This window comes from Pseudomonas iridis (assembly GCF_017980685.1).
GTDB classification, from domain to species: domain Bacteria; phylum Pseudomonadota; class Gammaproteobacteria; order Pseudomonadales; family Pseudomonadaceae; genus Aquipseudomonas; species Aquipseudomonas iridis.
On the sequence record NZ_JACXXO010000001.1, the window covers coordinates 914,596 to 1,024,318 of the forward strand.

A 109,723-nucleotide genomic window follows, 5' to 3' on the forward strand; every position below is an offset into this window, starting at 1 on the left:
GAACCGTTCGATTCGGTGATTTCCGAGACAACACGGATGGTGTACGGGAACACGTCAGCGGCAGGCAGCATGGCGGCAATCGAACGACGGGCCAGACGGCCGTGACCGATTTCGCGACGACCAGCACCACCCATGCGACCACACTCGCCCACCGAGAACGGAGGGAAGTTGTAGTGCAGCATGAACGGGTCTTTTTTCTCGCCTTCCAGGGTGTCCAGCAGTTGTGCGTCACGGGCAGTACCCAGAGTCGCGACTACCAGAGCCTGGGTTTCACCACGGGTGAACAAAGCCGAACCGTGAGTCTTCGGCAGAACGCCGACTTCGATGTTCAGCGGACGTACGGTTTTGGTGTCGCGACCGTCGATACGTGGCTTGCCGTTTACGATGTTTTCGCGAACGGTGCGGTATTCGATTTCGCCGAAAGCAGCTTTGACGTCGCTGGACGAAGGCTGGCCTTCTTCACCGGACAGCTTGGCCACAACCTGATCCTTCAACTCGCCCAGGCGAGCATAACGGTCGGCCTTGACTGTGATGGTGTAGGCGTCGGAGATCGCAGTGCCGAACTCGGAGCGGATAGCGCCCAGCAGTTCAGTCGCTTCGGCTTGTGGAGCCCAGGCCCAGGTAGGCTTGGCAGCTTCAGCAGCCAGTTCTTTAACAGCGTTGATCACAACCTGAAACTCGTCGTGAGCAAACAGTACAGCGCCCAGCATCTGGTCTTCGGTCAGCTCTTTGGCTTCCGATTCAACCATCAACACGGCTTCCGAGGTACCGGCAACGACCATGTCCAGGCTCGATGCTTTCTGCTGCTCGTAAGTCGGGTTCAGCAGGTAGCCGGTGCTTTCGTGGAAAGCAACGCGAGCGGCGCCGATCGGACCGTCGAACGGGATGCCCGAGATGGCCAGGGCAGCCGAAGTACCGATCATCGCAGCGACGTCCGGATCGGTCTTTTTGCTGGTGGAAACGACGGTGCAGACAACCTGCACTTCGTTCATGAAACCTTCTGGGAACAGCGGACGGATCGGACGGTCGATCAGTCGGGAAGTCAGGGTTTCTTTCTCGGAAGGACGGCCTTCGCGCTTGAAGAAACCGCCAGGGATCTTACCGGCAGCGTAAGTCTTTTCCTGGTAGTGAACGGAAAGAGGGAAGAAGCCTTTGCTTGGGTCTGCGTGCTTGGCGCCAACAACGGTCACCAGTACGGTCACGTCGTCATCAACAGTAACCAGCACTGCGCCGGAGGCTTGACGGGCAATACGGCCTGTCTCGAGGGTAACGGTCGACTGACCGAACTGGAATTTTTTGATTACCGGGTTCACGGTGTCCTACCTTCTTTGTGGCTCTTGGGGAACTGGTTTCTTGCGAAATTCTTGGGCAATGCCGGGAATCGGCCCGACGCCTGTCCAGGGTAAAACGTGTATCCAGATAAAACTTGAGGCTGGGAGCCTGCCGGAAGCCCGCGGAAAACCGCGGACGTCTGACAAACAACCAACCTCAGAGCGCAATCGCTTATTAGCGACGCAGACCCAGGCGACCGATAAGAGTCTGATAACGACCCAGATCCTTGCCTTTCAGGTAGTCCAGCAGCTTGCGACGCTGGTTTACCATGCGGATCAGACCACGACGGGAGTGGTGATCTTTACCGTTGGCCTTGAAGTGACCCTGCAGCTTGTTGATGTTGTGGGTCAGCAGTGCAACTTGCACTTCTGGCGAACCAGTGTCACCAACAGCTTGCTGGTAGTCAGCAACGATTTGAGCTTTTTCTTGAACGTCGAGAGCCATGAGGCAATCCTTTTATCAGGAAACTGTTTCAGAGAAACAGCTTCAACAGGCCAGGGACAAATCCCTGTATCTATAAATGAGTCGTGACCGTGCCTGTTAACAGCCACACTCGCCAGCCTGCTGTTACACAGGCTGGTTTCGGTCATTCTGACCGAATCAAACGACGTGGCGCGATGCGCCCGTCTTCGCTCACTTCACCGATGCCGATGAAGCGACCATTGTGATCCTGTACCCGCACCATGCCGAACTTCGGAGCATCCGGGGCACGTACCGGCTGGCCGTTGAGCCAGTAGAACGCGCTCGCTTCCGAGAAGTGCAGCAGCGGCCAATCCAGCAAGCCGCTGTCCGATGGCATCAGGAAGCGGTCGACCGCTTCGTTGCCGCCTTCGGCATGTACCGCTTCAAGCTCTTCGAGGGTAACGGTCTGCGCCAGAGTGAAAGGCCCGGCCTGGGTACGACGCAATTCTGCGACGTACGCACCACAACCGAGTTGCTCACCAATATCCTCCACCAGGGTGCGGATATAGGTGCCCTTGCTGCAATCCACCGCAAGCCGCGCAGTATCGCCTTCGAAGGCCAGTAATTCCAAGCGCGCAATAGTAACAGAACGCGGTTCACGCTCCACTACTTCGCCTGCACGTGCCAGCTTGTACAGCGGCTGGCCATCACGCTTGAGCGCTGAGTACATCGGCGGTATCTGACTGATTTGGCCGCGAAAATTCGGCAACGCAGCCTCGACATCGGCGCGACCAACGGTCACCGGGCGCTCCTGCAAAACCTCACCTTCGGCATCCGCCGTGGTGGTGGTCTTGCCCAACTGCGCCAGGGTTTCATAACCCTTGTCGGAATCGAGCAGGTACTGCGAGAACTTGGTGGCCTCACCGAAGCACAGCGGCAGTACACCGGTGGCCAGTGGGTCGAGACTACCAGTATGCCCGGCTTTCTCGGCGTTGAGCAGCCAGCGAACCTTCTGCAGCGCGGCGTTTGAGGTGAACCCCAGCGGCTTGTCGAGCAGGATGATGCCGCTGACGTTACGACGGATACGTTTGACCTGAGCCACCGAGTTACTCCTTGGTGTCTTCAGGTGCTGGAACGACAACGTGCTGATTGTCTTCAGCAACAGCGCGCTCGATCAGCGCCGACAGGTGCGCACCACGGACAACGGATTCGTCGTAGTGGAAGTGCAATTGCGGCACGCTGCGCAGCTTCATTTCGCGGGCCAGTTGCATACGCAGGAAACCTGCGGCGGCATTCAGTACCTTGATGCTTTGCGCGATGTCTTCTGCGTTGTCCTGCCCCATCACGGTGATGAAAATCTTGGCGTGACCGACGTCACGGCTGACTTCCACTGCGGTAATAGTCACCAGGCCGACGCGCGGATCTTTGACTTCACGACGGATCAGCTGGGCCAGCTCACGCTGCATCTGATCGCCGATACGTTGGGTACGGCTGTATTCTTTTGCCATGATTTGTTACCTGTTACTGCCCCACGGTGAAACCCGCAAGGTCTGAAAGCGGCAAACGCCCGGCCTGACAAAAGCCAGACCGGGCGTTGCGTTTAGAGTCCTGACGCCGTGCCGCGCATTTTCATGCGACGGCCCGACGCGGCCCTTGAAGTGCGCGAGTTAGAGGCTGCGAGCAACCTGAACCTTCTCGAAGACTTCGATCTTGTCGCCGACTTTGACGTCGTTGTAGCTCTTCACGCCGATACCGCATTCCATGCCGGCACGTACTTCGGAAGCGTCATCCTTGAAGCGGCGCAGGGATTCCAGCTCGCCTTCGAAGATAACGATGTCTTCACGCAGTACACGGATCGGACGGTTACGGTGCACAACACCTTCGATCACCATGCAGCCTGCGATCGCGCCAAACTTCGGCGAACGGAACACGTCACGCACTTCGGCGACACCCAGAATGTTCTCGCGAACATCGCTGCCGAGCATACCGGTCAGGGCTTTCTTGACGTCTTCGATGATGTCGTAGATCACGTTGTAGTAACGCATATCCAGACCTTCCTGCTCGACGATCTTCCGTGCGCCAGCATCGGCACGCACGTTGAAGCCGAACAGTACAGCGCTCGAAGCCAGTGCCAGGTTGGCATCGGACTCGGTGATACCACCGACACCGCCGCCGACTACGCGCACTTGCACTTCGTCGTTGCCCAGGCCATTCAGAGCGCCTTGCAGAGCTTCCAACGAACCACGGACGTCAGATTTGAGGACGATATTGAGCGTCTTCTTCTCTGCCTGACCCATGTTTTCGAAGATGTTTTCCAGCTTGCCGGCGTGAGCGCGAGCCAGTTTGACTTCGCGGAACTTGCCTTGACGGAACAGAGCCACTTCACGGGCTTTCTTCTCGTCGGCAACCACACTCATCTCGTCGCCAGCGTCCGGGGTACCGTCCAGGCCGAGAATCTCGACAGGGATGGAAGGACCGGCTTCCTTGATTGGCTTGCCGTTCTCGTCGAGCATGGCACGCACGCGGCCATAGTTCGAACCGACCAGAACCATGTCGCCTTGGCGCAGGGTACCGTCTTGCACCAGAACGGTTGCAACCGGGCCACGACCTTTGTCGAGACGCGATTCAACCACAACACCACGGCCTGGAGCCGACGGAGTCGCTTTCAGCTCGAGCACTTCAGCTTGCAGCAGAACGGCTTCAAGCAGGTCGTCCACGCCAGTACCGAGTTTCGCCGAAACCGATACGAACGGCGTTTCACCGCCCCACTCTTCCGACGTCACGCCGTGAACCGACAGTTCACTACGGATGCGATCGAGATCAGCGCCCGGCTTGTCGATCTTGTTCACTGCAACAACCAGTGGAACGCCAGCGGCTACCGCGTGCTGAACAGCTTCAATGGTCTGCGGCATCACGCCGTCGTCCGCTGCAACTACCAGGATCACGATGTCGGTCGCCTTGGCACCACGGGCACGCATTGCGGTAAACGCGGCGTGACCAGGGGTGTCGAGGAAGGTAACCATGCCGCGTTCGGTTTCAACGTGGTACGCACCGATGTGCTGGGTGATACCGCCGGCTTCGCCAGCAGCTACCTTGGCACGACGGATGTAGTCGAGCAGCGACGTCTTACCGTGGTCAACGTGGCCCATTACGGTCACAACTGGCGCACGGGAGAACGACTCACCTTCAAACTTCAGGGACTCGGCCAGGGAATCTTCCAGGGCGGTGTCGCTGACCAGGGTCACTTTGTGGCCCAGTTCTTCGGCTACCAGTTGAGCAGTTTCCTGATCAAGCACCTGGTTGATGGTCGCTGGAGTGCCCAGTTTGAACATGAACTTGATGATTTCAGCGGCCTTGACCGACATCTGATTGGCGAGATCGCCAACAGTGATGGTCTCGCCGATCTGCACATCACGCACGACAGGGCCGGTTGGGCTCTGGAAACCGTGAGCGTTGCGCTTCTTCAGCTTGGCCTTGCCGCGACCACCACGACGGAAGCCATCGCTTTCTTCGTCGGTAGTACGTGGCGCAACACGTGGCGCTGGCGCTTTCTCTTTGACCGATGCGCGATGCGGAGCGTTTTTGCGCTCGCCATCACCACCGCCACTGCGACGATTGTTGTCGTCGGCACGTGGTTTGTCCGGACGGCGCTGTTCGTTCTGCTTGTTACGAACGTCAGCAGACGGCGCTGGAGCGGCGGCAACCACCGGCGCGCTTTCACGTACCGGCTCAGCAACTGCAGCAGGAGCTGCAACGGCGGCGCTAGTCGCGGTTTGCGCAGAGCCAGGATTGCGGCGTGCTTCTTCTTCGGCGCGCTGCTTGGCTTCTTGCTCAGTCTTCTGGCGGGCAGCATTTTCTACTGCGCGACGCTCATCCAGTTCACGCTTGCGCTCGGCTTCGATTTCTTCCGGGCTGCGCTGTACGAAAACTTTCTTTTTGCGAACTTCAACGCTGATGCTCTTGCTACCAGCCACACGCAGGGTGCTGGTGGTTTTACGCTGCAGCGTGATCTTGCGTGGTTCTTCCACTTTCGCCTTGTGGCTGCTTTTCAAGTGAGTCAGCAAAGATTGCTTCTCACTGTCAGTCACATTTTCTTCGGCGGCGGTGTGCGGCAGACCTGCCTCACGCATCTGCTGCAACAGGCGCTCTACCGGTGTTTTGACCTCATCGGCCAGTTGTTTCACCGTGACTTGCGTCATGCACTTCTCTCCTCAGGCCGCGCCTAATTACTCGAACCAATGGGCTCGGGCGGCCATGATCAACTTGCCGGCACGATCATCGTCAATGCCGTCGATGTCGAGCAGGTCGTCAATAGACTGCTCGGCCAGGTCTTCGCGGGTAATTACGCCGCGCACCGCCAGTTCCATCGCCAAATCCTTGTCCATACCCTCAAGCGAGAGCAGGTCTTCGGCCGGATGGGCGTCTGCCAGCTTTTCCTCAGTAGCGATGGCTTTGGTCAACAAACGATCCTTGGCACGAGCGCGAAGCTCGTTGACGGTATCTTCGTCAAAGCCGTCGATGTTGAGCATTTCTTCCAACGGTACGTAGGCAATCTCTTCCAGGCTGGTGAAGCCTTCATCTACCAGCACCTGCGCCAGGTCTTCGTCGACTTCCAGCTCGTCAATGAAGTTGCGCAGGATGTCGCCGGTTTCTGCTTGCTGCTTAGCCTGGATGTCCGATTCGGTCATCACGTTCAGGGTCCAGCCAGTCAACTGGCTTGCCAGACGCACGTTCTGACCACCACGACCGATGGCCTGAGCCAGATTGTCTGCGCCAACGGCGATGTCCATTGCATGGGCATCTTCGTCAACGATAATTGCCGCAACCTCGGCCGGGGACATGGCGTTGATCACGAACTGAGCCGGGTTGTCGTCCCACAGGACGATATCAACACGCTCACCGCCCAACTCACCCGACACTGCCTGGACGCGCGAACCGCGCATACCGATGCAAGCGCCTTGCGGGTCGATGCGTTTGTCCTTGGAGCGGACGGCGATCTTGGCACGCGAACCCGGGTCACGGGACGCAGCCATTACTTCGATCAGACCTTCAGCAATTTCCGGCACTTCGATGCGGAACAGCTCGATCAGCATTTCCGGCGCGGTACGCGACAGGATCAGCTGCGGGCCGCGATTCTCGGTGCGGATTTCCTTGAGCAGCGCACGCAGACGCACGCCTACACGGAAGGTTTCGCGAGAAATGATGTCTTCACGAGCCAGCAACGCCTCGGCGTTGTTGCCCAGATCGACGATCACGTTGTCGCGGGTCACTTTCTTCACGGTGCCGGAGATGATTTCTCCAAGGCGCTCGCGATAGGCGTCGACCACTTGAGCGCGCTCAGCTTCACGCACTTTCTGCACAATGACTTGCTTGGCAGTCTGTGCAGCAATGCGGCCGAACTCGATGGAGTCGATTTTTTCTTCAACGACGTCGCCAACGTTGGCACCAGGATGCGTTTCGGCAACCTTGCTCGGCCAGGTTTCGATAGCCGGATCGTCAAGATCATTCTCTTCGACGACCGTCCAGCGACGGAAAGTTTCGTATGCCCCGGTGTGGCGGTTAATTTCCACACGCAGGTCAACTTCGTCTTCAAAACGCTTTTTGGTAGCAGTGGCCAGAGCCAGCTCCAGCGCTTCAAAAATTACGCTTGCCGGTACGCCCTTTTCATTGGATACCGACTCAACAACCAGCAGTACTTCTTTGCTCATCGTACGCCTCGCCTTTCGCAAGCCATTGGATCCGCGGGATCCGCGTCTCAGTCAAAACTGGGAATAATGTTGGCCTTGTCGATCATATCGATCGGCAACAGAAATTCATGGTCATCTACCTGCACCACGACATCCTGTTCTTCTACACCGCGCAGAAGGCCCTGAAAGTTGCGTCGACCTTCAAAAGGCGAACGCAGCTTGATCTTCACTTGTGCACCGACAAACTGGGCGAACTGCTCGATAGTGAACAGTGGGCGCTCCATGCCAGGCGAGGAAACTTCGAGGGTGTATTCAACGGTGATTGGATCTTCAACATCCAGGACACCGCTGATCTGACGGCTGACAATGGCGCAATCGTCCACCAGCACACCGCCCTCTTTATCGATATAAACGCGCAACATCGAGTGACGACCTTGAGCCGAAAACTCAATACCCCAGCATTCATAGCCTAGGGCCACGACCACCGGGGCCAGCAAGGCCTGCAACTCTTCTAGCTTGCTCGACACCTGAACCCCCTAGTGCATGTATGTGCATGCTATGCAGAATAAAAAAATGGGCGAAACGCCCATCCTTGAAACGCCGTCGAACAGCGGCGTTGAAAGTGTCCAGCTAACAAAAAGCCCCTTAAAAGGGGCTCTTTAAACTGGTTGCGGGGGCCGGATTTGAACCGACGACCTTCGGGTTATGAGCCCGACGAGCTACCAGACTGCTCCACCCCGCGACAAAGCTGGGGCGGAAGTATACGACCGATCCCTTATAGGGTCAATCTACCTTCCACCTGCAAGAAAGCCCGCAACAGCGGGCTATCCTGACTAATTGGTACCGAGAAGGGGACTCGAACCCCTACACCCTATGGGCACAACCACCTCAAGGTTGCGTGTCTACCAATTCCACCACCTCGGCAAAACTACAGTGAAACCCTTCTTACTTTTGCTCTTGAGCTGGAGGTACGTCAGTCGCTGGAGAAGCCGACTTTTGCTCTTGAAGCACCGGGACATCATCAGAAGCCGGTTGTTGCTGCTTAGGTACTTCCAACACTGCTGGATCTGGCAAACCTGCTTGAGTCAGCTGATGAGCTTTCTCTTTAGCAAAGTAACCTAACCCCAAGCTGGTTATGAAGAAACCGGCGGCAAGTATAGCAGTAAACTTACTAAGAAAGGTAGAGGAACCTTGGCTTCCGAAGACAGTATTTGAAGCACCTGCTCCGAAAGACGCGCCAGCGTCCGCACCCTTACCCTGCTGCAGCAAAACCAGAGCAACTACGCCCAATGCACCCAGCAGATGAAAAACGACTACGACTGTTTCCAGCATTTTTTCAGTTTCCCGCGGCGCGACAGATCGCACCGAACTCATCTGCATTCAGGGAAGCTCCACCAATGAGCCCCCCATCGATATCCGGCATGCCGAACAGTTCGACCGCATTGGCCGCCTTCACGCTGCCGCCGTATAGAAGCCGCACACCTCGTGCGACTTCAGAATTCTCTGCCGCCAACTGCTCACGAATGGCTTTATGCACATCCTGAGCCTGCTGCGGCGTTGCGGTCAGCCCGGTACCAATGGCCCAGACCGGCTCGTAAGCTATTACCGCCTTGGCAAAAGCACCTACACCCAGCTCCTCAATGATGCTGCCCAGCTGACGCCCGACAACTTCAAGAGTTTTACCGGCTTCGCGCTGCTCAAGGGTTTCCCCTATACACAACACCGGAATCAAGCCACATGCCTGTGCCGCTGCGAACTTGCGATTCAGCATTCCGTCTCGCTCGCCCATCATCTGACGGCGTTCGGAGTGCCCGACAAGCACCAGGGAACAACCTGCATCCACCAACTGACTCGGCGCAATCTCACCGGTCAATGCACCTTGCATGGATTCCACCGCAGAATTCTGCGCGCCGACCGAAATCGACTTGCCTTTCAAGCCATCAATCACTTGATTGATATGCAAGCAAGGCGGGAATACTGCGACATCAACACCGCTTGGCAAGGCCAGATGACGAAGGCCGTTGATCAGCTCAGCGACGCTGGCGCGGGTACCGTGCATCTTCCAGTTACCAGCTACCATAGGGCGACGCATGCTGTACCTCGTCGGTCAAAGTGGGCGCAGATGTTACCCAACACAATCATGGCTTGCAAGCCGTATCAGGCAGAAACTTCAGTTACCAGTTTCGCCAGTTCTTCGGCATAGCCGCGAACAAGGGTTTCGTCCTCGCCTTCGACCATCACGCGCACCAGAGGCTCTGTGCCGGACTTGCGCAAAAGCACACGTCCACGCCCCGCCATTGCCTGGGTTACGCGCGCGCTGGCTTCCTTGACTGCCGGATGCTCCAGCGGGCTTTCGCCACCGCCGAAACGCACATTGATCAGCACCTGAGGACACTTGCGCAACGCTTGGCGAGCGAGCGCCAGGCCTTCGTTACGCATTTTGAGCGCCATCAGCACCTGCAGAGCCGCAATGATCGCGTCGCCCGTCGTGGTGTGATTGAAGCAAACGACATGCCCAGAGTTCTCACCACCGACCAGCCAATTACGCTCCAGCAATTCTGCGATCACATAGCGATCGCCGACATTGGCACGAATGAATGGAATCGAAAGATCGGCGAGCGCCAATTCCAGACCAAGGTTACTCATCAGGGTGCCGACCACACCGCCCTGCAGCTTTCCACGCTCATGCAAATCACGCGCAATGATGAACAGCAACTCGTCGCCATCGACGATGGCGCCGGTGTGATCGACCATCAATACGCGATCGCCATCACCATCAAAGGCGATACCCAGGTCAGCGTGCTCTGACAATACTGCCGCCTGCAGCTGACCCATATGGGTCGAACCGCAGTTGTCATTGATATTCAGGCCATTGGGTTGGGCCGATAGAACGACAACGTCTGCACCAAGCTCACGGAAAACGCTTGGAGCAACCTTATAGGTGGCGCCGTGGGCGCAGTCGATGACAACTTTCAGCCCGGAAAAAGTGGTGCCGGTAGGCACACTGCTCTTGCAGAACTCAATGTAACGGCCTGACGCATCGTTGATCCGCGACACCTTACCGATCTTGCTCGACTCGACCACGGTCATCGGGGTGTCGAGCAGCTCTTCGATCATCAACTCCACCTCGTCCGGAAGCTTGGTACCTTTTCCGGAGAAGAATTTGATGCCGTTGTCATCATGCGGGTTGTGCGAAGCACTGATCACTATGCCAGCCTCAGCCTGGAACGTGCGCGCCAGGTAAGCAATGGCGGGCGTCGGCATTGGACCGAGCAGCATGACATCGGCACCTGCCGATGTCAGACCAGCCTCGAGCGCCGACTCGAACATGTAGCCGGAAATTCGCGTGTCTTTGCCGACCAGCACCTTGCAGGCACCCATCTTGCGGAACGCCATGCCGGCAGCCCAGCCAAGCTTGAGCATGAAGTCAGGAGTAATCGGATATTCACCGACTCGACCACGAATGCCGTCAGTACCAAAATATTTCTTGCTCATAAGTGCTCCATCATTTTTATTCGGCTGATTCGACGGCCGCGATCATCCGCACGACATCTATCGTTTGCGCCACATCATGGACACGCAATATACGCGCCCCCTTGACCGACGCCAGTGCCGCCAGAGCCAGACCACCATACAAACGTTCGCCCACAGGGCGATTCAATGCATGCCCGATCATGCTCTTGCGCGAAACACCCACCAGCAAGGGGCGACCCAGCGCATGCAGGGCTTCCATATGCTTGAACAAGCTAAGGTTGTGCTGCAGGGTTTTGGCGAAGCCAAAACCGGGATCAAGGATGATTCGATCAGCCGGAATACCTGCCAATGCACATCGCGCCATGCGCTCGGCGAGAAACTCGCCTACTTCCCGAGTCACATCATCGTATTGAGGATTGTCCTGCATATCACCCGGCTCTCCGAGCATATGCATGAGGCACACAGGCAAACCGGTTGCCGCTGCCGCATCAAGTGCCCCATCACGCCGTAGCGATCGCACATCGTTGATCAACCCTGCTCCCAGCCGCGCGGTTTCGCGCATCACGGCAGGTGTCGACGTATCGACCGAGATGATCACGTCGAGTTCGCGATTGATCAACTCGACAATAGGCGCAACGCGCTCGAGCTCTTCCAGCGGCGACACCGCGCGCGCGCCAGGGCGAGTGGATTCGCCGCCAACATCAACTAACGTCGCGCCAGCCGCAACCATGGCTTCGGCGTGGCGCAAGGCCTCGTCGAGCTGGTTGTATCGACCGCCATCGGAAAAGGAATCGGGAGTGACATTGAGAATGCCCATGACATGCGTCTGGGCCAAATCAAGAACCCGGTTGCCGCAAGGCAACCGGGTCAGGGACTGAACAGAAGTCATTTCAAACCTTAAACGTCAGCAGCCGGGCCGCCAATCGGTGTTTCCGGACGCTCATCCTGGACAACTGGAGGCGGCGGTGTACCGGTACCACCCGACCAATCGCGAGGCTCGCGAGGCGTGCGGCCAGCCATGATGTCGTCGATCTGTTCAGCGTCGATTGTCTCGTACTTCATCAAAGCATCAGCCATCGCATCGAGCTTGTCACGGTTGTCCGTGAGGATCTGCTTGGCCGTGCCGTAGCACTGATCAATGATGCTGCGCACTTCGGAGTCGATCAGCTTGGCAGTATCACCGGAGAAGCTGGCAGCCTGGCCACCACCGCCGCGACCGAGGAACACTTCTCCCTCTTCTTCGGCATACATCAGCGGACCAAGTTTTTCCGACAGGCCCCACTTGGTCACCATGTTTCGCGCAATCTGACTTGCACGCATGATGTCGTTGGAAGCACCAGTGGTGACACCGTCGAAGCCCAGGGTCATTTCTTCAGCAATACGGCCGCCGTACAGCGAGCAGATCTGACTGATCAACGCACGCTTTGACAGGCTATAGCGATCTTCTTCCGGCAGGAACATCGTCACACCCAGTGCACGACCGCGCGGAATGATCGACACTTTGTAGACCGGATCATGCTCAGGCACGACGCGACCAACAATAGCGTGGCCCGCTTCGTGATAAGCAGTGTTCTGTTTTTCTTTCTCGGACATGACCATCGATTTGCGCTCGGCGCCCATCATGATCTTGTCTTTGGCCAGCTCGAATTCCTTCATCTCGACGATGCGCTTGCCGCTGCGAGCAGCGAACAGCGATGCCTCGTTGACCAGGTTGGCCAGGTCGGCACCGGAGAAGCCCGGGGTACCACGCGCGATAACACCCGGAGCGACGTCGTCGCCCATTGGCACTTTGCGCATGTGAACCTTGAGAATCTGTTCGCGACCACGGATGTCCGGCAGACCAACAACAACCTGGCGGTCGAAACGGCCCGGACGCAGAAGCGCAGGGTCGAGTACGTCAGGACGGTTGGTTGCAGCGATCACGATGATGCCGTCATTCATTTCAAAGCCGTCCATCTCAACCAGCAACTGGTTGAGAGTCTGCTCACGTTCATCGTGTCCACCGCCCATGCCGGCGCCACGATGGCGACCGACGGCGTCGATTTCGTCGATAAAGATGATGCATGGAGCGTGCTTCTTGGCCTGCTCGAACATGTCACGGACGCGGCTCGCACCGACACCAACGAACATCTCGACAAAGTCGGAACCGGAAATGGTGAAGAACGGCACCTTGGCCTCGCCGGCGATTGCCTTGGCCAGCAAGGTTTTACCGGTACCCGGAGGGCCGACCATCAAGACACCGCGAGGAATTCGACCGCCCAGACGCTGGAACTTGCCCGGATCACGGAGGAACTCAACCAATTCGCCAACTTCTTCCTTGGCTTCATCGCAACCGGCAACGTCAGCCAAAGTGGTTTTAACCTGATCTTCGGACAGCAGGCGCGCCTTGCTCTTGCCAAAGCTCATCGGCCCGCCCTTGCCACCGGCACCGCCCTGCATCTGGCGCATGAAGAACATGAACACCGCGATGATCACCAGGATCGGGAAGCTGGCCACCAGAAGCTGGGTCCAGATGCTTTGCTGCTCAGGCTGCTTGCCTTCAACCACAACGTGGTTGTCGACCAGATCGCCGATCAGGCCATTGTCCTGAATAGCCGGACGAATGGTCTTGAAGCTGTCGCCATCGCTGCGTTTGCCGGTAATCACATAACCATCAACGGCTACGCGCTCGACCTTTCCATCCTTGACCTGCTGGATGAAGTCGGAATAGTTGAGGGTCTGCGGCTCGTTAGGGCTGGAGAAGTTGTTCATCACCGTCACCAGGACAGCCGCGATGATCAACCACAGGATCAGATTCTTTGCCATATCGTTCAATTAACTACCCTCTGAAGCAAGCTCCGCTACTGGCGCGCGCTTCGCATGATATTCACCGGCCTAACTTACTACATTACCTACAACTCTGGCAGGCGCCGTCTGTAACCCTTTGTGAAACACTTTCTACACAATATTCGTTAATGCGCCCGGAGCGAAATGCGAAAAACCTATCGCCCTGGTCGAATTACGTCGTTTTACTCGCTACGGCCGCGGTAGCCCCAAGCCAGCATGTATTGCTCTCGGGAACTGCCCCGGGACGAATCCGGCTTGATCATCTGGATCTTGTCGAACTTCTTGCGAGCATCCTTCAGGTAAACATCGAACCCTTCGCCCTGAAAAATCTTGATAACGAAATTACCACCTGGCTTGAGTATCCGCTCCGCCAAATCAAGAGCCAGCTCGCAAAGAAACATGGCTTTGGGCATATCCACTTCAGGCGTACCACTCATATTGGGGGCCATATCGGAAATCACAAGGTCCACCTGCGAATTACCCACGGCTTCAAGGATGCGTGCGAGCACTGCGTCTTCCGTGAAGTCCCCATGAATGAAAGTCACGTCAGGAATACTGTCCATCTCCAGGATGTCCGAGGCGATCAGACGCCCCTGACCACCGATCAGCCGGCTAGTGACCTGAGACCAGCCACCAGGCGCCGCACCCAGGTCGACAACGCTCATGCCAGGACGGATCAGCTTGTATTTCTCCTGGACCTCCAGAAGTTTGTAACTCGCACGCGAACGGTAGCCATCCTTCTGCGCCTGCTTCACATAGGGATCATTGACATGTCTTTTCAGCCAACCAAGGCTTGTCTTGGAACGCGCCATTGGGCACCTCGATGATAAGGGTCGTGATTAGTTGGGCGGATCCACGAACCCTCGGGTAAAATGGCCGCCATTTTACAGAATCCAGACGAAAGGGTCAGATTATGCCGCTCACTCCAGAGCAGAAGAAACAGTACAAATCCATTGGCCACCATCTGAAACCAGTTTTGACTGTGGCTGACAACGGTTTGACTGAAGGTGTGTTAGCCGAACTTGAACGCGCTTTGGCGGATCACGAGCTGATCAAAATCAAGCTCAACATCCTCGATCGCGAGTCGCGCCTGGCGTCCATTGCAGAGCTGTGCAAGGTCGGCAAGGCGGATCTGGTTCAGGTCATCGGCAAGATGGCACTGCTTTACCGCAAGAACTTCAGCGTCAACAAGCAGCTGTCGAACGTTCATCGCTTCAAGTGATGACAAGGGTCAAGGGTGTGCTTCGCGCACCCTGCCACTCCATCCCGGTACCGGTTGCATCACCAGCACCAGCCCGGAAAACCCCAGCACCAGATAACTGAACACCTGCCAGCGCTGCGCATCCGGCCAGCCGACACGCACTGCGAAATACATCGCACACGCGTACAACGCCATCAACAGCACCTGCCCGCGAAAATCCCGCCATAGACTGGCAAGGCCCTCGGCCTGTAAAAGCACCAAAGCCTGAAATATCACGCATGCAGCGGAAAAACCCACCACCAGCCCTTCAAATGCACTGGCAACTTCGTCGATCAACAGCGGCGCCAGGCCAATCTTGACCAACGCCGGCTGCAAACCGAAATGAATCAGCCAGAGACCGCCAACCCACAACATCTGGGTCAGCTGCCAAAGCATGGCGCCCGCATGCAGCGGGCGCCCGGTTTCAGATGTGACGGACTTCGACAATCTCGTACTCGATAACGCCGCCTGGCGTTTTCACGGCGACCGTATCGCCCTCTTCCTTGCCGATCAAGGCGCGGGCCAGAGGCGAACCGACCGAAATCTTGCCGAGTTTGAAGTCAGCCTCATCCTCACCCACGATGTGGTAAGTGACGCTTTCATCCGTCTCGACATTGGCGATTTCGACGGTGGTACCGAAGATCACTTTGCCGGTATGAGGAATGGTCGTGACATCAATGATGACCTGATTCTGAATCCGGCCTTCGATGTCACGAATCCGCGCCTCGACCATGCCCTGCTGTTCGCGGGCGGCATGGTATTCCGCGTTTTCTTTCAGGTCACCCAACTCGCGGGCCGTCCCGATGTCCTGGCTGAGCTTCGGACGGACAACCTTGGTCAGGTGAGTGTGTTCTTCTTCCAGGGCTTTCGCGCCCTGAACTGTCATTGGGTACTTGGTTATGCTCATGCCTTCAATCCTGCGTGTAGATCCTGCAAGCGACGCACGGTCTTTTCCGGACCGAATTTCAGCGCTTCACAGATAGCTTCGCCAGCAGCAATGGTGGTGGTGCAGTAAATCTTGTGCTGCAAGGCATTACGACGAATGGAGTAGGAATCGGCGATCGACTGGCGACCTTCGGTGGTGTTGATGATCAGCGTGACTTCGTCATTCTTGATCATGTCGACCACGTGCGGACGACCCTCGGTCACCTTGTTCACACGACGCACTTTCAGGCCTGCGGCTTCGATCAGCTTGGCAGTACCGGCAGTGGCAACCACTTCGAAGCCCAAGTTGATCAGATCACGGGCCACGCCTGCAACCAGTGGTTTGTCATCGTCACGCACACTGATGAATGCAGTGCCGCCAGTTGGCAGCACTTCGCTCGCGCCCATCTGGGCTTTGGCGAATGCTTCACCGAAGGTGTCGCCGACACCCATCACTTCACCAGTCGACTTCATTTCAGGGCCGAGGATCGGATCAACGCCAGGGAATTTGGCGAACGGGAAGACCGCCTCTTTCACGCTGTAGAAGTTCGGAATGATTTCTTTGGTGAAGCCGATTTCTTTCAGGGTTTTACCTGCCATCACGCGAGCCGCGATCATGGCTAGGGAAACACCGATGCACTTGGATACGAACGGCACGGTTCGGGAAGCGCGCGGGTTGACTTCGATGACGTAGATGTCTTCGCCTTGCAGTGCCAACTGCACGTTCATCAGGCCGACAACGCCCAGTTCCAGGGCCATTTTCTTGACCTGTTCGCGCATCTCGTCCTGGATGTGCGCCGGCAGCGAGTACGGTGGCAGCGAGCAAGCGGAGTCACCGGAGTGAACGCCAGCCTGTTCGATGTGCTGCATGATCGCGCCGATGACCACGTCTTTGCCGTCGCAGACCGCATCCACGTCCATCTCGATGGCGCAGTTGAGGAAGTGGTCGAGCAGCACCGGGCTGTCGTTGGACACTTTCACTGCATCACGCAGATAGCGCTTGAGTTCTTCTTCTTCGTAGACGATTTCCATCGCACGGCCGCCCAACACGTAGGACGGGCGAACCACCAGCGGATAACCGATCTTGGCCGCAGCGCGAATGGCTTCGTCTTCGCTGCGCACGGTAGCGTTTGGCGGCTGACGCAGGTTCAGGCGCTCAACCATTTGCTGGAAGCGCTCACGGTCTTCGGCGCGGTCGATGGCGTCAGGGCTGGTGCCGATGATCGGCACGCCAGCAGCTTCCAGGGCGCGAGCCAGTTTCAGCGGGGTCTGGCCGCCGTACTGGACGATGACGCCTTTCGGCTTCTCGACGCGGCAGATTTCCAGCACGTCTTCCAGGGTTACCGATTCGAAGTACAGACGGTCGGAAGTGTCGTAGTCAGTTGAAACGGTTTCCGGGTTGCAGTTGACCATGATGGTCTCGTACCCGTCTTCGCGCAAAGCGAGGGCGGCGTGTACGCAGCAGTAGTCGAACTCGATGCCCTGACCGATACGGTTTGGACCACCGCCGAGGATGATGATCTTGTCGCGACCCGACGGCGCTGCTTCGCATTCTTCCTCGTAAGTCGAATACAGATAGGCGGTATCAGTGGCGAACTCGGCAGCACAGGTATCAACGCGCTTGTAGACCGGGAACACTTCCAGCTTGTGACGATGAGTCCGCAGGTTCTTCTCGGTAACACCCAGCAGCTTGGCCAGACGCTGATCGGAGAAGCCTTTGCGCTTGAGCTTGAACATCAGATCGCGGTCGATAGCGGACAGACCCAGGGTCTTGACCTTCTCTTCATCCTTGATCAGATCTTCGATCTGTACCAGGAACCACGGATCGATCATGTTCATGCCGAAAATTTCTTCGACGGTCATGCCGGCGCGGAAAGCGTCGGCCACGTACCAGATACGCTCGGCACCCGGCACGGTCAGTTCGCGCTTAAGGATGCTCATGCTTTCCGGGTTGCTCAGGTCGAGCTTCTCGTCCAGGCCGCAAACGCCCACTTCCAGACCACGCAGGGCTTTCTGCAGCGATTCCTGGAAAGTCCGGCCAATCGCCATGACCTCACCAACCGACTTCATCTGAGTGGTCAGACGCGCGTCAGCCTTAGCGAATTTTTCGAAAGCAAAGCGAGGCAGCTTGGTGACGACATAGTCGATCGACGGCTCGAAGGACGCCGGGGTCTTGCCGCCGGTGATGTCGTTCGACAGTTCGTCGAGGGTGTAGCCCACAGCCAGTTTGGCCGCGACTTTGGCGATCGGGAAACCGGTGGCCTTCGAAGCCAGGGCCGAAGAACGCGATACGCGCGGGTTCATTTCGATCACGACCATACGGCCAGTGTCCGGGCAGATACCGAACTGCACGTTGGAACCGCCAGTCTCGACGCCGATCTCGCGCAGTACCGCCAGGGAGGCGTTACGCAGGATCTGGTATTCCTTGTCGGTCAGGGTCTGAGCCGGGGCAACAGTGATCGAGTCACCGGTGTGCACGCCCATCGGGTCGAAGTTTTCGATCGAGCAGACGATGATGCAGTTGTCCTTTTTGTCACGGACAACTTCCATTTCATATTCTTTCCAGCCGATCAGCGATTCGTCGATCAGCAGCTCTTTGGTCGGCGACAGGTCCAGACCACGGGCGCAGATTTCTTCGAACTCTTCACGGTTGTAAGCGATACCGCCACCGGTGCCGCCCATCGTGAACGACGGACGGATGATGCACGGGAAGCCCAAGGTTTCGAGAACCGCGTTGGCCTCTTCCATGCTGTGGGCGATACCGGAGCGCGGGCACGCCAGGCCGATGGACTTCATCGCCTTGTCGAAACGCGAACGGTCTTCAGCCTTGTCGATGGTGTCGGCGTTGGCGCCGATCATTTCCACACCGAACTTCTCCAGAACGCCTTCGCGCTCCAGGTCGAGGGCGCAGTTCAGAGCGGTCTGGCCGCCCATGGTCGGCAGCAGTGCGTCTGGACGCTCTTTCTCGATGATCTTGGCAACGGTCTGCCACTTGATCGGTTCGATGTAGGTCGCGTCGGCCATCGACGGGTCGGTCATGATGGTGGCCGGGTTGGAGTTCACCAGGATGACGCGGTAACCCTCTTCACGCAGGGCTTTGCAAGCCTGGGCACCTGAGTAGTCGAATTCGCAGGCCTGGCCGATAACGATCGGGCCAGCGCCGAGAATCAGGATGCTTTTAATGTCTGTACGTTTTGGCATGGGTTTGTCACTCAAATCCGCAGGTCAGTCGGCAAGCCGTCTTGATCGATTTCTGAAGCCTCGAAGGGGCCGCCGGTATCGGGGCCACCCTCGAGGGGCTTCTCTCTACAGTCTCAAGGCGAACGCTTAGCGTCGCTTGGCCATCTCGTTGATGAAGCGGTCGAACAGTGGCGCCACATCGTTCGGGCCCGGGCTCGCTTCAGGGTGACCCTGGAAGCTGAACGCGCTCTTGTCGGTGCGCTCGATACCTTGCAGGGTGCCGTCGAACAGCGATTTGTGGATCGCGCGAACGTTGGCTGGCAGGGTTTCTTCGTCTACCGCAAAACCGTGGTTCTGGCTGGTGATCATCACGACGCCAGTGTCCAGATCCTGTACCGGGTGGTTGGCACCGTGGTGGCCGTGGCCCATTTTCAGGGTCTTGGCGCCGGAGGCCAAAGCCAGCAGCTGGTGACCGAGGCAGATGCCGAATACCGGAATTTCGGTTTCCAGCACTTCCTTGATCGCCTTGATGGCGTAGTCGCATGGCTCCGGGTCACCAGGGCCGTTGGACAGGAACACGCCATCGGGTTTCAGCGCCAGTACGTCGGCAGCAGGCGTTTGCGCCGGCACGACGGTGACGCGGCAGCCGCGCTCGACCAGCATGCGCAGGATGTTGACCTTGACGCCGTAGTCGTAGGCAACCACGTGGTATGGCAGCTCGGAGGCTTCGATGGTCGCGTGGCTGTCGGTTTTCAGATCCCAGACCGTCGAGCGCCATTCGTATTGCTTCTTGGTGCTGACGACTTTCGCCAGATCCATGCCCTTCAGACCCGGGAAGCCTTGCGCTGCGGCAATGGCGGCTTCTTCAGAGATGTTGTCGCCGGCCATGATGCAGCCGTTCTGGGCGCCTTTTTCCCGCAGGATGCGGGTCAGGCGACGGGTATCGATACCGGCGATTGCCACAACATTGTTGGCTTTCAGGTAATCGTCCAGGGACATCGTGCTACGCCAGTTGCTCGCCACGAGCGGTAGGTCGCGGATGACCAGACCGGCAGACCAGACGCGATCAGACTCGGCATCTTCTGGCGTGGTGCCAGTGTTGCCAATGTGCGGGTAGGTCAGGGTAACGATCTGTTGGGCGTAGGAAGGATCGGTAAGGATTTCCTGATAGCCGGTCATTGCGGTGTTGAACACCACCTCACCAACGGTTTGACCGTCGGCACCAATGGCTTCGCCGCGAAAAATGCTGCCATCAGCAAGGGCAAGTATGGCTGGCTTAGTCAAGAAGACCTCCCGTAAATAACGCATGAAAGGGCGATCGCAGGTTGTAAAAAAGCGGAATGACGTATGGACACGTCACCCCGCTTGTTCACTGAATAATTCTGCGCGCTTTTAGTGGACACACTAAAGCTGTAGCTTACAGAAAAAGGCTTTTTTGGTCTACCGCCAATGAGCCCGAAAGGGCAGAGAATGCGACAGGGCGTCGCTTGGCGGATAAAACCGGGCTCAAACATGTGGTTTGAACCCGGCTTCTGTAGCATTTAATGCAGGTCGAGCACGTCTTGCATGTCGTAAAGACCCGGCGCGCGACCATCCAGCCACAACGCAGCGCGCACCGCACCCTTGGCGAACGTCATGCGACTGGAAGCCTTGTGCGTGATCTCGAGCCGCTCACCTTCACAGGCGAACAGCACCGTGTGATCACCGACTACATCCCCACCGCGCACCGTGGCAAAACCAATGGTTTCACGCTCGCGCACACCGGTGTGGCCTTCACGCCCATAGACCGCAACCTTCTGCAGATCACGATCCAGCGCGCTGGCAATCACTTCACCCATGCGCAAAGCCGTACCTGACGGCGCATCGATCTTGTGCCGGTGATGCGCTTCGATGATTTCGATATCCGCATCATCACCGAGCACACGCGCAGCCATATCAAGCAGCTTCAGCGACAGATTGACCCCGACACTGAAGTTGGCAGCGAACACGATGGGAATATCCTTGCCCGCCTCGGCCAACAGATGTTTCTGCGCGGCATCCAGCCCGGTCGTGCCGATGACCATTGCCTTGCCTGCCTTACGACAGAAGGCCAGGTTTTTCAGCATGACTTCAGGCAGCGTGAAATCGATCAGCACATCGAACTCATCCGCTACTGCTTCGACATGACCAGACAACGGCACGCCGATTCGCCCCAGCGATGCCAACTCACCGGCATCGACGCCGATCAGCGTGCTGCCCGGGCGAACGATCGCAGCAGTCAGCCCGGTCAGCGGCGCGCGCTGCTGCACGGCCTCGACCAGAATCTTACCCATGCGCCCGGCGGCGCCCATCACTGCAATACGTCGCATGCCGACTCCTTACAAATCGCCGAAGAAGCGCTTTACACCGTCGAACCAACCGGTGGTTTTCGGCGAATGACTGTTGTCATCGGCCAACGAGCTGCGGAACTCTTCCAGCAATTCACGCTGACGACGGTTCAGATTGACCGGGGTTTCGACGGCCACACGACACATCAGGTCGCCCGCACCACCGCCACGCACTGGCGCTACGCCCTTACCGCGGACGCGGAACTGTTTACCGGTCTGCGTGCCTTCGGGGATTTTCAGTTTGACGCGACCGTCGAGGGTCGGAATCTCCAGCTCGCCGCCCAACGCTGCATCGACAAAGCTGATCGGCACTTCGCAGAACAGATGCTTGCCGTCACGCTGGAAGATGTCGTGTTCGCGGACATTGATGACCACGTACAGATCGCCAGTCGGGCCACCCTGAGTCCCCGCCTCGCCTTCACCAGACAGACGGATGCGGTCGCCAGTATCAACGCCGGCCGGTACTTTGACCGACAGGGTTTTGTACTCTTCGACACGACCGTCGCCATGGCAGGAATCGCACGGATCGGAAATGATCTTGCCTTGACCATGGCAGCGCGGGCAGGTCTGCTGAACCGAAAAGAAACCCTGCTGCATGCGCACCTGACCGATGCCGCCGCACGTCGGGCACGTCGAAGGCGACGAGCCTTTCTTGGCGCCCGAACCATCGCACGGCTTGCAATTGACCAGTGTCGGCACGCGGATATTCACCGAGGTGCCACGCACTGCTTCTTCCAGATTCAGCTCCAGGGTGTAGCGCAAATCGCTACCACGCTGCGCGCCTCCACGGGAACCGCCGCGACCGCCGCCGAAGAAATCACTGAAGACATCGCCAAAGATGTCAGAGAAATTCTGACCACCGAAACCAGCACCGCCGCCACCCATGCTCGGATCTATACCGGCATGCCCATACTGGTCGTACGCAGCGCGCTTGCTCGAATCGGACAGCACTTCGTAGGCCTCGTTGGCCTCTTTGAACAGATCTTCCGACGCTTTGTCATCGGGATTACGGTCCGGGTGATGCTTCATCGCCAGACGACGGTAGGCCTTCTTCAGGTCCGCATCGCTTGCGCCACGCTCAACACCCAACACTTCGTAATAATCACGCTTTGCCATAAGTTCTTCGCACTCTTGAGGACGTTCGGCAAACCCCTCCTGAGGTGGCCAAACTCGTTGAGCCCCAATACAGGCCCGGACCCAACTCACGTCAATTCAACGATCCTGGTCTTTGATTCATGCGGTACTTTCGGCGCGAAAAGCAGGAGCATTCCCGGCCATACCACCAACACGCGAACCTTGTCGCATGCTGTAAAAATTCGCGTATTCCAGATACGCCAACGCGGGAGCAAGCTCCCGCGCGGCGACATCCTACCAGTCACCGCCTGAAGGCAGTCAACCGGCCGACCAACAACTTACTTGTGGTCTTTAACTTCTTCGAACTCAGCATCGACAACATCGTCGGCTTTTTCAGCCTTCTCGTCCTGCGGTGCTGCGCCTTCAGCAGGCTGAGCCTGTTCGGCGTACATCTTCTGAGCAACCGGAGCAGAGACTTTCGACAGCTCTTCGACTTTCGCTTCGATGGCAGCCTTGTCGTCGCCTTTCACAGCGGCTTCCAGAGCAACCACGGCAGCTTCGATCGCGGTCTTCTCTTCGGCGGTAACTTTGTCACCCGCGTCAGCGATCATTTTGCGAGTCGAGTGAACCAGTGCATCACCCTGGTTACGGGCGCCAGCCAGCTCTTCGAACTTGCGGTCTTCCTCGGCATTCGCCTCGGCGTCACGCACCATGCGCTCGATTTCTTCGTCGGACAGGCCGGAGTTGGCCTTGATCACGATCGACTGAGTCTTGCCGGTCGCCTTGTCTTTCGCGCCAACGTGCAGGATGCCGTTTGCGTCGATGTCGAAGGTCACTTCGATCTGCGGCACGCCACGTGGTGCAGGTGGAATGTCGGCCAGGTCGAACTTGCCCAAGGACTTGTTCTGCGTGGCTTGCTTACGCTCGCCTTGCAGGACGTGGATGGTCACGGCGCCCTGGTTGTCGTCGGCAGTCGAGAACACTTGCGATTTCTTGGTAGGAATCGTGGTGTTTTTCTCGATCAGCGCGGTCATCACGCCACCCATGGTTTCGATACCCAGGGTCAGCGGGCTGACGTCGAGCAGCAGAACGTCTTTCACGTCACCAGCCAGAACGGCGCCCTGGATGGCAGCACCCATGGCAACAGCTTCGTCCGGGTTAACGTCTTTACGCGCTTCTTTACCGAAGAAATCGGTAACCAGCTTCTGTACCAGCGGCATACGGGTCTGACCACCGACCAGAATCACGTCGTTGATCGCGCCAACGTCCAGACCTGCGTCTTTCATGGCGATGCGGCAAGGCTCGATGGTGCGCTGAACCAGGTCTTCAACCAGTGCTTCGAGCTTGGAACGCGAAATTTTCACGTTCAAGTGCTTAGGACCGGTGGCATCTGCAGTGATGTACGGCAGGTTGACGTCGGTCGACTGAGCGGACGACAACTCGATCTTGGCTTTCTCAGCGGCTTCTTTCAGGCGCTGCATGGCCAGCGGGTCACCTTTGAGGTTCATGCCGCTTTCTTTCTTGAATTCGTCAACGAGGTAGTCGATCAGACGAATGTCGAAGTCCTCACCGCCCAGGAACGTGTCACCGTTGGTGGCCAACACTTCGAACTGGTGCTCGCCGTCAACTTCAGCGATCTCGATTACGGAAACGTCGAAAGTACCGCCACCCAGGTCGTAAACGATCACGGTGTGATCGCCCTTGGCCTTGTCCATACCGTAAGCCAGAGCAGCTGCGGTTGGTTCGTTGATGATACGTTTAACGTCCAGACCCGCGATGCGGCCCGCGTCTTTGGTCGCCTGACGCTGGCTGTCGTTGAAGTAGGCCGGAACAGTGATAACTGCTTCGGTGACTTCTTCGCCGAGATAATCTTCGGCGGTCTTTTTCATCTTTTTCAGGATTTCAGCCGAGATTTGTGGCGGTGCCATTTTCTGGCCGTTCACCTCAACCCAAGCGTCGCCGTTGTCAGCCTTGGCGATCTTGTAAGGAACCATCTGGATGTCTTTCTGCACAACTTCTTCGTCGAAACGACGACCGATCAGACGCTTTACTGCGTACAGAGTGTTGTGCGGGTTGGTGACTGCCTGACGCTTGGCAGACTGACCAACCAGAATTTCGCCATCGTTGGCGTAAGCGATGATCGACGGCGTGGTACGCGCGCCTTCAGCGTTTTCAATAACTTTTGCTTTGCCGTTTTCCAGCACGGAGACGCAGGAGTTGGTAGTCCCCAGGTCGATACCGATAATTTTGCCCATGTTAACTCTCCCGAAACTTTGGATTTGGATGCCGCAGCAGTGGTGGCTGACTGCGGTAGCACTTAAACGCTTGACTTCTAAATGGGGGCCTTGCGGCTAATTTCAAGCCTGCTCATCAATAGAAGGCGAAACTGGCGCTGGTGCCTTGCTGACCACGACCATGGCCGGGCGCAGCAGACGACCGTTGAGCTGATAGCCCTTCTGGAACACCTTCAGAACACTGTTCGGCTCGACGTCTGCGCTTTCCTGCATGGCCATTGCCTGATGCTGAACGGCGTTGAACGGTTCGCCATGCGGATCGATCGCTTCAAGCTGATAACGCTTGAGGGTGTCGTGAAACATTTTCAGCGTCAGCTCGATACCTTCGCGCATCGGACGGATGCTTTCGTCGTCCGGGTTCGACAACTCGAGGCCGCGCTCCAGGCTGTCGACGATCGGCAGCAGGTCGCTGGCGAATTTTTCCAGCGCAAACTTGTGCGCCTTCTCCACGTCCTGCTCGGCACGACGACGGACGTTCTGCAGATCGGCAGCAACACGCAGAGACTGATCCTGCGCGGCGGCCAATTGCTCTTCGAGCACTTGTACACGGGTCGCCAGGTCGTCACCCGAACCCTCGGGCGCCTGATTGGCTTCTGGGTTTTGCTTATCTACTGTCTGTTCGTCAGCCATAGAATTCTCCTTTCAATATCGTCCGCGAGTTCGACTCGCGCTTCTGCCCCGATATATGGGGCCGCAAAATCAGTCTTCAAGGGGCTCAAGCATTAACCCTACAAAAAAGTGCTGCTTTTTTTCATTCCTCGATGAGCTAAGCATTTGCATTGCTCAAGCGAATCGACCTAAGTGAGGGCATTGTCAGCCCTGAACAAAACACTGTATAAATAACCAGACCTAAAGCCTGGGAGCGGCCTTTATGCTGGTGCACCTGTCCGTACATAACTACGCCATCGTTGAACATCTCGATCTTGAACTTGATCGCGGGATGAGCGTGATCACAGGGGAAACCGGCGCCGGCAAGTCGATCATGCTCGACGCCCTGGGCCTGACCCTTGGCGATCGTGCCGACAGCGGCGTAGTCCGCCCGGGCGCCGACAAGGCCGATATCCTGGCAACCTTCGACCTGGCCGATATCCCCGAAGCCAGCGCCTGGCTGGCCGAGCGCGATCTGGACATCGACGGGCCGTGCATCCTGCGCCGGGTGATCACTTCGGAAGGACGCTCTCGTGGCTATATCAACGGCACACCCTGCCCGCTTGGCGATTTAAAGTCCCTTGGCGAATTGCTGATCGATATCCACAGCCAGCACGAACATCAGTCTCTTCTGAAAACCGATACCCATCGTCGCCTGCTCGACGAATACGCTGGCGCGACCGACCTCGCCCGCCAGGTACAACTGGCGGCGCAACGCTGGCGTCAGACTCGCCAGGAGCTGGAGCGTCTCTCCAACTCCGGCGACGAACAGCGCGCTCGTCATCAACTGCTCAGCTACCAACTCGAAGAACTCGAAAACCTCGGGCTTGGCGATAACGAACTCGAACAGCTGGAGCAGGAACACAAGAACCTGACCAATGCTGAAACCCTGCTCGGCATTTGCCGACAAGTGGTCGAACAATGCAGCGAAAGTGATTCCGGGAATGTGTTGAATGCGTTGACCGCCAGCCTTAATCGCCTCTCGAGCGTGAACAACTCCGTTGGCGCCCTCGGCGAAGCCAGCAGTTTGTTGACCAGCGCGCAGATTCAGGTTGAAGAGGCCGTCGGTGAACTTAATCGCTTCCTCGATAACTTCGATGCCGACCCGGCACGCCTGCAATATCTGGAAGAGCGCCTCGACGCCATTTACACGCTGGCGCGCAAGCATCGGATCCAGCCAACCGAAGTCAGTGAAATGCAGCAAAAACTGCTGGATGAAATCGAAACGCTCAATGCCAATGACGAATCCATTGAGCGATTGGGCGAAGAGTTGGCCTCCTATGCCCGCCACTACCAGGAAAAGGCACGGGAGCTGAGCGATTTGCGCCATCAGGCCGCTGACAGCCTCGCCAGTGCGGTGGAACAGGAGATTCAACGACTGGGCATGCCGGGCGGTCGATTCACCATCGAACTGCGCGCCAACAGCAGCGACGAACTCTTGCCTAACGGCCTCGAACAAGTCGAATTGCTGGTAAGTGCCAACCCCGGCCAGCCGCTGAAGGCGCTGGCGAAAGTCGCATCCGGTGGTGAGCTTTCGCGGATCAGCCTGGCAATCCAGGTAATCACCGCACAGACATCTCGCGTTCCAACCCTGGTGTTCGACGAAGTCGACGTGGGCATCGGCGGCCCGACGGCTGAAATTGTCGGCCAGTTATTGCGTCGACTCGGTGAGCGCGGCCAGGTATTGACCGTCACGCACTTGCCGCAAGTGGCAGCTCAGGGGCATCAGCATCTGTTCGTACACAAGGTACGCGGGGAAGAGGCAACACACACCGCCGTCTCCAAGCTGAGCAAGAACGACCGTATAGAAGAAGTGGCACGGATGCTGGGCGGTATCGATCTGACCAAAGAGTCTCTGGCGCACGCGAAGAAGATGGTCGTCACCGCAAAAGTTTAAGAATGGCAGAAAGCACGAAGGCGACCCTTGGGTCGCCTTCGCTCGTTTCGCGAACCTGAAGTTCGCGCGACATGCTTACTTTTTCTTGCGTACGTACAGCACCAGATTGTGATCAACCATCTCAAAGCCATGCTTCTCGACGATCGACTTTTGAAGTTTTTCGATTTCTTCGTCGAAGAACTCGATCACTTCACCGGACTCCACGTCGACCATATGGTCGTGGTGACCACCGTCAGCCAACTCAAACACAGCGTGGCCGCCGTCGAAGTTGTGACGGACCACCAGGCCAGCGGCTTCGAACTGGGTCAGAACACGGTAAACCGTGGCCAGACCGACGTCCTCACCCGCCTCCATCAACGCCTTGTAGACGTCCTCGGCACTCATGTGACGCTGCTCTGTAGAGTCGAGCATTTGCAGGATCTTGACCCGTGGCAGGGTCACTTTGAGGCCAGCTTTGCGTAGTTCGCTATTTTCAACCATGGTCAGCTTTCTCGCGATGCTGCTTCGCAGCTTCTCTTAATACGGGTATGATCGGCGTTTACGTTGTCCCAGCCAAGATAGTGGAAGTCGCCCACCGATGCAAAACACCAAGCTCTTGCTAACCAGTTTCACCTTTGTGGGACTGCTCGCACTCGCCGGTTGTTCATTCCCCGGGGTTTACAAAATCGACATCCAGCAGGGCAATGTCGTCACGCAGGACATGATAGACCAGTTACGCCCGGGAATGACCCGGCCGCAAGTACGGTTTATCATGGGCAACCCTCTGCTTGCCGACACGTTCCATGCCGATCGCTGGGATTATCTGTATAGCCTGCAACCTGGTGGCGGTGAACGTCAGCAGGAACGCATGAGTGTTATTTTCAACTCAAACGACCAGCTCGTCAGCCTGTCCGGTGACTTTATGCCGGGCGTGAGCCGTGACGAAGCCATTCTCGGCAAGGACAGTGGCACCAACGTGACCGCTCCTGCTGAAAACGCCGAGAAGCCAACACCGGAAAAACCGGTGAAACCAGGTTCCTTGCTGGATCAGATCCAGAAGGACGTCGATGGTGTAGAAACCGTTCCGGTTCCGACGCCAGAGCCGCTGGACACCTCGCCGCAATAATTTGCGACGCAATAAAAAACCCGGAAATTCCGGGTTTTTTATTGCCTGCCGTTTGGCTTCTTACTGATTTCGAGCTTTCGCCTCAGCTGCCTTGGCAGCACGCAAACGCCGCACCTCTTTCGGATCGGCGAGCAACGGCCGATATATTTCAATGCGATCCCCCGCCTGAATCAGGCGAACCTCTGGATCAGCGATTACTTTGCCGAAGATCCCTACCGGGCATTCGGCCAGATCAAGCTCAGGGAATTCGTCGCCAATCCCGGATTTGAGCAAGGCATCACGCACAGTCGCCCCTTCGGGGACACTGACCATGCGCAAGACCTGACGATCAACGGCCGCATACACGACCTCTATCTCGATCACCGACTCAACCATGCATCTGTTTGGCACGCTGACAGAATGCATCCACCAGCGTATTCGCAGCCTGATTGAACAGCGGCCCCAGCGTGGCTCGCACCAACGGCCCGGCATAGTCGAACGACAGATCCAGGCTGATCTTGCAGGCCTTCTCGTTCAGTACCTTGAATACCCAGACGCCGTGCAACTGATTGAACGGGCCTTCTTCAAGGTTCATCTCGATGGATTGCCCCGGCACCAGCGTATTGCGCGTCACGAAATGCTGACTGAGGCCACCCTTGGCCACGCCGACACTTGCACGCATATGCTCAGGCGAGCTCTCCAGCACCTCGGCAGACGAGCACCACGGCAGAAATTCCGGATAACGCGCCACGTCATTGACCAGGTCGTAGAGAAATTGCGCCGGGTAAGGCAGCAGCGCCGATCGTTGAATATGTGTCGTCATGTAAGCGTTACTTCCAGAGCTGAGCGGCAAACACTACAAGAATGCCGATGGGCGCCACATAGCGCATCAAGAACAGGGACAGGGCGAACAGCGCCGGATTGCGGATCGACAACTCGTCGCGCACTGCTTCACGGCCCATCACCCAACCTGCAAACAACACGAAACACAAACCACCGAGTGGCAACATGATCCGCGAGGTGAAGAAATCGATCACGCCGAAGAAGTCCAGACCGCTTGCCGCACCCCATTGATAGAGGTGGAACATCCCGCCTTCGTTCACGAAAAACTTGGCTTCCTTCCAGATATTGAAGGAAAACACCGTGCCCAGACCGACGAACCAGCAGGTAAAAGCCAACCAGAATGTCACCCAGGCGCGGCTGATTTTCGTGCGTTCAACCAGGTACGCGACCATCGGCTCCAGCAGGGAAATCGCCGAACTCCAGGCGGCAACCGCCACCAGCACGAAGAACACTACCCCCATCAACTGGCCGAACGCTACGTTACCAAAGGCAAATGGCAGACTGACGAACATCAGGCCAGGGCCTTCGCTCGGGTTCAGGCCCGCGGCAAACACGATAGGGAACAAGGCCAGACCGGCCACCAGCGATACAAATGTATCGAGCAGCGCCACACCGACGACCGTGCCAGAGAGCGACGAATTCTTCGGCATGTAAGCGCCGTAGATCATGATCGATCCGACGCCCACGCTCAGCGAAAAGAATGCGTGGCCCATCGCTGGGAGTAATCCGTCGAGGACTTTTTCCGGGTGGAAGTCGAACATGAAATGCACGCCTTCCATGAAATGCCCGGTGGTCATGCTGTAGCCGAGCAGCACCAGAATCATCACAAACAGCAACGGCATCATGATTCGCAAGCTGCGTTCAAGCCCGGCGACCACGCCTTTGGCGATCACCAGCGCCGACAGCAGCATGAAAATCGTGTGCCAAAGTGTCAGGCGCCACGGATCAGCGATCACATTGCCGAAGTAGGCACCGACCTGAGCAGCCGTGGCACCTTGAAAGTCGCCACGCCCCATATCGATGATGTAGTCCAGCGACCAGCCGCCGACCACACTATAAAAAGACAGGATCAACAACGCCGTGATCATCCCGGCGAAGGCGCCCCACGACCACTTGCCCGAATGCCCGGCTTCCACCGCCAGCACCTTCAAAGCATTGGCCGGACTCTGCCGCGCGCGGCGGCCGATAAGGGTTTCAGCCAGCATGACCGGGATCCCGATCAACGCGATACATGCCAGAAACATCAGCACAAAGGCACCGCCGCCGTAGACCCCGACCATGTACGGGAACTTCCAGATACTACCCAGTCCCACGGCCGAACCGGTCGCGGCGAGTATGAATACCCAGCGGCTAGCCCAACTGCCGTGGACAGAAACCTTGTCTGTCGACATCGTTTATCACGCCCAAGCGTTAGAAAAAGAGGCCGCATTGTCCGGGATTCACTCAACCTGCTCAAGCACGCAGCATCACCGTAGCCGACAGCCGTTTATCTCCATATAATGCCGCCCCTATGGCTAAACAGAAGAAACACCCTACAGGGACCATCGCGCAGAACAAAAAGGCGCGACACGATTACTTCATCGAGCATAAGTTCGAGGCTGGTCTGGTCCTGGCCGGCTGGGAAGTAAAAAGTCTGCGGGCAAGCAAGCTGCAACTGGTCGACAGTTACGTGCTGCTCAAGGATGGCGAAGCATGGCTGCTCGGCAGCCACATCACGCCTCTGATGACCGCCAGCACCCACGTCATCGCTGACCCGACGCGCACGCGCAAGTTGCTGCTCAACCGCCGCGAGCTGGAAAAGCTCGCCGCGGCAGTGCAGCAAAAGGGTTACGCCTGCGTATGCCTGTCCTGGTACTGGAGCAAGCACATGGTCAAGTGCGAGATTGCTCTGGGCAAGGGCAAGAAGGAGTACGACAAGCGTGACACCGAGCGCGAACGCGACGCCGGTCGTGAGTTGCAGCGCGCGGTGCGCAACAAGGGCAAGGAAGACTAGTCTTCCCCCCAAAAGCAAAGATCGCAGCCTGCGGCAGCTCCTACATTGGGATTCGTATTTCCCTGTAGGAGCTGCCGCAGGCTGCGATCTTTTGCTTTAAACAATCACATACCCTTGCGCCGCTCAGCCCGAGCCATGCGCTGGACTTCCTGCCGCACCTCTTCCAGCACTTCCTGCACATACAAAATGTGTCGACTGGAAACTTCCCGCGCCTGCTCCGCACGCCCCTCAATAATCGCCAGATACAATTCCCGATGCTGGGTGATCAGCATGTCGCGGGTTTCCGTGCGTTGTTTGTACATGCCTCCGATGTTGGTCACGACGTTACGCTTGAGCAAATCAAACAACCCGCGAATCGTGTGCAACAACACCGCGTTATGACTGGCCTCGGCAATCGCCAGATGAAACTTCGCATCCGCCGCACCCTCTTCCGCCCGGCTCACTTCGTGATGACGCGAATAGCAGTCCTGTAACTCTTCGAATGCCGCAGTCAGCCGTTCGCGATCCACATCGGTTGCGCGCAATGCAGCGTAATAGGCGCACGATGCCTCCAGGGTATGCCGGAACTCCAGCAAATCGCGCTGCGCCTCAGGATTGCTTTCGAGCAGTTGCAGCAGCGGATCGCTGAACGTCGAGCCCAGCGATTCCACCACGTAGTTGCCACCGCCCTGCTTGCTGACCAGCAACCCCTTGGCCGCCAGTTTCTGAATCGCTTCGCGCAACGATGGACGTGAAACCCCGAACTGCTCAGCCAGCGCGCGCTCAGCCGGAAGCCGCTCACCGGACTTCAACGTACCCTCAAGGATCATCCCCTCGAGCCGCTCGACAATATCGTCAGACAAACGGCGCTGACGTATCTGATCAAACCCCATAACTCACTTCTCCACGAGCCCGACCGCTCGCCGGGCTCTCTATTCTGGCCTATCGGCGCCATCACGACACCTACCAGATGACACCGCCCGAACCGAATCAGATGACGTCTGCACCGCTCATTAGACAAAAGTTTCAGGGCGACAAATTGACACACCCGCATCAAGGCTTTTACCCTAGCCAACAGCGATTGTAAATTGGTCTTACCAATTAACCAAGAACGCTGACAGTGCCTGACCAACAACAATTAGGGGCCACCCCATATGCAAACCTGGCAACAGATCTACAGCCCGCTCGGCAGTCTTGGCGTTTCCGCTCTCGCGGCCGTCATTCCCATCGTTTTCTTCTTCCTCGCGTTGGCGGTGTTCCGCCTCAAAGGTCATGTGGCCGGCAGCATCACGCTTGCCTTGTCCATCGCTGTGGCTATTTTCGCCTTCCAGATGCCGGTCGACATGGCGTTTGCCGCTGCCGGGTATGGCTTCGCCTATGGTTTGTGGCCGATAGCCTGGATCATTGTCGCGGCGGTGTTCCTGTACAAACTGACAGTCAAAAGTGGTCAGTTCGAAGTTATTCGCAGCTCCGTACTGTCGATTACTGATGACCAGCGCCTGCAGGTGCTGCTGATCGGTTTCTGCTTCGGTGCATTTCTGGAAGGTGCCGCCGGTTTCGGTGCGCCGGTCGCGATTACTGCTGCACTCCTTGTAGGCCTGGGCTTCAACCCGCTGTACGCCGCAGGCCTGTGCCTGATCGCCAACACCGCGCCGGTTGCGTTTGGCGCTCTGGGGATTCCGATCATCGTGGCCGGCCAGGTCACCGGTATCGACGCCTTCAAAATCGGCGCCATGACCGGTCGCCAGCTACCGCTGCTGTCGCTATTCGTGCCGTTCTGGCTGGTTTTCATGATGGACGGCATGCGCGGCGTACGTGAAACCTGGCCGGCCGCGCTGGTGGCGGGCCTGAGCTTTGCCATCACTCAGTACTTCACTTCGAACTTCATCGGCCCGGAACTGCCGGACATCACCTCGGCCCTGGCCAGCCTGATCTCCCTGACCCTGTTCCTGAAAATCTGGCAGCCAAAACGTACCGCTGGCGCGCAAATCGCCGGCGCGACTTCCAGCGCCGCCATCACCGGCAGCGTCGGCGGTTTCGGCCAGAAGCGCGCCACCGCGGTTTCCCCATACAGCCTCTGGGAAATTTTCATCGCCTGGTCGCCGTTCCTGATCCTCACCGTGCTGGTGACGATCTGGACGCTCAAGCCTTTCAAAGCCATGTTCGCTGCCGGCGGCTCGATGTACGCATGGGTGTTCAACTTCGCGATTCCGCACCTTGATCAATTGGTGATCAAGACTGCACCGATCGTGGCCGCACCGACCGCCATTCCAGCTGTGTTTAAACTCGACCCGATTTCTGCGACCGGCACGGCGATTTTCTTCTCCGCACTGATCTCGATGCTGGTCCTGAAGATCAATTTCAAAACTGGTCTGACCACTTTGAAAGAGACACTCTACGAACTGCGCTGGCCTATTCTGTCGATTGGCATGGTGTTGGCGTTCGCGTTCGTCACTAACTATTCCGGCATGTCCTCGACCATGGCTCTGGTGCTGGCGGGTACTGGCGCAGCGTTCCCGTTCTTCTCGCCGTTCCTGGGCTGGCTGGGCGTATTCCTCACCGGTTCCGACACCTCGTCCAACGCCCTCTTCAGTTCGCTGCAAGCCACCACCGCGCACCAGATCGGCGTCAACGACACCCTGCTGGTCGCGGCAAACACCAGCGGCGGCGTCACCGGCAAGATGATCTCGCCACAATCGATCGCCGTGGCCTGCGCCGCGACCGGTCTGGTCGGCAAGGAATCGGACCTGTTCCGCTTCACCCTCAAGCACAGCCTATTCTTTGCAACGATCGTCGGTCTGATCACGCTGGCTCAGGCCTACTGGCTCACCGGCATGCTGGTGCACTAAACCGACAAGAAGACTACAAGCAACATGGAAATAACCGACGCCGGTTCGTGATTCCGGCGTCAGCAATTCACAACCCGGTCTGTAAGGCTGCTGAAAGCAACACTCTTTATATTCAGCAGCCTCAGCGGACGGATAACCGGGATAACCCGGAGACACGCCTGATGAGCGAGCTTTTTTACAACGCCGTGCCGAACGCGACCCGCGTGGCACCGCCACTGCCCGAACCTCGGCAATACCCCAGCGAGAAACCGTCGCGGGTCTACCTGTTCGGGACGTGCGTGGTCGATCTGTTCTACCCCGAAGCCGGGATGGACGCGATCCACTTGCTGGAGCGCGAAGGGATTCGGGTCGAGTATCCACAAGGGCAAAGTTGCTGCGGACAACCGGCCTACACCTCCGGTTACACCGAGCAGGCGCGGACGGTGGCGCGCTCGCAACTGGCACTGTTCGCCGGGGATTTTCCGGTGGTGGTGCCATCGGGCTCCTGCGCTGGCATGTTGCGCGAGCACTACGCCGACTTGTTCAAGGAAGAGCCAGAAACCTTGAAACAGGTTCAGGCCCTCGCGGCACGAACCTATGAATTGGCAGAGTTTCTGCTGTTCGTCTGCAAAGTGCAGCTCGAGGACAGCGGCGAGCCGGTAAAAGTCGCCCTGCACACGTCGTGCTCTGCGCGTCGCGAGATGAACACCCACCTGCACGGCCGCGAGTTGTTGGCGCAGTTGAGCAATGTGGAACGGGTCAACCACGACCACGAAAGCGAATGCTGTGGCTTCGGCGGGACATTCAGCGTCCGAATGCCAGATATTTCCGGCGCGATGGTGGCTGACAAGACCCGGGCGTTGAAGGAATCCGGCGCACACAGGATTTTGAGTGCCGACTGCGGCTGCTTGATGAACATCAACGGCTCGCTGGAGAAACAACAGGAAGCGTTGCGCGGCCAACATCTGGCCAGTTTCCTGTGGCAACGAACCGGAGGTGCGCAATGAGCACCTCCGCGATTATTCCTACGGTCGCCGTAGAAGAAGATTTCCGCACCCGGGCGCACAACGCCTTGGGTGACCCGCAGTTACGGAACAATTTCCGCACTGCCATGGATTCACTGATGACCAAGCGGGCAGCGGCTTTTGGCGATGCCCACGAAAAAGAACATTTGCGCGCACTGGGCAACTCGATCAGAGCCCGTGCGCTCTCCAAGTTGCCCGACCTGCTCGAGCAACTGGAACAGAACCTGACCCGCAACGGTGTGACAGTGCACTGGGCGGAAACGGTGGACGAAGCCAATGGCATCGTCTTATCGATCATCCGTGCTCACGAGGCGCGGCAAGTGATCAAGGGCAAATCGATGGTCAGCGAAGAGATGGAGATGAACCATTTCCTCGAGGCTCAAGACATTGAATGTCTGGAGTCCGACATGGGGGAATACATCGTCCAGCTCGACCACGAGAAGCCTTCACACATTATTATGCCGGCGATCCACAAGAATGCCGGTCAGGTCGCGTCCTTGTTCCACGACAAACTTGGCGTGGAATACACCAAGGACGTTGACCAACTCATTCAGATCGGTCGCAGAGTCTTGCGGCAGAAATTCTTCGAAGCGGACATCGGCGTTTCCGGCGTCAACTTCGCCGTGGCCGAAACCGGCACCCTGCTGCTGGTGGAAAACGAAGGCAACGGCCGGATGACTACCACCGTGCCGCCGGTGCACATCGCCGTCACCGGCATCGAAAAAGTCGTCGAAAATCTGCGTGACGTGGTGCCGCTGTTATCGCTGCTGACCCGTTCGGCGCTGGGCATTCCGATCACCACTTACGTCAACATGATCTCCGGCCCGCGCAAGGAGCATGAACTCGACGGCCCACAAGAAGTGCATCTGGTGCTTCTCGACAACGGTCGCAGCCAGGCCTTTGCCGACAGCGAATTGCGCCAGACCCTGAACTGCATTCGCTGCGGCGCCTGTATGAATCATTGCCCGGTCTACACGCGAGTCGGTGGCCACGCCTATGGGGAGGTTTACCCCGGCCCTATAGGAAAAATCATCACCCCACACTTGGTCGGCCTGGCCAAGGTGCCGGATCATCCGAGTGCGTCTTCGCTGTGCGGTGCCTGCGGTGAAGTGTGTCCGGTAAAAATTCCTATCCCCGCGCTGCTACGTCGCCTACGCGAAGAAAACGTCAAAGCCCCGGACAGCCCTCATCAAGTGATGCGCGGTCAGGGCAGCAAGTATTCGCGCAAGGAACGCTTTATCTGGAACGCCTGGGCCAGGCTCAATAGCTCGCCAACGCTGTATCGGCTGTTCGGCTTTTTCGCCACGCGCTTGCGCGCCCTCACGCCAAACAATGTTGGCCCATGGACGCAGAATCACAGCGCACCCAAACCCGCCGCCCGCTCACTGCACGACATGGCCCGCGAGCACTTGGCCAAACAGGGAGACCGCTGATGAGCGCCAAGCAAAATATCCTCGGCAAACTGCGCAAAAGTCTGATCGGCGCCACGCCGATTGCCGACGATTTCGATGTAGAACTGGTAACTCAGCCGTACACCTACAGCGCCGAACAGCGCATTCCGCAATTACGCAAATTGATGGAAGCGGTCCATACCGAGATCCATCTGACGTGCGATGAGGAATGGCCTGCACTGCTCGCACAATTACTGCACGACCGTCAGTTGCCGAGTCTGTTGATCGCACCGACGACACCTCACGGTGCAAAAATCACCCAACACTGGGCGAACAATCCTGATCTGCCGGCGTTGAAATCCTACGACCGGCCGATGGAAGAATGGAAAGCCGAGCTGTTCAACGATACCCCGGCCAGTCTCACCGGCACCCTGGGTGCCATTGCCGCCACGGGCAGCCTGATTCTCTGGCCAACCCGCGAAGAACCGCGCCTGATGAGCCTGGTGCCGCCCGTACATTTCGCCCTGCTCAAGGCCAGCGAAATCCGCGACAACTTCTACCAGGTGCAACATGAACTCCAATGGGCCCACGGCATGCCGACCAACGCGTTGCTGGTGTCCGGCCCGTCGAAAACCGCTGACATCGAGCAAGTGCTGGCCTACGGCGCCCACGGCCCGAAAGACCTCGTGGTGCTGATCCTGGAGGACCAATGACGCTTCCGGCGAATTTCCTGCGTGATGCGCAACAACTGATTCCGGCGGATCGCCGCTTCGACGATCCGCTGTCGACATTGGCCTTCGGCACCGACGCCAGTTTTTATCGACTGATTCCGCAACTGGTGATCCGCGTTGAATCCGAAGATGAAGTGGTGAAGCTGCTGCAATTGGCACAGCGCGATCATGTACCGGTGACCTTTCGCGCGGCCGGCACCAGTCTCTCCGGTCAGGCGATCAGCGATTCGGTGCTGATCGTGCTTGGGGATAACTGGAACGCTCGCGAAATACGTGGCCAAGGCACGCAAATCCGCCTGCAACCGGGGGTGATCGGCGCGCAGGCCAATGCGTGGCTGGCGCCATTCGGACGCAAGATCGGCCCGGACCCGGCATCGATCAACGCCTGCAAAATCGGCGGCATCGTCTCCAACAACGCCAGCGGCATGTGCTGCGGCACCGCACAAAACACTTATCACACGCTGGCCGGCATTCGCTTGGTCCTGGCCGACGGCACACGACTTGATACTGAAGACGCCGCCAGCGTCGCGGCGTTTCGTGCAAGCCATGGTGATCTCCTTGATCGCTTGGCGACGTTGAGCCGCGAGACCCGCGCCAATGCCGAACTGGCTGCCAGAATCCGCCACAAATATCGTCTGAAAAATACCACTGGCCTGTCGCTCAACGCCTTGGTGGATTTCGACGAGCCTGTGGATATCTTGAGCCACTTGCTGGTCGGCTCCGAAGGCACACTCGGTTTTATCAGCGCGGTGACTTACGACACCGTCATCGATCATCCGCACAAGGCTTCAGCGCTGATCGTATTCCCGGATGTGGAAACCTGCTGCAACGCGGTCACCGTGCTGAAAAGCCAGCCAGTGTCAGCGGTAGAACTGCTGGATCGACGCAGCCTGCGCTCGGTGCAGGACAAACCGGGCATGCCCGCTTTCGTACAACAGCTGTCGAACAATGCCTGCGCCCTGCTGATCGAATCCCGCGCCGCCTCTTCCACGTTGCTGCAGGAACAACTGGCGCAGATCATGGCGTCGATCAGCAGTTTCCCGGTAGAAAAGCAGGTCGACTTCAGCGAAGACCCCGTTGAGAACGCACGCCTCTGGGCGATCCGCAAGGACACCTTCCCCGCCGTCGGCGCCGTGCGTAAAACCGGCACCACGGTGATCATCGAGGACGTGACCTTCCCGGTTGAACAACTGGCGATCGGCGTAAACCGCTTGATCGAACTGTTCGAAAAACATTCCTACGACGAGGCGATCCTTTTCGGACATGCGCTGGAAGGCAATCTTCACTTCGTCTTCACCCAAGGCTTCAACAACCCGGAAGAAGTCGCACGCTATCAAGCGTTCATGGACGACGTCGCGCAACTGGTGGCGGTGGAGTTCGGCGGCTCGCTCAAGGCCGAACACGGCACCGGGCGCAACATGGCGCCGTTCGTTGAGCTGGAATGGGGCAGCGACGCCTACCAACTGATGTGGCAGCTCAAACGCCTGCTCGACCCTAACGGTATTCTCAACCCGGACGTGGTGCTCAGCGAAGATCCGCAGATCCACCTCAAGCATCTGAAACCGCTGCCGGCGGCTGACGAGATTATCGATAAGTGCATCGAGTGCGGCTTCTGCGAACCGGTCTGCCCGTCGAAAGGCCTGACCCTGAGCCCGCGCCAGCGCATCGTGATATGGCGCGATATTCAGGCGAAAAAACGCGCTGGGATCGACACCACTGAACTGGAAAAAGCCTACGAGTACCAAGGCATCGAGACCTGCGCCGCAACGGGTCTCTGCGCACAACGCTGTCCTGTAGGCATCAATACCGGCGAGCTGGTGAAAAAGCTTCGCGGCCGACACGCAACGCACAAGAAAACCGCTGACTGGATCGAAGGAAATTTCGCCAAGACGCTGCAAGGCGCGCGCTTCACGCTGCATGTGGCGAATGGAGCGCGGATGTTGCTGGGGGCGCCGCGTCTGGCGAAGTTATCGGCAACGCTGACCCGCGTGTCCAAGGGCCAGGTGCCGTTGTGGACGAACGCGATGCCACAACCGGAAAGAGCCATTCGCTTCAGTCCGAATGTGTCGGACGAACGCCCTCGAGTGGTTTATCTGGCTGCGTGCGTCTCGCGGGTCATGGGGCCGGCGGCGGGTGACAAAGAGCAGATGTCGCTATTCGACAAAACCCGTGGACTGCTGGAAAAGGCCGGTTACCAGGTGGTCTTTCCCGACAATCAGGACAACCTTTGCTGCGGCCAACCATTCGCCTCCAAAGGCTATGCCGAACAGGCCGAGCATAAGCGTCAGGAGCTGATCAGCGCGCTGCTCCACGCCAGTCGCGGCGGGCTCGATCCGATTTATTGCGACACCAGTCCGTGCACGCTGCGGCTGGTGCAGGACGTGGGAGATGTTCGCCTGGATCTGTACGACCCGGTGCGTTTCATTCGTACGCATCTGCTCGATCGGCTGCATTTCACGCCTCAGGAAGCACCGATCGCCGTTCACGTGACGTGCAGCACTCAGCATTTGGGGGAGAGCCAGGCGTTGATTGATCTGGCGCGCAAGTGCAGTAAGAACGTGGTGATCCCGGAAGGCATTCATTGCTGCGGTTTCGCGGGGGACAAGGGCTTTACCACGCCGGAACTGAACAGCCACTCGCTGCGCACGCTCAAGGATGCGGTGCAGCATTGCAGTGAGGGAATTTCCACAAGTCGGACGTGCGAAATCGGACTGACGCAACATGGCGGGATCGACTATCACGGCCTGGTTTATCTTGTGGATCGGGTCACCCGAGCGAAGGCCTGCTGAAGAAAATCAGAACCCTTGAGCGGGACGGTAGTCCACAGAACAGGCCTCGAACAGTCGGGGCCTGTCCTTCTTTCGTTGACCCTACTCACGGTCAGCGAAGTCCGGATTCCTCAGTGCAAGGAGATTTCCATGAAGCGTTCTGTACTGCTCGGTCTGTTCGTTACTGCCTCGATGATGGCGTCCACTTCGTTCGCTGATAGCAAACCATCCAGCTTGTGCGATGCGAATTTGCAGACAATCGACAACTCCAAGGCCCAATACCAGACGTCACCGGATCTGAATGCGCGCGTCTCGGCGAGTGTCAGCAAAGCACAGGCTCTCAAGGCCCAAGGCAAAACAGACGAGTGCCTTGTTGAAACCCAGCAGACCCTTCTGGAAATCCAGAAGTCTACGGGTGACACCAAAAAATGACCACAGACCGACTGGGTCGGCCTCATCGACATGTTTTGGAGAACCAACCTTTTCATACCATGTGTAAAAAAAAACCGAATTCCTGAGCGCAGCTATAGTCGATTGATCAAGCCCCAAGCAAACGAGGCTTGTAGCGACCTCGGAATAGCCGCCAGACCGCCCGGCAGCACCGAGACCAACCGTTCTAGGAGATACCTATGAAGCATTCTGCAATTGCTGGATTGTTCATCGCCGGTGCCCTGCTAACGTCGCCGGTATTTGCGGCAGACAAAGACCTTTGTGCCGGGAATCTTCAAATTATCAAGGACTTCGAGACCAGCCAGCCGGCTCTTTCGGAAAATACCGACGACAACATCAAAGCTGCCCGGGAAAAAGCCGAAATGGCTCAAAAAGCCGGGAATGACAAGGAATGCGTTGCGATCACTTCCAACGTAGTCACCAAAATACAAACTCGTAATCCTGAAAATAAATGACGTACCAGAAGGCCAACCTTCGGGTTGGCCTTGTCCGCCGATTGGCGTACACTGCGCAGGCTTGTTGCTCACCAGGATGTACAGAGCAATGAGTTCGGGGCCGTTTAGGATTCGACGCCGGTTGCGAAACTTTAGGTGCATGCCGAGTTGGTAACAGAACTCGTAAATCCACTGTTGCAACTTTCTATAGTTGCCAATGACGAAACCTACGGGGAATACGCTCTCGCTGCGTAAGCAGCCTTAGCCTTCCCTTCTGGTACCTTCGGGTCCAGCAATCATCAGGGGATGTCTGTAAACCCAAAATGATTGTCATATAGAACAGAATCGCCGTGCAGTACGTTGTGGACGAAGCGGCTAAAACTTACACAACTCGCCCAAAGCACCCTGCCCTTCGGGTCGCTGAGGGTTAACTTAATAGAAACGGCTACGCATGTAGTACCGACAGCGGAGTACTGGCGGACGGGGGTTCAAATCCCCCCGGCTCCACCAAACAAGCTATACAAATCAGGCACTTAGCGTTTATCGCAAGTGCCTTTTTTGTGCCTGAATGGGTGGTTTTGGCTCGGTTATGCCAGCTTAATGACAGCATTTGTAGTGCGATGTAGGGGGCGTTGCGATGTCGCGGACAACCGCGCAAAACCGTCGGCAATAATGAGGTTTTCATCAAGCTGGCGCTTGCGGTTCTGATGACGCCCGAATGATCAGGCCTCCCTCCAAACTATGATTGCCATAGACGTGCTGTATCCCGCTCCGGCGTGCATTTGTAGGTTGAGCGAATCAGGCCGGGCAAGTAGCATATTGCTATTATCAATCGATGGTCCGGCAAGGAAAGCAATTCATGAAAGTCACATTTAGAGGCTGGGAGCGTGAGGTCCACGCTCACAATCACGCCCTCAAACCGGTAAAGCACACATCTCAGGGGTTTGTTGAGGGAAAGAAAGGCCCGCTCGCCTGGCACGATGGTCTCAGCGCGTACGGTAAAATCGAAGGTGTGTCTCTTACCGGCTCGTTTTTGGCAGAGTTCGAATTTGAGCAAGCTGAGCTAAGAAGCTGGCTGCTGAATTTTGCAGGGTCGAATCCCGCCGAGGCTTTGCGATTGATGTCTGAGGCTCAGGCCGAAGCAATTATCGCTCTGAATTCTAAAGTTGCAGAAGAAGCCTAAAAGCCGAGTTCCCACTCGAGCAACTAAGCCAGGGAGAACCCCTTCCCTCAAGAGGTCCTCGACATTCGCCGATACCTTGATCGATTCATCTTCGTCGGCGTGGATGAGTTCTGCTGGATGGCAGCGTACTAATTAGAAGGAGTCAATAGTGACTACGTCGCTACAAAAATCATCTCCGAATAATCGTCTTGACGCCATCGTGGAGGGCCTCCTTCATGCTAGCGATATGGCGATCAAGCAAGCCGACTTGCCCCTGAGCCGAATGCCTGAGTATTTCATGGCCGTCCACGTAGCGCAGCATGTGGCGAGGTCGTTTTCAAACTTCGGTTTTCGTCTGGAAGCATCTGTCAAGCAAACATTGGCTGACGCAGGGGTTGATGAGACCGAAATCGACGACCTGCTTGGAAATGACTCACTGCGCGGGAATGGCCGATTTGACCTAGTGCTCCGAACGGGAAAGCTCGGAACACCAGCTCACGTAATGGAGTTTAAGAGAGGGTCGCGTAGTGCCCATTTGGCAAATGACCTAGCCCGGCTTGCCTATGTGACTAGGACGGTGCACGCGGGTGCCCGCCTGGAAACCAACTATCTTGTGTTCACCACAAAAAAATCAGAAGAGAAGTTGCGGTCAATGGTGCAAGCGGAAGAGGCCGCGCTGAAGCGTACCCACCCGAGAGCTCGTGGCAAGGTGGCGTTCGCCCTCAGGAGATATCAGCCCATCCCTCATTGGGCGAAAGATGACCAGAAGAAAATAAATTTGCACATGGCGGTTGCTGTATTTGAGATTAGCTATAAGAGCTGAGAGCTTCGCTCTGGCAATTGAAAGCGGAGGGCTTGCTCATGCGCCAGTCCTGGACCTTCCACGTCGCGCCGACGGCCAGCAGCAGGAGCGCCAGCACGCCAGCGGCCAGATCCTTCATCGACACGGGGCTCATGGCACGTCCTTGAAGAAGATGTGGTGCCCGAGGCGGAACGTCTGCGTGGCATCCTTGGCCCAGGCGGGCGGCTTCGGCATGGTGGTCGCGTAGTAGTGGGTCGCGCCGCCGGTGATGTCGGGCTCGGCGCCGGAGATCACCAGACCCGCCGCCCGCCGGGCCTGGGCGAACTGCTTCGGCGGGATCTCCTTTGCGCCGCTCAGGTAGGGATAGTTCGGGTCGTTCTTGTTCCAGCAACTGAACTGATATTTCTTCAGGCAGACGCCGGCGTAACCCTCGCCCCACCAATCCGGCCTGCCATCGTTGTGCAGGTCCATCTCGACACGGTTGCGGATGGTCCAGGCCACGGCGATCTGGCCGGCCAGGCCCTCACCCCTGGCCTCGCCCCACAGCGTGCGCGCGAGGATGTCGCGGTCTTTTTCAGTGACGGTCATGCTTTTCTCCAGGCAAAAAGAAACCCGCACTCGGCGGGCTGGATAGCTGAAATTTGTAGTCGTTACAGGTGGGGCGACGGTTGGCGGGCGCGCCTCTGACTGGTAGGCTCCGCGGCACGCTCTTCTGTCATAAAGGGGGCAGAGGAGAATAGAAACCCCGGCGATTGCGAACCGCCGGGGTTTTGTTATTTAGCCCACGAAAAAACCATCACTTGGCTGGCTTCGTTCGATAATAGTTTTAATAGGCTAGGTAAGGCGCCCATCCGGGTATGGACGACAAGCCCCAGGGCGCGGCATGCCAAACCAAAACATATCCAGCTATCAGCAACGCGGAAAACGCGATGACAAAAATTCGATTCATTCCTCACTCCTTGAGATTCGACATCCTTTCCGGCGAACAAATATAGCAATGCGACATCACGCAGTCACTGTTTGTCTCCGCCGGAATATTTGAGCTAGGATCCGGCGCACGTTCTCTGCCTATGAGGGTACGCAGAGAAAATAGAAGCCCCGATGGGCCAACCTCGGGGCTTTGCTCAATCCCCAGACGGAGAAAACCCCGAACGGGTCGGGGTCTTGGTGTAGTGCTTGGCGCCGCCTATCCTGACACCGGCCCACATCAGCCATGCCCTCCAGCGAGCAACGCCCTCGGCACGTAAAGCGCGATACAGGACGGCGTCGGCCTCCTTGCGCGTAACCTGCCCGTAGCTATAAAGGAAGTCGTGCACGGTCGCGGCATAGTTGCCGTACCCAGACACCAGCGCGAACAGCACGAACAGAAAGGCGTTGTGCAGCACCTGGATGCTGGCGAAGTCAGTGACGAATCCGGCCGGCACGATGATCGTGCGCTGATAATCGTCGGCCAGCACCAGGTCATCGAGCAGCTTGTACGTGCGCCTGTCGGTCTGCTCGGTTTTCAGTGTGGTGGTGAAGCGGCTCATTCCGGCCAACCCCCTTCCAGCATCTCGGCAGTGATCGATCCGTCAGCGACCGCGCCCAGCAGTTCAGCCTCCCGATTGAAGCAGGCCTGTACAAAAGCCCGGACCTGCGAGGCAATGCCCAGGATCTGCTCGCCCGTTAGATCAACGAAGCCCGTCGCTGCCTTCCATTTGATCCGGTACTCAGGATCGAGGGATGCAGCAAAGGCCGCACCCGTCAGCAACGACTGGCTGTCGCGCTCGGTATTGACCTGGACACCCTCCACGGTGACACCGCCTGTTTCTACTTGGAAGCGGCGTGCGGCAATCAGTTCTGGCCAGTCAGGCAGCTGCACCGGCTCTGGAATAGGAACCGCTGTCAGCTTCTCCCAGCCACTACCGGTCCAGCGTGCAACCTGGGTGCCGGTGAGCTTCATCGGTTTGGTTGGGGTGCTGCGCAAAGGCAGTGCGCCGTTTTCGTCAGCGACCTGTTCGCCCAGGTAAAGGCCCTGCTCATCCCACAGATAGAAAATCATGATGCCTCCAGGGCTTTAATGTAGGACTTCGGTCCAGCAGGCAGGACGACCTCTCTCAGCTTGAACTGAGTTGCTGTGTCGTATGCGTAGGTTGGAGTTGAGCGGGATACCTTCCCGGCGTCGCCGACCGCAATACCGAGCCCGGACAGGTTGTTACCGACTGCACGGACGGATGTCGTGCCAAATCCAGCGCTGACGACTCTCCACGTCTTGCCTGCGTCCTCGCTCTTTGTAACGATTCCACCATCACCGACCGCAATGAATGTTTTTGCTCTGTCGCTTGATAGACCGCGAATGGTGTTCGTCCCGAAGTTAGGTGTGGAAACTACGGTCCAAGTCAGTCCGGAGTCTTCGGTTCGGGATATCTTTCCAGATGCCCCGGCTGCAACGAAGGTCTCAGCGCCATTGCTTGAAATGGCCCATACAGGGGTGCCAGTGATAGCTGTTCCAGATGACAACCACGACGCGCCTCTGTCATCACTTCGGAAGGCTAAGCCACTATTGGATACAGCCATTACCACACCATCTGAGCCGGTCGTGACCGCCAAATGTGCATTGGACGTTGATAGTCCAGTGGATACCGCAGCCCAGCTGGCGCCTGAGTTGGTGCTGCGAAATGCCTTGCCGGTGTCACCTACAGCTACGAAGGTAGAGTTGCCGCAGTAAGCAATACCGTAGATTCCGGAACTGCCAAACCCGCTTGTGACAAGGTTCCAAGTGATCCCGTTATCAGTGCTTAGCGAAAGACGCCCAGAATCACCGACAGCGACCCATGTTCCAGAACCGTTATTGGCAAGGCCATTAATCGCTACGGCGGCAAACTTCGAATCAACCGCAGTCCAGGAAACACCCTGGTTCGTAGAGCGATACATCGCACCGGCAGCGCCTGCGGCAATCCATACCCCTTTCTTGTCTGTATCTACGCAAAGCAGGTTCGCCGATGACGGGATGGTGGTTGTGATCAGCGGCCACGCTGCGCCCATCACGCCTCCCAACAGCCCCAACACTGCGAAGAGCGCCGGGTACGCGGACTGCAGGTAGATCGATCCGTCCTCAATCAGGTATCGCGAACCAGGGTTTCGAGCGGTCACCAGCACGTCGCCCACGCTCTGACCCACGAAGGCGAACTCCACACCATTATTGGCGGGGTTGATGATCAGCGATTTACCAGCTCCGTTCAGGGCGGGCAAGCCTGCAGCCGACCCAGCAGCAGCGGCCGCTGCCTGGGCGGACGTTCTCGCAGACTCAGCAGCAACCCTGGCCGAGTTTGCGAGACCAACCTGCTCGGCTGCCGTGGTTGCAGATGCAGCCGAGTCAGATGCACTATCTGCCGCCGCATTGGCAGCGGCTTCAACTTGGGTCACTGCTTCATTGATCCCAGGAATCAGCTTGCCGTTGATATCAACATTGACTAGGTTTTGTTCGGCTGAGAGGTAGACGCCGGCCTTTTCGTCGAACACCGCTTCGGGATCGGTTGGCAACGGTGGATCGGGCATTAGTTTCAGCAGGGGGATTGCCATTAGGTGATGCTCCTTACTCTGAGCGTGTATTCGCCGCGGCCATAGGTAGGAAGGCCTGTATCGAAATCGTCGAAGATGCCAACGATCGCGGTGTATTCCAGTTTGCTGGACCCGACATAGAGCGCTGGGGTGTCTCCCGCATCGTCGAGGGTGCGCTGGACGCTGGATATCTGGTCGTCCTGAAGAACAACCTGAAAGTCGATTAACCTGCGCTTACCGCGCCGGGTGATGGTGATGCTGCCGTCGAACTCTTCCTTGATGGTCGAGTAGTTCTTGCGACCCAGATTGGTTCCGTAGACAGCGGTCCCGATGCCCTTGCCCCAGCCCAGCACCATAATGCCGACCTGAGCGGTACCACCCGGCGCGCTGACGATCACGCGGATATCAGCGTTGTTGAAGGGCGGCAGCTCGAAGTCAGCCAGGTTGTCCTTCGTCGTGAACTGCCCGAAGTAATACTGGTACCAGCTGCCGCCGGCCTTGAGCGACATGGAAAAGGTCTTGTCATAAACCGGGTCGGTTACACCTGGCACGGTCATGACGATACGGACGCTTGAAGCAAAAACCCCCACCAGCCCAATCGAATTGACGCGCTTGCCCGGACGGATCGTGAAGTCGATCAATTCGGGGTTTGAGGTGAAGGTGCCGATTTTCCAGGTGTTGCCAACGCTCTTGTTGAACATCCGGTACTTGTTGACCCAGCCCATGTTGAGCCAGGCGGATGGCTTCTCGGTGGTAGGAATGTCGGTGACCGGGTGGCGACCCGTGTTATCTGCGGTCGCCTCATAGTTGATCCGATCAATCGTTACCTTGTCGCCGACCTTGTAGGCGGTCGCAGAGTTGTACGCCGGATAATCCGCATCCGGCAAATTGCTCAGGACCAGCCGAGCCGGGGTTATCTCTATCCCCGGCACAACCTTCATTTCGCTCATGCAACCACCCTGGTATCGACTGTGCCGACGATTGGCACACCGCGATTCGCGATCTCATCGGTGTGATCCGCTGTGGCCTTGATGTGCTTGCTGATGTACTCGAAGTTGGTCTGCATCTCCCGACGCAGGCCGCGCAGCTCGGCGACGGTTGCCGCTTCGCCACCGCCCTGCCCCGAACGAGAAGACTGGCTCGACGCGCTGTAGATCTGGCTGGGCCGAGTGATTTCCAGATGCGGGCCGGTTTCACCCACTGCACCGCCCATGGCGAACGCCGGCAGACGCCCGGCATTCATCTGATCCAGTAGCCCGGTACCGAACATTCGCACCGCTGCCGCAGACATCATGTATTCACCGTTGGAAGCGCGAATCATCATGCTGTCTGAGGTGCCCGTGCCTGGGCCCGTGATCAGCCCGCCAGTGGCATAGCCCGGAACCTTCTGCCCGGCCAGGTAAGCAGCCGCTGCCGCTTTGGATGCCGCGATAGCCGCCTGGCTCACCGCGCCCTGGTACTTGCTCGCATCCAGCGCCAGTGCCTCCTTGGCAATGGTCTCTGCCGCCTGCTGGTAGGTGACCGCCCCGCTTTGCAGTTTGGCCGCCCAGTAGGACGCGCCCGCAGCCTCTGCCCCCCGACCCAGTACCGACTGATAAAGCGTCTCGACCAGCGCGGCATTGTTGCCCGGAGTGTTGGCCTTGCCGGCGCCAGTGGCCTGCCCTTGAAGCGCTGCCACGACCGCCGCGTTCATGGCATTGATCGCAGCCGTAACGCCCATGATCGAGTTGTCTACGCCGTTAAGCGCATCCATCTGAGCCTGGGCGAATTCGAGCTGCTGGTCGTACTGCGCCATCTGCGCGTCGTATGCCTCCTTGGCTTGGTCGATCTGAGTTTCCAGACCTTCCTGCAGCTTCTCGGCGGCAGTGAGCTGTTTGCCGTTGATGGCATTCAGCTCGGCGACCACGTTTGCAGTCCGGCCCTGGTCCCGGTTGAAGTCTTCAAGCGAGCTGTACAGGTCGGTGTTGTTGTCGCTGACCGTATTCAGCGCATCTTCAAGACCGGTGAAACCAGACAGCGAGCCGCCCGAACGTGCGGTTGCCAGCGCCGATTGCAGCGTTGCCCGAGCCTGAGACTGGAGCATCTTCACGGCATCGTCAGACGTGCCGCGCAGGGACTTCAGCGCAGATTCAAGCGAGTTGCTGACCGTGGAAAGGTCGGTGACAGCCTTCGACGCAGTGGCCGACATATCGCTTAGCGAGGTGTTGGTTGCGTTGTAGGCCTCGGTCGCTTTCTTCTGCTGAGCAGTGATTGCGCGCTGAACTGCTGAGAAGCTGTTCGACACACCTGCATTGAGCAAGTCAGCCGCGGCTTGCGCCTTGGCTACTGCAGCGTCGGCGGCCGCCTGAGCGGTCGACTCCAAGGCATCGAACACGGCCCCGGCTGCGCCCGACACGCCCATCAGCGTGTCGTACATCGCTTTTCCGCTTTCGGTCGTCAGTTTGGCAGCGTCCTCGACCATCTTCCGGAAAGCATCACGGGTTCCAGGAAGCGTTACCCCGAGCCTTTTAATCTCGGCAGTAGACTCCGCGATGGTGCGCGCGGTGTTTTCTGCCTCGCTGTAAAACGCGCCGTAGTAGTCGGCCTGGCGCTGCTTGAGGATGGCGTAAGCCGATGCGGCCGACTCAGAGGCCGCAGTCAGCTGCACGAACATCTGCCGACCTGCCTCGGTGGTCACGTCGATGGCCGAAACCATGGCGCGATAACCGGCAGCATTTTCGGGCAACACCACGTTCATCGCCTGGAACTGCGCACGCACCGCCGCCAGCGTATCTGCCATCCTCTCCGTGTCGCTGAAGAAGCCGCTGTAGTACGCATTGTTCGCGGTATTGAAGGCTTCAATCCCGCCCGCCATGGCGATCAGCTGCTCGGCCATCCAGCCGCTGGACAAGGACACGTCCAGAACCTTGACGTCCAAGTTCTTGAGGGCGTCCCGTACGGTGTACAGGTTGTTAACAAACTCGGTCAGTTGATCAAAGTTGTAACCGCCCAAGCCCGAACTGGTCGCCGTATTGATTGCCGAGACAGCCGAGTCGCCCAAACCAGCGAACCATTTATCCAGCTCTTCCTGGACAGCTTCCGCTGTCTTGCCCTTGGTGCTGATCTTACTGGCCGCCACGTTCAAGCCGTCGAGCACCGTCTCGCTCAGCTGAACGCCGAGCGCCGAAAACAGCCCCATGGAATTGAGCAGCTTGTCGTTATAGGCGGCGCCGAGCGCGCTTTCAGTCTCTGCGTCGAGGTCGCTATAGCGCGTTCGTTTCTTACTGCTCGAAAACAAGCCCCCTTTTTTCTTCTGGTAAATGTACTGCTGCGGATCGAACTCGCCATTTTCGACACCGAGGGAGATGCCGCCGTCCTTGGTCTCCCACGCGCCCCCGAACAGCTTCTTGCCCACCGCGCCCCAAACCGCCTGGTGCAAGGTCGAGCCGCTGATGATTGCAGCCAGCTTGCCACCCACCAGCTTGCTGTTGATCTTGTCCTGGATCTCCATGATCCCTGACTGCAGCGCAATCGGAGCCATAGTCGCCTTGCCCAGCGCGGTGTCGCCGCCGGTCGCCTGCATCTCACTCATGCTTGGGCGAACCCCGGCGTCGTACAGCTTGCCGGACTGGTACATGCCCATGATGACTGCCAGTGGCCACATTGCTGCTGCACTGCTGAGTGCGCCCGAGATTGACGCGGCAATACCTTGAGAGGCCGCCGCCGTGGTTGCACCGGCCACGCCGATGTTCGTGCCAATAGAGGCCGCACCCTCAGCAATAGCACCCTGAAGTGCAGCCGCCGTGATCCCTTCGGCGCCTACCGTCGCAGCGGCAGCAGCGGCCTGAGCAGCAGTCACCCCAGTCAAAGCGGCGGTAGTCGCAGCAGTCCCGGCAGCGGTCGCGCCAGTGATGGCAATGTTTCCGCCAATCAGACTGGTGAACCCGCTGGATAGCGTGCTGGCGATGTTCGACAGCATGTTGCCGTAATAGCTGGCACCGCCAGAGAGAGCGCCACTGACGCCGCCGGAGGCATAGCCCGAGGCAATCGACGAACCCACCCCGGTGAGATTGCTCCACGCCGAATACAGGTTTTTGCCGAGGCTGACCATGCCACCCCAGCCGTTAGCATCGCCCGCGGATCCGCCCTGACCCGTTGCGCTACCAAGAAGCTTGCCCCATATCGATGACAAGCCCTGGCCGTTGTCGGAACCAGTCAGCCAGTTGCTGATCGAGGCCAGCAGGGGCTTGGTGGTGAGCATGTGAGCGATTTCGCCCAAGGTCTGCTTGAAACCCTTCTTCAGGTTATCCCACAGGCTTTCCGCACCGCTGCCGATGTTGCCCCAAGCACTGGCAAAGGCCTCGTCGATACGATCGATTGCGCCCTCGGTCATCTGCCCCCAGATCGTGGCCTTGCTGCGGTTGACCTCGTACTCGTTGCCAAGCTTGGCCAGGGCATCCTGGTAGCTCGCTGCATTCTTTGGATACAGCGCCATTGCAGCGTTGAGTGCTTCCTGATCAGCGGTGTAATCCTTGAGCAGCTTCGCCTCCGGATACAGGCGCTCCATGATTCCGCCAGCGCTACCTGCCTGCTGAACAAGTTTGAGCGCCTCCTTCTGCGCCTCGGTCGCAGCCAGCATTTGTTTATATTCTTCGCTGCCGACTTCGATGTTCTTGCCGGCAAGCGCAATGGTCAGCGCCTTTTCCGCGTTGTACGCAGCCAGCGCATCGGCGCCCATCAGGGTGGCCTTGGCTTGCGCAATCAAGTCCGCCGTTTCTTGTTGAAGGTTGTACGCCGACTGGCTGACGTTGAGCTTGTCCTGCGCGTCCTGTTGGGCCTTCAGTGCCTTCTCCACTTCCGCCCGTGCCGCCGCGCCGGTTTTAAGCAGGGCCTCTTCGACCTTTTGCTGAAGGCTGAACTCGCGGGATTTGTCCGTACCGGCCAGGTATGCCGCCGCCAAACCGGTGGCCGACTGGATGGCGATATCGGCCTGGGCCTTGAGGTCGGTAAGGGCCTTAGCCTGGTTTTTCGCTTCGGTCGCCGCTTCCTTAGCGGCACTAGTGCCGCTTTTGGTTGCCTTAGTGGCTGCATCGTCCGCAGCCTTCTGGGCGTCCTTCGCGGCCGCAACCTTAAGGATCTCGGCCGCCATTTCCTTGGTGAGAAGCTTGTTCTCGGAAATGAATCGATTAGCAGCCTCTACTGCGGTTTTGTCCTGAGAGGTCGCGAGCTGCTTTTGCAGCTGCTCCAGATATTTCTGGCCCACGCCAGCCGCTTCCGCCTTTGCCGCAGCGTTTTCACGCTCGGCCTGGGTGAGAGCGTTGGTTTCACCGGCTAGCTGAGAGACCGTATCCTTCAGCTTGGCGAGCTGTGCGGCCGCAGTTGCCGAGGAGGTGCCACTTTCCTCAATAGAAACTGCCATCTCCTCCGTGACACCAGGAACAAGCCGCAGCTCATCAGCCACCGCCTTCCAGTCCACTACGATGCCAGAGGCCTGGTCCTTTGACGCCTTGCGCACACGATCAAGCGCCGCCTGTGTGTCCCCTGGCAGACTAACCAACCCTGCCATGAGGCCGTCAGCCCCCGCAGCCCCCATGCTACGAAGGTCATTCTCGAATTTGTCGGCCATAGCGCCAGACATTTGAGCAACCTTGCTCTGCGTATCGGCGATATTTTCCTGAAGCCCGCGCAGAGTCACCGACTTTCCGGCACGATCAAGCTCGTTGAACCGCTTGGTAAGCTTTTCGATAGGGTCAGCAAGATCACCCAGCTTCTTTTCCAGATAGCCGGTATTGTCTCGCAGGGTGAGAAACGCAGTGGCTGCGCCAATGGCGAGCATCGCTATACCTGCCGGGCCACCCAGCAATCCGAGCAGAGTTCGACCAGTTCCAACGATGGCTCCCTGCGCTGCTCCTACCGCTGTCGTAGCGCGAGCTTCCAACATGCGAGCTTCCGCAAGCTGCAGCGACAGTTGCTTTTCAACTGCCATGCCGCTGATACGGGTCTTCGAGGCGGCAAGCTCCTTCTCTGCAAGGAAAACCGCCGTTTGCGCTTTTTGCTGATCGGCCTGGGCCGCGAGCAATATGGCTGTAGCTTGGGCTCGACGAGCCATCGCGTCGTCAATGGCCGCCTTCGTCGCAAGGACAGCACCTGCAGCCGACGCGGCAAGCCCGCGAGCATAAGCTGCGAGAGTACCGGCAGCAGCGACACCAGCAACCTCAGCAATTGTTCCGAAGTTCTCAGCCAGCACTGATATTCCGGACGCAAGAATCCCAGTGCCGTCAGTTGTTTCGTTGAGCTGCCCGATGTACACAGTGAAAGCGTTGTTGAGCGCCACCATTGCATCGCGAACCGCTACGCCCATGCTGTCAGCGAGCAGGCCGTTCGCCTCAGCGCTCTTGCGCAAACCCTGAGTCAAGGTGTCGAGGCTGAGCTTGCCTTGCGCGCCCAGGCTTCGGATTTCCTCGGCAGACTTGTTTGTTGATTTTGAGAGAGTGTCGACAATCGTAGGCATCGCGGCGAGTATCGCCTGCCAGGAATCGGCCTCAACCTTGCCAGTCTGCAGCGACTTCGAATACGCATCGATGGCAGAGCTGGCCTTGTCAGCAGATGCCGAGTTTGTCACCAGAAGGTAGCTAAAACTGTCCATGACATCCATGGACTGGTCAGCGCTAAGCCCCATAGATCTAAGGCTGTCGGAGGTGCGGATGTAGAGTTCTTGCGCCTCTTCAAGTGGACGGTAGGTGCGATTTGCGGTGGCAAGCAATCGCTCTTGCACCGTGTTGTACTCGCCGAAGCTCTTGGTCGCCAGACCAATACGGTCGGACATCTGCGAGTAGGAGTCGGCAGTCTTGATTATGGTACCGATAGAAGCGGCGCCAATGGCAGCCGCCAAGGCACCCTTGATAAGCCCGCCAGCGCTTTGCGCGCTCGCCCCTGCGCGATCAAACGCAGAATCGATACGCCCAAGACTCGTATCCATTTTGCCGGCCGACTGCGCAACCGCCGCCTCGCCTCGGGCGATCTCCTGGCGGAGCTGTGCCGTAGTAGCCTCGATACGAATCAGCATGCCTTGAACGTCGGCGTCAGCCATTTACTTTCCTCCAGGCGAAAAAAACCGCACAACGCGGTTTGGGTAAATCGGTGTCTAGTCTTTTTTCCTGCCCATGGCCGCAACACGAAACCCCATACGCGCTTCCTTGGCCACGGCCTTTCTGTCGATCTTGTCCTTCTCCCCACCACCGCCGAATGGGTTCGTGTCGATCAGGAATTGACGCTTCGAATCCCAGGCCATGACGATCTCAACGACGGGCGTGTTCCAGGCTTCGCTCGGCGACCACCCCAGCCAGCCGGTGGCTATGTTGAATAGCTCATCGACTACGCTGAGGTCGGGATCCCGCTTTACTCGTTTCCCGACTCGGCCTGAGCTTCCAGCTCGGCATCACTCTTACCGGCAGGATTCAGGAAGCCTTTCAGATACGGAATGACCTGGCCGCCGGCGCTATCGATTCCTTCCTCGAACACGGCTTCCTCGATAGGCGCGGCAGCGTCTTTCTTGGCCAGGTTCACGCCGGTGCCGATCGCGACAATGAAGGCGATGGTAGACAGATTCGCAGTGCCCACCGATTGCATTGCAGGCAGGATCCCGCCAAAGCGACCTTCAATCGCTTTCATGGCTTTCAACGTAGGTTTCAGGGTGAAGACTTCGTCGCCGAGGGTGACTTCAACGGTGCCGTGGTTGGTCTTGGACATGGATATTTCTCTCTATCGAATGAAGAAGGGCTGACGCCGCAGGTTGCGGCGCCAGGTGACGCCGACCGATTAAGGCTCGATGACCTCGTACACTTCGGAGTTGATACCTAGGGTCACGGTGCGCTTGAGCACGCCCTCGACACTGATGCCGGTTTTCTTGTTGCTCATGACCTTGGCAGCCATGTAGTCAGTTTCACCGTCGACGTATACGACCTTGATCGGATAGTCATAACGGGAGCGATCCAAGAACGCTTCGACCAACTTGAGCTGGCCAGCATCACCAGCATCGAAGCCGATGGACAGCTCGACCGACCCAGCATCGGCCAGGCCTTTGAGATGCTTCGCTCGGCCTTCCGCCAAGCCGGCAAAACTCACATCGTTGATGGTGTCGCCGTAATCGCCGATGCTTTCCATTTCCCCGACTTCGACATAAATCAGGCCGGACAACAGGGTGATGGCGGCGGCATGATCTTTTGGCAGATCGGCAGTGAGGCGCGGACCGATGTAAATTCGCGTGCCAGCGCCGGTATTGATAGACATAAGCAGTCCTCCTGAGGACAGGTGATAAAGCCGCGTGGCGGCGTTGGTTCAGCGGTTTAGTGTTGGGTGACGATTCGCAGCGTGACGCTACCCATGAAGGTAACGCCGTCGGGCTCGCGGTTTGTTTGTTTGCGCTCGACGCGGATCGATACAACCCGGCCCGTAGCAAGCGGAAGAGGTCGTTCGTGAGTCGCCGCATCGATCTCGGCCATGAGGCGCTTCACTTCCTCCTGGCCCTTGAAGTCAGACCAAACCGACAAGTAAAAAAATCGGATGTCTCGGCGGCTCGCCAATGGATCGTTGTTGGTTGAGATTTCATAATCGAGCGAGACGTACGGAAAATCGGCGTTCATCGGCACGCTGTCGTAGACCGGGCAGGACACTTCCAATTCAAGCCTGTCGAACAGCGCAACCTGCAACGCGAAGGAAGGATCAGCCATTGCCCAACTCCTCGACCGCTCGCTTCAGCGTATTGCTGACCGCGTGTTTGATGCTGGCCAGGATGAATTCCCTGTTGACGTCATAGGCCGGGCGCAGCCAGGGATGCGCGGGTCGAGCTGGAATATCCGGATACTTTCCGAAAAACGTCGAGCCGTCTGACTTGTTCGTTGGCCGCTTGTTGCGACCGCCAGCCCTTTTGCCCTCGGTGTAACCTTTGGAGCCGCGCTCCACGATCCCTAAGTAGAAGAACCGCCTATTCAGCTTCTTGCCTCGAATCCCAACCTCAGCATCCAGCCCGCTCTTCGAGACAAAGGCTGTTAATGCAGCCGCACCCTCACCGGTATCCTTGGGGATCAGCTCCTTCATCGTGGACAGAAGCTTGTCCGCCGCTTCCTGCATTGCAGGCTTGAGCTCGTTGTCGAGCTGGGTGTGGATATTGCGCAGCATCTTTCTCAGCTTGAAGTCGCCGGACACTCGTGATCTGCGCGCAGCCATGGCTTACTCCTTGGCTGCCGCCTTTGGCTTCTTCGGCTTTTCGGTGACTGGTAGCGGCGCCGACTCAACAGGCACCGGCTCTACCAGCTTACGGTCGATCAAAGACTGGGCATCACCGGCACTGACAACAAACTCGTCGCCCGCGACCTTGCGACCCATGGGGCCAGAGATACTGGCCAAGGCACGTACTTTCATGTGGATAACCTCTAAGGGTTGGTGACGCTCGAGCACAACAGCCTGAGCATGGCGGGGTCCCGATCCGGCAGCGCTGCTACGATCAGATAGGTGCCCCTGGGAGATGCGATACGCATTCCAGCGACTACGTCGGGGCGGTACCGGATTTTAATTTCTGCGGTGACTTTCGCCTCAAGGCGGTCCGCCACCGGGGAAGTGCTACCGCTGGGAGTGGCGATCTCTGCCCAGATTTTGTCAACCTCTACCCAGACGGCCTCGCGACCGCCACCCGGGCGTTTAAGATCTTGAGACTGCATCAAGGAGCAGCGTTTGTTCATCGGGCCGGCTCTCATCAGAAGCGCTTCCTGTACCAGAGCAACCGTTCCACCGCGAGCGGCACGGCGGTTGAGATAGTCCCGATCACCACGGCCTCGCGGTTGGCGTACCAGTGCCCAACGAGCAGCAGTACCGCCTGCTCGACGTCCGGGGTGAACGCCATTTGCTCAGGACCGGTCGGCGCCGATTCGACGAGCTCGCGATCACAGTGCATGGCCACGTGCGCTTTCGCGGCTTCGAGGTAACCCGAAATGACCGCGTCCTCACCATCGCCATCGACCCGGAGATGCAGCTTTACGCGGTCAAGGTCGAGCATTTATTTGTTCTCGTTGGGCTTGGCGGATTTGTTGGCGGAGGGCTTCGCCTTCTCGACCAGGCCCTTCCCGATCAGTGTGTTTGCCAGTTCTTCGTCTTCGACGTCGAGAATCTGCCCGGCCTGAATACGGCCGCTGGCGGTTTTGAGCTTTTCAGGATCGCCTTCGAAGCCCCAAAGCACTTTCAATTCCATGGTGTTCTCCAACAAAAAAGGGGCCGTTAGGCCCCAAGGGATTGATCATTTTCCGATTCGAGTGGCTTACGCAGCCAGCGCGAAGCGACCTTTCACGAAGGCGAACTTCTTGCGAACAGCCAGGCCAAGACGCTCTTCCACCAGGATGGCGCGCTGGTTCTTGATGAAGTCGTCGTTGATCATGCCGACCTTAATGGTGAAGCCCATACGGTCGTAGATCCGTGCGCCCTGCTGGAACGAGCCGGTCAAGAACTCGCCACCAGTGGTTTCGCCATCGCCCTCGTCCATGCTGTCGGAGGCAACGACTGGGCGACCCCACAGCACCGGGGTGACCAGACCTTGCAGATTGGCGAACAGGTAGCGGTTTTCGCCGTCCTTCTGCAGCTCGATGTTCATCCAATCTAGATCGGACATAACAACGGCATCGGCCGGAAGCTTCGACTGCTTGCGCGCCTGGTAGATCGCACGGCGAACGGTATCGATGGCGGTGTCGCTGGCCTTGGTCAGAGCCGCATTGAATACGGTCGCCTGAGTCATGATGCCGTTCAGGTTGTTGCCGGTGCCGTCACCCTTCAGCAGCTGACCTTCGCGCTTCAACTCGAGATCGTAGCGCAACAGTTCCTGGATGTAGCTGTAGAGCTGAGGAACGTCGTCCAGTGCTTCATCGGTCACAGGCATCCAGACGGCGATCTTCTTGATCGTGTCGGTCACCTGCTCGAACGTCACATTGTTGGTCGGTTTGGCCCCACCTTCTGGCACCATCCCGGCACCCAGAGTGTGCAGCAGTTCGCGGAAGTACGTGAAAGCCTGGCCGGTCACTGGAGTGGTCGGGATCAAGTCACGAATCAGCAGATTCTGACGAGGAGCGCCTTGAATCACCGGATCGTATTGCGGAGCCACAAGGCCAGAGCTGGTGACCTTGGTCTCAGCCATCGCCGCCATGTCGGATTTGCTAACCTCGATCTCGGCCGAAGACTGATTTTTCTGAGCCAGCGCCTGGTACTTCTCGTTACCTTTGACGAAGTCGATGAAGCTTTTCTTCTCGCCGCCGGCCGCACGCAGCTTGACGCCCTTTTCTTCGAGCTTCTGAACCTGCTCGATGACGCGCTCGATCTCGCCTTTTTGGTTTTCGATCTGAGATTTCATCTCAGCGGTGACGGTGTTGCCCTTTTGCAGTTCATCGGCGACAGCGTCGTACTTCTTCTGCAAGCCACCGAAACCTTCTTTCAGTTGGTTTTCGAGCGAGCTTTTTACTTCTTGGATTTGATCGGTCATGGCGACACCTTAAAAAATTGGTCAAAAGTGCTGGAGAGTGTTTTCAGCTCTTCCACGATCGCCGTGGCCCCAGCGTCACCATCACGGTGCACTGCGGAATAGCCGAGCGAGGCGACTGCTGCCGCCTCCTTTTGGGAAAGGCCCATGCGGTCGCGCAGGGCCTTCTCAAAAATTCTGATGTCCGACTTAACGTCGGTAACCTGTGCCGCTGGGTTCATTCCGAACGGCACCAGCGAAGCCTCCCAGAGCTCCGCCTGTTTGATGATCCGCACGCTACGTCCCTCGCGCTCTTCATAGGCCGCGAGGATCGTGTTGAAACCGATGGACATGCTGTCTAGCGTGCCCTCCTTCATCAGTTCGTAAGCGTCACGGGCGTAGCTCACGGCCAAGTTGACCTTGCCCTTGATGTACAGGCCATGGTCGTCCTGACTGAACTCAGCGGAACCGACGAGCCGAGTCAGGTCATGGAACAGCGCCAGCTTCAAGCGGCCCGCACGGGTGGTCTTAACCTTCGTGAACGCACCCGGCAGAATCACGTCGTCACCCAGGTCGATGTTGTTGAATACCGCGGCGTAGCCCTCGAAGTTGCCGAGCTCGTCGCTGGCCTTTACTTCGAAGGGAACTTCAATCTTGCTTAGCATTGGTTTGCATCTCCCACCGGGTGACCCGGTCGTATTCTTCGCCAGCCAGAGGAGGAAGGTTTTCTTTGCGGCGGACTTCGTTGATGGTCATCCAGCCGGAGCCACCAGACCCGCCGAGAGCGCTACCGTAGTAGGTGGCCCGTCCAGCGCTATCGGCGCGCAGAATGCCCTCCACTACGAACTCGACGAACTGAGTCGTGCCGCCAAAGAGCTTGTCGTTGATCTCGTCCTCAATCGCCTTGATGTAGGGACTCAAGCCAAAGGTGATGAACCCGCTGGTCTGCTGCTCCAGGTTAGAACCCATGATTGAGGTCTTGCCCGCGCGGTTGGCCAGGTACAGCGGAACGCCCCAGATACCGGCAAGCGCCTCTTCCTGGAACTGCTGCGATTCGATGAACTGGCTGTCTTTCTGCGTCATGCCAGCCGGCACAATTTTCGGCCCGCCCTGCAACAACCCCATCTTGCCGATGTCTTCAACGTCGCCGTCACGGATCTTGGGGAATTTGGCGAGGACCTGCGCTTGTTGCTCCTCGGTCAGGAAGTTGTCGTAGATCACATAGCCGCCGGTGAAGCCACCTTTGCGCATGAACCGTGACGACCAGCTCTGAGCGGCCTTGGCCAAGCCCATCGCTTCCTTTTGAAATTCGACTGGGGACAAACCGTTGATGCCGTCAGCACTGAATATTTTGAAGTGCAGCATGAACTCGGGAGATACAGGGAAGCGCTGGCCGTTCGACGTCACCCAGTAAATGAGCTCGTCGTCAGTGTTCACTTCGACTGCGTCGGCACTCAACGGTATAAAGCCGATGAACTCCCCCGCATCGTTACGCTCGATAAGCGCGAACGCATTTCCTCGAAGCGCCATGTTGACGATGATGGCCTTGATGAAGTTGAGCATCGTCATGTAGGGGTTGGGCTTGCCCAGTAGCCGCGCCGCTCTGCTGTTGCCCTTCGCAAGCACCCGACCTGCTGGCAGATCGTCGTAAAGCTTTAGTGGAAGGCCAGATACGGTTTCGCTCAGTATTTTGATGCACGCCCAGACGATCGGGATGGCCATCGCTTTCTTCGGCGTTATCACCTCACCCGAGCGCGTCTCCCCGCCGATGTCGGTATTCACCTCGACGTACTGGCCCGTCTTTGGATCATTGAAGCCGAAGAAACTCCAGCTCATCGGGTTGTACCAGCGAGAAGCCATAGTGAGCCTATAGAAGTCCGGAAAATCCGTGTTGGAGGTAGTGGTCGAAATCGCCTTTGCTTTCCTCGACAGTTCCGAGGGTGGCTCCGAACGCCATCGCCAGTGCGGCCATGCCATCGATTCGACCGGTTGCTTTGTCCTTGGCAAACTTGCGCCCGCCTGCGGGGTCTTTCTGGATGACTGCGTTGGCCGCACACATGGTCAGCACCGGTGTCATACCGTGTCGTAGTCGTCCGTTCAGCAGTTCAGACTCCAGTGCGTCAATGGCTGGAGCCATGTCCTTGAAGCCCTGGCCGTACTCGACCAGAGGAAGATTTACACCTTGGGCTTCGGCGTCACGCTTGAAGAGATCAATCCGGTAGCGGTCGAATGCAATCGCCTGAATGTCACCGCCCAGGTCATTCAAGATCCGAGCGATGTCTACTGCCACGAATGCATAATCCACAGTCGCGCCGGGAGTGGTGATCAGCAGCCCCTGCCTTACCCACACGTCGTATGGCTCGCGGTCCCGTTTGGCTCGCTCCATCAGCCCCACCTCGGGAGTCCAAAAGAATGCCCAGGCGTTCCACTCCCCGTTGCGCTTACCGATCACAACAAACGCTGTAAGGTCAGTACGGAATGACAAGTCGAGACCACCGTACAGATCCAACCCATCCGGGCTGTCCGGCTCATCGCCGCATGATTCCCACACGCCCTTCGAGACGAATACCGATACGGTCGACACTCGCTGGTTGAGGCAAAGGTTTCGAAAGGTGTTCTCCGACGCTGGCATCCGATCTGCGCGCTCGGCCTGCTTCTCGAGATCCGATAGAGACCGAAAAGTCCCAAGAGCCGGGTTCGCTGCGCGCCAGGCAGCGGGGTCGGTGAGTTTGCAATCCTTCGGCGCCTCGTAGACGTGACTGACGATGTGCGGATCCTTGGAGCGCGCAGCATCGTCAAGCCAGACGCTGAACAGATCGCTGTCCTGCGCCGCCTGGGTGCTGATCGCAATCAAGAGCGGTGCTTCATGAGCGCCCTGCGCCGTGGTGATCGCATCGATAAAATCGTTCTGCGGACCTCGCACCTGACCAACCTCGTCGAGGATAGCCAGCACGGGCGACAGGCCGTGCGTTGTCTTTCCCTCGGCCGCCAGGGCTCGGTACTCGACATTGAGCGGTGTGCCCAGCAGCTTCTTACCGCTCGGGTTGATATGCACCAGCGCCTGAAGATCAGGGTTCAGGTTGATCATCTTCACCGCGAGGTTAAACACGATCCCCGCCTGCTCCCGACTCATGGCGCCGGAAACGATCTGCGAGTTCTGTACGGCTTCAGGGCCGACCAGGTGAACGAGCAGAATGCCGGCGATCAAACCAGTCTTGCCGTTCTTCCGCGCAATGCTCAGATAGGCCGTGCTGGTCCCGGCCGGGTTGTCGTAGATCGCCAGAATGAACTTCTTCTGGAACTCGTCGAGCACCAGAGGCTGACCAATGTGCTTGCCTTCCGGAACCCGGCAATATTTCTCGATGAACGCAATGACGCGCTCGCCGCGAGTGCGGCGCCTGACCGCCATCAGTGCATAGCCCGGGGGATCAGGTCGTCATCGTCCTGTTCTTCGATGACCTTCTCGGCCTGCCGTTGCTTGGTGGCCTTTTTGCCCTGGTCCCGTGAATCACCCTGCGTGGCGTGAGCATGAACCTGCAGGGAGCGTGACAGCGAAACCGCGCGACGACTCAGTGTCTCCAGCAGCGTGTGACGTGGGTTGATCACCGGCGTACCTCTGTCGTTAGTGATGATGTCGCCCTCCGCGTCGATCTCACGTTGCAGCTTCTCGATGGTCGCCAAGCAGCGGGCCAAGTTTCCCGCCAAGATCAAATCGGAGTCGGTCCAACTGTCTTTGGCGCGGGCGCGGACAATCGCGTCCCAGTAGGGTTGATCGCCATCGCGCAAGTGCACGGAGGCAGGTGGCTTGATCGGACCGGAAGATGCGGCCTGCATGGCGGCAACCGCCGACGACGAGCTATCAGAGCGGCTACGTCTGGCTGCCATAGAGTTCTCTTTGGGTTGGGAGTGGTATTGCTCGCGGCCGGTCAGGACCGAGTCTTGATAATCTTGTCCAACGCCTCTCGGGTCAGGCGCTCACGCTCGGCGTGTTCAAACTGTTGCGCTGCGAGGTGGGCTTGCCGATTGATTTCTTTGCGCTGTAATCTCGACAGCCTCGCGCGCGGGGCTGTGCGGGCGCCTAGCGCGCACAACAGATCATCGTGAGCGTCATCCATAAGGGTTCTCTATGCTGGCCGAATTTGGTTTTTGGAGGTTTTTCCGGGTTACGGATACAGAAGCAGGTCGAGGGCGGTCCTATCCAACGAGAACCCCTATCATTTGACCACCCCCTCTATCGCCGACTGACCGGTGATAGACTCTACCTATCGATGGTCGATCCTGCCAATAGCGCTGCCCTATCACCGATTCCAGTGATGGTTCGGGTCAACCGGCATGCCGGAGGTGTCGTGACCAGGGAGAATGCCGGTGCGCTCCTGCCGTTGCTTGGCGCCGTCATGGCAAGGCTTGCACAACGACTGCAGCGAGCTGGCATCGTGGAAGATGTTCTCGTCACCCTTGTGCGGGATGATGTGGTCAACCACTGTTGCCGCCTCAACCGTACCCAGCGCCTTGCATAGTCGGCAGGTTGGCTCTGCCTGCAACTGATGCCAGCGCAATCGATACCAGCGCTTGGTCTTGTAGAGCTGATGCCATGGCGAGTTGGTGGCCACCTATCGAGCCTCGAGGCTGATCTTGGTCATCGCCATGAGCGCACCGATCATTGCCTTGTCGGATTGCTTGGCAATCGCGACCACATCGGTTTCAGCCTTCATGACCTCAGCCTGATCCTCAGCCGACATCTCGCTGACCATGCCCTTCATCTGGTAGTACTCGGCCTTGTCACTCATGTTCCGCATCCTCGCCGCCTGTCGCGACACAATTTGCACTCTCGCGAAACGTGTCGCGACTTATCGAATACGACTCAATGAATTCACCGACTCGACTACAATCCAAATCCTTTCAAAGGAGTCGACTCAATGAAATTCAGCTGGATCATATTGATACTTTCGGCCGCTTCAGCATCGGGATGTGGGACGATCAATACGACGTTCCGGGATGATGCAGTGGCTAGTAATAAGCTGGCTCGCTGGCATTCCCATTGTGACTCGGTGCCGCGAATCTACAGCGGTACAGTGTTTGATTACTGCACACTAGACGCGGAGCAACGGCGAAGCACTGGCTTCGATGGATACCCTGCTCCCGCACTGATTGTTCTCGATATGGGACTCTCAGCTGTTACAGACACAGTCTTATTGCCTTATTCCATTTATCTTCAGAACAAGCATGGCGATATCAAGAAGGCCCGGTTCGAGTAGCACGCGAAATGACTACTTCCATGAGAAACGCGTCGCGACCTACTTGTCCTTTCTTCACAGGCGTCCGGTCGTGAGCTTCATGGCATCACCCACTAGGCGCGCTTGAAGGTTATTGTGATGGTCGGAATGATCGCGGCCATGAGTCTCCACAGACCATTTGTCGCACTAAAAACCTAGTGCGGAGTGGGTAAGCGAGTCTGGCTTAGGGATTGCACAGGGGTCGATTGTAATGGCCCCAGAGCGTCGGTAATCTGACGTAGCGGCACCCAAATAATGTTCATGACTCAGCGATACGCTTGGGCAGTCCACCGGAGATGTAACGTGTCAACTCTCAATGAAATCGCAATGAACCACGCGAGAATGACCAAGGCAAAGGAAGAAGGCTCGACCAAATTAAGTGAACGGCAGCTTCAACTACTCGGCGGCTTCGAAATCCCAGCCGTTGATGCGCAACAGCTAATTCCTTCGCGCCTCTTGGTCACACAGGACAGTTCGCTTGATCAAGGTGCCGGCTATTCGCTCTGACTGCGCTTGATCTGGGCGTCAACTTGATCGGCACACGTGTCCAGCAGCTTGATGGCCTTGTCCTTGAGCTCCCACACGTCGCCGTTGTATCGAAGGTCGGCGTCATCGTGGTCTACCCGCTCGCAGGGGATCAGCTCAGGGGCTTCAATTCTTACGGCCTTTGTCTGGGTTACCAGCGCTGGCTTTCCCGCGCAGGCCGTCAGGCAGAGGCTGAGCAGCCCAGTCACGAACAGGCTTGCTGTTGCGCTTGAGTTCTTCAAAGTCTTTCCTCGCCTTCTCGGCTTTCTTCTCGCTGGCCTTGATACGCTTGGCCAGATCGGCGGTGTAGTCGGCGTTGCGCTTGGCTTCTGCTCGCAGCGTGGTGATCGTGGCCTGGCTCTCCGTGTTCGCCTTAATGGCGTCATTCTTGCTTCGGGACTCAGCCTCCACCTCGCTACGTAGAGCGACGACGCGTGACTGCTGGATACCGATGAGCAAGATCCCCACCAATGCGATGATGATTGCAGCAGCGAAGGCCTTCATGCCGCATCTGCCTTGCGACCGAGGAACCTGATGATCAGGTCTCGGATCGCTGTGACACCGATGAAGCCAATAGCACCTCCAGCTGCAACGGAAAGGCTCGGCGGCCATTCCATCCATTCAATGATGCTGCTGGCAGAAAGGCTGAGCGCGCCACATATCAACGCCTCGAAGACGATCCGCCATTTGTTTGGCTCTTTGGCTTCGTACAGCACGCGCAACAGAGTAATGGTGAAGGCCATGATGGCGCCCTGCCAAAGCGGCGTGGAAAGGACCAGCCAGACCTGCGCCCAAAAGTCAGGATTTTTATCCGGCATCTTCATTTCTCTGCTCGCTTCTGAGCGACGTCATACGGGCGTGGTCTTTTGTTCGCGAGACAGCCCGTGATATTGATGGAAGCCATGCTGCTTTTCGCTAATCCTTCGGGCAGCGACAGCATCCTCAAACGAGTCGTGGTAACCGAGAAAAGTGATCACTCCACCAGAGGTGATTTTCGCCTCCCACTTTCGCTTCTCTGGATTCCAGCGAACGCCCATCACGCCGGTGCGATTGTCTCGGCGCATCGTTATATTTTTTTGATTTTCGGCATGCTCTACCAGGCGAAGATTCGCCAAACGATTATCCCTGCCATCGCCGTTGATGTGGTCGATAACTAGGGTGTCGTCGATGCTTCCGTGAACGATCACCCAGATGAGCCGGTGGGCATGGTAGAAACGACCCTTCACGCTTACCTGGGTATATTCCTTACCGGGGCTGAGCTTTCTAGTTCCAGCCACCACTCCTGACCGGGTCGAGTTCCACGCCTTAGTGTGCGCATCCGATGAGCCGCCAAGCAGAGGCTTTAACTTCCAGCGCAACAAGCCTGTATCAGGCTCGTACTCGAGCATCGCACACAGATCTGCTTGGCTCAGGCTGATTGGCCTTGCCATGGATTTTCTTGGCATGGACTTCATCCGGCTTCCTCCCTTGTGGGGAGCGTAATAAACTCGGCCCCAACAGCACTCCCAGCTCAGGGCTATGGGTGTGGGGAGCCGAAAACGAAAAACCCCGGCTAATGCCGAGGTCAAAAATAAGGTGATCCTGACCAGCCAGGACCCAGCAGTCGTTCAATAATTTTGGAATCTTTGCAAACGCAGTCGATCACTACCTCAGACGCAAAAGGGAGGCGGCATGAGCATCGACATTTTCACTATTCAGTATCTGCTACACGGCGAACCAAAAACCTTCGTCATCAGAACGAAAGGCATGAACACCGCTGACGCATGGCATTGGGCAAGCTGCGATGTCGGTATCGCGCCGATTCCAAAACCTGGTCGACCGCCTCTTAAAAAGTTTTCCAAACCGATGGCCGAAAGATATGGCATCGCCGATGTACGGTGGCGAGCATCTGAATCGGTCGACTGGTCGGATACGGCCACGTCGTGATTGTGGATATGAGAATACCCAAGGAGGCGCTTACTAGAATTCGGTGAGGGACTTTCCCCTCCTGTCCGTCAGCACTACTCCAGGGTAATGGAGCAGGAGTACGCTGACTGCCGGTGTTTATCGCACCACCGTACTGACCGGCTTATCGGTGTCCAGACATCCCCAAAGGGCCACTCTGGCAATGGTCATCAACAACATTGGCGGAAGGTGAAAGAGTCGAACTCTTACCGTTTCCGATAGCTCCGGGTTCAAACCGGATTGCCCACCACTGGGCGCCACCTTCCTAAAACTGTCTAAACGGCTAGGTCCTAAGGTATCTTGCGCGCCTTATTGACCAGGAGATTCTCGTGATGAGGGTAAAACGCACATTGGAAACTGATCGGTTTGAGGTTCAAAACGATGCAGGGAAAATCTACACCATCGTTGAAGAGACTCAGCAGAACGGGATCATCTCGAAAGGCAGCACGGAGTGGGAAAACGGAGCTAAATCCTATCGGATCGTGGATAACGGCTATTCCACTAGGCTCAGCGAGACGACGTTTCATAACTCTAGAACAGGCGAAACCTTGACTCGCACTTTGCGCGACTGAGCCCCTGAACCTGCAGGCTTCGTCACTAATGCTTACCGGTATAAAAAAGCCCAACACGATGGTTGGGCTTTGTCTGTTGTGTCGCGCTTGAAAAGCTGAACACGGTGCCATGAAAACAGGTGTTTATCCGCGTGGAAAGACTTTTTTACGCAGCCTCTCGAACTCGTTCCAGCGCGCAGTCAACCCAAGCCACGCCGGCCTTGATCACTTCCCGCGCTTTGGCTTCTCCGATCCCGGCCGCCCGGGCAATTCGCAGAGCAGGCCACTTGGCTCCAAAGTAAAGCCAGATGAAGTCGCCCATCTGCGTATCTCGACTGATCAGGCGGGCCACTGCGCCGTCGACGATCAGCGCTAGGTCATCGGTCAGGCTGTATTCCTTCACCCCACCAGTGCACGGCGTGTTGTCTCGAATCAGCGCATACAACGGCGACACGTAGCTCGGAACTCCCATGCCGTCCATGCGCCAGAAGCCCCACTGTTCCAGCAGCCACTCAGTGTCGCCCAGAGCCTTGCCCACGTACGTTCGTTTTTTCATGCTGCCTTCCTCGGGCTTGGCTCATCCATGCCGAACAGCTCCCGAAGCAGCTTGTTGGCGATCTTGTTTTTTGCGTTGCCTTCAGTGATCCAGCGCCGGGCGAACTCCTCGAAACCCAGGTTGGCGCGGGACGCGTGCCAGTCGGCAATAATGTCCATGAACGCCGCCGACCCGATCCGGCCATTGGTCTTTTCCAAAAGCAGGCGATTGCCCTGTTTCAGGAACTGGCACTCGACTGGGGTCAAGCTTTTGCGCGGCAGCGCCGCTGTTACGTTGTTCATAGCGTGGCACTCCGAACTTCCAGATATTCGTTGGCACTGATGTTGTTGCGCGATTGGGCGGAGACAGCAAAGCTCCACGTGCGATACGCGTCCGCCGGAGAACTGCCGATACCCACCCAAGGGTTGTCCTTGACGAAGCACCAGTAGGTGGACTGACGACCGATGATCGTTACCTTCGGAAGGCGTCCGGTGAACCCGATCTTGTGCTGAGCCAGCCAACCCTCGACGGCCGGCCAAATGATCGCTTGCTCGGCTTTGGCGAATGCCCCCTTTCCACCGGTGCTGTAAACCTCAGCGAGCCCATAGTCTTGGTTCGCCACCCACAGAATGAAACCGGTAGGCACGTGCCCGAGTTCGTACCCCTTCATCTTCCAAACCCAGTCTTCCGGAAAGTCACGGATCGAGGCGGCAATGCGCTCGGCTTCCGGGTATTTGGGCGCTTTCACAAGCACCGCACCTTTCGGGAGAATTTGTGCCTTGCCGTGTTCCAGCGATAGCGGCTGTTCAACCTCCACTTTCATTGTTTCGTCAGTTGGCGAACCAGCGCTCTGGGGCAAGCGAACGAAGACATTGCCCGGTTCGAGCGATCTATCACCGGTCAACCGGCGAAACAGTTTTTGCAGTTCGGAGATCATGCCTTTTTCCTCCCTTTGTACTGTTCGGAGAAGGGGCGGGCGATTTCCACCTCTTCCTGGGTGGGCTCGCGGCCCGCAAAGTTTACGAAACGGCCAAATTGACCTTGGCGCTGTACTAGGCATGAGCCAGCTTCCGCCTGGCGTCCCTTGTCGAGGATCAGCTCAGTAACTCCCTGTTCTCCCATTTCAGACTCTCGGTCGTAGTGCACCAAGATCACCGCGTCCGCATCCTGCTCGATCTGGCCACTCTCCTTGAGGTCGCTCGCTTGCGGCTTCTTGTTGGTCCGATTAGCCGGGCCACGGTTTAATTGAGCGAGCACCAGTATCGGGATGGCGAGCTCTCGACTGAGGTTCATGATTGCGATGGACACCTTGGCCACCGCATCCGCCCGGTTCTGTGACTTCCCATCACTCCCCACGATCTGCACGTAGTCGATCATCAGGATGTCCAGCCCGACCTCGCGGCGAAGCTTGAGCGCTTCGGCGCGAATCGCCGGCATCGTCAGCCCTGGCGTGTCCAGCAGGTAGAGTTCGGCATCTTTGATTTTTCCGGCCGCAACGCCGATCCGTGTCCACTCTTCCTGCTCCAGGCACTTGACCTCATCCATCCGGCGCAGATCTACGCCGCCCAGACTCGCGATCGTTCTCAACGTCAGTTGCTCGCCCGGCATTTCGAGACTGACAACCAGTCCGACGCCGCGACCTTGGGTGGCAACGTGATTCATGATCTGCAGGCCCAGCATCGTCTTGCCGCTACCAGGGCGACCGCCTATCACCACCATCGACTTCTGGCGCAGAAAGCCAATCAGCTTGTCGAGTTCCGCAAGCCCGGTGGATAGTTTCGGTGGCGCCCGATCGTTGAGCACGTCATCCATGTGGTCGAGCACCGACGGCAATACGTCGCTCATGCGCTTGTAACCGGCCTTGCCGGATGCTTGCAGGTCTCGCAGGTCCGCCAGCGCCAGGCCGCATTGATCGAGGATTTCATCCGCCGGAAGATCATCGTCGACGCAGGTGTCAACGATGCGCCCGAGGTCACGAAACTGGCGCACCAGCGCCCACTTCCTAACGGTCTGGGCGTAACTCTTCCAGTTAGCAGATGACGGAACGCCCCGGCAAATATCGATGGTGTATTGCAGGGTGGATGCTCCGCTTGGCAGGTAGCGCTGTATTGACCCGAGAGTCACTGCGTCAACTGGCATCCGCTGCCCATGGCAGTCGCAAATCACATCGAACAGCGCCGCGTTATCTTCGTGCCAAAAGTCGGCCGACTTCATCTGCAGGATGATCTCGTCCAGCATTCCGGCGCTTTGATTGAGCGAGGCAATCATGATTGCGCCCAGCACGCCCTGTTCTGCCTCAATGCGGTAATACTTGTCCTCTTGGTTCATGTGCGCCCCCGTGCCGAGGCCCAGGTGAAGCCGACCAGCAGCGCTTTGTTTTCGCGTAGCCGGTCCAGCGCCCGGGCTCCGATGTATTGCTCGAGGCTTGGTGTCGGCTTTCCGTCAGCGTCCTGTTTCGACGTGGCCGGCAGATTGGAGACGACCACAGTGGGGAGAACCATCTGATACCTACGATCAACGATTTCGTGGAGCACGCCCAACTCGTATTCGCTCCCCTTCTGCGCGCCGATCTCATCGATCACCAACAAATCAAAGCTCGCCAGTTCATTGATCACGTCGCCCTCCGTGTAACCGGAGTCCCGCGCCATTGAGCGCTTGAACACTCGAATAATCTCAGCGGCCGTGGTGATCACTGCCACCGCACCGTGCTGGCGAATAACGTGCTGAACGATGCCGCTGGCCAAGTGAGTTTTGCCGGTGCCGATATTTCCGCACATGAGTAGATTGCGGCCTGCCTGAAAATGCTCGCCGAAGTTATCGGCATAGCCCCGGCACGTTTCGAGCGCCTGGATCATGGCCGGTGTGTTGGCTCGATAGGTGGCGAAGGTGCTTTCGGCAAAGCGAGGCGTGATGCCAGAGCCCACCAGCGCGCTGTTGACGCTTTCCGCTTGCAGGTTGGCCAGCGCCAGCGAATGTTCCTCGCTGGGCCTAGGCGCCACGCGCAGGCCGTGGAATTGGCACTGCTTGCACGGACGCACAGCCATCGAACCATCGAACTGCTCAACCTCCGAGCGATCAACCGCGCCGTGCATAGGGCATTCGCCGGCGAAGGTGCGCTGTACAGGCTGGCGACGGAAATTAGAACGCTGGGCCATGGCCGCCCCCTTGATACATGTCGTCGGTGTGTTGCGGCAGGCTGATGTAGGACGAAGGCTTCCCGTTCTTCGCCCCAGCGCCTGGCAGAACCGAATCGGGATAGATGTCCGACCAGCTGCTCGTTGTGGACTTATCCAGCACCGCGTCAGGCTCTGGATGGTTGGCCAGCTTCTTGGCGATCAGCTCGCAGGCACGGAGTGTTAGCGGTGCCCGTTTGGCCTTTCGCATTTCACAGAAATCTGCCCACGCCTTTTCGGAAGCGTTCGCCGGTTTGGCGGTAAGCGGATCGAACTTCTGGGCTTTCGACTTCCCTCCTTTCTCTGGCGCCCTGTCGCCTTCTTTTTGGTTAAGGATGGTTAATGGGTGGTTAATGGATGGATTGGGTGCACGCTGTGCACCCCGTTCGGTCGTGGCGTGCACCCCGTTCGGTTCCGGCGTGCACCCCGTTGTGTCTTCGCGTGCACCCCGTTCAGTACGGGGTGCATCCTGTGCACCCCGTGAAAGATCAAGGTCATAGCACACAGGAACGCGATCTCGCTGGGTGATGTACGCCGCGGCAATTGCCTGATTGCCACGGCGGATCAGGCCGGCCGACTCCAACTCTCGGAGCCGATATTGAACCGTGCGAGGCGCCAGCCCAGTGTCCAGCGCAAGACTGGAAACAGCAGGAAAAGCAGCACGTCCGGACTGGTCTGCGTAGTTGGCCAAGCACAATAAAACGTGCCGCGAATGCGACTCGGTGACTTCCTGCTGCGCGAGCGCCCATGCCATGGCTTGAACGCTCATAGCTCCAACTCCCCAGTCACGCGGCGGATGAAGGCGTCGTATCCCTCGGCCATGACCAGCCCCTGATCTTCCAGCGCTTGGCGGTAGGCCTTGGCCGATCCATACAGAACCCAGCGATCGCGCTCTGGCAGTCCCTTGAAACGGCTGTAGCTCGGCCACGGTCCGGCGATCACCGATACCGGACCCTGTTCGGTGGATGAGATATGCGGGAGGCGGCTCATTGCAGAGTCTCCCCTGGCTTGCGGCCAATCCCGGCACCCATGGCTTCCACTGAGCCACCAGACAGACGTAACACCAGCAGGCGGAGTGCGGTGGTGGAATCAATGGAGAAAGTGCGTGCCTCATCAAGCGCCAGCCCTGTCGGCGAATGATCCATAATCAGGGTTCGCGTGCGATTGCTGTAGTTGAACGCTGCGCAAGCCAGTTGTTGATCGGTCAAGCCATCGAACGCTTCGTCAGGCAGACACTCGGCCGGGTACCCGACAACAGGGATTTTATTTTCTGGACGTGCCTCACCCGCCAGCAAGTGGCGACTCATTGCGTCAAAATGGTCTTTGGCAACCTGGTCTGCATCGTGGCCAGTCCTGCGCCGAAACAGCACCTTCAATGCATAGAACGCACGGATCAGATCAATGTGCGTGTCACCCTCTTGCTCGATGGTGTACTCGGGCTCGCTAATGACCTCAAGCGTGTCCTTGACGACCTCGAAGCATTTCAACAACAGCGCGGCGTCATTGTTTTTTTCGAAGAGGGCCTCGTCGATGTGCTCCACTGGCAGCGTCGATGGAAATTCAATAACGTTTTTCATTGGGCACGCTCCAGACGCTCAACTAGATTGCGCAACTTGCGCTTGAGCCGTGTGGTGAGGGCGCGCTGATCAAACCAGCGGCTGTACGCCCCCTGGGTGAACTCCACGACACCGCGATATGCAGGGTCTTCGAAATCGAAGCGGGTACGCTCGCCATTTCCTGGCCGGCCATGCGCCTGAAAATAAGTCGCGTACATCGCGCTCAGCTCGCGCTTCAGCGAGTTGCGCAGGATTTCGGCCTGCTGGAAGTCAATGGCGGCCTCGGCGATCAGGGTCATGAGTTGTTCGTAGGTAGGTTTCTTGTTCATGCTTGTTCTCCGTCGGCGCCAAACAGGTCAACCAGATCAATATCAAAAACGGCTGCCCAGGCAGCAGCCGGCCAGGCTTTAACGCCCTCGGAATAGCGCTTGTCTGGGACGGTCTCCGGGGTTACACCATTCGCCTTGCACCACCGGCGAAGGTTGACGAAGCTGAAACGCCGGCTGAGGGCGGCTTCGACCTTGAGAATGGTGGCGTGCCGAGTGCTGAAACCAAGCTCGTCACGCAGGCGCGCAGCCTCTCGCACAGCGGCGCTTGCTGTGGCCATGGCGGTTGCTTCACGTTTGGCACCGATCTGCGCCTTGGTTGCAATGGCGTGATCGCGCTGTTCGATGGCGAGCTGTTCGGAGCGCTTGGACTCCAGTAAGTGCTCCAAAGCTTGGATGTAGTTTTGAGGCAAGGCTGGCGCCTGCTGTTGACTCTCAAGCTCATTGAGTCGAGCCAGAACTCGACGGCGAACACCTTTTGACTCGCGCATCGCAACCAGCTTGCACTGATCACGAGTGAGGCGAAGAGCCTCGGACGGGCGCCCAGGTCCATCCGCCTTTATTACGAAAGTTTCGTAATATTCACCATCCAGCTCATCGCGGCACCGCGCAACAAAGTCGTTGTGCCGGACTTGCGATTCTCCGAACTCAGCGCGAGCCTCATTGACCAGCATCAGCAGGTCGTTCGTGGGCATGGTGACGGCATGGTCGTCTTGGAATTTGGCGATGGTCATATAGCGACTCCAGCCATGGTGACGAGGGTTTCGGGCGTCTCACCTGTGAGGGCAGCAAGGCGGCCAAATACGTAGTTGTGGATATCGGCAGAGCTAGCCCCTTTTGCATCGAAAGCGTGCAGTGCCATCAATGCACCTATCACGCGCTGGGCTTGGGCGAGTTTCTCCGCTGGGTCGACAGTGAGCTCGGCGCGTCGCAGAAACTCGTCAATCACTTCGAGCGCAGACCGACGCTCAATGCAGCCTGCGTTGAATGAGCCGTATAGCCGCCAAGGCGAACTTGGAAGTGGACGCTTGGACCTCTGGATAGTGGCTTTCATCGACATGCCTCCACATTGACCGCATCGTGAGCAGCGCCGGCGTGGCGATGCGGCCATAAGAAGTTACGACTAGCAAAAGTGATCGCTTCGAGACGGGCCTCGATTTCCGTAGCCATCGGGTTAGTCCCGCCGCCAAGTGCGGGAACTACCTGCGCCAGCAGGATTGAACGCAGCTCGTTAAACACAGCGCGGGCCTCATTCATGCGTGCCATGTCTTCTGGACTGACAAGCACGCCGCGCAGGATTTCACCCTCAATAACATTGAGGTCGATGAGTGACAGTGATGTACTCATGTGCGCGCCTCCGCAACCCGCGACACGTTTTTGGTATTCGCGTTTTGTGTCGCGGAATAGATCTCTTCGACTTCTTCCGAGGCTCGCGCAATGACGTCCTTGATCCATTCGCCACCGCTACAGGAAATCTCCAGAGCATTAGCCACCAGGGAATCCAGAGGGGAGTTCTCGATGGTTAGAGTTCCAGTAACTTCCAGCTGGTGAGTGAGATGCCGGATGATGCGCTCGGCGCATTGCAGGTCTTCCAGCATGCCTTGGGCGCAGTCGGCTGCTTTTCCGAGTTGAGCCGTCATTGGGCAGCCCTTTCGTCTGCGGCCCGATGCAAGCCGTATGAACCCGCATCCATAAGCGCCTTCCCGACTTCGAGAAGGCAATGAATGGCGTAAAGGTCATCAGCATCGGGCTCGCCATCAATAAAGCGGTTAACCATGCTAATGGTGGAGGCAAGGAGTGAGCTACCGACGTTCACAGCATCAATCGCTGCAACGTTTGGGTTGACGACGAGCATCTCGTGGCCGCCACGGGCGTAGAACGCCGTATCGCTCACCAGTGGTTTTACTGTTCTATCCAGTTGCGTTTGGTTTTGGGTGGTGCTATTTTTTGGGCGTGACATATCGTCTTCTCCGACGAAGATTCAAAGAAGTCCCCGGCAAGGGACTGATTAAGAAGCCAGCCTCGACAGCTGGCTTTTTGCTGTCTGGGGTTTAGCCAGACAGCAAATACAGGGATGGGCAGGCGTTCATGCCGAAGCCTGCAGGTTGTGGTTTTCTGGGCTGTCCAGGGCGAGGATCATCTGAAGATGGTTCCGTCCGCGCTCCACCTCGGCGATCAAGCCAGGTTTCTCGCGCTTCCAATCAGCGAGATCACGGCCGCTTGCGCTTGCCCGCGATTGACGATCATCAAGTTGCTTACAGGCGTGGTTGAACCGCCCCATCGCAGACGGGAAACCGCGAAGAAGCGCATCAATCTGCGTGTCGCACCAGACAGCGAAGTCGTCATCGAGCCACTGCGCGAAACGCACACCCAACTTCGGATGCAACCACGTCCCTGCCTTGCCGCGCCCCCTGACAGTCTCGACAAGTTTGAAGTCCGAAAATCGGACCTCATTGGCGAGGTGCCTTGTCATAGCTGCCATGTAACTCTTGGTGCTTGGAAGCTCCAGCCATTTGATGGGTTTCTTGCCGAAGCGTTTAGCGACTTCGGTGGCGTTGATCCAGCCGTCAGTGTTGAAGCGCACAAGTTGGCCCTGATACTCGAACGGAATGACGTTGTTCATCAGGCCACCTCGGTACTGGATGAATGAACAGATGGATTGCCCGACTCTTCGGAGATCAGCGATAGGCGTATCGTTTTACTCAGCATCGGGCCATTTCCAAGCCTTGAGCTCCTCGCGGCACACGAGGGAAAGCTTCTAATTTCTATAGCGGTGAACGTCCCGTCGAGCTGTTCAATGACGAGAACATCTCGACCGGTACGAATGGCCTTGCTCAGCGCACCTTGAGTCATACCTAGAAGCAAGGCTGCCTGTGGCTGACCGCGATCCTTTGCAAAATCTTTAAGATTGATCCGCTTCACGGCCAATTCTCCAAATAGAACTTTGGGAAAATAGTACCTATGGCATTTTCACAAAGCAATACCTTTGGCATTTGTGAAACTATTACCGATGGGAATATTATCAACTGATGAAAAAACCATTACCTGCTGACCGTAAAGAAGAATGCCTACGCTTGAAGGCAATTTTCACAGCCAAAAAGAAGCAGCTGAAGCTGACTCAGGAAAAGCTGGCTGAGCAACTCGGGATTAACCAGAGCTCCGTCTCACACTATCTGAACGGTGTGAACCCGCTGAACACAGAGATAGCGGCTGCATTCGCCAAAATCTTGGACGTGCCAGTTGCTGACTTTAGTCCGCGCCTGGCGGGGATCATTGAAATGGTTGCGTCGTCGCGCGTCACCGCAGACTCATTTCGGACAACCTGGGCTAAAACTGCTCGCATTATTGACGCGCCACCACGCGAGCAATACGTCCTAATTCCTCAGTATTTGGACGATAACTCTTTCGTGCCCAACGTGAACGACGAGCATCGCGGGCTGACCGAAGGTATGGTGTTCAGGCGCGGATGGCTTCAAGAAATGGGAGTTTCGTTTAGCAGTCTCAACATCGTTTATGCCGGCGACGATAGTATGGCGCCACATATTTTGTCCGGTGACGTGGTCATGATTGACACGTACAAGCCGACCTTGAAGGATGGTGAGGTATATCTCGTCCGTATGCCTGATGGCAGGACCAGCGTCAGGCGGGTAGCGCAGCAGATTTCGGGAAACTGGATGCTTAGGTGTGACAATCAAGACAAGCAACTCTTCCCCGACGAGGTTATCCCAAGCTCAGCAGCCGTCGAGCTCCCATTGATTGGAAGAGTGGTATGGCGCGGGGGCAGTGTGAGGGTATCCAGACCTTAGCCGTAAAAAAGCCGCCGCTTTGAGCGGTTTTTTTTGGCTTGTGAAAAATAATATTGCCAAAGGTATTTACTTAGATAATTACCTTTGGTACTTTTTACTCCATCGCACCCAGCATGGAGCTTCACCAAATGACCAACACCACTCTCACCGCCGGCAACTGGCAGGGCAATCTCAAGATGGGCCTAGCTCCTCGCGAGCTTGAGGCCACCCTTTGGGCTGCCGCCGATCTGACGGTGAAAGAGATTGGTCGCGTCATGGGCATCAGCCCAAATACAGCCGAGAAGCGTCTTGACGCTGCTCGCTTCAAGCTGGGCGCCAAGACGATGCGCGGCCTAGTCGTTGAGTGCATGAAGCGTCAGATCATCACCCCGATGGTCATCCTGCTGTGCATGGTGCTTACCGCCCAACAAGCCAACACCGAACAGTTCAGCCGCATACGCCGCCCAGGCGAGCGCAAGTTTGAAACCCGAGTGGCCATCCGCCGTATCGAGGCCGCTCAAACCGTTTAAGCCCAACTGAATTTTGCGAAAGCCAACAACGCGGCGGGCCATCGGCTTGCCTGAAGAAAACTATCAAGGAGCAACACCAGTGTTGATTTTGACCAGAAAGCCAGGCGAAACCATCCGCATCAACGACGACATCAGCGTCACCGTACTCGGCGTCTCCGGCCAGCAGGTACGCCTGGGCATCACCGCGCCGGCAGAAGTCGAAGTGCACCGCGAGGAGATCTACCAGCGTATTCAGGCTGAGCAGCAAGAAAAAGGTGACGCCCATGCGTGACACTCCATTCGATTCGAGAACCGCCGACAAGTTTGTCGCACGCCTGCCTGACGGCCTGCGCGCAGAGATTGAGGCAATCGCCAATGCCAGTGACCGCAGCATGAACGCCGTGTTTGTTCAGGCCGTTCGGCAGTACACAGACGGTCAGAAGCGCCAGCAACTGTTGCTCGATGCTCTGGCAAACGCTGCCACTTCCTGTATGCATATCGACGACCGCGTGCAGATGGCTGCCAATGCTCGGCGTTATGAGTGGCTGCGGGATCGGCAGATCATCGATGACCCCGACACCGACATTCTGGTGATGGCGGGCGATATCTACTTCACCGGCGCCGAACTCGACAAGACCATCGACGACGCGATGCGCCTGGCCCGCCTCGAGGAGTTGCATCCATGCGAGCAATGATCATTACCGCCCTTCTGTTGGTCGTCGGCCACGCCGGCGCCAACGAGCAAGTGATCAGCGTCCAGCACGACAGCGCACGCGGCGTGACCTGCTGGATCTTGAACAACACTGGCATCAGCTGCTTGCCGGATAGTTCGCTCCCAGAGAGCGGAACTATCGGGCGTAAGGCAGGCCGGGCGTCTCAGGCCAGTTCAGTGACTGAGAAAGGGCTTTCGGTGGCCACTCCGCTCTCACAGGACGAGAGGTTCAAGCTATGACCAGTCCGAACAGTTTTCTGGAACGCGACCGTGAGGGCGTCACCGGAGGCAACGAGTTTGCAAGCCTGGGCGCCCGCCTCGTTCGTTTCGGCCAGGCCCTTCAAGAGCCCAGCACCACCGTCAGTGAGTTATCCAGGCTGGCCGGCGCTTGCGGGATCTCGTTCAAACTCCGCGCCGTGGCCGACTCCGAGGAGCGGAATCATGAATGAGAGGATTTTTGGAGGAGCCTGCGGATTCAGCTGCAATGCTGCGCGCCTTGTCCACTCCCCACGAAAGCGCGGCAGTCATGGTCTCGTCGGTTCGCTCGGTGTACGCCTCTTCATGAATGATGCGAAGACTTTCGGAGTAAACGCCCAGAAACAATTGGGTAACACCCTGTCGAGAAAGTCTTACTTGAACATCAATAATGATTCCGTCGCTAACAACTTCACTATGAGTTCTGTGGTGAAGCTCGCAATCGGCCCACAACCAAAATGTCGATCCTCGATGTGGCATGTTCTTCCTGCTCCTATACCTAGAGACCATTTTGGAAACAAAACCGAACCGCTTAAATACTTGCAGTTATTCATGGAGTCAATAGCGTCTCATAAACGATACAGATGTAACGTTTTAGCAGCTCCATTGATTGGTATTGAAGAAGGGCGGTCCATGGCTAAGACAATTCTGCGGGTTCGCCAGGGAGCGATCGCCTACTACCTGAACGAGTCGTCTACCGGTGCCAAGAACAGCGGTCGTCGTTTCATCCTGAGTCGCACCAGCGACTACGGGAAAACCAAAGACGGCTGGATCAAGGTCAACACTGGCGAACACCAGGCGCCGCTGAATATCGCTGGTGACATTGAGCGGTTCTACGCCTGCGACAGTCTTTACGCAAGCAAGCCGCATCGCTCACATGTGGACCGCCATACCATTCGAGGTTTGGCCGGCAAGTGGGAGGGCGTGGCATTTCCAGCTCGCATGACGCATGGCCGTGACGCGACACAATCCACGGATAACGAAAACGTGTCGCGACACGAAGAGCGGTGAAGCTATGCGCTACGTGACCGTCAGGAAATTCGCCAGCGAGTCTGGCTACACAGAAGACGCGATCCGCTCAAAGATCCGTGACGGGATCTGGCGGCTCGGTGAGATATGGATCAAAGCGCCGGATGGCCGGACGCTTATCGACATAGAAGGATATGAGTCATGGGTAGAGGCGGGCGGGGAGTTCGGGCAGTCTCCGATTCGAGCATCGAAATCACGTTCATGTATCGGGGCGTCCGGTGCCGCGAGCGGATCACGCTCAAGCCCACCGCCACTAATCTGAAGAAAGCCGAGCAGCACAAGGCGGCGATCGAGCATGCAATATCGATCGGCACCTTCGACTATTCGGTGACATTCCCTGGCTCGGCCCGGGCGGCGAAGTTCGCGCCCGAGGCCTCCCGTGAAACCATGAACGGTTTTTTGACCAAGTGGCTCGAGGCGAAGAAGAAGCACGTCGCGAGCAGCACGTTCGATGGTTATCGAAAGCTGGTCACCCTGCGCCTGATCCCCGCCCTGGGCGACACCATGCTCGTGGACCTGAAGCGGAAGGCAGTGAGGGACTGGCTCGACACGCTGGAGGTGAGCAATAAGACGCTGAGCAATATCCAGAGCTGCCTACGCTCCGCGCTGAACGATGCCGCCGAGGAGGAGTTGATCGAGCTGAACCCGCTGGCTGGCTGGACCTATTCGCGCAAGGCCGCGCCGCCAAAAAAAGACGATGTCGACCCTTTCAGCCCTGAAGAGCAGCAGGCGGTGTTGGGCGCCCTCTCCGGCCAGGCGCGCAACATGATGCAGTTCGCCCTATGGACAGGATTACGCACTAGCGAACTGGTGGCGCTGGACTGGGGCGATATCGACTGGCTGCGGGAAGAGGTAATGGTCAGCCGTGCGATGACCCAGGCCAGCAAGGGAAAGGCGGAAACAACGAAGACCGCCGCCGGGCGCCGAAGCGTGAAGCTGCTCAGGCCGGCGATGGAGGCATTAAAAGCACAGAAAGCGCACACGTTCCTGGCGGACGCCGAAGTGTTCCAGAACCCGCGCACACTCGAGCGCTGGGCTGGCGACGGGCCGATCCGGAAAACGATGTGGGTGCCGGCGATGAAGAAGGCTGGTGTTCGGTACCGGAGGCCGTACCAGACCCGGCACACCTACGCGTCGATGATGCTGTCTGCCGGCGAGCATCCAATGTGGGTGGCCAAGCAGATGGGACATACCGACTGGCTAATGATTGGCCGCGTGTACGGACGCTGGATGCCATCAGCGGATGTCAGTGCGGGCAACAGAGCAGAAGAGCTTTGGAGTGCAACACCAGATGATGGAAATAATGTTGAGGGAAGATTTGATCCTGCTGCTCGATGATCAGGACGTTTGGAGGCTATAAAAGACAGCTTGGTCGAGCCTTTACGAAGACGAGAAAGGCCGATCTATGACAGCAATTTTCGGCGCCCAACTAATGACAGCTTTTCGACAGCATTCTAACGCCACCCTTTATAGGGCGCGGCATACAGCGCAAGGGACGCGGGTTCAAATCCCCCCGGCACTCAACAACAAAGCCCGCCCAGTGCGGGCTTTGTCGCATCTGGAGATTGGAGATCGGGATTTGATCACCAGACCGGTTGGACGGGCGTGCCACCCCGGCTCTATGCTTCGGGATACCCAGGCAATAACCCAAGGAATCTCATGAATATCTGGCTCGGCGCCGCACTGGCTGCCCTACTTTCACTGTCTGCCCATGCCGCGACTACCGACATCTCGCCAAGAATCCAGCAGGTCAACTACAAAAGCGGCTATGGCAGTGTGCAGTTCAAACAGTCGATCAAGGGCTATAAAACGGCTGAGTACAAACTCAACGCCAAGGCCGGGCAGATACTGACCGTGGACTTCAAGCCCACCAACACGTCTGCCTACTTCAACATCACCGCCAAAAATTCCGATTACGCCCTGTTCAACGGCTCGATGATGGGCAATCACTTTCTCGGCTCGCTGCCCGCCGATGGCGAGTACACGGTGCAGGTCTATCTCATGCGCAATGCTGCCCGGCGCAATGAGGTGGCCGATTACGCGATTTCACTGAGCCTCGCCAACGGCGACGCTGTGGATAACAAAGCGGCATTCGACCAGAACCTGGAGCTGCAGGGCATCCACTTTCATGTAAAAGCGGATCAGGTCGATGGCAAATCCATCGTGCGTATCGAACCCAAGGGCCTGGAAATCGATAACACGGTGCAAACCCGTCCGCTCAACGGCAACATCGTCCGCGCCGAGATTGGCGACCTGAATAACGACGGCTCACCTGAGATCTACATTTTCACCCGTACGCCTGGACGCAGTATGCCGGGCGAACTGATCGCCTACTCCGCCAACAACAAAAAATCCCTGAGCGAAATCTATCTGCCGCCCATCAGCGAAAACCCGAAAATCGCCGACGGATATCAGGGTGAAGATTCATTTGCCGTAGTGGAGAACACGCTGGTCCAGCGCTTCCCGGTTTACAACAGCGCCGACGCAGGTGCGGGCCGGACGGGGAAGATGCGGCAGGTTCAGTACAAATTGGTGGCGGGAGAGGCAGGGTGGATTTTGCGTGAGGACAAGGTGACGGAGTATTGAGCCAGACGCTCTTTCCAGTCGACAAGAAAAAGCTCGCTGCAACGGGCGTTTCTGCACTCACAGTGCCCCCGGCAATTACCCATTCATCGCTCTCACTTCCTACATTTCACGTCCTAGGAAATTTCCCTCAACACGCGTCGACTTTCATGAACTGGTGCACCAATTTCCACGGCGCTACCCTCCACGCTTCGCTGCCATCCAGCGGGCGGTTTGCCAGGCCGCAGCCGCCGAGATCGTTCACTCCACGGAGCTACGTCATGAAAAAAATCACCCGACTTACGCTTGTCGGTCCGGTCCCGGCCGACGCGCAAACGCCCGGTCAGAAAACCCACGCCAGCGTCACAGGCTCAAACCAACGCAAACCCCGCCGTACCGTGCCACTCAAGCAAATGTTCAGCGTGCGCGAAGATGTCGATACGATGACCCTGCTCACGCATGCCAGTGATCTTCTCGAATCCCTCGCGCTCATCAGCGCAAATTTTGCCGATGAGTGCGACGGCTCCCAGCGCCATATTGCGGTGGCCATCAAGCAATTGAGCGCGTTGGCCGAGATTGTGGTTTGCCGGGCACGGGATCAAGTTGTGCAGCAGGGCTCGCCCGCTTCACCGCCCCCTGAAGTGCGCCATTGATGGCTGAAGCGGGCGCGGAACGAGCGCTTGTCAGACCGGGTCAGGGCAACTCATCGAGATGAATTTTTCTTCACTGCTGCGACTCAACCAACGTTGTAAAGTCCGCTCGCTCATTCAAGAAACTACGGTTCGCCCGCGGCTCTCCCGCGGGCTTTTTTTGCCTGTTGTCTGGCTGCCTTCAGTAAACCGACTCACCTGAGATCCCCCCACAACTTTCCGTGCAGGAGCAGGCCACTCACAACCCGTTTGTATTTTCCGGCGCCCCGGGCAATTCTGTCCTTTGACACCCCTGCCCGGAGCGACCGATGCCGTTGTTGACCCTGCCCTGCCAACGCCTGACGCTCGCCATCCTTGCCCCGGATCAGGCAGAACTGGAAAGCGATTTCTATCAACGCAACCAGCGCCACCTCGCGCCGTGGTCGCCTATTCGTACGACCGACTATTTTTCCACTGCGCAGATTCGCCGCCGTCTCGAAATCCAGGCCAGCGCCTTCGACGCCGGGTTGGCGATGCATTTCGCGCTGCTGAGCGCGGACGGCCAGCAGATGATCGGTGCCTGCAATTTCAGCGGCATCATTCGCGGGGCGTTTCAGGCGTGTTATCTGGGGTACCACATCGACGCAACTCAGCAAGGCCAGGGCCTGATGCAAGAAGCGCTGGAGACCGGTATCGGTTACATGTTCGAGACCCAGAACCTGCACCGGATCATGGCCAATTACATCCCCGGCAACGAGCGCAGTGCACGGTTGTTGGAGCGGCTGGGCTTCGAGCGGGAGGGCTACGCCAAGGCATATCTGAACATTGCCGGACGTTGGCAGGATCATGTGCTGACTGCGCTGGTCAACCCGGGCTTCGAAGCACCGGGTCAGCGCGGGTCACGGCGTCTGGGGTGATCTCCACGGGCGCTCGCTGACAGGTGAATAGTGGCTTGCGAGCGCCTGTTACAAATTCTGTCTGACAAAAAACCTTTCAGCTCTCGCGTTTGCTGCCGATACAGACCTGCTAACACCCTTGCTGGCTCAAAAAACAACAATCTTCCAGCTTACCGACGATCAAGAAACACGAGTTTCTGGAGGATATTGTGATGAATAGCTGGTTCGGCAACATCAGCGTGAACATGAAACTGGGCCTGGGCTTCGGCCTTGTCCTGGCACTGACCTGCGTTTTGGCCCTGACCGGCTGGACCAGCCTGGGCGGCTTGATTGACCGCAGTAACTGGATGAGTGACATCACCCAGCTCAACTCCGGCCTGACCAAACTGCGAGTGGTGCGCCTGCAATACATGCTGACCAACGGCGACGAAACCGCCGCGCAGAATGTACAGACCACCCTCGACGGCTTCGCCGCGCAACAGCAGAAGCTCATCAGCAGCTTCAAGAGTCCGGAAAACGTCAAACTGCTCAAGGAGCAGGCGGCGACCATCGCCGAATACCAGACGTCCCTGAACAAAATGCGTAACGCCTATCGCACCGGCAACACCGCGCGCGACACCATGAGCGTCAACGCCGCGAGCGCGTACAACCTGATCGAGTCGATCGGTAAGCGCGTTCAGCAAATGGACATGAGCGAGCAGCGTTTCGAGCAGTTCCAGGCCATCAGTGCCGCCAAGGAAGCATTCATCCTCGCCCGTTACGAAGTGCGCGGCTACACCGCCACCACCAACGCCGAAACCGAGCAGAAAGCCATCGGCCAAATCGACGTGGCGATCGCCAGCCTCAAACAGCTGAACGTGCATTTCGCTGATACCCAGCCAGATGCCCTGCGTCAGCTGGAAACGGCGTTGACCAATTATCGCAGCGCGTTGATGGCCTATAAAAACGCCAACAGCGAAGCCGTGCAGGCGCGTAAGGAAATGACCGATCAGGGCGCCACCATCGTGACCCTGAGCGAGCAGCTGTATCAGATTCAGCTTGATCGTCGCGACGTCGAAAGCGCTCAGGCGCGTACCTTTCAGTTGATCAGCACCCTGCTGGCCCTGCTGGTTGGCGTGATTGCCGCGGTCATCATCACCCGTCAGATCACCCGCCCACTGCGAGAAACCCTGGCCGTGGTCGAGCGCATCGCCAGCGGCGATCTGACCCAGAACGTCACCATCACCCGCCGCGACGAACTCGGTGTGCTGCAACAAGGCATCGCACGCATGGGCGTCACCCTGCGCGACTTGATCAGCGGCATCCGCGATGGCGTGACCCAAATCGCCAGTGCTGCCGAAGAGTTGTCGGCCGTTACCGAGCAGACCAGCGCCGGTGTAAACAGCCAGAAGATCGAAACCGATCAGGTCGCCACCGCCATGCACGAAATGACTGCCACCGTGCAGGAAGTCGCGCGCAATGCCGAAGAGGCTTCGCAAGCAGCTGCTGCGGCTGACGGCGAAGCACGTGAAGGCGACAAGGTCGTGAACGAGGCCATCACACAGATTGAGCGTCTGGCCAGCGAAGTGGCGCGCTCCACTGAAGCCATGAGGGTGCTGCAACAGGAAAGCGACAAGATTGGCAGCGTCATGGACGTGATCAAAGCCGTCGCCGAACAGACCAACCTGCTGGCGCTCAACGCCGCAATTGAAGCGGCACGTGCCGGTGAAGCCGGTCGTGGTTTCGCCGTGGTCGCCGACGAAGTCCGTGGCCTGGCCCAGCGCACGCAGAAATCCACCGAAGAAATCGAAGGCCTGGTCGCCGGTTTACAGAACGGCACCCAGCAAGTCTCGGCAGTGATGAACAACAGCCGCGCCCTGACTGACAGCAGCGTCGCCCTGACTCGCAAGGCCGGTACATCGCTGGAAAACATCACCCGCACGGTGTCGAACATCCAGTCGATGAACCAGCAGATCGCCGCCGCTGCCGAACAGCAAAGCGCCGTGGCCGAAGAGATCAGCCGCAGCATCATCAACGTTCGCGACGTGTCTGAGCAGACCGCCGCGGCGAGTGATGAAACCGCCAAGTCCAGCGTTGAACTGGCACGGTTGGGTGGTCAGCTGCAGCAGATGGTGAGCCACTTCCGCGTTTGATCCTGATTTCGCGCTGAAGCCAAAAACCAATCGCGGGCAAGCCCGCTCCCACAGGGTTCTGAGTCGTTCACAGATGTTGTGTTCGACTCAGAACGTGTGGGAGCGGGCTTGCCCGCGATTGCGTTAGAACAGCCACCTCAGAATTCCCCCGCCTTATGTAGGAGCTGCCGCAGGCTGCGATCTTTTGATCTTGTTTTTAAAATCAAGATCAAAAGATCGCAGCCTTCGGCAGCTCCTACAGGGGCCAAGTTAATGGATCCTCACCGGGTGCCGCGTTGGCGCAATGCCGACGGCATGAAGTACGCGTCCTCAGGCGCAGGTTGGGCGAAGTCCACGGTTTCCGATTCTTCGTTGTCGAGGTTCTGCACGTAGTAACGGCGTGCCTGCAAGTCGTGGAAAACGTCGAGCGCACTCCAGGTGGTGGGCAGGTCGTAGAAGTTTTTCAGGTAGGCCATCGACACGCGCCACAACTCCCCTCGCCCGTCGTATTGATCGACCAGCGCAGCCCCCCAACTGTCCTCATCCAGAAACAGCACGCGCTTGGAATAGATGTGCCGCGAACCGGGTTTGAGGTTGCCTTCCACCACCCACACGCGGTGCAGCTCATAGCGGGTGAATTGCGGGTTGAGGTGGCCGGGGGTAAGCAGTTGCGCGTACTTCACGTCGGGGCTGCCGACTTTGTAGTTGTTGTAGGGAATGTAGATTTCCTGCTTGCCCTTGAGCTTCCAGTCGTAGCGATCCGGCGAGCCGTTGAACAGGTCGGTGTCGTCGGCAGTGCGCAGGCCATCGGACGAGGCGATCGGCGTGTCGTATGCAAGGTTCGGCGCGCGGCGCACGCGGCGTTGGCCGGCGTCGTAGATCCAGGCCTGGCGCGCACCCTTGAGCTGATCGAGGGTTTCGTGCACCAGTGCTGCACCGCCCGCCAGCCGTGCCGGACTTTTCACAAATGCCACGTAGTAGAAGAGGATGTTTTTCAGGTCGGCGAACTGTCCACCGGGACGGTAATAGTTGAACAGCGCTTCCTGCTGCGAGGTCACCAGCGCGAAGCTGCCGTTGCGCTGGACCGGCGCCTCGGAGGCACGCCGTACAACGTAGATGCCGCGATAACGGGTGATGTGATTCCACAGCACTTCGACGCCATCCTTGGGCACCGGGAACGGCACGCCACCATAGGCATCGGAAAACCCGCTGCCACCTTCGAGCAGCTTGGCCGAGGTCGCATTTTTCAGGGTGTTGTCGTACAGCCATTGCGGCGCCGATCCTGATCGGCGCGAAGGATAAACCGGCATCTGGAAGGTGTCGGGGTAGCTGTTGAAAAGCGCAATCTGGCCCGGGCTGAGATGGGATTTGTACTGATCGAGATTGGCTTTGGTTATGGTGAACAACGGTTTGTCCGCTGCAAACGGATCGGGGTGATGCTGGCCCGGTTTGTAGCCTGCCGGGGCCTGGGTGATGCCGCCGGTCCAGGCCGGGATGGTGCCCGCTGCGTTGCCGGCGCGCTCGGCGCCGAGTGGGGTCAGGGTGGTTTTCAGTTGTTCGGCTTGCTGGGGGGTGACGGCGGCCAGTGCAGTGCCGGCGGCCAAACTTAGCCACAACGCGAGTGATGTTTTTGTCAGCCTTGAAGTGTGAAACATGATTTTCTCCAGAATGCAGAAAACTGTGGGAGCTGGCTTGCCAGCGATAGCGGTGGGTCAGCCACCATTGATGTTGAATGTGCCGACCTCTTCGCGAGCAGGCTCGCTCCCACAGGGGCTGTGTGTAGCCTTCAAAGGAAATACTTGAGGTTGAACCCGACGTTGTCGCGATCGCGAATGCCGTTGTTCTGCCCGCCGCCGTAGAACTCGGTGTACTGCAACTCGGCCTCGAGCTTGTTCTGGTAGTTGGCCTTGATCCCCAGCGTGTAGGCCTTGCGACCTTCGATGGTGTTGCCGGCCTGATAGCTGTTGCCCTTGAAATCATCCTTGTAGACGACGTACGGCGAGACGTTGACCCCGGCGTAGACGTCGTTCCACGTGCCGTTGAGCATCGCCGTGTAGCTGTAGGAATCGCGGTTAACCTGATCGTCACGCTCACCGCCGGACACATAGGAATAGTTACCGGTGCCGGCGTAGTAACGATTGCTGCCGTCGAAAGCGGTGTATTGCAGGTTGCTGCCGCGCAGGTGCTCGGAGGCCAGTTCGAAGATGCCGAACAACGAGTCGAACGACCCGGTCGGACCGAAGTTGTAGATGGTGCCCAGCGAGGTATTGAACGCTTCAACGCGCTCGGCGTTGTTGATCTGGCTGTCGAGGGTGACCATTTGCCCGCCGACATTGATCGACTGGCCCGTTACCGCCGCAGCCGCACCGTTGGCCAGATCGCCGATCAGGTCGTTGGTGGCCGCAACACCGATGGGCAGGTTTGGCCGATAAGCCACTTCACCGAACACCGAGGCCTCGCCCAACGTGGTGTTGAAGCTGAAACCGTACATGCGGATGTCTTCGGCATAGCGCCGATGCGCCTGAATGTTGCCCATCACATCCGCCGTGGCCAGACCATCGGCGAGTGCCCCGGCCTGACTGCCGGCGACACCGGCCAACAGGTTGGTCAGGGCGTTCATGTCGATGCCGTTGTACCCACCCAGATCCGCCGCAATGGTCGGCTCCTTGGCGTGGTAGTTAACCAGGTACAGGCCAAACTCAGTGCTGTTGAGCTGTTCGGCGATGTAGCGAAAGGCAAAACCAAACTGGCCGTCGTTGCGCGCGTTGTAGTCCTTGCCGACGGACGCCACTTTGAGCGTATTGCCGTATGCCGGGGTCACGCCGTTGGCGTACAGCCCGGTGGATTGCAGGACCGGGCCGAGCAGCGGGTTGTTGCCCAATGCGCTGTACAGACCGATGACGTTGCCAAATCCTGGCACGGGTGTGTCGAGAGCGGTGCCGCTGAAATCGTTGTAGCCGGTGTTGCCGCCGTCGGCGAACAGATCGGTTTGCGAGTAGAACGTGCCGACCGGATCGATACGGGTTTCCTTCCAGTTGGTCTGGTAGAAACTCTCCAGGGTCAGGCTGTCAGTCAGGCCGATGTTGAAGCTCAGCGCCTCCACCGGCACCAGCACTTCCTTGACCTCGGCGCCGGGCAAACGGTACTTGGCCGCGTCCACCGGATTGGTGGTGTTGATGCCGCCGCGATAGAAAATCCCCTCGCCCCAGTTGAACACCTGACGGCCGACGCGCGCCGTCACCGGCATCTGCGCGACGTCCCAACTGCCGTGGACGTAAGCGTCGAGCATCTCGATCCGGGTGCCGGCGATGTCGCGGGTCTGGCTGGTGAAGCGGTCGTCCTGCGGGTAACTCTGGCTCGGTTGTGACGGATTGTTGTTGCGGTAGTAATCGTTGCGTTTATCCATCAGTTGGGTGTCGTAGAACGCGGTACCGCGCACGAACAAGCCGTAGTTCTGATAGTTGGCCTCAAGCTCTGAGGTGATCTTGTACACCTCGGAAACCAGCCCGGTGTCGAAGTTGCGATTACCGTCGTTGGTGTTGACGTCATCGTTGGTTTTGTCGCGCCCCTGCACCCGCCACAAGCGACCATAGGACAAGGTCGTGTCGAACGAGCCGGTGACCTGTTTATCCAGCACACTGAACTCGGCGGCCTGCACCCCGTCGACCGCGCAGAGTTGCAGCAGCCCTGCCAGGCCGACACCGGGTAGCACCGCACCAGACAGGCGCAATCGAGTGTTGATCATCTCTTCCTCCTTCCCTGTTTTTTATTGTTTTTGGTCCTGCCGCGATGGCTAGGGCGCTAGTCCCGCACTGATATAAATCCGGCTGTGCGCGCCGAAATGGCCGAGCAGTCTGAACAGCTGTTGATTGAGTGCCGGATGGTCGAAATCTTCCCGGCGCAACTGATTGCCGCTGCTGAAATCATTGGTGACCGGCGCCGTTTCCAGCCATTGGCCGATGGCTTCATCGAACGCGGCGGAGTCATCAACAGACTCGGCGCTGACCACCTCGCGCAGGTAGTCCACGGAGTACGGTGGATATTGTTTGTCCTGGGAAAAATCGGTGTAAGCGTCGAGCATCGGATGCGCTTGCCCGGCGCGTAGCAAGCGTCGCAGCCAGGTCGTCTGGTATTTCTCGACCTCCATATGCCGCGTCGCAACACGCTCGATTGACGCCTGTTTGTCGCCCGCAAAACCGGCCAGCGCCTTACCTTCCAGCAGCAGAAGACTGGCAAGATCGACGCCGGGCAACGGCTTGGCGTGATACGGCTGGGTCAGGTCCTGGACGTGGTGCAGGCCCCAGCCGAGAAAGCGATAGCCCCAGTAAGGATGGCCGCTGGCAAACGCCAGCCGCGCCAGGCCCATGTATTGATACGCGCGCCAGTGCGGCCAACTGCGCTCAAGAAAACCGGCAGCGGCATACACCACCGGGCTCTCGTGGAAGAACCCCATGTGGAAAGGAGCCTGGGAACTGTACTGAAACCGCGCATCGCCAAAAGGCTGCGGGCCGAAGCCGTATACCGCGCCGACTTCGCCCGGGTTGTCGCTGAACAGATTGATGTCGTGACCGTAATCCGGTTCGTCGGCAGCGCTGGCCAGCACCGCAAGCGGTGCGACTTTTTCGCCTTCAGCGACAACGATGAAGCGCTGCCGATTCCACGGCGAGAGCGTCTGCTCGACCATGACTTGCTCGGCGCCGAGGTGTTCGCGTTCGGGCAGATCCTTGCCCGGCAAAGGCTGGATCACCATCGCCAGATGAATCTGTGGATTGATGCGCAGCGCGGTGAGGAAATCGTGGCGCAGGTTGTGCCCCTGCACGGCAGGCATTTGCAGATTGTCGGGGCGCGCAGGGTATTGGGCGAAGTGCTCGCGGGCGAAGCGTTCCTGTTGCTCGAGCAGCGCAACCACGGCCGGGTATTGCTGCGCGAGAAACTGCTCCAGCGGCTCGACTTCGACTTGCGGCGCATCCCGCAACGCAGGCAAATCCTGCAACGCCAGGTAGCTGCCCACCGTATGGTTCGACCAGCCCCAAGCGCTCGGGGCCGTTGCAAAAAGCAGCAACAGGAGGAATGTCAGCTTCATTGCTTGTGATTCTTATTGGAGATGCCGTGGGGGATGAGCCTAACAACCGACCCCGCCGCTGACACTGTCCAATCTCACCAGAAAAGGTCTCCGATAGCGCCATATGAGCGCCGTCGCAATTTGCCCCTCTCCCCTGTAGGAGCTGCCGCAGGCTGCGATCTTTTGATCCTGTTTTTTAAGATCAACATCAAAAGATCGCAGCCTTCGGCAGCTCCTACAGGGGGGTTGCGGTGTTTTCTTAAGCGGGGTAACCGGTGATTTTCCGGATGCTTTGGTACAGCGGCTTGAGCTGGCGATACATGCGCAGGTAGACCTCTTTGTACAGTTGCTCGTAGATTTTTTGCGCCTCCGGTTGCGGCATGAACACCGCGCCCACCCGGGTCATCGCCGCGATGGCCGTGGGGAAATCCGCATGCAGTCCCAACCCCACCGCGCAGCAAATCGCCGCGCCCAGGCCGGACGCTTCGTACACGTGCGGACGCTCGGCGGGCAAGCCAAAAATGTTCGCCGTCAGCTGCATCGCCGCATCACTTTGCGAACCGCCGCCAGCAACACGCAGCCGTTTGACCGACACCTTCGAACGCCGCTCGATGTTCTCCATACCCTGGCGCAAGGCATACGCCAGCCCTTCCAGAATCGCCCGGTAAATATGCGCGCGGGTGTGCACATCGCCGAAGCCGATCATTGCGCCTTTCGCTTCCACGCCCGGCTCGCGGATGCCTGGCGACCAGTAGGGTTGCAGCATCAAACCCATCGATCCCGGTGGCACCGCATCCACCAATGCATCGAACAATTGCTCGGGCTCGATGCCCTGCTCTTTCGCCTGCTGCATCTCGCGCAAACCGAACTCGTTCTTGAACCAGCTGACCATCCAGTAACCGCGATAAATCATCACCTCGCAGTTGAATTGATCCGGCACCGCCGACGGATAAGGCGGGATCAGCGGGACGATTTCCAGATAGCGCGAGCGGGTGCTGGTGATCGTCGCCGTGGTGCCGTAAGAAAGGCACACCGTGCTCGCATCGACCACGCCGGAACCGACCACCTCGCAAGCCTTATCGGCCCCGGCAGCAATCAGCGGCAGCCCTTCGGGAATTCCGGTGTGGCGGCTGGCTTGCGCGGTGATGTAGCCGAGGGTTTCACCGGGTTTGTGCAGGGTCGGCAGTTGCTCGGGGCGCACGGCCAGGGCCTGCCATTTCCAGTCACTCGGCGCGGCCCACTTAAGGTGTTTGAAGTCGAAGGGCAAGTAGCCGACGCAACACCCCACCGAATCGACAAAACGCCCGCACAAGCGATGGGTGAGAAATCCCGAGAGCAGCAAAAACTTGTCGGTCGCCGCCCACACTTCGGGCTGATGGCGAGCGATCCAGTTCGCCTCGGCCTGGGCGCGAAAATGGTCCACGGTGGCCTGCGCGCCGACCAGTTTGAACAGCCACCCCCACGGCCCTTTTATTCCACCTTCGACCTCACTCTGGCGTTGATCGAGCCACAGGATCGCCGGGCGCAACGGTTTGCCTTCGGCATCGACATTGATCACGGTGCCGCGCTGTGTGGTCAGGGAAACGCCGGCAATCTCTGAGCGATCAATGCCGGTTTGTGCCCAGACTTGCTGGCAGGCCTCGCCGAGTTTCGCCCAGTAATATTCCGGGTCCTGCTCGGCCCAGCCCGGCTGTGTCGAGTAATAGGCCTGCAACTCGACTTTGCCCTTACCGAGCAAATTACCCTGCAGATCGAAGAGCAGCGCGCGCACGCTTTGGGTGCCGTTGTCGATAGCCAACAGGTAGCGCTTGTTCGGGTGGTTATCCATGGAGCTCTCTTCAAGGGGCATCAAGGCGTGGCATCCGGCAAACCGTGATGGCGTTGCCACAACGCCTGATAACGCTGTAACTCATGCTGCCAGTGTTCGTCGCTCCAACCCAGTCGCGGCTGACAGATCTGGCGGATGGCGGCGAAATAATCTTCGCCACCGCGTGGCAGCAACAGGCCCAATCGGGTGCGGCGCAGCAGCAGGTCATCAAGGTGCAGGACCATTTCTGCTTCGCAGGCAAAGGCCAGTTCCGCCCACAAGGTGTCGGTGTTGCCGACCGTGTCGTGACCCAGTTCCGTGAACAGTTGCGCCAGCCTTGGCAGGTCCCGGCCATGCCGCCCGGCCAGACGTCGCCACTGCTGCGCGCCAAGTCCGGGGATCGCCAGCGGTGGCACGGCGGCGAACACCGGCGCGGCGTCATCATCAAACGGCCGATCAAGCATCGCCGCGCAAGCCTTGAGTACTTCGATGGCTTGCGGGCGAAACGTCGTCAGTTTGCCGCCGGCCAGGGTCACGCAACCCGGTTCCTGCCACAGCACGTGCTCACGGGTTTCATTCGAGGGTTTGTCTTGATTCGCCCCCGCGCCACCGACCACCGGACGCACGCCCGACCAGGTCGACAGCACATCGGCGGCAACCACTTCGGCGCCGGGGAACTGTTGCGTGCAAGCCGCCAACAAATAGTCGAGTTCTTCAGCGCTGATGCTCGCGCTTTGATCCAGATTTTCGTGATGATCCAAATCCGTGGTGCCAACTACTGTCGCGCCTTCCCACGGAAAAACAAACACCGGTCGCCGATCACGCTCATGCAAAAAGGTGAATGCTTGAGCCACCGGCAGACGCCAGCCCGGCAACAACAAATGACTGCCGCGCAACGGGCGCAACTGCCGTGGTGCCTCGGCGGGTCGTAGCCGTTCAGCCCAGGCGCCGGTGGCCACGGCCAGCACGCCACAGCGCAATTGCAGGGACGCGCCAGCCTCGCAGTCCTCAACCTGAACCCCGCGCACGCGCCCGTCCTCACGCAGCAAATGCTCAACGCGCACGCCGTTTAGCACCACCGCACCGTCGGCCCGCGCCTCGCTCAACACACGCATCACCAGCCGCGCATCATCGGTCAGCGCATCGACAAAACAGGTGCCGCCGAGCAGTTCGGTTTCCTTCACCCCCGGCGCCAGATATCGCAGTTGCTGCGCGTCATGAAAACGGTGGCTGCGCCGCCCGGCCAGAGCGTCGTACACCGAAAGCAAACCACCCAAAACCCGTGGCCCGGGAAAGCCGCCGCGATAGTGCGGCATCATGAAACTCATCGGCTCGACCAGCCCCGGCGCTTCGTCGAGCAGGCGCTGACGTTCGCGCACCGAATCGCGGGTCAACCGCCATTGCCCCTTGGCGATGTAACGCAAACCGCCATGGACCATTTTCGACGATCGGCTGGACGTGCCCCAGGCAAAATCGCGCTGCTCCAGCAGCAGGCAGCGCCAGCCACGGCGCGCGGCTTCACGCAGGATTCCGGCGCCACTGATCCCGCCGCCGATGACAATCAGATCCCAGGTTTCATCGGCCAGCGTCGGCAAAACCTGCTGGCGCCACGCGGCGTTCCAGTGCGCAGTCATGGCCGTCATTCCGGCAACAGCGTGCCGGGGTTGAGGCGCCCGGCCGGATCGAAGTGCCGGCTCAGCGCCTGCAAGGTGTCCATCGCCAGCGCGCCTTTCTCGCGCAGCAGGTACGGCGCGTGATCCTTGCCCACGCCGTGCTGGTGACTGATGGTACCGTGGTTGTCGACGATGGTCTGGCTGGCCGCGTGCTTGAGCGCCTGCCAGCGCGCCAGCGTCGCGGGGTAATCCGCCGCAGGACGAAACACGTAGGTGGTGTAGATGCTCGAACCCTCGCCGTAAACGTGGGACAGGTGAGTGAACACATGCACCCGCTCGCCTTCAGCGGCCAAGGCATCGCGCAGGCTGTTTTCGATGAGGGTGAGCAGGTTGTCGACATTGCTCCAGTCGGTGGCGGTTTCGAGGGTGTCGACCACGTAACCGGCGTTCCACAGGTTCTCGCGCAGGTAGGGGAAACGGAAGCGATTCTGTGCCCATTTCTTGCCGAGCAAGGTGCCGGTGAATACGCCGCCAAAGGCTTTGAGATGCTGCCGCGCTTGCCTGAGCGACAGCGCATTTTGCCGACGATTGCCGGTCACGCCGAAGGTCAGCAGGCACTTGCCCTCGCCTGCTCCACGCAGGCTCAGGTACTTTTCCAGCCAGGCAATTTGCTGCGGATGGCCGGCCAACGCCAGTTGCGTTTCGGTCTCCACCGCGTTGGACAGGCGCAACATCGACAGCGGCACCCGCGCCTGAGCCAATTGGCGGATGGCTTGCAGCGCTTTGCTCCAGCTCGGCAGAAAAACGCCGTAGAAACGTTCATCGGCGGGCAGTGCACTGACCCGCACCTTGACCTCGGAAATGATCCCGAAACGGCCCTCGCAGCCCAGCACCACTTCACGCAGATCAGGGCCGGCGGCCGAGGCCGGGAACGTGGGGATTTGCAGTGGGCCGGCGAACGTTTCCAGCGTGCCCCCGGCGAACAATTGCTCGATCCGCCCATAACGCAGCGATTGCTGGCCGCTGGAACGGCTGGCGACCCAGCCGCCCAAGGTCGACAGCTCCCACGACTGCGGAAAATGCCCCAGCGTATAACCCCGTGCCCGCAGCTGACTTTCCACCTGCGGACCACTGGCACCGGGGCCGAAAGTCGCCAACAGGCTGTGTTCATCAAGGTCGATCAGACGATTCATCCGCGCCAGCGACACCGTCACCACCGGCCGCGCGGAATCCGGCGGGTTGATGTGCCCGGCCACCGACGTGCCGCCGCCGTAAGGAATCAGGCACAGGTCCTGTTCATGGGCGAGCCCCAGCAATTGGCGAATCTGCTCGGCTGTCTCGGGGAATGCCACCGCATCGGGATAATGGCCCAATGTGCCTTCGCGTAACGCCAGCCAATCCGGCAGGCTCTGGCCGCGAGCGTGCAGTAACCGGTCATGAGCGTCGACGCTGTACAACGTGTGAGCCCGCAACCGCGATTCAGGCACGCGGACCAGCGCTGTTTCCAGCGTCGCATCGGGCAGCGCTCGACCGTCGCCCAACCGTTCGGCGAGAAAACTCGCGCCCTGGGCCGGCAGTTCGACCACCGTGGTTGCATCTCCCCAGCCGTTCCAGCGTCGCATGCGTGTGTCCTTTTTCGGTTCTTATCAGCGATATTTCAGGCGTCCATACTAGTCGGCGGCCGAAAAGTGTCACGGTCGCATCCGGCCAGTTCGTGTAGCCAATTGAGTCAAACGTCGCGCAAGCGTCAGCCATTTACTTTAGCCGTGGTTTCAAATTACCTTTCAGGCATTCATCCGCTCATACCCGCTTTGATCAAGGGAATACGATCATGCAATCGCTCGGCTTCACCTCCGTTCCGCCGCTGCTCAAGTACCTGCGCCATGCCGAGCAACTGGGCATGGCCATCGAGCCTGCGTTGGCGGCGGCCGGGTTGCAGGCGCAGCAGCTGAGCGACAACACCCTGCGCTTGCCGGGTGAGGCGCATGAAAAGTTGCTCGATTATTTCTGCGAGCACTCGGGCGATCCGCTGTTCGGGCTCAACGCCGCGAATTTTGTGCTGCCCAATTCATGGAGTGTGCTCGGTTACATCACCATGAACTGCGCGACCCTGGGCGATGCGATGAGCCGCATCATGCCGTTCGAGAAACTGGTGGGCGACATGGGCGTCAGCCGCGCCGAGGTGCAGGATGGCCAAGTACACCTGATCTGGACCTGCCGTTATCAGCGCCCACGGATTCGTCGGCATCTGGTGGAAAACGTCCTCGGTTCGTGGCTGCAATATGCGCGCTGGATTGCTGATACGCAGATGTCGCCAGCGGCAGTCTGGCTGGAACATTCGTGCCCAGACGAGGTGACGCTGGCGCAGTACGAAGCGTTTTTCGATTGCCCGGTGCTGTTCGATCAGCCGTATTCAGCGTTGATTGTGCCGCCGGCGTATTTGCAGTTGCCCTTGCGTCAGGCCGATGCGCAATTGCTGCGCACGCTGGAAGAGCATGCGATGGGTTTGATGGCGACCCTGGAGGATGCGTCGCTTGCGCAACAGGTGAAGAGCATTTTGCGTCAGTTGCTCAAGGAGGGCCTGCCGCGCAAGGAGCAGGTGGCCGAGCACCTTGCCGTGTCGGTGCGCACGTTGCAGCGGCAATTGCATCAGGCGGGCACGTCTTATCAGCAAATTCTGGATGATCTGCGGCAGGAGTTGGCTGAGCACTATCTGTTGAACAGCACGTTGCCGATTCAGGACATTGCGCAGTATTTGGGGTTTACCGAACCGAGGTCGTTTCATCGCACGTTCAAGAGCCGGCGCGGGATGCCGCCAGGGGAGTTTCGGCAGACGCATCGGGGGTGATTGCGCGGGCCTCATCGCTGGCAAGCCAGCTCCCACAGGTTTCTCGGTGAACCACAAATTCTGTGTACGACTCGGTCACTGTGGGAGCTGGCTTGCCAGCGATGGCGTCAGTGGCCGCACCAAAAAACCGACAGGCAAATCCCCAATTTCCGATCGCAATAAACATCTTTTAGCGCAGACGTTTAAGGACACTCAGCGTTACGCGAAACCACCCACAAATCCTTGCGCCACTGCCTACGCCTAAGCCAGAATCCGCCGGCTTGTGCGCCCTGGAGCCTATCGGTAACTTGATTCCGTCACTGATTTCCAGTGATCGGGTTTAGTAGCCCGGCATGTTTGGGGCGTATAGCTCATCAGATCGACAGGCCTTGCCTGAACATTATGGTGGCTGTGCGCAGGGCGCCTTCGGGCGCGCCGGTTTCCCAGATCCCCGGTCTACTAACCTGCGCACAGCTGCCTCCTCTTCTTTTAGTAGAGAAGCGTTGGCCAGCCCTCAATGAGGATCTGGTAAATGTTCAAAGTAACGCCAAACCCGCCGGTCACCGACCCGGCCTCGCCCTACGAATCCCCCGATTCAAAGAAACTCCACGAAGCCGCCGAGCGCGCCCTCGACCACTACCTCGGCCCACCAACCGCCGAAATCATGGCCGCGCCTTACAAACCCAACGCGCTGTACATGGCCAGCCCCGAGTCCGATAACGAATCCCTGCTGGTGAATGCCAGTGAAACGCTCGGCTCGGCCACCGTCATGCTTCAAAACCACGTCGCAATGGTGGAAGGCACCCACCGCAAAACCCTGCAAGGCATCGCGCAGGTGGTGATGCTGGCAGAGCTGGCGGTTAACCGAGTGCTGGACAGATTAGTGCCGACCGAGTAGCGAAAAAGCCCGCTGGCAGACCGTAGTGGTTGGGCAGCGGGCTTTTTTGTTTGGCTTGCGATTTTTACCCTCACCCCAGCCCTCTCCCGGAGGGAGAGGGGGCCGACCGAGGTGTCTGGCGTTTTACGTCGACCTGACCGTCCGAGTCGATTATGGATTCAGCAAAGCAGATTCAGGTCGGCGTATGACTCAAGCATCCCCCAATCAGTCCCCTCTCCCTCCGGGAGAGGGTTAGGGTGAGGGGCTCTTCAGCTCAAACACAAATCGCATTGGTAAACACCAACCGATTCCCAAACGGGTCGGCAATAGTCATGTCCTGGCTACCCCACGGCGTCGCCTGAATCTGCGGATGGGAGAACTTGTATTCCTTGGCCACCAATTGCTGCTGAAACGCCTCAAGTTCATCGGTCTCGATGCGCAACGCCGAACCCGGCGAGGCATCGCCATGATGCTCGGATAAATGCAGCACGCATTCGCCACGCGACACCTGCAGATACAACGGGAAGTTCGCTTCGAAACGATGCTGCCAGTCGATCTTGAAGCCGAGGAAGTCGACGTAGAATTCTACGGCTTTGGCTTCATCGAAAATCCGCAGGATCGGGGTGGTTTTGCCGAAGCTCATGGGTTGCTCCCTGACTGGTTGGCCCAAGAGTGTAGCCGGGCTGGATGTCAGCACTTCGGCTTGATGATGGTTTTCTTTAGTCGCAATGTGCCACTACTGTGACGCACTGCGCGAAACGTCAACGAAAGCCGTCGCGCAAATCGCCCTGGCGCGCAAGAAACCGCCCTTCCCTTCGACCATTCGCCTGACCATCGCTGTAACTCAAAACGCCGTTGATCCACACCCCGTCAATCCCCTGCGCCGCCCGTTGCGGATCATGAAAATCAGCAACATCGCGCACGGTCGCCGGATCGAATAACACCAGATCCGCCCAGTTTCCTTCGCGAATCTCGCCTCTTTCCTTCAAGCCAAACCGCGCCGCTGACAGACCGGTCATCTTGTGCACCGCCGTGTGCAGCGGAAACAGTCCGACGTCACGACTGAAATGTCCAAGTACCCGTGGGAAAGCGCCCCACAGGCGTGGATGCGGGAACGGGTCTTCCGGCAGTCCGTCAGAACCCACCATCGACAACGGATGGGCGAGGATTCTTCGTACATCCGCCTCGTCCATGCCGTAGTACACCGCGCCCGCCGGTTGCAGGCGTTTGGCAGCCTCGAGCAGCGGCAGTTTCCATTCGGCGGCGATGTCGATCAGTTCGCGACCGCTGACTTGCGGGTGCGGCGTCGACCAAGTGATGGTGATGCGGTGGGCGTCGGTGACTTGTTTCAGATCCAGCGTCGAGGAACTCGCCGCATACGGATAGCAATCGCAGCCGACCGGATGGGTTTTCGCTGCCTCTTCCAGTGAGGCGAGCAACTGCGGACTGCGCCCCCAGTTGCCGACACCGGCACACTTGAGGTGGGAAATGATCACTGGCGACCTGGCGTGGCGCCCGATCTGAAATGCCTCATCCATCGCCTCCAGCACCGGGGCAAATTCGCTGCGTAGATGAGTGGTGTACACCGCGCCGAATGCCGTCAGTTCTTCGGTCAGTTGCATGACTTCATCGGTGGAGGCGCTATAGGCACTGGCGTAGGCCAGACCTGTGGATAAACCAAGTGCGCCAGCCTCAAGACTCTCGCGCAACTGCTCGCGCATCGCGGTGATTTCGGCAGGGGTTGCGGTGCGAAACAGGTCGTCGAGATGATTGCTGCGCAGCGCCGTGTGACCGACCAACGCGGCAACGTTCAACGTAGTGTTGGCCGCTTCGACCGCCGCGCGGTAATCGCTGAAGCGTGGATAAACAAACGCCGCTGCGGTGCCGAGCAGGTTCATCGGGTCCGGCGGATTGCCTTTCAAACTGACCGGCGAAGCGCTGATCCCGCAGTTGCCGACAATCACCGTGGTCACGCCTTGGCTGAGTTTTGGCAGCATCTCTGGCTGACGGATGACCACGGTGTCGTCGTGGGTGTGCACGTCGATAAAACCCGGCGCCAGCACGCGGCCGGCAGCGTCGATTGCTTCGGTGGCCTGGGCATCGCGCAGGTCGCCGATGCGCTCGATTCGACCGTTGAGAATCGCCACGTCAGCGCGATAGCCGGGTGTATTGCTGCCATCGATGATCAGGGCGTTGCGAATCAGGGTGTCGTACAGCATGTCAGTCTCCCAGCGGCAGGTGATCGTCGCCGCCACGGTATTCGTCGAGAGCGAGTTTGATGCGCCGCAGACGTTCTTGATTGTCTTCAGGACTGGCCAAGGCCAGCTCGGTCGCGAGCACGTCGATGGCGAGCAACATGCCGTAACGCGCCGCCGTCGGTTTGTAGATGAACGAGGTTTCTGCGCCTTGCAGCGGCAGGACGATGTCGGCCAGTTCCGCCAGTGGCGAATCGGCGCGAGTGATGGCGAGGATGCGCGCGCCGTAGTTGCGCGCCAGTTCGACGGTCTCCAGCAGCTCCGGGGTGATGCCGGTCAGCGAGCAGACGATGACGACCTGTTCGGCGTTGAGGCTGGCGGCGGTGACTCGCATCATCACCGCGTCATGGCAGACCGCAATCGGATAGCCGAGCCGTACCAGACGCACCTGCAATTCATCGCTGCACAGGGTCGAGCAGCCGCCCATGCCGAAGGCGTGGATCATCCGCGCCTGGCCAAGCAGTTTTACCGCATCAGCGAAACGCGATTCATCGAACCCGGCCAAGTGCTGACGCAGGGTGGTTTCGATATCGCCGACAATCTGCCCGTAAAACGCCGACTGTTCAGGCGTGCCCGCCGGGTCGAGAAAACGACTGCCCACGCCGCTGGCCTGGGCCAGTTGCAGGCGCAGATCACGCAGGTCGCGGCAACCGACGGTACGGGCAAATCGCGACAGCGTGGCGGTGCTGACTTCCGCTCGTTGCGCCAGCTCTTCAAGGCTGGCGGAGGCGGCAAAGCCGACGTCGTCGAGCATCAAACGGGCGATGCGGCCCTCGCCGGCGCTGAAGGAATCCTGACGGGCGCGGATCTGGTAGAGGATGTCCAAGGCGGCGGGCTCCGGTTACAGCAGGTAAGAAAGGCCGACAGTCAGACCGAAAGCGACCAGCGAGATCAACGTCTCAAGCACGGTCCAGGTCTTGAACGTCTGCGCGACCGTCATGTTGAAGTATTCCTTGATCAACCAGAAGCCGCCGTCGTTGACGTGGGAAAAGATAACCGACCCGGCCCCGGTCGCCAGCACCAACAGTTCGGGGTGTGGATATCCCAGACCAATGGCCACAGGCGCGACCACACCGGACGCGGTGGTCATCGCCACAGTCGCCGAACCCGTAGCGATACGCATCAGAGCGGCAAATAGCCAACCCATGAGCAGCGGCGACAGATGAAATTCGTGAGCGAGGCCGACGATCTGATCGGTCACGCCAGCATCGACCAGTATCCGGTTCAAACCACCGCCCGCGCCGACCAGCAAGGTGATGCTGGCGGTTGGCGCCAGACATTCATTGGTGAATTTGAGGATCGATTCGCGGTTGAAACCCTGGGCAATCCCAAGCGTCCAGAAGCTCAGCAACGTCGCCAGCAACAGCGCAATCACCGAATTGCCGATGAACAACAGGAACTGATTGAAACCGCTGCCCGGCGTCGAAATCAGGTTGGCCCAACCGCCAATCAGCATCAGCACCACCGGCAACAGAATGGTCGCCATGGTGATACCGAAGCTCGGCAGCTTGTCGCGTGGTTCGCGGTCGAGGAATTGTTTTTCGAGCGGGTTATCCGCCGGCAACTGAATGCGCGGGACGATGAATTTGGCGTACAGCGGGCCGGCGATGATAGCCGTAGGAATCCCGATCGCGATTGCATACAACAAGGTCTGCCCGACCGACGCCTGATACGCCTGTACCGCCAGCATTGCGGCCGGGTGCGGCGGCACCAATGCATGCACCACCGAGAGGCCGGCAACCATGGGCAAACCAACCATCAGGATGGAGACACCCACCCGTCGCGCCACGGTAAACGCAATAGGCACCAGCAACACAAAACCGACTTCGAAGAACAGCGGCAGCCCGACCAGAAACGCGATGCAGACCATCGCCCAGTGCGCGTTCTTCTCGCCGAACTTGTCGATCAACGTTCGCGCCATCTGATCCGCGCCACCAGACTCGGCCATCATCTTGCCGAGCATCGTCCCCAGCGCCACCACCAGCGCAATGTGCCCGAGCGTCTTGCCGACCCCGGCCTCATACGCACCCACCACACCCGACGGCGGCATGCCCGCTACCAGTGCCAGACCAATGGAAATCAGCGTGATGACAATGAACGGATTGAGCCGGTAACGGGCGATCAACACGATCAAAGCGATGATGGCCACGGCGGCATACACCAGCAGCCAATAGCCGAAAGAAGGCGTCATGCGGTACTCCTCGAAAGGGTCACGTTCGAATGGGTTGTGAAACTCATAAATCATTTCGAGATCGAGATTTCAAACCGCATGAAAGTAATTTTCGCGCAGAGGCAAGGGGTGTCGCGGATGGATATGTCTTGTCGTGATTAATGAAAATTGGGAGGCGGGATTTTCATGGCTGTCAGGCAAACACAAATCAAAATGTGGGAGCGAGCCTGCTCGCGAAGGCGGCCTGACAATCAACATCTCTAGCGACTGAAGCACCGATTTCGCGAGCAGGCTCGCTCCCACAGTTTTGATCGCATACCTCCAAACAGAATGCGCAAAACTTATGGGAGCTGGTGTACGACTCACACCATTTCGTTACGGATCCATTCAACCACCGAGGTGCGTTTCGGCGTCCAGCCCAGCAGTTCGCGGGCGTGTTTGCCGCGTACCCGGCTGTTGGAGCCGAGGCCGTAGTTGGCCATTTCATAGCCCCACTCGGCTTCGGCGTCTTGCAGTGGCCAGTCTTGTGGCTGGCCCAGGTTCAGGGCTTGGGCCATGGCGGTGGTCATGTCGATGAACGACGCTTCGCCGCTTTCGACAAAGTAGAACGTGCCCGGGACGTTTTTGGTCAGCGCCAGCAGGTACAGGGCGACGACGTCTTCGATGTGTACGTTGGACCAGATGTTTTGACCCGTGCCGACGTGGCGAACCACAGCGCTTTTGCGCGCCTGTTTCAGCAAGCGCGGCAATTGCACGCTGTCGCGGTTGACGCCCAGGCTGTGGCCGTAGATCAGGGTGTTGCAGATAACGGCCGAATTCACGCCGTCCTTCGCTGCATCGAGGATCAGGTTGTCGATGGCCACGCGTGCGGCTTTGTCGACGGTCGGCTCGGGGAGGTTGTCTTCGTAGTAGATGACGTCGCTCGACTTGCCGCCGGATGCATCGCCGACGATGCTCGAACCGCTGGTGTGCAGGAATACTTTGTTGGAGCCGCGCAAAGCGTCGAGCAAGGCTTCGACCGCGGCGCGATGGTCGCTGCTGGCGGCGTTGATCACTGCGTCGGCAGCGCGGGCCTGTTCGGCGAGCAGTGTTTGGTCGTCGAGGGTGCCGATCACCGGGGTGATGCCCAGTGCTTTGAGTTCATCGGCTTGTTCGGCGCTGCGCACCAGACCCGTAACATTGTGGCCGGCCTGAACCAGACCGGTAGCGATGGAGCCGCCGATAAAACCGGCAGCGCCGGTGACGAATACGTTCATGGAGAAACTCCCTGCGTGAGTAAGTGATGGGACGAGTATTGACCGACGACGGCGGCCGAAAAACCCGTCATCACCCAAATCACTGTTGCGCAGAGGTCACGAATCAACCTTTGAAATCGGCGCTGGCGTAAGCCGCGAGTTTGCTCTGGATGAAGTCGAGGAAGCACTGAATCCGCAGCGCCAGTTGCGAGTTACGGTAGTAAACGGCGTTGATCGGTTGGCGATAACCGCTGTTGAATTCCGCCAGCACGACCTTCAAACGTCCGGCGCGGATGTCGTCGATGGTCATGAAGTGCGACAGGCACGCGATGCCCTGCCCTTCCAGCGCCAAGTGCCGAACGGTTTCGCCGCTGGAGGCGCTGATGGCCGGGGTGATGGGCCAGCGGTCACCGTGCACGTAACGCAACGGCCACTGATTGAGGCCTTCGTTCTGGGTAAAACCGAGCAAGGCGTGTTCGCTGAGGTCGGCCACTTGCAGCGGCGTGCCGTGGGTTTTCAGATAGGCAGGGCTGGCGACGATCAGCAGCGGACTGCAACCCAGCGAACGCGCATGCAATGTCGAATCGGCGAGGGTGCCGATGCGGATGGCGACGTCGGTACTTTGTTCCAGCAGGTCAATGATCAGGTCATTGCTGTTGAGTTCGAGCTGGATGTCCGGGTAGAGCCGGCGGAATTCGTCGATGTAGGGCACGACCGCGTGCAGCATGAACGGCGACGCGGCGTTGATCCGCAGGCGTCCGGACGGGGTTTGCTGGCGCGAGGACAGGCGTTCTTCGAGTTGCTCCATCTGATCGAGAATCAGCTTGGCCTGCTCAAAGAAATACTTGCCCTCCTCGGTCAGGTCCATGCGCCGCGTGGTGCGGTTGATCAGCGTGGTATCAAGCTTGGCTTCCAGCCGCGACAGCGTGCGACTGACCGCCGACGGCGTCTGCCCGACCTGCTCGGCCGCGGCGGAAATCGAACCGCACTCGATCACACAGACGAAAATCTGCAACTCATCGGATCTGGCTTTCACGGGTGTCCTCTTTGAAATCGCCAAGATCGCAGCCTTCGGCCGCTCCTACAGTGAAATGCGTTCCCCTGCAGGAGCTGCCGAAGGCTGCGATCTTTTGCTGTTACAACCGATAGTAGCCCGAAACCACTCAAGCCTTGAGGCCAAACACCTCGCTCAAATGCTGCTCGTAGCGCGCCACATCATTCTCGATGTTCGGGCGCTTCATCACGTCGACACACAGAAACGTCGGTAACCCGGTCATGCCCAGAAACTCATTGGCCTTGTGAAACGGGAAGTACACCGCGTCCACGCCCTTGGCTTCGAAGAAGTCAGTCGGGTCATCGAAGGCTTGCTGCGGGGCGTTCCACGTCAGCGAGAGCATGTATTGCTTGCCCTGGACCAGGCCACCACTGCCGTACTTCTGCGACGCATCGGAACGGGTGCGACCATCGCTGGCGTAAAGGCTGCCGTGGCCTTCGGTGAAGACTTCGTCAACGTACTTTTTTACCGTCCACGGCGCGCCCATCCACCAGCCCGGCATCTGATAAATGATCACGTCGGCCCAGAGGAATTTGGCGACCTCTTCAGCGACGTCATAACCCTCGTCGATGAACGTCGTTTTGACGTCGACACCGCCGCGATCCAGCACGCTCAGCGCGGTTTCGTGCAGGGTGGTGTTGTAGCGACCGTCGGAGTGAGCGAATTTTTTACCGCCATTGAGCAACAACACTTTTTTCATGAGAAAGCCTCGGCGCAGCCATCGGGCTGGGTGAAGAAGGGAAAATTGAATGGCGGCAGGTTAACGATCGGCCTCGCGCGGAATAAGCCACGGTCGCGCAAAATACATTTGATTAAAAAGCACGAATCGATAGCTGATTGTTGCCGTAGCATTCGCAGCCATCTGAATTTGAGGAGTTGTTCCGATGAGTGAACGCCTGGGTTTCATCCTGCACGCCAAGACCCGTCCGGAAAAAGCCGCGGCTTTCGAAGCGCTGTTCCGTGCCTATGTCGAGCCAAGCCGCGCCGAGCCGGGCTGCATCGAATACCACATGCTGCGCGACAAAGAAGATCCGACGCTGTTCATCTTCTACGAGATCTGGGCATCCCAGGCGCATCTCGATGTGCACTCGAACCTGCCGCACATGAAGCAGTTTTTCGAGCAGCGCATGGAGTTTCTGGAGCGAGATTTCGACATTCGCTCGATCGACATGCTCAGTGAATCGTCGGCTAGCCGCTGATCAGCAAGTGGGCGCCGAGCGCGCCCAGACCGATGAAGAACACCCGCTTGAACAGCACCGCGCTGATTCGCTGACGCAGCCATTGGCCGAGCAACATGCCAAGCACTGCCGGAACCAGCGCCAGCAGCGAAGCGCTCAATTCACCGCCACCCAACGCGCCACGCCAGAGCAAGCCGCCGGCCAACGCCAGGGTCGAGACGGTAAACGACAGCCCGAGCGCCTGCACCAGTTCATCGCGATTCAAACCCAGCGCTTGCAGGTATGGCACTGCGGGAATCACGAAGACTCCGGTGGCCGAAGTGATAACACCGGTGATCACCCCGCAGACCGGCCCAAGCCATGGCTCATGGCGCGGCTTTATGTGCAGCGTAGGCAGCAATAGCCCGCTCAACGCATACAGCAACAGTGCCGCGCCCAGTCCGCGTACCACCCAATGTCCGCCGACCATGCCGATCGATAACGTGCCGATACCGGTGCCAAGGAAGATCATCAAAAGCATCGGCCAGAGGCGTTTGATCAATCCTTTCAAATGACCGCCGAACGCCAGTTGCCAGACGTTGGTCAATGTTGCCGGGATGATCAGCAACACAGCAGCCTGTGATGGGGCCATAGCCAGACCGAGCAGCCCCATGGCGACGGTGGGCAGGCCGAGGCCGATGATGCCTTTGATCAGGCCGGCCAGGATGAAAGTGGCGATCACCAGTAACGAAAAGGCAAGACCGAGGTTTTGGTAGAAATCTGCAAGTGTGTTCATGGCGCTAATGTGCGCCGGTCGAGGGCGGTTGAAAATCTGCCATATACTTAGCCTGCCTCTGCCCAAACAAGAGGCTGATATTTTTTTGATGCTGCTGGCCTCATCGCTGGCAAGCCAGCTCCCACAGTATTTTGTGTTGTGCGCAGATGTTGTGATCGACGCCGAAACCTGTGGGAGCTGGCTTGCCAGCGATGGTGCCAGCCCAGACACCGCAAAATCATGGGCTGCCACCATGCACTTCGACCTCACCGATCTGCGCCTCTACCTGCACATCCTCGACACCGGCAACATCACCGCCGGCGCCGCTCGCAGCCATCTCTCCCTCGCCGCCGCCAGCGCAAGAATCCGCGCGATGGAAGCCTCACTGGGCACCGACTTTCTCCAGCGCGGTCGTCGTGGCGTGACCCCGACACCGGCCGGCAAAGCGTTGGCCCACCACGCACGCGTCCTCGTGCAACAAGCCGAACGCATGCAGCAGGATCTCGCCGAATACGCACAAGGCGTCAAAGGTCAGGTGCGGTTGTTGTGCAACACCACCGCAATCACCGAGTACCTGCCGGAAGTGCTCGCGGACTTCCTGCGCAGCCATCCCAATCTCGACATCGACCTGCAAGAGCTGCCCAGCGCCCGCATCACCCACGCCTTGCGGCAGGGGGCGGCGGATCTCGGGATTGTTTCCGACGCGGTCGACACCAGCGACCTACAAACCCAGTCCTTTCGCGACGATCCACTGGTACTGATTCTGCCGCTGGATCACCCATTGTCTGACGCCGTCGAGGTCAGTTTCAGCGATGCCTTGCGCTACGACTTCGTAGGACTGAGCGCCGGCAGCGCACTGGCGATCTACCTTGAAGAACAGGCGTTGCACAGCGGCTCGCGCATGCAGATCCGCATTCGCGCCGACGGTTTCGACGGCGTGATGCGCATGGTCGGCCACGGGGCCGGACTGGCGATCGTGCCGCTGGCTGCCATCGAGCGCGCAACGCCACGCTCATTCAAAAGCGTTGCCCTCGACGAGCCTTGGGCGCGCCGCTCGTTGCTGCTGTGCGCGAAGGATTTCAGCGCTCTGCCGAGTTACGCCAAAGCACTGATCAAAGCCTTGACTCTCCCCTAAGGGGCAGACTTCATCCTTGGCTTTTTTACAGCAGGCACGATGACCATGGGCAAACGCATTCTGCTGATTCTCGGCCATCCTTCGACCAAGAGTTTTTGCGCTGCACTCGCTGAGCGCTACACACAGTCAGCACTCGATGCCGGACACGAGGTGCGCCAGTTGCGCCTTGGCGAGATGGTTTTCGACCCGGTGCTGCGCGACAGTTATCAACAGATCCAGCCGCTGGAAGATGACTTGAGCGCGGCACAATCCGACATCCTCTGGGCCGAACATCTGACACTGGTTTACCCGATCTGGTGGGGCGGTATTCCGGCGCTGCTCAAAGGTTTTTTTGATCGGGTGTTTCTTCCGGGTTTTGCCTTCAAATATCGCCCGGGTAAAGCGTTTCCCGAAAAACTGTTGGCCGGACGCACCGCCGATTTACTGGTGACCATGGATACTCCGCCCTGGTATTACCGCTGGATCTATCGCATGCCGGGGCTGCATCAGGTGCGCAAGACGACCCTCGATTTCTGTGGGATCAAACCCTTGCGCACGCTGACGTTCGGGCCGGTGCTCGGCTCAAGCGATCGGCAACGGAAAGCCTGGTTGGGACAGGTGCAGGCTATCGCCAGTCGCTGAGTCTGCCGATAATGCGCTGCGCTGTTACTTGTTGAAAAAAGGACTTATATGTACATCGGCCAAGCCGCGCAACGTTCCGGCACCACCATCAAAAGCATTCGCCACTACGAGTCGATCGGCCTGTTGCCCACACCCCGGCGACAGGGTAGCTACCGCCTCTACGATCAGCAGAGTGTCGAACTGCTGATCTTCATCAAGTGCGCCAAAGACATGGGTTTTCGGCTCAAGGAGTTGCAGGCGATCTTCTGCGAACATCACGGTGAGGCGATGCCGTGGGCGTTGGCACAACAAGCCATAGAAGCGAAAAAAAGCGAGATCAACCGCACCATGGCCGAACTCACACGCCAATATGCGCAACTCGAAGGGTTCGAAGTCGAGCTGGAGCGAGCCAGAGTCGAATGCCCGCTGGAGAAACTCTAACGATCTGCGCGTTTCTGAGCAGTTTGATGTCGAGTACAGACAACTGACCGGCGACCGGGCGCTATAGGGTGCGACTTCAGTTCACAGCCCACAGCCCGGAGTTCTCATGACCGCGACCGCCCCTATCACCGTTCTGCGCGATACCCATCCGCTGCCGGTACTCGACGCCTGCAAATGGGAAAAACTCGAAGGCGACCCGCACACCGTCAACCTCAACGCCTACACCAGCGAAGACGGCAGCAAGATCATGGGCACCTGGATCTGCACGCCGGGCAAGTGGCGCGTCGATTATGTGAAGTGGGAGTACTGCCACTTCCAGGAAGGCTACTGCGTGATCACCCCCGACGGCATGGAACCCATCCACCTGCGCGCTGGCGACATCTTCGTGGTTGAGCCGGGGATGAAAGGCACGTGGGAAGTGGTCGAGACGGTGCGCAAATATTTCGTGTTTGCCTGATGCAAAAAAGCCGGGGAACCACCCGACGTGGTTTCCCGGCAAACAATATCAGATACACGAAATTCTCTTGTGGGAGCGAGCCTGCTCGCGAAAGCGGACGGTCAGTCACTTCCTTGTTGAAGCGACCGCCGTCATCGCGAGCAGGCTCGCTCCCACAGCTTGTTCAGCGCTGCCCTTCAATTGCAGGCTTGCGATAGCTGTTGATAATCGCCGAGAAATCTTTCCCGCCGTCCCCGCGCTGGCTCATCGCCTGATACAACTGCTGCGCCACCGCGCCCAGTACAACTGGCTGATGTGCCTGACGCGCCGCTTCAGTCGCAAGGCCCAGATCCTTGAGCATCAATTCCGCACCGAAACCTCCGGTGTACCCGCGGGAAGCCGGCGCTGTTTCGACGATGCCCGGCCACGGGTTGTACATTTCCGAACTCCAGCAACGCCCGGTCGAACTGTTGATGATCCCGGCCAGCACCGACGTATCGATCCCCAGCGCATCGCCCAGCGCCATCGCTTCACTGACGCCAACCATCGAAATCGCCAGCAGCAGGTTGTTGCAGATTTTGGCGATCTGCCCGGTGCCGACTTCACCGCAATGAACGATGTTGCGGCCCATCTGCGCCAGCACCGGTTGCAGGGTGGCGAACAGTTCCGGCGTGGCGCCGACCATGAAGGTCAGGGTCCCGGCAGTCGCACCGCCCGTACCGCCGGACACCGGCGCATCGGCCATGGCCACGCCCTGTTTGGCGGCAGCCGCGGCGACGTCTCGAGCAGTCTGCGGATCGATGGTGCTGCAATCCACCGCCGGCACGCCTTTGCCAATGCCGGCGAGAACACCGTCTTCACCGAGCCAGACGCTGCGCACGTGCACGGCGGCCGGGAGCATGGTGATCACCAGTTCGGCGTCCTCGGCAGCCTCGCGGGCCGAAGCGCGGATGGTGCCGCCCATCTGCTCCAACTCCGCCAACACGGTTTTGTTCAAGTCGACCAGATTCAGCGAATGGCCAGCCTTGATCAGGTTGCGCGCCATCGGTGCGCCCATGTTGCCCAGACCGATAAATGCGATTTTCATGGCACGTTCCTCAGCGCAGGTTGATGGTGGTGTTCACGCCGTCGTTGACGCTGTCGTCATCGAACCAGCGCGCCGTGACCGTTTTGGTCTGCGTGTAGAACTGCACCACTTGCTTGCCGTACGGGCCGAGGTCGCCGAGTTTCGAACCGCGCGAACCGGTGAAGCTGAAGAACGGCACGGGCACCGGAATCGGGATGTTGATGCCAACCTGGCCAACATCGATTTCCGTCTGGAATTTACGCGCCGCCGCACCGCTCTGGGTGAACAGACCTGTGCCGTTACCGAACGGGTTGGCGTTGACCAGCGCAATCGCCTGATCAAGCGTATCGACTTCCAGCACCACCAGCACCGGGCCGAAGATTTCCTGGGTGTAGATCTGCATGTCGGTGGTCACGCCCGAGAACAGGGTCGGGCCGACGAAGTTGCCTTGCTCGTAACCCGGCACGCTGATGTCGCGACCGTCCAGCTCAAGCTTGGCGCCTTCCTTGATGCCGCTTTCGATCAGCTCGAGAATCCGCGCCTTGGCCTTTTTCGAGATCACCGGGCCGACATCGGTGCCCGGCTCGTTACCGGCGTTGACGGTGAGTTTCTGTGCCAGCGCTTTCAGGTCCGGCAGCCATTGTTTCGCCGCGCCCACCAGCACCACCACCGAAGTGGCCATGCAACGTTGTCCCGCCGCACCGAAACCGGCACCGACCAGCGCATTCAGCGCTTGCTCGCGATTGGCGTCCGCCAGCACCACGGCGTGGTTCTTCGCACCCATCATCGATTGCACGCGTTTGCCGTGTTTGCCGGCCAGGTCATAGACGTGAGTGCCGACAGCGGTCGAACCGACGAAGGACACGGCTTTGATGTCCTTGTGAGTGCACAGGCCATCAACCACGTCTTTGCCGCCGTGAACCACGTTGAGCACGCCCGCTGGCACACCGGCTTCAATCGCCAGCTCCACCAGCAGCATGGTCGACAGCGGATCT

The 109,723-nt window shown here is 58.3% G+C and carries 118 protein-coding genes, 3 tRNA genes, 1 other RNA gene and 2 pseudogenes (2 of these 124 running past the window's edge); 37 read left to right on the plus strand and 87 right to left on the minus strand.

Annotated elements, in window-relative coordinates; translation table 11 throughout:
- The 15 genes from pnp to rlmE form a co-directional block, all read right to left on the minus strand.
- Positions 1 to 1,313, minus strand: the 5' portion of a protein-coding gene (gene pnp, locus IEQ42_RS04250; protein WP_042557598.1) for a polyribonucleotide nucleotidyltransferase. The gene continues 793 nt to the left of window position 1, outside the view; 1,313 of the gene's 2,106 nt are visible here — the first part of the coding sequence; its start codon is at positions 1,311 to 1,313; its stop codon lies beyond the left edge, outside the window.
- Positions 1,314 to 1,506: 193 nt separating this feature from the next.
- Positions 1,507 to 1,776, minus strand: a complete 270-nt coding sequence (rpsO, locus tag IEQ42_RS04255; protein ID WP_003177875.1) for a 30S ribosomal protein S15 — start codon at positions 1,774 to 1,776, stop codon at positions 1,507 to 1,509.
- 142 nt (positions 1,777 to 1,918) lie between these two features.
- Entirely contained in the window at positions 1,919 to 2,836 is a 918-nt protein-coding gene (gene truB / locus IEQ42_RS04260) for a tRNA pseudouridine(55) synthase TruB (RefSeq protein WP_042557597.1), read from the minus strand.
- A gap of 4 nt (positions 2,837 to 2,840) precedes the next feature.
- A complete protein-coding gene (gene rbfA / locus IEQ42_RS04265; RefSeq protein WP_042557596.1) occupies positions 2,841 to 3,242 on the minus strand; it encodes a 30S ribosome-binding factor RbfA in 402 nt (133 codons plus the stop codon).
- A 159-nt stretch (positions 3,243 to 3,401) separates the two neighbouring features.
- Positions 3,402 to 5,933 carry a translation initiation factor IF-2 gene (gene infB / locus IEQ42_RS04270; protein WP_042557595.1) on the minus strand — a complete coding sequence of 844 codons (2,532 nt, stop codon included), beginning with the start codon at positions 5,931 to 5,933 and terminating at the stop codon, positions 3,402 to 3,404.
- A gap of 27 nt (positions 5,934 to 5,960) precedes the next feature.
- Positions 5,961 to 7,442, minus strand: a complete 1,482-nt coding sequence (nusA, locus tag IEQ42_RS04275; protein WP_042557594.1) for a transcription termination factor NusA — start codon at positions 7,440 to 7,442, stop codon at positions 5,961 to 5,963.
- A gap of 47 nt (positions 7,443 to 7,489) precedes the next feature.
- On the minus strand, positions 7,490 to 7,948 hold the full coding sequence (rimP, locus tag IEQ42_RS04280; RefSeq protein WP_042557593.1) for a ribosome maturation factor RimP: 459 nt from the start codon (positions 7,946 to 7,948) through the stop codon (positions 7,490 to 7,492).
- 138 nt (positions 7,949 to 8,086) lie between these two features.
- Positions 8,087 to 8,163 (minus strand) — tRNA-Met (locus tag IEQ42_RS04285).
- Positions 8,164 to 8,259: 96 nt separating this feature from the next.
- A tRNA-Leu gene (locus IEQ42_RS04290) sits at positions 8,260 to 8,345 on the minus strand.
- Positions 8,346 to 8,366: 21 nt separating this feature from the next.
- A complete protein-coding gene (gene secG / locus IEQ42_RS04295; RefSeq protein ID WP_042557592.1) occupies positions 8,367 to 8,753 on the minus strand; it encodes a preprotein translocase subunit SecG in 387 nt (128 codons plus the stop codon).
- 4 nt (positions 8,754 to 8,757) lie between these two features.
- The gene (tpiA, locus tag IEQ42_RS04300; protein WP_210702653.1) at positions 8,758 to 9,513 is read right to left on the minus strand and encodes a triose-phosphate isomerase; all 756 of its coding nucleotides are present in this window, start codon (positions 9,511 to 9,513) and stop codon (positions 8,758 to 8,760) included.
- Between the two features lie 65 nt (positions 9,514 to 9,578).
- Positions 9,579 to 10,916 (minus strand): phosphoglucosamine mutase, encoded by a 1,338-nt coding sequence (gene glmM / locus IEQ42_RS04305; RefSeq protein ID WP_210702654.1) that lies wholly within the window; start codon positions 10,914 to 10,916, stop codon positions 9,579 to 9,581.
- Between the two features lie 16 nt (positions 10,917 to 10,932).
- Complete coding sequence (gene folP, locus IEQ42_RS04310; RefSeq protein ID WP_210702655.1) at positions 10,933 to 11,784, minus strand: dihydropteroate synthase; 852 nt, start codon at positions 11,782 to 11,784, stop codon at positions 10,933 to 10,935.
- An 8-nt stretch (positions 11,785 to 11,792) separates the two neighbouring features.
- On the minus strand, positions 11,793 to 13,700 hold the full coding sequence (ftsH, locus tag IEQ42_RS04315) for an ATP-dependent zinc metalloprotease FtsH (protein ID WP_042557588.1): 1,908 nt from the start codon (positions 13,698 to 13,700) through the stop codon (positions 11,793 to 11,795).
- A 203-nt stretch (positions 13,701 to 13,903) separates the two neighbouring features.
- Positions 13,904 to 14,533: a 23S rRNA (uridine(2552)-2'-O)-methyltransferase RlmE gene (gene rlmE, locus IEQ42_RS04320; RefSeq protein WP_210702656.1), complete on the minus strand. Its 630-nt coding sequence runs from the start codon at positions 14,531 to 14,533 to the stop codon at positions 13,904 to 13,906.
- A 101-nt stretch (positions 14,534 to 14,634) separates the two neighbouring features.
- On the opposite strand from rlmE, the gene IEQ42_RS04325 reads away from it, so the two are divergent.
- Entirely contained in the window at positions 14,635 to 14,943 is a 309-nt protein-coding gene (locus IEQ42_RS04325; protein ID WP_042557586.1) for a YhbY family RNA-binding protein, read from the plus strand.
- A gap of 9 nt (positions 14,944 to 14,952) precedes the next feature.
- Here the strand turns inward: IEQ42_RS04325 and IEQ42_RS04330 are convergent, their stop codons facing one another.
- From IEQ42_RS04330 to grpE, 8 genes are all read right to left on the minus strand, one after another.
- Positions 14,953 to 15,357, minus strand: coding sequence for an MFS transporter (locus IEQ42_RS04330; RefSeq protein ID WP_210702747.1), 405 nt, complete (start codon positions 15,355 to 15,357; stop codon positions 14,953 to 14,955).
- Positions 15,358 to 15,385: 28 nt separating this feature from the next.
- A complete protein-coding gene (gene greA / locus IEQ42_RS04335; RefSeq protein ID WP_042561951.1) occupies positions 15,386 to 15,862 on the minus strand; it encodes a transcription elongation factor GreA in 477 nt (158 codons plus the stop codon).
- Positions 15,863 to 15,864: 2 nt separating this feature from the next.
- On the minus strand, positions 15,865 to 19,086 hold the full coding sequence (gene carB, locus IEQ42_RS04340) for a carbamoyl-phosphate synthase large subunit (protein WP_115147483.1): 3,222 nt from the start codon (positions 19,084 to 19,086) through the stop codon (positions 15,865 to 15,867).
- A 126-nt stretch (positions 19,087 to 19,212) separates the two neighbouring features.
- Positions 19,213 to 20,349, minus strand: a complete 1,137-nt coding sequence (gene carA, locus IEQ42_RS04345) for a glutamine-hydrolyzing carbamoyl-phosphate synthase small subunit (RefSeq protein ID WP_210702657.1) — start codon at positions 20,347 to 20,349, stop codon at positions 19,213 to 19,215.
- Positions 20,350 to 20,606: 257 nt separating this feature from the next.
- A complete protein-coding gene (dapB, locus tag IEQ42_RS04350; RefSeq protein ID WP_210702658.1) occupies positions 20,607 to 21,413 on the minus strand; it encodes a 4-hydroxy-tetrahydrodipicolinate reductase in 807 nt (268 codons plus the stop codon).
- Positions 21,414 to 21,422: 9 nt separating this feature from the next.
- Entirely contained in the window at positions 21,423 to 22,547 is a 1,125-nt protein-coding gene (gene dnaJ, locus IEQ42_RS04355; RefSeq protein WP_150595098.1) for a molecular chaperone DnaJ, read from the minus strand.
- A 296-nt stretch (positions 22,548 to 22,843) separates the two neighbouring features.
- The gene (gene dnaK / locus IEQ42_RS04360) at positions 22,844 to 24,760 is read right to left on the minus strand and encodes a molecular chaperone DnaK (protein WP_150617089.1); all 1,917 of its coding nucleotides are present in this window, start codon (positions 24,758 to 24,760) and stop codon (positions 22,844 to 22,846) included.
- A gap of 102 nt (positions 24,761 to 24,862) precedes the next feature.
- Positions 24,863 to 25,429, minus strand: coding sequence for a nucleotide exchange factor GrpE (grpE, locus tag IEQ42_RS04365; protein WP_042557580.1), 567 nt, complete (start codon positions 25,427 to 25,429; stop codon positions 24,863 to 24,865).
- Between the two features lie 241 nt (positions 25,430 to 25,670).
- Here grpE and recN point away from each other — a divergent pair, with 241 nt between their 5' ends.
- Positions 25,671 to 27,344: a DNA repair protein RecN gene (gene recN, locus IEQ42_RS04370; RefSeq protein WP_210702659.1), complete on the plus strand. Its 1,674-nt coding sequence runs from the start codon at positions 25,671 to 25,673 to the stop codon at positions 27,342 to 27,344.
- A gap of 75 nt (positions 27,345 to 27,419) precedes the next feature.
- Here the strand turns inward: recN and fur are convergent, their stop codons facing one another.
- Positions 27,420 to 27,824 (minus strand): ferric iron uptake transcriptional regulator, encoded by a 405-nt coding sequence (fur, locus tag IEQ42_RS04375; RefSeq protein WP_150595101.1) that lies wholly within the window; start codon positions 27,822 to 27,824, stop codon positions 27,420 to 27,422.
- Positions 27,825 to 27,921: 97 nt separating this feature from the next.
- Between fur and IEQ42_RS04380 the strand changes: the two genes are divergently transcribed.
- The gene (locus IEQ42_RS04380) at positions 27,922 to 28,449 is read left to right on the plus strand and encodes an outer membrane protein assembly factor BamE (protein ID WP_042557578.1); all 528 of its coding nucleotides are present in this window, start codon (positions 27,922 to 27,924) and stop codon (positions 28,447 to 28,449) included.
- Positions 28,450 to 28,509: 60 nt separating this feature from the next.
- Here IEQ42_RS04380 and IEQ42_RS04385 read toward each other — a convergent pair whose 3' ends face one another.
- Genes IEQ42_RS04385 through IEQ42_RS04395 form a run of 3 tightly spaced genes read right to left on the minus strand, consistent with a single transcriptional unit; the run spans position 28,510 to position 30,662 of the window.
- Positions 28,510 to 28,824: an RnfH family protein gene (locus IEQ42_RS04385; protein ID WP_210702660.1), complete on the minus strand. Its 315-nt coding sequence runs from the start codon at positions 28,822 to 28,824 to the stop codon at positions 28,510 to 28,512.
- On the minus strand, positions 28,817 to 29,251 hold the full coding sequence (locus tag IEQ42_RS04390; protein WP_016986510.1) for a type II toxin-antitoxin system RatA family toxin: 435 nt from the start codon (positions 29,249 to 29,251) through the stop codon (positions 28,817 to 28,819). Before IEQ42_RS04390 ends, IEQ42_RS04385 begins: the two co-directional genes overlap by 8 nt.
- A gap of 7 nt (positions 29,252 to 29,258) precedes the next feature.
- The gene (locus tag IEQ42_RS04395) at positions 29,259 to 30,662 is read right to left on the minus strand and encodes a sodium-dependent transporter (RefSeq protein ID WP_042557576.1); all 1,404 of its coding nucleotides are present in this window, start codon (positions 30,660 to 30,662) and stop codon (positions 29,259 to 29,261) included.
- Between the two features lie 119 nt (positions 30,663 to 30,781).
- Between IEQ42_RS04395 and smpB the strand changes: the two genes are divergently transcribed.
- Complete coding sequence (smpB, locus tag IEQ42_RS04400) at positions 30,782 to 31,264, plus strand: SsrA-binding protein SmpB (protein ID WP_007900551.1); 483 nt, start codon at positions 30,782 to 30,784, stop codon at positions 31,262 to 31,264.
- A gap of 104 nt (positions 31,265 to 31,368) precedes the next feature.
- On the opposite strand, the gene IEQ42_RS04405 is transcribed toward smpB, so the two are convergent.
- Positions 31,369 to 32,136, minus strand: a complete 768-nt coding sequence (locus tag IEQ42_RS04405) for a GntR family transcriptional regulator (protein WP_210702661.1) — start codon at positions 32,134 to 32,136, stop codon at positions 31,369 to 31,371.
- A gap of 261 nt (positions 32,137 to 32,397) precedes the next feature.
- On the opposite strand from IEQ42_RS04405, the gene IEQ42_RS04410 reads away from it, so the two are divergent.
- The 10 genes from IEQ42_RS04410 (at position 32,398) to IEQ42_RS04455 (ending at position 42,855) form a co-directional block, all read left to right on the plus strand.
- Positions 32,398 to 34,092, plus strand: coding sequence for a lactate permease LctP family transporter (locus IEQ42_RS04410; RefSeq protein WP_150596489.1), 1,695 nt, complete (start codon positions 32,398 to 32,400; stop codon positions 34,090 to 34,092).
- Between the two features lie 161 nt (positions 34,093 to 34,253).
- Positions 34,254 to 35,078, plus strand: coding sequence for a (Fe-S)-binding protein (locus tag IEQ42_RS04415; protein ID WP_210702662.1), 825 nt, complete (start codon positions 34,254 to 34,256; stop codon positions 35,076 to 35,078).
- Entirely contained in the window at positions 35,075 to 36,529 is a 1,455-nt protein-coding gene (locus IEQ42_RS04420) for a LutB/LldF family L-lactate oxidation iron-sulfur protein (protein ID WP_210702663.1), read from the plus strand. The genes IEQ42_RS04415 and IEQ42_RS04420 overlap by 4 nt, the downstream gene beginning before the upstream one ends.
- A complete protein-coding gene (locus IEQ42_RS04425) occupies positions 36,529 to 37,200 on the plus strand; it encodes a LutC/YkgG family protein (RefSeq protein WP_210702664.1) in 672 nt (223 codons plus the stop codon). The genes IEQ42_RS04420 and IEQ42_RS04425 overlap by 1 nt, the downstream gene beginning before the upstream one ends.
- Positions 37,197 to 40,007, plus strand: a complete 2,811-nt coding sequence (locus tag IEQ42_RS04430; protein WP_210702665.1) for an FAD-binding and (Fe-S)-binding domain-containing protein — start codon at positions 37,197 to 37,199, stop codon at positions 40,005 to 40,007. Before IEQ42_RS04425 ends, IEQ42_RS04430 begins: the two co-directional genes overlap by 4 nt.
- Positions 40,008 to 40,136: 129 nt before the next feature.
- Positions 40,137 to 40,418, plus strand: coding sequence for a hypothetical protein (locus tag IEQ42_RS04435; RefSeq protein ID WP_210702666.1), 282 nt, complete (start codon positions 40,137 to 40,139; stop codon positions 40,416 to 40,418).
- Positions 40,419 to 40,615: 197 nt separating this feature from the next.
- Positions 40,616 to 40,891 carry a hypothetical protein gene (locus tag IEQ42_RS04440; protein ID WP_042557568.1) on the plus strand — a complete coding sequence of 92 codons (276 nt, stop codon included), beginning with the start codon at positions 40,616 to 40,618 and terminating at the stop codon, positions 40,889 to 40,891.
- A gap of 96 nt (positions 40,892 to 40,987) precedes the next feature.
- Positions 40,988 to 41,380: a transfer-messenger RNA gene (ssrA, locus tag IEQ42_RS04445) on the plus strand.
- A 349-nt stretch (positions 41,381 to 41,729) separates the two neighbouring features.
- On the plus strand, positions 41,730 to 42,053 hold the full coding sequence (locus tag IEQ42_RS04450) for a hypothetical protein (protein WP_210702667.1): 324 nt from the start codon (positions 41,730 to 41,732) through the stop codon (positions 42,051 to 42,053).
- A gap of 148 nt (positions 42,054 to 42,201) precedes the next feature.
- A complete protein-coding gene (locus IEQ42_RS04455; protein ID WP_210702668.1) occupies positions 42,202 to 42,855 on the plus strand; it encodes a hypothetical protein in 654 nt (217 codons plus the stop codon).
- On the opposite strand, the gene IEQ42_RS04460 is transcribed toward IEQ42_RS04455, so the two are convergent.
- The 23 genes from IEQ42_RS04460 to IEQ42_RS04570 form a co-directional block, all read right to left on the minus strand.
- Positions 42,839 to 42,988 carry a hypothetical protein gene (locus tag IEQ42_RS04460; RefSeq protein WP_210702669.1) on the minus strand — a complete coding sequence of 50 codons (150 nt, stop codon included), beginning with the start codon at positions 42,986 to 42,988 and terminating at the stop codon, positions 42,839 to 42,841. The two genes, IEQ42_RS04455 and IEQ42_RS04460, sit on opposite strands and share 17 nt — an antisense overlap.
- Positions 42,985 to 43,422 (minus strand): cell wall hydrolase, encoded by a 438-nt coding sequence (locus tag IEQ42_RS04465; protein WP_210702670.1) that lies wholly within the window; start codon positions 43,420 to 43,422, stop codon positions 42,985 to 42,987. Before IEQ42_RS04465 ends, IEQ42_RS04460 begins: the two co-directional genes overlap by 4 nt.
- 536 nt (positions 43,423 to 43,958) lie before the next feature.
- Positions 43,959 to 44,363 carry a DUF1353 domain-containing protein gene (locus IEQ42_RS04470; protein ID WP_210702671.1) on the minus strand — a complete coding sequence of 135 codons (405 nt, stop codon included), beginning with the start codon at positions 44,361 to 44,363 and terminating at the stop codon, positions 43,959 to 43,961.
- Positions 44,360 to 44,875: a DUF4376 domain-containing protein gene (locus IEQ42_RS04475; protein ID WP_210702672.1), complete on the minus strand. Its 516-nt coding sequence runs from the start codon at positions 44,873 to 44,875 to the stop codon at positions 44,360 to 44,362. Before IEQ42_RS04475 ends, IEQ42_RS04470 begins: the two co-directional genes overlap by 4 nt.
- Positions 44,872 to 46,395 carry a WD40/YVTN/BNR-like repeat-containing protein gene (locus IEQ42_RS04480; RefSeq protein ID WP_210702673.1) on the minus strand — a complete coding sequence of 508 codons (1,524 nt, stop codon included), beginning with the start codon at positions 46,393 to 46,395 and terminating at the stop codon, positions 44,872 to 44,874. Before IEQ42_RS04480 ends, IEQ42_RS04475 begins: the two co-directional genes overlap by 4 nt.
- Positions 46,395 to 47,324 carry a hypothetical protein gene (locus tag IEQ42_RS04485; protein ID WP_210702674.1) on the minus strand — a complete coding sequence of 310 codons (930 nt, stop codon included), beginning with the start codon at positions 47,322 to 47,324 and terminating at the stop codon, positions 46,395 to 46,397. The genes IEQ42_RS04480 and IEQ42_RS04485 overlap by 1 nt, the downstream gene beginning before the upstream one ends.
- A complete protein-coding gene (locus tag IEQ42_RS04490) occupies positions 47,321 to 53,443 on the minus strand; it encodes a tape measure protein (protein WP_210702675.1) in 6,123 nt (2,040 codons plus the stop codon). The genes IEQ42_RS04485 and IEQ42_RS04490 overlap by 4 nt, the downstream gene beginning before the upstream one ends.
- A 54-nt stretch (positions 53,444 to 53,497) precedes the next feature.
- Positions 53,498 to 53,644 carry a hypothetical protein gene (locus tag IEQ42_RS04495; RefSeq protein ID WP_215729522.1) on the minus strand — a complete coding sequence of 49 codons (147 nt, stop codon included), beginning with the start codon at positions 53,642 to 53,644 and terminating at the stop codon, positions 53,498 to 53,500.
- A gap of 107 nt (positions 53,645 to 53,751) precedes the next feature.
- Complete coding sequence (locus tag IEQ42_RS04500; protein WP_210702676.1) at positions 53,752 to 54,102, minus strand: hypothetical protein; 351 nt, start codon at positions 54,100 to 54,102, stop codon at positions 53,752 to 53,754.
- 69 nt (positions 54,103 to 54,171) lie between these two features.
- Positions 54,172 to 54,642, minus strand: coding sequence for a hypothetical protein (locus IEQ42_RS04505; RefSeq protein WP_024011774.1), 471 nt, complete (start codon positions 54,640 to 54,642; stop codon positions 54,172 to 54,174).
- A 56-nt stretch (positions 54,643 to 54,698) separates the two neighbouring features.
- Positions 54,699 to 55,082, minus strand: coding sequence for a DUF3168 domain-containing protein (locus IEQ42_RS04510; protein WP_210702677.1), 384 nt, complete (start codon positions 55,080 to 55,082; stop codon positions 54,699 to 54,701).
- On the minus strand, positions 55,075 to 55,578 hold the full coding sequence (locus IEQ42_RS04515; protein WP_210702678.1) for an HK97 gp10 family phage protein: 504 nt from the start codon (positions 55,576 to 55,578) through the stop codon (positions 55,075 to 55,077). Before IEQ42_RS04515 ends, IEQ42_RS04510 begins: the two co-directional genes overlap by 8 nt.
- 3 nt (positions 55,579 to 55,581) lie before the next feature.
- Positions 55,582 to 55,773: a hypothetical protein gene (locus IEQ42_RS04520; RefSeq protein ID WP_210702679.1), complete on the minus strand. Its 192-nt coding sequence runs from the start codon at positions 55,771 to 55,773 to the stop codon at positions 55,582 to 55,584.
- Between the two features lie 11 nt (positions 55,774 to 55,784).
- Positions 55,785 to 56,105, minus strand: a complete 321-nt coding sequence (locus IEQ42_RS04525; protein ID WP_338109769.1) for a phage head closure protein — start codon at positions 56,103 to 56,105, stop codon at positions 55,785 to 55,787.
- Entirely contained in the window at positions 56,105 to 56,404 is a 300-nt protein-coding gene (locus tag IEQ42_RS04530; protein ID WP_210702681.1) for a head-tail connector protein, read from the minus strand. Before IEQ42_RS04530 ends, IEQ42_RS04525 begins: the two co-directional genes overlap by 1 nt.
- The gene (locus IEQ42_RS04535; protein WP_210702682.1) at positions 56,405 to 56,596 is read right to left on the minus strand and encodes a hypothetical protein; all 192 of its coding nucleotides are present in this window, start codon (positions 56,594 to 56,596) and stop codon (positions 56,405 to 56,407) included.
- 66 nt (positions 56,597 to 56,662) lie between these two features.
- Positions 56,663 to 57,871, minus strand: coding sequence for a phage major capsid protein (locus IEQ42_RS04540; protein ID WP_210702683.1), 1,209 nt, complete (start codon positions 57,869 to 57,871; stop codon positions 56,663 to 56,665).
- Entirely contained in the window at positions 57,868 to 58,512 is a 645-nt protein-coding gene (locus IEQ42_RS04545; RefSeq protein ID WP_210702684.1) for an HK97 family phage prohead protease, read from the minus strand. The genes IEQ42_RS04540 and IEQ42_RS04545 overlap by 4 nt, the downstream gene beginning before the upstream one ends.
- On the minus strand, positions 58,496 to 59,707 hold the full coding sequence (locus IEQ42_RS04550; RefSeq protein ID WP_210702685.1) for a phage portal protein: 1,212 nt from the start codon (positions 59,705 to 59,707) through the stop codon (positions 58,496 to 58,498). The genes IEQ42_RS04545 and IEQ42_RS04550 overlap by 17 nt, the downstream gene beginning before the upstream one ends.
- Positions 59,708 to 59,714: 7 nt before the next feature.
- Complete coding sequence (locus IEQ42_RS04555; RefSeq protein ID WP_210702686.1) at positions 59,715 to 61,256, minus strand: terminase large subunit; 1,542 nt, start codon at positions 61,254 to 61,256, stop codon at positions 59,715 to 59,717.
- Complete coding sequence (locus IEQ42_RS04560; RefSeq protein ID WP_210702687.1) at positions 61,256 to 61,732, minus strand: TerS protein; 477 nt, start codon at positions 61,730 to 61,732, stop codon at positions 61,256 to 61,258. Before IEQ42_RS04560 ends, IEQ42_RS04555 begins: the two co-directional genes overlap by 1 nt.
- A gap of 413 nt (positions 61,733 to 62,145) precedes the next feature.
- Entirely contained in the window at positions 62,146 to 62,457 is a 312-nt protein-coding gene (locus tag IEQ42_RS04565) for an HNH endonuclease (RefSeq protein ID WP_210702688.1), read from the minus strand.
- Positions 62,458 to 62,634, minus strand: a complete 177-nt coding sequence (locus IEQ42_RS04570; protein WP_210702689.1) for a hypothetical protein — start codon at positions 62,632 to 62,634, stop codon at positions 62,458 to 62,460.
- Between the two features lie 129 nt (positions 62,635 to 62,763).
- Here IEQ42_RS04570 and IEQ42_RS04575 point away from each other — a divergent pair, with 129 nt between their 5' ends.
- Both IEQ42_RS04575 and IEQ42_RS04580 read left to right on the plus strand, forming a co-directional pair.
- The gene (locus IEQ42_RS04575) at positions 62,764 to 63,102 is read left to right on the plus strand and encodes a YceK/YidQ family lipoprotein (protein ID WP_210702690.1); all 339 of its coding nucleotides are present in this window, start codon (positions 62,764 to 62,766) and stop codon (positions 63,100 to 63,102) included.
- A 321-nt stretch (positions 63,103 to 63,423) separates the two neighbouring features.
- On the plus strand, positions 63,424 to 63,627 hold the full coding sequence (locus IEQ42_RS04580) for a hypothetical protein (RefSeq protein ID WP_210702691.1): 204 nt from the start codon (positions 63,424 to 63,426) through the stop codon (positions 63,625 to 63,627).
- 144 nt (positions 63,628 to 63,771) lie between these two features.
- Here the strand turns inward: IEQ42_RS04580 and IEQ42_RS04585 are convergent, their stop codons facing one another.
- From IEQ42_RS04585 to IEQ42_RS04595, 3 genes are read right to left on the minus strand one after another with little or no spacing between them, the layout of a single operon-like run.
- Entirely contained in the window at positions 63,772 to 64,149 is a 378-nt protein-coding gene (locus IEQ42_RS04585) for a hypothetical protein (protein ID WP_210702692.1), read from the minus strand.
- The gene (locus IEQ42_RS04590) at positions 64,146 to 64,463 is read right to left on the minus strand and encodes a phage holin, lambda family (RefSeq protein ID WP_051600598.1); all 318 of its coding nucleotides are present in this window, start codon (positions 64,461 to 64,463) and stop codon (positions 64,146 to 64,148) included. The genes IEQ42_RS04585 and IEQ42_RS04590 overlap by 4 nt, the downstream gene beginning before the upstream one ends.
- Positions 64,464 to 64,493: 30 nt before the next feature.
- Complete coding sequence (locus IEQ42_RS04595) at positions 64,494 to 65,099, minus strand: HNH endonuclease signature motif containing protein (RefSeq protein WP_024011527.1); 606 nt, start codon at positions 65,097 to 65,099, stop codon at positions 64,494 to 64,496.
- A 217-nt stretch (positions 65,100 to 65,316) separates the two neighbouring features.
- Between IEQ42_RS04595 and IEQ42_RS04600 the strand changes: the two genes are divergently transcribed.
- Positions 65,317 to 65,571, plus strand: coding sequence for a DUF6555 family protein (locus tag IEQ42_RS04600; RefSeq protein ID WP_051600379.1), 255 nt, complete (start codon positions 65,317 to 65,319; stop codon positions 65,569 to 65,571).
- Positions 65,572 to 65,769: 198 nt separating this feature from the next.
- On the opposite strand, the gene IEQ42_RS04605 is transcribed toward IEQ42_RS04600, so the two are convergent.
- A tRNA-Ser gene (locus IEQ42_RS04605) sits at positions 65,770 to 65,855 on the minus strand.
- A 66-nt stretch (positions 65,856 to 65,921) separates the two neighbouring features.
- Here IEQ42_RS04605 and IEQ42_RS04610 point away from each other — a divergent pair.
- Positions 65,922 to 66,161 (plus strand): hypothetical protein, encoded by a 240-nt coding sequence (locus IEQ42_RS04610; protein ID WP_210702693.1) that lies wholly within the window; start codon positions 65,922 to 65,924, stop codon positions 66,159 to 66,161.
- 145 nt (positions 66,162 to 66,306) lie between these two features.
- On the opposite strand, the gene IEQ42_RS04615 is transcribed toward IEQ42_RS04610, so the two are convergent.
- The 16 genes from IEQ42_RS04615 to IEQ42_RS27510 all read right to left on the minus strand — a co-directional run bounded on the left by IEQ42_RS04615 (position 66,307) and on the right by IEQ42_RS27510 (position 74,652).
- Entirely contained in the window at positions 66,307 to 66,696 is a 390-nt protein-coding gene (locus IEQ42_RS04615; RefSeq protein ID WP_210702694.1) for an antiterminator Q family protein, read from the minus strand.
- On the minus strand, positions 66,693 to 66,977 hold the full coding sequence (locus IEQ42_RS04620; RefSeq protein WP_210702695.1) for a hypothetical protein: 285 nt from the start codon (positions 66,975 to 66,977) through the stop codon (positions 66,693 to 66,695). Before IEQ42_RS04620 ends, IEQ42_RS04615 begins: the two co-directional genes overlap by 4 nt.
- Positions 66,974 to 67,612, minus strand: coding sequence for a hypothetical protein (locus IEQ42_RS04625; RefSeq protein WP_228731928.1), 639 nt, complete (start codon positions 67,610 to 67,612; stop codon positions 66,974 to 66,976). The genes IEQ42_RS04620 and IEQ42_RS04625 overlap by 4 nt, the downstream gene beginning before the upstream one ends.
- The gene (locus IEQ42_RS04630; protein ID WP_210702696.1) at positions 67,609 to 69,003 is read right to left on the minus strand and encodes a replicative DNA helicase; all 1,395 of its coding nucleotides are present in this window, start codon (positions 69,001 to 69,003) and stop codon (positions 67,609 to 67,611) included. Before IEQ42_RS04630 ends, IEQ42_RS04625 begins: the two co-directional genes overlap by 4 nt.
- On the minus strand, positions 69,000 to 69,830 hold the full coding sequence (locus tag IEQ42_RS04635; protein WP_210702697.1) for an ATP-binding protein: 831 nt from the start codon (positions 69,828 to 69,830) through the stop codon (positions 69,000 to 69,002). Before IEQ42_RS04635 ends, IEQ42_RS04630 begins: the two co-directional genes overlap by 4 nt.
- Positions 69,814 to 70,617 carry a helix-turn-helix domain-containing protein gene (locus IEQ42_RS04640; RefSeq protein ID WP_210702698.1) on the minus strand — a complete coding sequence of 268 codons (804 nt, stop codon included), beginning with the start codon at positions 70,615 to 70,617 and terminating at the stop codon, positions 69,814 to 69,816. Before IEQ42_RS04640 ends, IEQ42_RS04635 begins: the two co-directional genes overlap by 17 nt.
- Positions 70,614 to 70,838 (minus strand): hypothetical protein, encoded by a 225-nt coding sequence (locus IEQ42_RS04645; RefSeq protein WP_210702699.1) that lies wholly within the window; start codon positions 70,836 to 70,838, stop codon positions 70,614 to 70,616. Before IEQ42_RS04645 ends, IEQ42_RS04640 begins: the two co-directional genes overlap by 4 nt.
- On the minus strand, positions 70,835 to 71,425 hold the full coding sequence (locus IEQ42_RS04650) for a hypothetical protein (protein ID WP_210702700.1): 591 nt from the start codon (positions 71,423 to 71,425) through the stop codon (positions 70,835 to 70,837). Before IEQ42_RS04650 ends, IEQ42_RS04645 begins: the two co-directional genes overlap by 4 nt.
- Positions 71,422 to 71,733: a hypothetical protein gene (locus tag IEQ42_RS04655; protein WP_024011517.1), complete on the minus strand. Its 312-nt coding sequence runs from the start codon at positions 71,731 to 71,733 to the stop codon at positions 71,422 to 71,424. Before IEQ42_RS04655 ends, IEQ42_RS04650 begins: the two co-directional genes overlap by 4 nt.
- The gene (locus tag IEQ42_RS04660; protein WP_210702701.1) at positions 71,730 to 72,464 is read right to left on the minus strand and encodes a Rha family transcriptional regulator; all 735 of its coding nucleotides are present in this window, start codon (positions 72,462 to 72,464) and stop codon (positions 71,730 to 71,732) included. Before IEQ42_RS04660 ends, IEQ42_RS04655 begins: the two co-directional genes overlap by 4 nt.
- Positions 72,461 to 72,784: a hypothetical protein gene (locus tag IEQ42_RS04665; RefSeq protein WP_024011515.1), complete on the minus strand. Its 324-nt coding sequence runs from the start codon at positions 72,782 to 72,784 to the stop codon at positions 72,461 to 72,463. The genes IEQ42_RS04660 and IEQ42_RS04665 overlap by 4 nt, the downstream gene beginning before the upstream one ends.
- The gene (locus tag IEQ42_RS04670; protein ID WP_210702702.1) at positions 72,781 to 73,077 is read right to left on the minus strand and encodes a hypothetical protein; all 297 of its coding nucleotides are present in this window, start codon (positions 73,075 to 73,077) and stop codon (positions 72,781 to 72,783) included. Before IEQ42_RS04670 ends, IEQ42_RS04665 begins: the two co-directional genes overlap by 4 nt.
- Positions 73,074 to 73,370: a hypothetical protein gene (locus IEQ42_RS04675; protein ID WP_024011513.1), complete on the minus strand. Its 297-nt coding sequence runs from the start codon at positions 73,368 to 73,370 to the stop codon at positions 73,074 to 73,076. Before IEQ42_RS04675 ends, IEQ42_RS04670 begins: the two co-directional genes overlap by 4 nt.
- On the minus strand, positions 73,367 to 73,690 hold the full coding sequence (locus IEQ42_RS04680; RefSeq protein ID WP_024011512.1) for a hypothetical protein: 324 nt from the start codon (positions 73,688 to 73,690) through the stop codon (positions 73,367 to 73,369). The genes IEQ42_RS04675 and IEQ42_RS04680 overlap by 4 nt, the downstream gene beginning before the upstream one ends.
- A 126-nt stretch (positions 73,691 to 73,816) precedes the next feature.
- The gene (locus tag IEQ42_RS04685) at positions 73,817 to 74,353 is read right to left on the minus strand and encodes a KilA-N domain-containing protein (RefSeq protein WP_210702703.1); all 537 of its coding nucleotides are present in this window, start codon (positions 74,351 to 74,353) and stop codon (positions 73,817 to 73,819) included.
- The gene (locus IEQ42_RS27510; RefSeq protein WP_210702704.1) at positions 74,353 to 74,652 is read right to left on the minus strand and encodes a Cro/CI family transcriptional regulator; all 300 of its coding nucleotides are present in this window, start codon (positions 74,650 to 74,652) and stop codon (positions 74,353 to 74,355) included. The genes IEQ42_RS04685 and IEQ42_RS27510 overlap by 1 nt, the downstream gene beginning before the upstream one ends.
- A 107-nt stretch (positions 74,653 to 74,759) precedes the next feature.
- Between IEQ42_RS27510 and IEQ42_RS04695 the strand changes: the two genes are divergently transcribed.
- From IEQ42_RS04695 to IEQ42_RS27610, 12 genes and pseudogenes are all read left to right on the plus strand, one after another.
- On the plus strand, positions 74,760 to 75,536 hold the full coding sequence (locus IEQ42_RS04695; protein WP_210702705.1) for a LexA family transcriptional regulator: 777 nt from the start codon (positions 74,760 to 74,762) through the stop codon (positions 75,534 to 75,536).
- Between the two features lie 128 nt (positions 75,537 to 75,664).
- Positions 75,665 to 76,045 (plus strand): helix-turn-helix transcriptional regulator, encoded by a 381-nt coding sequence (locus IEQ42_RS04700; RefSeq protein WP_210702706.1) that lies wholly within the window; start codon positions 75,665 to 75,667, stop codon positions 76,043 to 76,045.
- Positions 76,046 to 76,124: 79 nt separating this feature from the next.
- Entirely contained in the window at positions 76,125 to 76,316 is a 192-nt protein-coding gene (gene csrA, locus IEQ42_RS04705; protein ID WP_210702707.1) for a carbon storage regulator CsrA, read from the plus strand.
- Positions 76,309 to 76,719 carry an Arc family DNA-binding protein gene (locus tag IEQ42_RS27515; protein WP_338109770.1) on the plus strand — a complete coding sequence of 137 codons (411 nt, stop codon included), beginning with the start codon at positions 76,309 to 76,311 and terminating at the stop codon, positions 76,717 to 76,719. The genes csrA and IEQ42_RS27515 overlap by 8 nt, the downstream gene beginning before the upstream one ends.
- A 253-nt stretch (positions 76,720 to 76,972) precedes the next feature.
- Complete coding sequence (locus IEQ42_RS04715) at positions 76,973 to 77,185, plus strand: hypothetical protein (RefSeq protein WP_024011503.1); 213 nt, start codon at positions 76,973 to 76,975, stop codon at positions 77,183 to 77,185.
- 439 nt (positions 77,186 to 77,624) lie between these two features.
- Positions 77,625 to 78,002 (plus strand): hypothetical protein, encoded by a 378-nt coding sequence (locus tag IEQ42_RS04720; protein ID WP_210702708.1) that lies wholly within the window; start codon positions 77,625 to 77,627, stop codon positions 78,000 to 78,002.
- 159 nt (positions 78,003 to 78,161) lie between these two features.
- Complete coding sequence (locus IEQ42_RS04725; protein ID WP_051600378.1) at positions 78,162 to 79,358, plus strand: Arm DNA-binding domain-containing protein; 1,197 nt, start codon at positions 78,162 to 78,164, stop codon at positions 79,356 to 79,358.
- Positions 79,359 to 79,679: 321 nt separating this feature from the next.
- Complete coding sequence (locus IEQ42_RS04730; RefSeq protein WP_210702709.1) at positions 79,680 to 80,606, plus strand: hypothetical protein; 927 nt, start codon at positions 79,680 to 79,682, stop codon at positions 80,604 to 80,606.
- A gap of 257 nt (positions 80,607 to 80,863) precedes the next feature.
- Entirely contained in the window at positions 80,864 to 81,235 is a 372-nt protein-coding gene (locus IEQ42_RS04735; protein WP_210702710.1) for a DUF6124 family protein, read from the plus strand.
- Positions 81,236 to 81,540: 305 nt separating this feature from the next.
- The gene (gene rimJ / locus IEQ42_RS04740) at positions 81,541 to 82,128 is read left to right on the plus strand and encodes a ribosomal protein S5-alanine N-acetyltransferase (RefSeq protein WP_210702711.1); all 588 of its coding nucleotides are present in this window, start codon (positions 81,541 to 81,543) and stop codon (positions 82,126 to 82,128) included.
- Between the two features lie 224 nt (positions 82,129 to 82,352).
- Positions 82,353 to 83,381: pseudogene (locus tag IEQ42_RS27600) on the plus strand (methyl-accepting chemotaxis protein); the annotation flags it as partial.
- A 261-nt stretch (positions 83,382 to 83,642) separates the two neighbouring features.
- Positions 83,643 to 84,239, plus strand: a pseudogene (locus IEQ42_RS27610) (methyl-accepting chemotaxis protein); the annotation flags it as partial.
- 260 nt (positions 84,240 to 84,499) lie between these two features.
- Here IEQ42_RS27610 and IEQ42_RS04750 read toward each other — a convergent pair.
- From IEQ42_RS04750 to IEQ42_RS04775, 6 genes are all read right to left on the minus strand, one after another.
- On the minus strand, positions 84,500 to 85,873 hold the full coding sequence (locus IEQ42_RS04750) for a DUF1329 domain-containing protein (protein WP_210702713.1): 1,374 nt from the start codon (positions 85,871 to 85,873) through the stop codon (positions 84,500 to 84,502).
- 131 nt (positions 85,874 to 86,004) lie between these two features.
- Positions 86,005 to 87,963, minus strand: a complete 1,959-nt coding sequence (locus IEQ42_RS04755) for a DUF1302 domain-containing protein (protein ID WP_210701325.1) — start codon at positions 87,961 to 87,963, stop codon at positions 86,005 to 86,007.
- Positions 87,964 to 88,011: 48 nt separating this feature from the next.
- A complete protein-coding gene (locus tag IEQ42_RS04760) occupies positions 88,012 to 89,301 on the minus strand; it encodes a phospholipase C/P1 nuclease family protein (protein WP_210702714.1) in 1,290 nt (429 codons plus the stop codon).
- 238 nt (positions 89,302 to 89,539) lie between these two features.
- On the minus strand, positions 89,540 to 91,108 hold the full coding sequence (locus IEQ42_RS04765; RefSeq protein ID WP_210702715.1) for an FGGY-family carbohydrate kinase: 1,569 nt from the start codon (positions 91,106 to 91,108) through the stop codon (positions 89,540 to 89,542).
- A 20-nt stretch (positions 91,109 to 91,128) separates the two neighbouring features.
- Positions 91,129 to 92,721 (minus strand): glycerol-3-phosphate dehydrogenase/oxidase, encoded by a 1,593-nt coding sequence (locus tag IEQ42_RS04770; RefSeq protein ID WP_210702716.1) that lies wholly within the window; start codon positions 92,719 to 92,721, stop codon positions 91,129 to 91,131.
- A 5-nt stretch (positions 92,722 to 92,726) separates the two neighbouring features.
- Positions 92,727 to 94,322 carry an FAD-binding oxidoreductase gene (locus IEQ42_RS04775; RefSeq protein ID WP_210702717.1) on the minus strand — a complete coding sequence of 532 codons (1,596 nt, stop codon included), beginning with the start codon at positions 94,320 to 94,322 and terminating at the stop codon, positions 92,727 to 92,729.
- Positions 94,323 to 94,531: 209 nt separating this feature from the next.
- Between IEQ42_RS04775 and gliR the strand changes: the two genes are divergently transcribed.
- Together gliR and IEQ42_RS04785 are read left to right on the plus strand one after the other, a co-directional pair.
- Positions 94,532 to 95,548: an AraC family transcriptional regulator GliR gene (gliR, locus tag IEQ42_RS04780; protein WP_042557556.1), complete on the plus strand. Its 1,017-nt coding sequence runs from the start codon at positions 94,532 to 94,534 to the stop codon at positions 95,546 to 95,548.
- A 511-nt stretch (positions 95,549 to 96,059) separates the two neighbouring features.
- Positions 96,060 to 96,425 carry a DUF6124 family protein gene (locus IEQ42_RS04785; protein ID WP_210702718.1) on the plus strand — a complete coding sequence of 122 codons (366 nt, stop codon included), beginning with the start codon at positions 96,060 to 96,062 and terminating at the stop codon, positions 96,423 to 96,425.
- A 253-nt stretch (positions 96,426 to 96,678) separates the two neighbouring features.
- On the opposite strand, the gene IEQ42_RS04790 is transcribed toward IEQ42_RS04785, so the two are convergent.
- From IEQ42_RS04790 to mdaB, 7 genes are all read right to left on the minus strand, one after another.
- Complete coding sequence (locus tag IEQ42_RS04790; protein WP_150595137.1) at positions 96,679 to 97,047, minus strand: glyoxalase superfamily protein; 369 nt, start codon at positions 97,045 to 97,047, stop codon at positions 96,679 to 96,681.
- 118 nt (positions 97,048 to 97,165) lie between these two features.
- Positions 97,166 to 98,623, minus strand: a complete 1,458-nt coding sequence (locus tag IEQ42_RS04795) for an N-acyl-D-amino-acid deacylase family protein (protein ID WP_210702719.1) — start codon at positions 98,621 to 98,623, stop codon at positions 97,166 to 97,168.
- Between the two features lies 1 nt (position 98,624).
- Positions 98,625 to 99,485 carry a MurR/RpiR family transcriptional regulator gene (locus tag IEQ42_RS04800; RefSeq protein ID WP_047299666.1) on the minus strand — a complete coding sequence of 287 codons (861 nt, stop codon included), beginning with the start codon at positions 99,483 to 99,485 and terminating at the stop codon, positions 98,625 to 98,627.
- A 15-nt stretch (positions 99,486 to 99,500) separates the two neighbouring features.
- Complete coding sequence (locus IEQ42_RS04805) at positions 99,501 to 100,850, minus strand: GntP family permease (RefSeq protein ID WP_115148412.1); 1,350 nt, start codon at positions 100,848 to 100,850, stop codon at positions 99,501 to 99,503.
- Between the two features lie 341 nt (positions 100,851 to 101,191).
- The gene (locus IEQ42_RS04810; RefSeq protein ID WP_210702720.1) at positions 101,192 to 102,085 is read right to left on the minus strand and encodes an NAD-dependent epimerase/dehydratase family protein; all 894 of its coding nucleotides are present in this window, start codon (positions 102,083 to 102,085) and stop codon (positions 101,192 to 101,194) included.
- 103 nt (positions 102,086 to 102,188) lie between these two features.
- Entirely contained in the window at positions 102,189 to 103,100 is a 912-nt protein-coding gene (locus IEQ42_RS04815) for a LysR family transcriptional regulator (RefSeq protein WP_210702721.1), read from the minus strand.
- A 127-nt stretch (positions 103,101 to 103,227) separates the two neighbouring features.
- Positions 103,228 to 103,818 (minus strand): NADPH:quinone oxidoreductase MdaB, encoded by a 591-nt coding sequence (gene mdaB, locus IEQ42_RS04820; protein ID WP_210702722.1) that lies wholly within the window; start codon positions 103,816 to 103,818, stop codon positions 103,228 to 103,230.
- A gap of 184 nt (positions 103,819 to 104,002) precedes the next feature.
- Between mdaB and IEQ42_RS04825 the strand changes: the two genes are divergently transcribed.
- Positions 104,003 to 104,317 carry a putative quinol monooxygenase gene (locus IEQ42_RS04825; RefSeq protein ID WP_042557547.1) on the plus strand — a complete coding sequence of 105 codons (315 nt, stop codon included), beginning with the start codon at positions 104,003 to 104,005 and terminating at the stop codon, positions 104,315 to 104,317.
- On the opposite strand, the gene IEQ42_RS04830 is transcribed toward IEQ42_RS04825, so the two are convergent.
- Positions 104,307 to 105,071, minus strand: a complete 765-nt coding sequence (locus tag IEQ42_RS04830) for a sulfite exporter TauE/SafE family protein (RefSeq protein ID WP_210702723.1) — start codon at positions 105,069 to 105,071, stop codon at positions 104,307 to 104,309. The genes IEQ42_RS04825 and IEQ42_RS04830 overlap by 11 nt on opposite strands.
- Before the next feature lie 232 nt (positions 105,072 to 105,303).
- Here IEQ42_RS04830 and IEQ42_RS04835 point away from each other — a divergent pair, with 232 nt between their 5' ends.
- The 4 genes from IEQ42_RS04835 (at position 105,304) to IEQ42_RS04850 (ending at position 107,683) form a co-directional block, all read left to right on the plus strand.
- Positions 105,304 to 106,185 carry a LysR family transcriptional regulator gene (locus IEQ42_RS04835; protein WP_210702724.1) on the plus strand — a complete coding sequence of 294 codons (882 nt, stop codon included), beginning with the start codon at positions 105,304 to 105,306 and terminating at the stop codon, positions 106,183 to 106,185.
- Positions 106,186 to 106,230: 45 nt separating this feature from the next.
- Positions 106,231 to 106,806, plus strand: coding sequence for an NAD(P)H-dependent oxidoreductase (locus IEQ42_RS04840; RefSeq protein ID WP_210702725.1), 576 nt, complete (start codon positions 106,231 to 106,233; stop codon positions 106,804 to 106,806).
- A gap of 48 nt (positions 106,807 to 106,854) precedes the next feature.
- A complete protein-coding gene (locus tag IEQ42_RS04845; RefSeq protein ID WP_210702726.1) occupies positions 106,855 to 107,226 on the plus strand; it encodes a MerR family transcriptional regulator in 372 nt (123 codons plus the stop codon).
- Positions 107,227 to 107,332: 106 nt separating this feature from the next.
- On the plus strand, positions 107,333 to 107,683 hold the full coding sequence (locus IEQ42_RS04850) for a cupin domain-containing protein (RefSeq protein WP_023969491.1): 351 nt from the start codon (positions 107,333 to 107,335) through the stop codon (positions 107,681 to 107,683).
- 163 nt (positions 107,684 to 107,846) lie between these two features.
- Here IEQ42_RS04850 and mmsB read toward each other — a convergent pair whose 3' ends face one another.
- Positions 107,847 to 108,749, minus strand: a complete 903-nt coding sequence (mmsB, locus tag IEQ42_RS04855) for a 3-hydroxyisobutyrate dehydrogenase (protein ID WP_042557542.1) — start codon at positions 108,747 to 108,749, stop codon at positions 107,847 to 107,849.
- A gap of 10 nt (positions 108,750 to 108,759) precedes the next feature.
- A protein-coding gene (locus IEQ42_RS04860; protein ID WP_047299658.1) for a CoA-acylating methylmalonate-semialdehyde dehydrogenase crosses the window boundary here: on the minus strand, positions 108,760 to 109,723 show its 3' portion. Its footprint extends 563 nt past the window's final position; 964 of the gene's 1,527 nt are visible here — the last part of the coding sequence; its start codon lies off the right edge, out of view; its stop codon occupies positions 108,760 to 108,762.

What these genes read in the sequence shown, in the direction of transcription:
- IEQ42_RS04795 (WP_210702719.1), bottom strand. Translation starts at nt 98,623, where the DNA reads ATGCTGTACGACACCCTGATTCGCAACGCCCTGATCATCGATGGCAGC.
- IEQ42_RS04730 (WP_210702709.1), top strand. Translation starts at nt 79,680, where the DNA reads ATGAATATCTGGCTCGGCGCCGCACTGGCTGCCCTACTTTCACTGTCT.
- rlmE (WP_210702656.1), bottom strand. Translation starts at nt 14,533, where the DNA reads ATGGCGCGTTCCAAGACAAGCCTTGGTTGGCTGAAAAGACATGTCAAT.
- IEQ42_RS04610 (WP_210702693.1), top strand. Translation starts at nt 65,922, where the DNA reads ATGAGGGTAAAACGCACATTGGAAACTGATCGGTTTGAGGTTCAAAAC.
- IEQ42_RS04465 (WP_210702670.1), bottom strand. Translation starts at nt 43,422, where the DNA reads ATGACCGTCACTGAAAAAGACCGCGACATCCTCGCGCGCACGCTGTGG.
- IEQ42_RS04330 (WP_210702747.1), bottom strand. Translation starts at nt 15,357, where the DNA reads ATGCTTTGGCAGCTGACCCAGATGTTGTGGGTTGGCGGTCTCTGGCTG.
- IEQ42_RS04500 (WP_210702676.1), bottom strand. Translation starts at nt 54,102, where the DNA reads ATGTCCAAGACCAACCACGGCACCGTTGAAGTCACCCTCGGCGACGAA.
- IEQ42_RS04765 (WP_210702715.1), bottom strand. Translation starts at nt 91,108, where the DNA reads ATGGATAACCACCCGAACAAGCGCTACCTGTTGGCTATCGACAACGGC.
- IEQ42_RS04680 (WP_024011512.1), bottom strand. Translation starts at nt 73,690, where the DNA reads ATGTCACGCCCAAAAAATAGCACCACCCAAAACCAAACGCAACTGGAT.
- IEQ42_RS04650 (WP_210702700.1), bottom strand. Translation starts at nt 71,425, where the DNA reads ATGAAAAACGTTATTGAATTTCCATCGACGCTGCCAGTGGAGCACATC.
- IEQ42_RS04430 (WP_210702665.1), top strand. Translation starts at nt 37,197, where the DNA reads ATGACGCTTCCGGCGAATTTCCTGCGTGATGCGCAACAACTGATTCCG.
- glmM (WP_210702654.1), bottom strand. Translation starts at nt 10,916, where the DNA reads ATGAGCAAGAAATATTTTGGTACTGACGGCATTCGTGGTCGAGTCGGT.
- IEQ42_RS04415 (WP_210702662.1), top strand. Translation starts at nt 34,254, where the DNA reads ATGAGCGAGCTTTTTTACAACGCCGTGCCGAACGCGACCCGCGTGGCA.
- IEQ42_RS04715 (WP_024011503.1), top strand. Translation starts at nt 76,973, where the DNA reads ATGACCAGTCCGAACAGTTTTCTGGAACGCGACCGTGAGGGCGTCACC.
- IEQ42_RS04380 (WP_042557578.1), top strand. Translation starts at nt 27,922, where the DNA reads ATGCAAAACACCAAGCTCTTGCTAACCAGTTTCACCTTTGTGGGACTG.
- IEQ42_RS04505 (WP_024011774.1), bottom strand. Translation starts at nt 54,642, where the DNA reads ATGTCTATCAATACCGGCGCTGGCACGCGAATTTACATCGGTCCGCGC.
- IEQ42_RS04405 (WP_210702661.1), bottom strand. Translation starts at nt 32,136, where the DNA reads ATGGGGTTTGATCAGATACGTCAGCGCCGTTTGTCTGACGATATTGTC.
- IEQ42_RS04770 (WP_210702716.1), bottom strand. Translation starts at nt 92,721, where the DNA reads ATGACTGCGCACTGGAACGCCGCGTGGCGCCAGCAGGTTTTGCCGACG.
- IEQ42_RS04830 (WP_210702723.1), bottom strand. Translation starts at nt 105,071, where the DNA reads ATGAACACACTTGCAGATTTCTACCAAAACCTCGGTCTTGCCTTTTCG.
- IEQ42_RS04410 (WP_150596489.1), top strand. Translation starts at nt 32,398, where the DNA reads ATGCAAACCTGGCAACAGATCTACAGCCCGCTCGGCAGTCTTGGCGTT.
- IEQ42_RS04700 (WP_210702706.1), top strand. Translation starts at nt 75,665, where the DNA reads ATGACCAACACCACTCTCACCGCCGGCAACTGGCAGGGCAATCTCAAG.
- IEQ42_RS04615 (WP_210702694.1), bottom strand. Translation starts at nt 66,696, where the DNA reads ATGAAAAAACGAACGTACGTGGGCAAGGCTCTGGGCGACACTGAGTGG.
- IEQ42_RS04395 (WP_042557576.1), bottom strand. Translation starts at nt 30,662, where the DNA reads ATGTCGACAGACAAGGTTTCTGTCCACGGCAGTTGGGCTAGCCGCTGG.
- dnaK (WP_150617089.1), bottom strand. Translation starts at nt 24,760, where the DNA reads ATGGGCAAAATTATCGGTATCGACCTGGGGACTACCAACTCCTGCGTC.
- IEQ42_RS04495 (WP_215729522.1), bottom strand. Translation starts at nt 53,644, where the DNA reads ATGGCCTGGGATTCGAAGCGTCAATTCCTGATCGACACGAACCCATTC.
- grpE (WP_042557580.1), bottom strand. Translation starts at nt 25,429, where the DNA reads ATGGCTGACGAACAGACAGTAGATAAGCAAAACCCAGAAGCCAATCAG.
- IEQ42_RS04540 (WP_210702683.1), bottom strand. Translation starts at nt 57,871, where the DNA reads ATGACCGATCAAATCCAAGAAGTAAAAAGCTCGCTCGAAAACCAACTG.
- IEQ42_RS04640 (WP_210702698.1), bottom strand. Translation starts at nt 70,617, where the DNA reads ATGAGCGTTCAAGCCATGGCATGGGCGCTCGCGCAGCAGGAAGTCACC.
- IEQ42_RS04390 (WP_016986510.1), bottom strand. Translation starts at nt 29,251, where the DNA reads ATGACGACACATATTCAACGATCGGCGCTGCTGCCTTACCCGGCGCAA.
- IEQ42_RS04475 (WP_210702672.1), bottom strand. Translation starts at nt 44,875, where the DNA reads ATGATTTTCTATCTGTGGGATGAGCAGGGCCTTTACCTGGGCGAACAG.
- mdaB (WP_210702722.1), bottom strand. Translation starts at nt 103,818, where the DNA reads ATGAAAAAAGTGTTGTTGCTCAATGGCGGTAAAAAATTCGCTCACTCC.
- IEQ42_RS04555 (WP_210702686.1), bottom strand. Translation starts at nt 61,256, where the DNA reads ATGGCGGTCAGGCGCCGCACTCGCGGCGAGCGCGTCATTGCGTTCATC.
- rbfA (WP_042557596.1), bottom strand. Translation starts at nt 3,242, where the DNA reads ATGGCAAAAGAATACAGCCGTACCCAACGTATCGGCGATCAGATGCAG.
- IEQ42_RS04480 (WP_210702673.1), bottom strand. Translation starts at nt 46,395, where the DNA reads ATGGCAATCCCCCTGCTGAAACTAATGCCCGATCCACCGTTGCCAACC.
- IEQ42_RS04550 (WP_210702685.1), bottom strand. Translation starts at nt 59,707, where the DNA reads ATGGCTTCTCGCTGGTACAACCCGATGAGCTGGAGTTTCTTCGGCTTC.
- IEQ42_RS04520 (WP_210702679.1), bottom strand. Translation starts at nt 55,773, where the DNA reads ATGAAAGTACGTGCCTTGGCCAGTATCTCTGGCCCCATGGGTCGCAAG.
- carB (WP_115147483.1), bottom strand. Translation starts at nt 19,086, where the DNA reads ATGCCAAAACGTACAGACATTAAAAGCATCCTGATTCTCGGCGCTGGC.
- IEQ42_RS04835 (WP_210702724.1), top strand. Translation starts at nt 105,304, where the DNA reads ATGCACTTCGACCTCACCGATCTGCGCCTCTACCTGCACATCCTCGAC.
- IEQ42_RS04775 (WP_210702717.1), bottom strand. Translation starts at nt 94,322, where the DNA reads ATGCGACGCTGGAACGGCTGGGGAGATGCAACCACGGTGGTCGAACTG.
- IEQ42_RS04435 (WP_210702666.1), top strand. Translation starts at nt 40,137, where the DNA reads ATGAAGCGTTCTGTACTGCTCGGTCTGTTCGTTACTGCCTCGATGATG.
- IEQ42_RS04535 (WP_210702682.1), bottom strand. Translation starts at nt 56,596, where the DNA reads ATGGAATTGAAAGTGCTTTGGGGCTTCGAAGGCGATCCTGAAAAGCTC.
- IEQ42_RS04420 (WP_210702663.1), top strand. Translation starts at nt 35,075, where the DNA reads ATGAGCACCTCCGCGATTATTCCTACGGTCGCCGTAGAAGAAGATTTC.
- IEQ42_RS04810 (WP_210702720.1), bottom strand. Translation starts at nt 102,085, where the DNA reads ATGAACGTATTCGTCACCGGCGCTGCCGGTTTTATCGGCGGCTCCATC.
- IEQ42_RS04525 (WP_338109769.1), bottom strand. Translation starts at nt 56,105, where the DNA reads ATGAGAGCCGGCCCGATGAACAAACGCTGCTCCTTGATGCAGTCTCAA.
- secG (WP_042557592.1), bottom strand. Translation starts at nt 8,753, where the DNA reads ATGCTGGAAACAGTCGTAGTCGTTTTTCATCTGCTGGGTGCATTGGGC.
- IEQ42_RS04760 (WP_210702714.1), bottom strand. Translation starts at nt 89,301, where the DNA reads ATGAAGCTGACATTCCTCCTGTTGCTGCTTTTTGCAACGGCCCCGAGC.
- IEQ42_RS04425 (WP_210702664.1), top strand. Translation starts at nt 36,529, where the DNA reads ATGAGCGCCAAGCAAAATATCCTCGGCAAACTGCGCAAAAGTCTGATC.
- IEQ42_RS04600 (WP_051600379.1), top strand. Translation starts at nt 65,317, where the DNA reads ATGAGCATCGACATTTTCACTATTCAGTATCTGCTACACGGCGAACCA.
- IEQ42_RS04510 (WP_210702677.1), bottom strand. Translation starts at nt 55,082, where the DNA reads ATGGCTGATCCTTCCTTCGCGTTGCAGGTTGCGCTGTTCGACAGGCTT.
- IEQ42_RS04725 (WP_051600378.1), top strand. Translation starts at nt 78,162, where the DNA reads ATGGGTAGAGGCGGGCGGGGAGTTCGGGCAGTCTCCGATTCGAGCATC.
- IEQ42_RS04595 (WP_024011527.1), bottom strand. Translation starts at nt 65,099, where the DNA reads ATGAAGTCCATGCCAAGAAAATCCATGGCAAGGCCAATCAGCCTGAGC.
- IEQ42_RS04695 (WP_210702705.1), top strand. Translation starts at nt 74,760, where the DNA reads ATGAAAAAACCATTACCTGCTGACCGTAAAGAAGAATGCCTACGCTTG.
- rimJ (WP_210702711.1), top strand. Translation starts at nt 81,541, where the DNA reads ATGCCGTTGTTGACCCTGCCCTGCCAACGCCTGACGCTCGCCATCCTT.
- IEQ42_RS04845 (WP_210702726.1), top strand. Translation starts at nt 106,855, where the DNA reads ATGTACATCGGCCAAGCCGCGCAACGTTCCGGCACCACCATCAAAAGC.
- IEQ42_RS04460 (WP_210702669.1), bottom strand. Translation starts at nt 42,988, where the DNA reads ATGAGCCCCGTGTCGATGAAGGATCTGGCCGCTGGCGTGCTGGCGCTC.
- IEQ42_RS04570 (WP_210702689.1), bottom strand. Translation starts at nt 62,634, where the DNA reads ATGAGTGACAAGGCCGAGTACTACCAGATGAAGGGCATGGTCAGCGAG.
- tpiA (WP_210702653.1), bottom strand. Translation starts at nt 9,513, where the DNA reads ATGCGTCGCCCTATGGTAGCTGGTAACTGGAAGATGCACGGTACCCGC.
- IEQ42_RS04470 (WP_210702671.1), bottom strand. Translation starts at nt 44,363, where the DNA reads ATGAGCCGCTTCACCACCACACTGAAAACCGAGCAGACCGACAGGCGC.
- IEQ42_RS27515 (WP_338109770.1), top strand. Translation starts at nt 76,309, where the DNA reads ATGCGTGACACTCCATTCGATTCGAGAACCGCCGACAAGTTTGTCGCA.
- IEQ42_RS04485 (WP_210702674.1), bottom strand. Translation starts at nt 47,324, where the DNA reads ATGAGCGAAATGAAGGTTGTGCCGGGGATAGAGATAACCCCGGCTCGG.
- IEQ42_RS04755 (WP_210701325.1), bottom strand. Translation starts at nt 87,963, where the DNA reads ATGATCAACACTCGATTGCGCCTGTCTGGTGCGGTGCTACCCGGTGTC.
- IEQ42_RS04440 (WP_042557568.1), top strand. Translation starts at nt 40,616, where the DNA reads ATGAAGCATTCTGCAATTGCTGGATTGTTCATCGCCGGTGCCCTGCTA.
- IEQ42_RS04735 (WP_210702710.1), top strand. Translation starts at nt 80,864, where the DNA reads ATGAAAAAAATCACCCGACTTACGCTTGTCGGTCCGGTCCCGGCCGAC.
- recN (WP_210702659.1), top strand. Translation starts at nt 25,671, where the DNA reads ATGCTGGTGCACCTGTCCGTACATAACTACGCCATCGTTGAACATCTC.
- mmsB (WP_042557542.1), bottom strand. Translation starts at nt 108,749, where the DNA reads ATGAAAATCGCATTTATCGGTCTGGGCAACATGGGCGCACCGATGGCG.
- nusA (WP_042557594.1), bottom strand. Translation starts at nt 7,442, where the DNA reads ATGAGCAAAGAAGTACTGCTGGTTGTTGAGTCGGTATCCAATGAAAAG.
- IEQ42_RS04790 (WP_150595137.1), bottom strand. Translation starts at nt 97,047, where the DNA reads ATGAGCTTCGGCAAAACCACCCCGATCCTGCGGATTTTCGATGAAGCC.
- IEQ42_RS04530 (WP_210702681.1), bottom strand. Translation starts at nt 56,404, where the DNA reads ATGCTCGACCTTGACCGCGTAAAGCTGCATCTCCGGGTCGATGGCGAT.
- IEQ42_RS04590 (WP_051600598.1), bottom strand. Translation starts at nt 64,463, where the DNA reads ATGCCGGATAAAAATCCTGACTTTTGGGCGCAGGTCTGGCTGGTCCTT.
- folP (WP_210702655.1), bottom strand. Translation starts at nt 11,784, where the DNA reads ATGACTTCTGTTCAGTCCCTGACCCGGTTGCCTTGCGGCAACCGGGTT.
- IEQ42_RS04645 (WP_210702699.1), bottom strand. Translation starts at nt 70,838, where the DNA reads ATGAGCCGCCTCCCGCATATCTCATCCACCGAACAGGGTCCGGTATCG.
- IEQ42_RS04805 (WP_115148412.1), bottom strand. Translation starts at nt 100,850, where the DNA reads ATGACGCCTTCTTTCGGCTATTGGCTGCTGGTGTATGCCGCCGTGGCC.
- IEQ42_RS04785 (WP_210702718.1), top strand. Translation starts at nt 96,060, where the DNA reads ATGTTCAAAGTAACGCCAAACCCGCCGGTCACCGACCCGGCCTCGCCC.
- IEQ42_RS04720 (WP_210702708.1), top strand. Translation starts at nt 77,625, where the DNA reads ATGGCTAAGACAATTCTGCGGGTTCGCCAGGGAGCGATCGCCTACTAC.
- gliR (WP_042557556.1), top strand. Translation starts at nt 94,532, where the DNA reads ATGCAATCGCTCGGCTTCACCTCCGTTCCGCCGCTGCTCAAGTACCTG.
- IEQ42_RS04585 (WP_210702692.1), bottom strand. Translation starts at nt 64,149, where the DNA reads ATGAAGGCCTTCGCTGCTGCAATCATCATCGCATTGGTGGGGATCTTG.
- dapB (WP_210702658.1), bottom strand. Translation starts at nt 21,413, where the DNA reads ATGCGACGTATTGCAGTGATGGGCGCCGCCGGGCGCATGGGTAAGATT.
- IEQ42_RS04665 (WP_024011515.1), bottom strand. Translation starts at nt 72,784, where the DNA reads ATGAAAGCCACTATCCAGAGGTCCAAGCGTCCACTTCCAAGTTCGCCT.
- IEQ42_RS04490 (WP_210702675.1), bottom strand. Translation starts at nt 53,443, where the DNA reads ATGGCTGACGCCGACGTTCAAGGCATGCTGATTCGTATCGAGGCTACT.
- IEQ42_RS04670 (WP_210702702.1), bottom strand. Translation starts at nt 73,077, where the DNA reads ATGAGTACATCACTGTCACTCATCGACCTCAATGTTATTGAGGGTGAA.
- IEQ42_RS04660 (WP_210702701.1), bottom strand. Translation starts at nt 72,464, where the DNA reads ATGACCATCGCCAAATTCCAAGACGACCATGCCGTCACCATGCCCACG.
- fur (WP_150595101.1), bottom strand. Translation starts at nt 27,824, where the DNA reads ATGGTTGAAAATAGCGAACTACGCAAAGCTGGCCTCAAAGTGACCCTG.
- IEQ42_RS04325 (WP_042557586.1), top strand. Translation starts at nt 14,635, where the DNA reads ATGCCGCTCACTCCAGAGCAGAAGAAACAGTACAAATCCATTGGCCAC.
- IEQ42_RS04625 (WP_228731928.1), bottom strand. Translation starts at nt 67,612, where the DNA reads ATGATCTCCGAACTGCAAAAACTGTTTCGCCGGTTGACCGGTGATAGA.
- infB (WP_042557595.1), bottom strand. Translation starts at nt 5,933, where the DNA reads ATGACGCAAGTCACGGTGAAACAACTGGCCGATGAGGTCAAAACACCG.
- ftsH (WP_042557588.1), bottom strand. Translation starts at nt 13,700, where the DNA reads ATGGCAAAGAATCTGATCCTGTGGTTGATCATCGCGGCTGTCCTGGTG.
- smpB (WP_007900551.1), top strand. Translation starts at nt 30,782, where the DNA reads ATGGCTAAACAGAAGAAACACCCTACAGGGACCATCGCGCAGAACAAA.
- IEQ42_RS04685 (WP_210702703.1), bottom strand. Translation starts at nt 74,353, where the DNA reads ATGAACAACGTCATTCCGTTCGAGTATCAGGGCCAACTTGTGCGCTTC.
- IEQ42_RS04620 (WP_210702695.1), bottom strand. Translation starts at nt 66,977, where the DNA reads ATGAACAACGTAACAGCGGCGCTGCCGCGCAAAAGCTTGACCCCAGTC.
- IEQ42_RS04560 (WP_210702687.1), bottom strand. Translation starts at nt 61,732, where the DNA reads ATGGCAGCCAGACGTAGCCGCTCTGATAGCTCGTCGTCGGCGGTTGCC.
- IEQ42_RS04635 (WP_210702697.1), bottom strand. Translation starts at nt 69,830, where the DNA reads ATGGCCCAGCGTTCTAATTTCCGTCGCCAGCCTGTACAGCGCACCTTC.
- IEQ42_RS04750 (WP_210702713.1), bottom strand. Translation starts at nt 85,873, where the DNA reads ATGTTTCACACTTCAAGGCTGACAAAAACATCACTCGCGTTGTGGCTA.
- IEQ42_RS04630 (WP_210702696.1), bottom strand. Translation starts at nt 69,003, where the DNA reads ATGAACCAAGAGGACAAGTATTACCGCATTGAGGCAGAACAGGGCGTG.
- IEQ42_RS04850 (WP_023969491.1), top strand. Translation starts at nt 107,333, where the DNA reads ATGACCGCGACCGCCCCTATCACCGTTCTGCGCGATACCCATCCGCTG.
- IEQ42_RS04575 (WP_210702690.1), top strand. Translation starts at nt 62,764, where the DNA reads ATGAAATTCAGCTGGATCATATTGATACTTTCGGCCGCTTCAGCATCG.
- IEQ42_RS04545 (WP_210702684.1), bottom strand. Translation starts at nt 58,512, where the DNA reads ATGCTAAGCAAGATTGAAGTTCCCTTCGAAGTAAAGGCCAGCGACGAG.
- IEQ42_RS04385 (WP_210702660.1), bottom strand. Translation starts at nt 28,824, where the DNA reads ATGGTTGAGTCGGTGATCGAGATAGAGGTCGTGTATGCGGCCGTTGAT.
- dnaJ (WP_150595098.1), bottom strand. Translation starts at nt 22,547, where the DNA reads ATGGCAAAGCGTGATTATTACGAAGTGTTGGGTGTTGAGCGTGGCGCA.
- IEQ42_RS04450 (WP_210702667.1), top strand. Translation starts at nt 41,730, where the DNA reads ATGAAAGTCACATTTAGAGGCTGGGAGCGTGAGGTCCACGCTCACAAT.
- IEQ42_RS04825 (WP_042557547.1), top strand. Translation starts at nt 104,003, where the DNA reads ATGAGTGAACGCCTGGGTTTCATCCTGCACGCCAAGACCCGTCCGGAA.
- IEQ42_RS04655 (WP_024011517.1), bottom strand. Translation starts at nt 71,733, where the DNA reads ATGAACAAGAAACCTACCTACGAACAACTCATGACCCTGATCGCCGAG.
- rpsO (WP_003177875.1), bottom strand. Translation starts at nt 1,776, where the DNA reads ATGGCTCTCGACGTTCAAGAAAAAGCTCAAATCGTTGCTGACTACCAG.
- IEQ42_RS04675 (WP_024011513.1), bottom strand. Translation starts at nt 73,370, where the DNA reads ATGACGGCTCAACTCGGAAAAGCAGCCGACTGCGCCCAAGGCATGCTG.
- IEQ42_RS04515 (WP_210702678.1), bottom strand. Translation starts at nt 55,578, where the DNA reads ATGGCTGCGCGCAGATCACGAGTGTCCGGCGACTTCAAGCTGAGAAAG.
- IEQ42_RS04840 (WP_210702725.1), top strand. Translation starts at nt 106,231, where the DNA reads ATGGGCAAACGCATTCTGCTGATTCTCGGCCATCCTTCGACCAAGAGT.